Source organism: Thalassotalea euphylliae, from assembly GCF_003390375.1.
GTDB lineage: Bacteria > Pseudomonadota > Gammaproteobacteria > Enterobacterales > Alteromonadaceae > Thalassotalea_F > Thalassotalea_F euphylliae_A.
Window position 1 is genome coordinate 1672472 of record NZ_QUOT01000001.1, and the last position, 115343, is coordinate 1787814.

A 115343-nucleotide genomic window follows, 5' to 3' on the forward strand; every position below is an offset into this window, starting at 1 on the left:
CTACTTCTCGCTGCTGTTTTAGAGTAACCGTGAAATGCCCTATCACTAGTGCTTTTTGCCAATGCAGTTATGTTATCCATACTCTCTTTTAACTAACTGCCTCTTATGCTTGCACATTACACAAGTTAATTGGTTGATCTCTTGAGTAAAAAAGCACCTGAAGGTGCTTTTTATTTGAGTTGTTACTAGCAGGTCACTATATCATCAACATAACGTCACAAGATTAGTTGCTTTTTAGATAAAAAACATTGTCTTGAAGCTCACTGCCTATACTGGTATTGGCTCGAATAACTTCGGCTAAAGTCGTGCCTTCTACTAACCTTAACTCTTCTGGCGACAAGTAACGCTGATACCAAAAGCGATCGCCGTCTCGAAAGGCTTCAAACTGGCGAATGTGCATGGCACGGAATAACTCTCCCATTTGTGAGCCGACTTCGCTAAGCGGGTCTTCAGCCAGTCCACCAGTAAACAAATCAATATCGTCAACCGTTTCATATGTTTGCGCCAGCGCTGCTGCAAGCTCAGAGTTTGAAGTGATTTCACTGAAGCTGGTAAAGCGTTCAAGACCAAACACATCTCGCATATCGTTGTACGATGGCACCCCATGATCTCGTCCACGTTGAATGTTAAGTGAAACCAGATCTAAGCCTCCCGCTCCCGGCTTTCCAAACAAAAAATTTCGCAGTTCATGGGTTACATTAACATCAAGTTTTTGACTAAGTTGACTCGCCTGACCTCTCAAAATAGGGTCTATGCTTGTTTCATTAGTCAGCAAGTTAGGGGCGGTAAAAAAGGCATCACGCAATGATAAAGCGCCAGCCTCAATGCTATTGCCTTGAGCATCTAGGCGCAGCAGTTGATTGTTAACTAATGAATGGCCATAGCGATAAGCCGCAACTGCAAACTCATTGAATAGGCCAGGGTTTACCGCCGCATTGTAGCCACGATAGTCACTAATTGCGTCCTCTCCAATGAGCGCCGGTAAGTATTCTTGGTAGGTGATAATCTGAATTTTCGCGATTACTAGTCGCCTTGCCGCTTGATATATTTGCTCACCACTGGCATCAGGGTTCGCCTGCGCCATATCAGTAGCAATGCGGTTGTGCTCACGCACCCATAATGTATGCATAACCGCTAGGCCAACCTGTTCATTGGCACGAATATCCCCCGCTAAGAACAGCTGTGCATCGTCAACACCAAAGGCATTAGCGTTGGTCTGCCCAGTAATATTAAAAGGTAGCAAGTTACCTTCGCTAGTCGCCAAATAAGGGCTCTGTTCACTTACCCGCAATGCAAGTGCACGTTCGTCATCTGAGCCGTAGATCATGCTGCCATCGATCCAGGCCGTAAGCTCATTTTCTTGTTCACGCGGATTGCTTTGGTCAGTACCAGTGTTGTGATCAAACAAGGCCCGCGAGAATAGAATTGTTTGTTCGCCAGTACCGCGAGGGTCGAAATAGGTGTCGCCACGCGGCACAGCAATATCAGCGGCTTCTTCAACACCATCAGTAACGCCAATGTCATGGTCAAGAAATTGCCCCCACTGCCAAAGAAAATCTGAGGTACCAAAAGTATTTGGTATGATCTCACCATCTTCTTGAGCATGAATATTATTCGACACAACCCTAGCACTTGGACGAGCAGCTCCTGCTAATGAAGCAATACCATCTTCATAGTCCGCGACTGCCCAACGCGCTAAATGGCTAAATGAAGAGCCCCAAAGCGTATTTGTTTGATTGTTGAAAGAGCCATCAATCGTTCTGACTTCGCGGTTATTAACAAAACGAGGGTCATTGCGTCTATTGTTATTTGCCTGATTTCTCCTGTCTTGAGCATTCTCGTTAATCCCCTGTGGCGAGGCTCTTCGATCGCTAACCTGTATGCTAACCTCATCTGACGAGCTGGCATTGTCGCTATCAGTGACGGTTAGCCTAAACACTAAACTCTCATCATTGGTAGTTGCAGGTGCGCGAAAACTTGGGGTGAGTGTATTGGTGTTGTTTAAATTAACAGGTGTGCCCGAAACCTGTTGCCAAACAAAGCTCACTTCCCCTTCAGCATCAGTAGCAGTGCCTGATAAAGTAACAAAGCTGCGCTCATCAACGTCTTGTCTCGCGCCTGCATCAACAAGGGGTAACGCATTACTGCTGCTATTTGTACTTGTCTCGCTGTCGCTGCTACCACCACACCCTGTTAGCGCTAAACACACTGCCAATGCGGTATAATTAAAACCTGTTTTTTTCATAATTTCATGCCCTACAAACTGAATTGAATTAGTGAGCGGTTCGCCTGCACCACAAATTTTATGGCTGTATTTGGCAATTACCCACGCTGTTAAGTCAGTATTTTTGTGACTAAGGAAGAAACCCCGTCAACGCAATACTTAGTGCGCGATTGAAATATCCATTTCCAGAATGTCCTGTTCATCAACTCTGATGGCATTGTAGGTGTTAGGTTCAGTGCATGTCATAAAGCCCAAAGGAACTCCATTGAAACTTCACACTCTGAGCAAAATCTGCACAACTTCTGCACATTTAGTATCGTCAAGTGCGAACCTCGCAAGGGTTAACATGAAAAATAACTAGGGCTGTTGAATCACGTTAAGAGCGAGCTAGAAAACAAAAAAGCCCAAACATTTGTTTGGGCTTTTCTTCACTCATTTGAGAACGAGACCTATTTTAAGCAGCAAAATTAGCACAGGGCTAAATAGCAGCTACTTATGCTTATTCCGCTAGCGGACGCATATGCGGGAATAAAATCACGTCTTTAATGGTTGGCGAGTCAGTGAATAACATCACTAAACGGTCGATACCAATACCTTCACCGGCTGTTGGTGGCAAGCCGTACTCAAGCGCGTTGATGTAGTCTTCATCAAAGTGCATCGCTTCATCATCACCTGCGTCTTTCTCTTCCACTTGCTTACGGAAACGTTCGGCTTGGTCTTCTGCATCGTTAAGCTCAGAGAAACCATTCGCTAACTCACGACCACCAACGAAGAATTCAAAACGGTCGGTAATGAATGGGTTTTCGTCGTTACGACGTGCCAGTGGCGATACTTCCCACGGGTATTCAGTGATAAACGTCGGCTGGTCAAGTAAGTGCTCAGCGACTTCTTCGAAGATTTCACAAATGTACTTACCTGGACCCCATACTTTCGCCGCATCACCTTCTTTAACATGTGCTTTTTTCGCTAATGCTTTGATGGTGTCGAAGTTGTTTTCAGGGTCGCGCAGTGCCGCTTCATCTTCGCTGGTTACCATACCTTCAGGTGCGTATTTCAAAATCGCGTCAACCATAGATAAACGCGCGAATGGCTTACCAAAGTCGTAGAACTTCTCTTCTACCACTTCGCCTTCAGCGTTTTTCACGGTGTTGCGGATCACTGGGTTACCCATCACATCTTCCGCAAGCGTGCGTAGCATGTCTTCAGTTAAGTTCATTAAGTCATGGTAGTCAGCGTACGCTTGGTAGAATTCAATCATAGTGAATTCTGGGTTGTGACGTGTAGATAAGCCTTCGTTACGGAAGTTACGGTTAATTTCGAAAACACGTTCAAAACCACCAACCACTAGACGCTTAAGGTAAAGCTCAGGGGCAATACGCATGTACATTTGAACGTCTAATGCATTGTGGTGAGTGATAAATGGTTTCGCTGTTGCACCACCTGGAATGGTTTGTAGCATTGGCGTTTCCACTTCCATAAAGTCGCGATCGGCTAGGAAACGACGAATACCTTCAACAATTTTCGAGCGAATACGGAAAGTTTCACGGGTTTCTTCATTGGTGATCAAATCTACGTAACGCTGACGGTACTTAGTTTCCGTATCTTGTAAGCCGTGGAATTTTTCAGGTAATGGACGTAGCGACTTAGTCAGTAGCTCGTACTTGTCCATATTGACGTACAAATCACCTTTGCCTGATTTGTGCAAAGTACCTGTTACGCCAACGATATCACCGATATCTAGCACACCGCCTAAACGGGCTTTAATGTCTTTTTGTACGGTTTTATCTGCATAAGCTTGAATGCGACCAGTCATATCTTGTAATACCAAGAATGGACCACGCTTTGCCATCACACGACCAGCAATGCTGTAAACGTCAGTTTCAGCTTCAAGCGTTTCTTTGTCTTTCTCACCGTGGGCAGCTTGTAAATCAGCTGCATAGTGTTTTCGGTCAAACTGGTTTGGATGGCCATTAGCCGGGCAGTTTTCGCGAATTTGCGCTAATTTGCCGCGACGTTCGGCGATTAATTTATTTTCGTCTTGATTTGCTTGGTCTGTCATTTTCAGTCTCAAACTTGGTTAAAATACAGCTAACATTCAGTAAGTTAGCTTAGTTAAAATATCATTATAAAATATTGAATTAACGCTAAGGTAATGGCGTTAGTTCAAGGCGAATAAGCGCAGCATAGAAAGCTATGTGAGCATATTCAACGCAGAAATCACGCAATTAACAACGCGTTAATCAATATTTAAAGGCCTGATTTTAGGGAAGCCTCTATAAATTTGTCTAAATCACCGTCTAATACCGCTTGGGTATTGCGGTTTTCCACGCCAGTGCGTAAATCTTTAATGCGGCTATCGTCTAATACGTAAGAGCGAATTTGGCTGCCCCAACCGATATCTGATTTACCTTCTTCTAGCGCTTGTTTGTCTTCGTTTTGCTTTTGAATTTCCATTTCATACAGCTTAGCTTTTAGTAGCTTCATGGCTGTTGCACGGTTTTTGTGTTGTGAGCGATCGTTTTGACACGCCACCACAGCGCCCGTCGGAATATGGGTAATACGAATCGCTGAATCGGTTTTGTTAACGTGCTGACCACCGGCACCTGACGCGCGGAAGGTATCAACGCGTAAATCGGCGGGGTTAATATCAATTTCGATATTGTCGTCAATTTCAGGGTAAATAAACGCTGAAGCAAACGAGGTATGACGACGACCACTAGAATCGAATGGTGACTTACGTACTAAGCGATGCACGCCCGTTTCTGTGCGCAGCCATCCGTATGCATATTCGCCTGAGTATTTAATGGTGCAACCTTTAATACCGGCAACATCGCCGTCTGACACTTCAATCACTTCAGTTTTAAAGCCGTGTGCTTCACCCCAGCGCAGGTACATACGCATCAGCATTTCTGCCCAGTCTTGCGCTTCGGTACCCCCTGAGCCTGATTGAATGTCGAGGTAGCAATCGTTTTCGTCTTGCTCGCCAGCAAACATACGGCGAAACTCCAGCTTTTCAAGCTGTTCTACCAGCTCTTGTGCTTCAGCTTCAGCTTCGTTGAAAGTATCTTCGTCTTCCGCTTCAACCGCTAGTTCAACTAAGCCTTCAATATCTTCACAGCCCGCTTCCAGTTGCTCAATGGTATTGACCACAGCTTCTAACGCCGAGCGCTCTTTACCCAGCGCTTGGGCGCGCTCTGGCTCGTTCCAAATTTCCGGTAATTCTAATTCGCGAGTAACTTCAACTAAACGCTCGGCTTTGACTTCGTAGTCAAAGATACCCCCTAAGCATGGTGGTGCGCTCTTTAATGTCTTTAATGGTGTTTAATACAGGATTAACTTCAAACATTCGGGTCGAAAACTCTTATCAAAATGCCGATTGGAAAAGTCCGGCATTGTAGCTCAATTGCCTGTCTAATTAAACGACTAAATAAATGGCTAATTAAACGAGTAAATGCATGGCTAAATAGGTGTCTAAAAATATCGCTTTTTACAAGGCTTTCAAATGCTCCACCATAAGCTGAACATTTTGCTTACCGCGAAACTCATTGACCGATAATTTATAGGCGATATGCGCCTTTTTCGCCTGACTATTGGGCCACGCTTTAACATCAATATTAAAAGCGATGGCATCAAAGGCAACATTGTCTTTTTGCACCACCAGCTTTAAGTGTTTTTCGCCAACAATGCGCTGTTGTAGCAGTTCAAACTCATCGTCAAACATTGGCTCAGGAAATTGCTGTCCCCAAGGGCCAGCTTCTTGTAGTAGGTCTGCAAATTCAATGGTCATTAACGAGGCGGGTAATTCGCCATCAGATAGCAGCGTACCGGTGAGTTGCTCTTTGTCTAACCAAGCTTCGGCATATTGGCTAAACAGCTGATTAAACTGGTCAAAGTTTTTCGCCTGAATCGACAAGCCTGCTGCCATCGCATGGCCACCAAACTTGATAATAATATTCGGGTGTTGGCTGTCGATATGCTCAAGTAAATCACGAATATGTAAGCCTGGGATTGAACGTGCTGAGCCTTTGATTTCCTGTTCGTTATCAAAAACGCCATCTTTATTGGGAGAATCAGCATCCGCAGCGGCAAACACAATACTCGGACGGTGGAACTTCTCTTTTAAGCGACCGGCGACAATACCAATAACCCCTTGGTGCCAATCTTTTTGGAATAACGCAATAGCAAAAGGCAAGTTGTCTTCTGAAAACTTAAGGCTTGCAAGCACGCGCTCGGCTTCCACTTGCATCCCTTGTTCAATTTCACGGCGAGCTTTATTAAGCTCATCCAGCTCTGACGCCATCACCCGCGCTTCCATTAAATCATTGGCTAGCAAGCAATTAATGCCATACGACATATCATCCAATCGCCCTGCCGCATTAATACGCGGGCCTAGGGCAAAGCCAAAGTCAGCCGCCACTAGCTTAGTTTGATCGCGTTTGGCAATTTCGATTAACGCCTGAATACCGGGGCGCGTAAAACCCGCACGAATTCGTTTTAACCCTTGCGCCACCAAAATACGGTTGTTGGCGTCCAGCGGCACAACATCGGCGACTGTACCTAACGCCACTAAATCGAGTAATTGGGCAAGGTTCGGCTCTGGTATTTGTTGGTTAGCAAACCAGTTTGCATCACGCAGTAGTTTACGCAGTGCCAACATAAAGTAAAAGGCAACACCCACACCAGCTAAGGCTTTTGACGGGAACTGACAGTCGTATTGATTGGGGTTAATAATGGCATCGGCAGGCGGCAATCTCTCACCTGGTAAATGGTGATCAGTGACAATCACCTTCATGCCAAGCGATTGCGCGCGCTCAATACCCGCAAAGCAGCTAATACCGTTATCGACGGTAATGATCAGCTCAGCCCCTTGCTGATGGGCAATTTCCACGATTTCTGGCGATAGGCCATAACCGTACTCAAAACGATTCGGCACAATAAAATTGTGCGTGCGGCTGCCTAGCAAGGTTAACGCTTCCATCATTAGCGCCGTGCTGGTTGCACCATCGGCATCAAAATCACCCACTATGGTAATACGCTTGCTTGTTTGCAGTGCTTGATAAAGAATGTCACAGCCTGCAGCTAAGCCCGACAAGCTAGTTACTGGCGCTATTTGCTTAAGCGTTAATTCAAGCTCATGATCACCCGCGACACCTCGACTGGCATAAAGCTGACGCACCACAGGGTGAAGATTCATCGGTAAATGTTGGTCGGCAACTGGCGTGCGGCGAATGATTTGTTTTTGCATGATGTCAGCGTGTTTTAATTATTAGGAAGCAAAGCAGCGGTATTAAGCGCTAATTTTACTTAGATTCGCACACCAATTGCCAATGAAAAAAAGCCAACGAAAAAAGCCAATAAAAAAGGCCACAATAAACTGCGGCCTTTGCTATTTAAGAAAACGACTAAATTTATAGGTTTTCTAAAATATTCATTAGGTCATCGGCATCACGATAGCCCGGCAGCATAAAACCATTTGCTAAGATAATTGCTGGCGTACCACTCACGCCAACTTGGCGACCAAATTTAAAGTTTTCTTCCACTGGCTTATCACAAATACGGCGAGCAACACTTGAACCCGCTTTGGCACGTGTCATCGCTTTGGCAGGATCTTCGTTACACCAGATTGAGCGCAAGTCTTCAAAGCCTTGCGTATAAGTGCCTGGCGATTGGTAAACACCAGCGCGAGGGTAAGCTAAGTAACGAACGGTAATACCTAAATCGTTGTACTCTTCCATGCTGTTGTGCAATTTACGGCAGTAACCACAGGTAATGTCAGTAAATACTGTCACGACATGCTTTTCGTTTTTCGCAGGAAACACAATCATGTCTTTTTCAAATTTAGCCATTCCGTCTAAACGTACTTGCGCTAGGCTAGTTTCCGTTAAGTTAGTAACGTTTGGTCCTAAATTAAATAACTTACCTTGAATAAAGTATTCACCATCGTAGCTGGTGTAAAACAAGCCTTGTTCAGTAACAATTTCAGCTAAGCCAGGCATTGGCGTTTTGCGGGCAGTGCTCACTTCCAAGCCTAATGTTTGACTAATGGTTTGTTTTAATTTTTCAGCATTAAAAGTGGCCGCTGAAGCGTTAGCAACAGCTGCTGGAACTTGCTCTGGGCTTTCAGCATGTGCGGTAAGCGCAAAAGAAGAACAAAGAAGCGCGCTGGCATAAACCGCGGCAGAAAACAGCTTTTTCATTTACATCTTCCAAAATTGGGTAATAGGGTTACGAGATTATTGGCTATTAGCAACCAAGTGAACACACAGACCCTGATTCGATGGCTAAAATTACAACCTACGCATTAAAATTGCAAACCTAAGCCTATAGCTATCGGATCTATACCATGCTGAATGCGTGAGTCGCTGTAGCAATTGAATGAATAGTAGTGGCGAAGAATGCGCCATTTCTGCTAAACTCGCGCCCGTTTTAATTTCAATTCGTTTTTGGCTGAGGATCATCTTAGTTGGAACACCAATAAAGCAAGGCGTAAAAACCCAATGAAAATCGGCTTATTTTATGGCTCAACCACTTGTTATACCGAGATTGCTGCGGAAAAAATTCAAGCAGAAATGGGTAACGATGACACTGGTACACCGCTAGTTGAGCTGCACAATATTAAAGACGAGCCTTTGTCTTTAATTGCCGATTACGATCTAGTGATTTTAGGTATTTCCACTTGGGATTATGGCGAATTGCAAGAAGATTGGGAGTCTCAGTGGCAAGACCTAGCAACCATTAGCTTCGCCAATAAAATTGTTGCCTTGTATGGTATGGGCGACCAAATTGGTTATACCGAATGGTTCCAAGACGCCTTAGGTATGCTGCACACCTGTGTGGTTGAGCAAAGAGGTCATGTCATTGGTTACTGGCCAAACCAAGGCTATGAGTTTGAAGCCTCAAAAGCCCTGACTCAAGATGGCAGCCAATTTGTTGGCTTAGCTTTGGATGAAGACAACCAATATGACCAGTCTGACGCCCGTATCAGCCAATGGTGCCAAGGTGTATTGGAAGAGATTGCTGATATTCTGGCTTAATTGACCAATCGCCAAATTCACGCAAGAAATCTAGCGTAAAGCCGCTTGCAAACGGCCCACGCGACATTAAAGACAATAACTAAGAGTGCAAGCCCAACGATTATTTATGTTGGCACAAGCCACTTTTAGGTAAATAAACAGTTTCACACTATAATCTGCACATCTTTGTGCCCAAGTAGCGACGTAATATTCATGTTCGAGCAGTTTGATTTAGACCAAGACCTGATCGGTGGCATTGCCAAAGCCGGTTTTAAAAAGCCCACTTCAATTCAGCAGTTAGTGCTGCCAGAAGCAATGGACGGCAAAGACATTTTAGCCTCAGCGCCAACAGGGACAGGTAAAACCGCTGCGTTTTTATTACCTGCTGCTCAGCATTTACTGGATTACCCACGTACAAAGCCGGGCTTTCCACGAGTACTCGTATTATCACCAACACGCGAATTAGCGCTACAAATTAGCGAGCAAAACGAGCTGCTAACCGCCCACACTAACATTAAAACTGGTGTCATCACCGGTGGTGTTAACTACGGCAGCCACAAAGAAATTCTAACGGCCACCACCGATATGCTGATCGCAACGCCAGGTCGTTTAATGGAGTACATTGAAAACGAACAATTCGATGCTCGTGAAATTGAGATCCTCATTCTGGACGAAGCGGATCGCATGCTAGATATGGGTTTTGCTGACACCATTAACCGAATTATCGGTGAAGCACGCTGGCGCAAACAAACCATGTTGTTCTCGGCAACACTTGAAGGTGCTGGCGTGATCAAGTTCGCCAAAGACATCCTTGATGAGCCAGTGTACTTAGAAGCAAATCCATCGCGCAAAGAAAAAGCAAAAATCCACCAATGGTTGCATTTAGCAGACGACAAGCAGCACAAGCTTGAGCTACTGACGAATATTCTTAAACAAGAAGAAGTAGAACGTGCCGTGGTATTTGCCAACAAGCGCGAAACCGTCCAGTTCTTATCGGGCAAACTTTACAGCGCTGAGATTCCATGTGTTTGGTTAGAAGGCAAAATGCCACAAGACAAGCGTAACAGCGCAGTTGAGCGCTTACGCAAAGGCGAGCTTAATGTTTTAGTGGCAACCGATGTTGCAGCCCGTGGTTTAGATATTGACGATATCACCCACGTGATTAACTTTGATATGCCACGCAAAGCCGATATTTACTTGCACCGTATAGGCCGTACTGGCCGTGCTGGTAACAAAGGTACAGCAATTTCATTGGTAGAAGCACACGATATGCTAGCCATCGGTAAGATTGAGCGCTATACCAAAGAGCGCCTGCAACGCCGTGTAATTGACGAGCTTAGACCGAAATTTAAAGAAGCTAAAGTGCCGATGAAAAAGCCGAAAGTGAAAAAATCGGCGGCACAGAAAAAAGCTAAAGCGAAGAAAATCGCGAAAAAAGTGGCAAAGAAATCAGCGAAGAAAAAATAATCGCCCCACTAATTATAACGACAAAGGCACTTACATAAGCTGCTAAATAAGTGACTCCAGTTAAATTGTCGTTTTTTCAAAAAGAATAAAAAAGCGCTACTTATCACCTGATAAGTTAGCGCTTTTTTCTTGCCTTTCAATTAGGTAGCATTAGGCTACTTTCATAAAACTTTAAACTAGCAATTTAAACTAGAAAATGCCCCATTGCATTATCGAACACGCCAGTACACTTGATAGCAACAAGCTTGTTTCAGCCGTTTTTCAAGGAGCATTGGCAAGTAACCAATTTGAGCCTGACGGCAGCGATATTAAAGTCAGGGCTATTAGCTTTAACAGCTATCAAGTAGGCAGTAACCAATCAAAAAAGAGCCCATCAGACTTTATTCATATCACACTCAAAATACTTTCAGGTCGCAGTGAAGAGCAAAAACAACTGCTAAGTAAAAGTGTATTGAACGCGCTTAACACGCGAGTACGGAATAGCTGTGAAATCACAATCGAAGTGGTTGATATAGATAGAGCTAGCTACCTGAAAGCCAAGTGCTAGCAGCTAAGCATTTATCCATATTCGTTGGCTCTTAAACTATCCCCCCAACAACGAACGAGCAAGTGACAACAAGGAACTAGTTATGTCATCCATTCAAATCGCCAGAATTATTGTCAGTTTTAGCTGGATTTACCATGGCCTTTTTCCCAAGCTTGTACATATTGCACCGCTTGAAAAACAGATGACAGCCAGCTTTGGATTTTCAGCAGAGTACTCATATCTTATTACCAAAGCAGCTGGCGTCGGTGAAGTACTGTTTAGCATCACCTTATTTGTCTTTTATCGACACAAGCCTCTAGTTGTTCTAAATATTCTGGCCTTACTTGGTTTATTGGGGTTTGTTGCCATTATGCAGCCGCAACTGCTAATTGAAACTTTTAACCCAGTGACCACCAATATTTCCTTAATCGCACTAAGCGTTATCTTATTGAGTGAAAAGCAACACAGTAACTAGATGCTTGCTGGCTATTGCCATAAGCATTTCAACTATTACTGACATTTCAAGGCTGTTAACAATTGATAACGTGCGAACGGCATTGACGGCCAGCAGCGCTTAGCCACCAGCTTTCTCGTCGTAAACAAAATCTACACATCGTCACTGCTAATGTTACCAGCGGGAAAGTTCGTAGCGGTGTCCTTACCGGTTTTTATCTCTAATTTAATGAGGTTGATTTGCTGCTAAGCATGCACCTGTTATGGCTTGCCAATTGTGTGTTGCCACCCAGTCTTTACTCGCAACCCATGTACCTCCAACGGCAAACACATTATCGAGTGATAAATAATCGGCTTTATTTTCAGCGGTCACGCCGCCCGTTGGGCAAAAACTAATATCTTGAAATATAGACGAAATTGATGACAAAAATTTTGCACCACCCGATAACGCGGCAGGAAATAGCTTTAATTCTTGATAGCCAAACTCTCTTGCAAGCAAAATCTCACCTGTGTTTGATACGCCCGGCAATACCGGTAACCCGCATTGTGCGAGTTGTGTGAGCAATTTTTCAGAAACAGCGGGTGTAATAGTAAAGTCAGCTTTTGCCGCTATCGCTTGTTGTAAAATGTCAGCATTGGTTACCGTACCTGCACCGACGATAAGATCTGGCAATTCAGTTTTAATGCGAGTAATCACGTTTAAAGCTAGTAAAAAATAAACCGACTAAGGCTAATCCAAAGAGTGAAACTGAAACGGGATTCGGAATTTCAAATGAGCTCAGTGCCGCTCGATTTAACACCGAAGTAATACCAGAACTTTGCTCGGTAAATCTAATACTATTAAAGCCGTTACAGCAGTTTTCTAACCAATAAAATTCAAGCTGATGTAAGCCTTGGCTAAGACTTAGGTTTTCAATTTTAACCGTATCGCTGTGATTCCAATTATATGCCCACCACAGATCGGTGCTGTCTTTAAAAATTGAGATACCATCTACATAGACTTGAGCCCCTAAGCCGGCGTCTAAGCCAGCTTGTAGTGTCCAAATAGTATCTTCTGCAAGATTCAGCTCAATGGTTAGATGACTAAAGGTTTGATTGCCCGACCATACCCGCTCAAATTCATCAAGCGACTGTGAATTGATATCACCATCTAAATTCAGCCAGATGGTTTTCAAATCTAAACTGGAAAAATTGCCTGTAAAGCCTTGGGTTTCATAAGTAATTAATGCCGCCTGAGTTTTGAGAGAAACTGAACAGCAGCACAATATCAACCCCAATAACATGTTTGATAAACTAGCCTTCATCACAGCCACTCCTTACTGCTTACGAGGTTTCAAGCTCGTGTATAGTTGTTAAAACGATAAGACATTACTGGCGATACACTGTTTAATTCACTCGCTAAGTAACGCTTTACACAATATTTGTTGAAGCAAAACTAACGCCAATATATTTAATCAATACCTTTCAAACAGTTAGACGATAAGGTGTGTGAACTAAAATAAGCTATTTGCACATTGCGAGAGATCATCATTGCATTTTGCAATGAAATATTGGGTCGAATGCCAAAATGGGAATATTATGAAAAGGTCACAAATGAATGCCGATACAAATACCGATGTAAGTACCGAGGTAAATACTGACGGTAAGACAGTAAAGGCAACGATCGCATCACCTAAAGAGATAGTAAAACAGTGGGTTGCTGCATTTAATAAAGGTGACGCTGAGCTGCTGAGTAGTTTCTATCACAGTGATGCGGTTAACCATCAAGTCGCAAATGAACCCGTTGTTGGCAGGCAAGCAATTTATCAAATGTTTCGCGAAGAATTCGCCAATGCCGAGATGGAATGTATCGTCGACAATATTTTTCAAGACGGTGAATGGGCAATATTGGAATGGAAAGATCCGATTGGCTTAAGAGGCTGCGGCTTTTTCCATATTCAAAACGGTTTAATTGTGATGCAACGTGGATACTGGGATAAGCTGAGTTTTCTACAAGCACATAACTTACCCATTCCCTCAACTAAAAGTCCCAGTAACTAAAGTGCACAGCCGTTTGCAATTAAACGCGAAAGAAAAGAAAAAAGAAAAGCCCATCGCTGGGCTTTTCGGTCTGGTGACTTGTAATGGTGACTGGCCTTGTCACTAGCTAAAGTAAAGATCTATTAAGCTAGTTTTAACCGCCAAATAACTTACCTAGCTTGTCTTTAATTTTGTCTTTCGCTTTATCTTCTAGCTTTTTACGTTGCTGTTTTACTACATCGTTATTCGCCAAATTCTCAAAGGCTTTATCGCTGTCACTAAGCAAGGCTTCAAAATCAAGTAATTCGCCTAACTGACCTTCACCAAGTGATAATGAACCTGCCATTTTATCGTTGAGCCCAGCTTGTAGCTCACTCTTAAAGCCTGCCAATTTCGTTTCTACTTGTTGTGCTAGTGCATTGCCCAAAATATTGTCTAAGTCTGAACTAACGCCCCAGTCAGGTGATAGCCAGTTACCATTAGCATTAACGGTTAACCCCAACGCTTGATTCGCTTTAAGGGCATCGAGTACCACATTGGCAATTTTTGAATCGGCACTACCATCAAATTGGCTACTGGCTAAATCAAAATCGCTGGTAAGTGCCAGCTCGCCATTATTAACCGACATATTACCGACAACCGACAACAACGCAGACACCAGTTGCAGCGTTAGGTTATCGGTTTCTTGTAAGCCAATATTGTTAAGCGGTAGCTTAGCCAACTGCCAATTACCTTGGCTAGTCAGTTGCTGGCTAGCATCTAATGAGAAATCCAGAGCCGCATCTAACTCTCCTTGACCTTGAATACCATCCGCAGCGATTTTGATATCACTGGCCTTGTCGATTAGCCAATGTTGCATCGTAATATCGCTGAGCTTAGCTTGATAACGCGCATCACCTGCAACCACTTCTACACTGCCTTGTTTTAACCAGAAATTAGGTAAGGGTGAGTCTTCCTCAAAGTGCACAAAGCGGCCTTGTTCTTTAGCAAGAGCTGTTTGCTCACTCGCTACCTTCTCACCATCACCTTTATTCGCGAGTAATGGCTTAACATGAGCAAACACAATATCTGCCCACTGGTAATATTCGCGCGCTTTTTCACCAAATAAAAGATGCGCAAAATCTTCCGCTTCTAGCGTTTGTAACTGGTATTGCTGTGAAATATTCTGCCAATCTTCACTCGGCGCATTTTTAAGCGCAACGACCTGCTCGCTTAACGTATTTTTAGCCGCAATAACATCTGCTTTTGCTCGTTTGATCTTCTCGCGCTCTTGCTTAAAGTCGGCTTTTAATTTGTCAAAATCTGCTTTGATTTTTTCAATATCAGCCAGTGACTTTACTTTTACGTCGCCTAAAGCTTTAACGCGAGCTTGGTAATCTTTTAAGGTTTCTTTGGTTGGTAATTTAGCTTTAGTGCGCTCAACCAAATCTTTTTCTTGCTGATAAGTGGCCTCCAGTGCTTTGGCTCGTTGCACCGTCAGTAAGTTACTTTGCGCCAGCAGCTCGTTGGGATCAGGTAAATTGGCCTGTATATCGCCTTGCCACTGCTCAGTCATATTACCAATCGCAGATTCGTCTGGCGCTCGATAAACACGGCCAGCCGATTGACGGGCAGTATTAAATCTCAACGCCTTAACTTCAACATTTTCAACAATGGTTTTACCAAATAAGAATGGCCACAAATCAACGCTTGCGTCTGCATGTTCAAAAGCGACCATGTTTTGTTCTGGTGCTTTGGGGTCGGTTGCTTGCAGCTGCCAAATTTCGACACCAAAAGGTGCGAAGTTTACATCGACTCTGCCAACATTCACTTCTGCACCAGTGTAATTGCCACCGAAGCGTTCAATCGCCATTTTGGCAATCGGCCCAGCAAATAGCACCACAGAGCCAAGAATAAGTGCCAGAATAACTACAAAAGCGATTAGCCCTTGCCAGCGGATCACTTTGCTCATGCTCGACCTCCCAGCTTTGGCAATTCCTGATAAATGGCAAATACCCGACTCGCTTTGAGAGCCTTGACTATCGCCAAACGCTCGAAGAAGGCTTTGATATGTTCGCGATATTTATCAATTAACACTTTAGTGACAAAGTACAGCGGAATAGCCAAGACACTACCAAGTATTAACGCCCCTAAGTTGAAGGTATGGTGTAGTTGCGCCAGCTTAAATACGCCAAATTGATACAAGCCAGTAAATAAGCTTTGCAAACTGGCGTTGGTTAATAAGCTTTCACCAATATTGGTGATGGTAGTGTTGAGCATCACCCTCAACCCTTCAAATACTGTGATGGCCACTAAAAACGACGCTAAGTGCACGCGAATCAGCAGTACAACAAATAAAATGAAAAAGGCTTGTAACGAAAGCAAAGGAGATAATGCAAAAATGAGTGCTAACGCGACCGCGGCAGCAATTTGGCGTGTTGAATTTTCCGAATGTAACGCCTGAAATAACTTAGCTAAAATTGTGAGCATATACTCTCCTGTCACTCACGAGGTTAAAGAACAATATTATCAGTAAGATAGTTATAAAGCACGAAAGCTACAAGATGAGCCTTCGCGCTTTATCTTACCGTGAACTTAACCAGGGCGTGTTAATCTTGTTCACGACGGGTAAAGACAAAATCATCGCCTTTGGTTAATTCTTCATTATAGCTATAGCCAGCTAAGTCAAAACCTTTCAGCTGTTCAACGTCAGTAATTTGATTTTGAATAATATAACGCGCCATTAACCCACGAGCTTTTTTAGCAAAGAAACTGATCATTTTGTATTGACCGTTTTTCCAGTCTTTAAACTGTGGAGTGATTAAACGCTCAGCCATTAACGACTTTTTCTTCACAGACTTAAAGTACTCTGTTGAGGCAAGGTTAACTAGCACTTGATCACCTTGAGCAGACAATGCTTCGTTCACTTTGTCTGTGATAATCTCACCCCAGAACTGATACAAATTCGTGCCGCGATCATTAGCCAGTTTAGTGCCCATTTCTAGGCGGTAAGCTTGCATTAAATCAAGCGGTTTTAATAAACCGTATAGGCCTGACAAAATTCGCAAGTGCTGCTGAGCAAAGTCAAAATCTTGTTCAGAAAAGCTTGCAGCATCTAAGCCGGTGTAAACGTCACCATTAAACGCAAGCACCGCTTGGCGTGCATTATCTTGAGTAAAAGGCGTTGCCCACTCACCAAAACGCGCGGCATTTAAGCCCGCTATTTTGTCACTTACGCCCATAAGCGAACTAATATCGGCTGGTGTTAGTGTTTTACACACATCTATTAACGCTTGGCTGTGCTCCAGCAGCTCTGGCTGTGTACGGCTTTGCGTTGCCAGTGGTGATTCGTAATCTAAATTTTTTGCAGGTGAGACAACAATTAACATAAATATCGCCTTTTCAATCAATTAATGGTGACACTATACCACAGCAGATTTTACGTAAACATGGCAGATGCCTGCTAAATAATTGATAAGAGTCATCAACAAAATAGAACATAAGTCTTCAGCAAAATAGAACATGAATCTTTAACACAATTAAATGTCAGCAATCTGGAAAACTACACAAAGCTAAGCGTTAAAATGCCATTATTGAGCAATCGGTCAATTATTCTTAATAATTCCAATTTATTCTTGGCTAAGCGGTAGGCAAAGCGCCGTAAATTTGATAAAAATACGGCAACAAACCACTTGTTATCGGTTAAATAACCAACAGTCTCAAACAACTCAACAGCAGATTGTTGTAATTTTTCATCATCTGGCCGATCACTCTGTTTTTCATATTCATATTTCATGTAGAGGAAAATCCATGAATCAATTAGATCAACTAAAGCAAATGACGACAGTTGTTGCCGATACTGGTGATATTGAAGCCATTGCTAAATTTCAGCCGCAAGACGCAACGACTAACCCGTCTTTACTATTAAAAGCTGCATCACTACCAGCATATCAGCCGTTACTAGAACAAGCTTGCGCTTGGGCAAAAGCGCAATCAGATGACGCCGCTCAGCAAGTTATCGATGCTGCTGATAAATTGTCTGTGCTTATCGGTTTAGAGATTTTGAAAGTTGTACCTGGCCGTATTTCAACTGAAGTTGATGCACGTTTATCGTTTGACACTGCTGCAAGTGTCGCAAAAGCAGAAAAGTTAATCGCACTTTATAACGAAGCAGGTATTAGCAACGATCGTATTTTGATCAAGCTTGCTTCAACGTGGGAAGGCATTAAAGCAGCTGAAATTCTAGAAAAGAAAGGTATCAACTGTAACTTAACCTTGTTATTTAGCTTTGCACAAGCACAAGCCTGTGCTGAAGCCGGTGTTTACTTAATCTCGCCATTCGTCGGTCGTATCTTAGATTGGTTTAAAGCAAACACTGATAAGAAAGAGTATGCGCCGTTAGAAGATCCAGGCGTGGTTTCGGTTACTGAAATCTACAACTACTACAAGGCCAAAGGCTACAACACAGTTGTTATGGGTGCGAGCTTCAGAAACACAGGTGAAGTATTAGCGCTGGCTGGTTGTGATCGCTTAACCATTAGCCCGCAATTAATGGATGAGCTTGCAGCAAGTGACTCGCCTGTCGAACAGCAGTTATCAAGCGAGCAAGCAGCAATTGCTGCCGAGCCTGCACTAACCGAACAAGCATTCCGCTGGGCAATGAACCAAGATGCAATGGCGACTGAAAAATTAGCTGAAGGTATTCGCAATTTTGCTGTTGACCAAGAAAAACTTGAGCGTCAGTTAGCTGAATTATTTTAATCTATACGGGCCAAATTGATTCGCTTAACTAAGCGAAAATTTGCGTCAATAAAAGGTGGCTTAGTTCGTTTTTACAACGACAGCCGCCTTTTTTATTGCCCTTTCAAAATTCCCAAGTACGTTGATTCAAACTATTCGCCAAGCCTTATTTATAAAGTACTAACGCTACCCTGTCGCGCGAAGTACCTTGCTTATTTTTCGTTTTTCGTAACCCTAATTTGAGACTTTTTATTAACACTTTGAACCAAATCAAATTTGTGACTTTGTGTAACCAATTAGTAATCAATGTTCATTTTTCTGTCAAAAAAAGATCACAAAAACTGTTTTATTATGCGCGCAGGTGTGATATTTAAAACATGCAGTTGTAGAAAAAAGGAGCATTCCATGGATAAACTTCAAGCAGTATTGGACTCGTTCGAAAAACAGCCGAAGGCCAAAGCAAGTACTAACAAAAAACGTAAGTGGCGTGAAATTGAACAACTGAAAGAGAAGTTCCAACTAGAGAAAGAATTGAGGGCTTATGAAGACTCGTTGGAATATATGTTAGATGAATTTTAAGCGCTATTAATTAACTAATTAAACATTAACAAAGCTAAATAAAATCAACTAATCATGCAAAAACCCGGTATCGCCGGGTTTTTTATTGCTTCTTGTAAAAAGCAGCTTGTGAGTAACCGCTCAGGCTAGCGATAATAGCTAGCTATTTCCATTCACTTACATTGTTATGCATTATGTTGGCTTGGGCTCGCTCGACGCCCCAATTTATTTTTATATCGAAAATACTCCTCCGCTTCCTTTTTATCAAAACCTCGATGAAATGTATGATATGCAAGGAGAAGATATCTATCAGATTGGCCAACAAACGGGTAACCATTGGCGAAAAGTTTTCAATGTTTTTGCTAAATTAGAGTTTGAACGCAACCCTGGTGACTTTAAGACTTGGCAACAACTAAGAGATACTAATTTGCTGCATAGCGACAGCCAGCAGTGTTTATTATTTAATGGCAGTGAGTCATATCAACCAACAAGCGCTAATCACATGGAAAGAATTCACATTGTGATTGGCAAAACCTATGCAGATAAATTAGGGGTTGCCGCTTGTTGTCAGTGGTTAAACGAATTTTTTGCTATCAACACAAACACTCGAACAATTGTCTGTCCTTATTTCGATTATCGACAGTTATCGAATGTAAAAATCAGCCAATTAGTACGCCTAATTCAACAGCTATAAGCGTTCATAATGTGTTATATGAATAAAGGTGTTAACAGGCTGTAAATATTAAAAAATAAAGCTTGTTTAACGATTTTATACGAGGTAAATTTCGCCTCCAGTTTGTAATCAAATGTAATTGAAGTAAGTAAGTTGTCTACCTCATCAGCCATTTTAAATGTTGCTCACGGAAAGTTTCAGTTAGCGATAGAAAAAGATATTCTCAGAATCATCCTACGCGGTGAAGCTAATGAGCAGTCGGCTGCCAAATACATTGATTGTGTCGCAACGCAAGTAAATAAACTCAGCCACAAACCCTTTGGTATAATAATCGATACTTCTGGCTTTAGAGGCGCAACACCAGGCGCTTTTGAAGTTTCTAATCGCTACAATAAACAATTGCTGAACATGCCGAGCTTTGCTGGTAAAGCTGTTGTTTGCTCGCCATCAATGTCTGCTATCTACAATATTTCGGTTGCTCAACAGTACCACGCACAGCAGCAAGTAGAGCAAGGACTACAAAAACGATTTCATGATACCGCCAGCGCAAGCCAGTGGCTGCGCCAGCAAATTATCGAGCACTACTAATCTCGCTTTTTATCCAGTTTTCCAAAACTACTGACCGCTAGCGATCAGTATTCCAACTAAACAAATATGCCCCTAATGCCAAAAACACGCTGGTCATGATCGCTAACACAGTTACATGGTAACTAACATCGGCAAGCGTAGCACCTTCAGTCATGATCTCGCGCGCGGCACTGACTAAATGAGTTAGTGGTAACACATCAGCGAACCATTGAACCTCTTGCGGTGCGCCTTCTAGGCTAAACCACACACCAGAAAGCAGCATCATTGGCCAAGAAGTTAAATTTAACAAACCACCAATTAACTCTTCACTTTTACTGCGCGAAGCCACTAATAACCCCAATGTGATTAAACTCATCGCCCCCAGCATCGCGACAATAAGCAAGTCTAAGTAGCTACCCAACATGTAGAAATCAAACATAAAATTGCAGCCAACAAACACCACAGTCGACATAAAGGTGACAATAAACAAGCGAGAGAGTAATTGCGCCGAGACGAATTCTAATGCCGACAACGGCGTTGCCTTCAAGCGCTTGAGTACATGATTTTTACGATAACGAACGATGACATAGCCAACCCCGAATAGGCAGCTAAACATCATGTTCATTCCCAAAATACCTGGTAGCACCCAATCGACGTAACGAATGGCTTCGCCCGCTACTGTCTTTGCGCTAAATGAAGCTTCTTCGGCGAGAAAGAGCTTTTCGGTGAAGTAACTATTCGTAGATAACTCATTGCGCCAGTATTCGCGATTGTCGAAATCAATCAACAGGTCAACACTATGGCGGGTTAGCTTTTGTTTCGCTTTTTCTAAGTCACCATACTCGATAAACTCAATGTGTTTGACGGCTAAAAAAGCATGCTCAGGCTGAGTTGCTGTGTCTGGTAACACAAGCCCTACTTTATAAACCGCTTTGTTATCATCATTAAAAACAAAGGCAAATCCCACCAAGAGCAATACTGGAAAAATAAGGTTCCAACCGAGCGACGACTTATCTCTGAAAAACTCTAAATTACGTGCTTTAAATACGGCAAAAAATCGATTGAAATTCATCACTACTCCCGCAAAGAATGGCCGGTAAGTTTTAAAAACAAATCATCTAAGTTAGCTGATTTCACCTGTAGTTGTTCCAATGGCACCTGTTTGGCAATAAGCATGCTTAACGTTGATTCAACATTCTCGCTAACGATTTCAACTTTGCCATTGTTAATTTGCCAACTATGCTCACTTACCAATTCACTGGGTACTTGCTCGGTTGGTAGGTACACAAAAACATGGCCAAAATGCTTGGTGAGCAAATCATTGGGGGGGCCTTGCTCTATTATTTTTCCGTGGTCCATCACGACTACTTGGTCACACAACTGTTCCGCTTCATCCATGTAGTGGGTGGTTAACACAATGGTTTTATTTTGCGCTTTGATATTTTGGATAAGTTGCCAAAAATTGCGTCGAGCTTGTGGATCTAACCCCGTTGTAGGCTCATCTAAAAACACGACTTCTGGATCATTAATTAAGGCCAATGCCAATAACAAACGCTGACGCTGACCGCCAGAAAGCAGTCGGTTGTCGCGGTTTAAAAATTCCGACAAGTCACACAGGTCTATCAATTTCTCATGCGGTAACGAATGCTGGTAAAACGATGAAAATAAATCCAATGTTTCTTTTACCGTTAAAAAGTCCTGCAACGCGGTATGCTGAAACTGAATACCTATTTGTTGCGCTATCGCCGAAGTAACGGGTTTTCCTTGATAAAGCACTTGCCCTGAACTGGCCTTGATGATGCCTTCCATAATTTCGATAGTAGTTGTTTTACCTGCCCCATTTGGGCCCAGCAATCCAAAACACTGGCCAGCTTCAATAGCAAAGCTGACATCATTAACCGCAAACAATTCGCGATATTGTTTGACTAAATTTTTAACCTCTAAAATCGGTTGCATTCCTTCCTCATTGTCAATGGCTATTACTTAGCTGAACTACAAAGCACCAAATGATAATAATTATCATTTACAAGAATGATTTTGTCAGCTAGATTATTAAAAAAGAGATAAACAGGGTAACGAAACTATGCCATCAACTCATACCGCAATACCAGCGAAAGTCAAAATAGAGATGTCGAGTGATTTACTGATGCAGCTTATTTATCAAGGACAAGTCAAAGGGAATGACTGTCGCTGCTTAGATGCTAATGCAAAGCAAGTGCTCTGGTTATCACTGCTTAATAGTAGTGTCGATAATGATGAGGTGAGCTTATGACGTTTTATATGCAAAAAACTAGTCAAGAGAATAAAGGCACTCATGAAGAAAAAGAAAGCAACACCAAAGCGCTATCGATCATGGAGCAATGGTTACAGGTACTTTTACTGAGCTACCAAACTTCACCAGAAACACAGATTGTAAAATACATTAACTACTATTTAAGTCGAATTTTATCCCACGAAGAGTGCCAAGCAACTAAACAGAAACACTGCCAATACTTGCGCATGCAAAGGTACTGGCAATGGCATTTGCAGCAATCTTTGTAACAACCCTTGAGGCAACCCTTGAAGTAATAACGGTAATAAGTTCTAGCTTAGTTTTATTAGCTGTTGAAAGTGCTGATAAAGGGCTTTTTTGCCAGTAAAGCCAAAACGCTGGCAAACATCGGCGTCTTGATGAAGCATTAAACATTTAGCAACTAAAGGTTTGAGCGCTGCTAATAGTTTTGCTTTGTTTTCTTGAGCAAGGTTTTCTTGAGCAAGGTTGTTTTGGCCAACGCTATTTTGGTCAACGTTACCATGATCAATGTTAATTTGTGCAACACTAATCTTGGCAATGTAAACTTGTAGCCAGCGAGCAAGACTTGGGCGTGCAAGTCGATACAAGTTTGCATTATTTTTAAAGGCGAGCAGCTTTTCACGATCACGAGCTGTTATTGGCGGTAAGCTGCTTTTAGGTGCTATGGCCAGAAGTTTCATCACCAGTGAATAATCAAGCTGACTAAATTCATCGGCTAGCCAGCAGCTAAGTGCTTCATAAAATTCGGCAGAGACTTGCTGTACAAATTTTTGTTGCGCTGCTTGTAAGCTCGCATCATTGAGCATCACTAAAGAATGCTCACCACTTGAGGCATCTCGATTAAAGCCAAGCTTAACGGGCGTAAAACCATTTTTTTGCCAGAAGTTAACGACATTTGAAGACGCCGCAAAACTTGTTGCGACAAAATCAATACCTGCCTGCTGAGCATAACCCTTTATTTCGTTTATCAATGCGCTTCCAAAGCCTAACCCTTGCGCACTTGGATGAACCGCGATTCTCATCACTCTTAAGTAGCGAAACTCTAGCGCTTGAGGTAACTGGCTTTGTTGCGCCAGCGATTGCGGTATTAACTGTCCTTTGAGCCTACGTTGACCGCTAACGATAGCGGGTTGAAGCGCTTTATCAACCACTTGCTCTTCAATCAACAAAGCAACAGCGACCACTTGCTGTTGAACCAACTGAACAGCAACTGAAATACTAGGATCGTCTAACAGGAGCTTTAAGTCGCTTGGCTTGGTTTGGTTTGGTAATGAGCCGTTACTAAAATCGCAAATACGTGCACTAACAATTGTTCATTCTGAGCAAGCTCATCGCCGGTAAAATAGCGATACTCAGGTGCGAAGCCTTGCTCTTTGACAGCACACACATCTAATTCGCCCAAACTCGCATTTAGCAAACAAGTCTTGAAAATTAACTGCTCAAGCGGATCATGATTTGCCCAACGAATAGGTTCGTTTAAAGTCAACGTTTTTACTTGCAGGCCTTTAGCTGACAGCATAGGAATGAACTTGCCAGTAAACCCTTTACCTGCCCCCTCATAGCCATGAATAGTTGAACTAAAAACGATACGGTGATGCTGCGCCACTAACTTATTGAGCAGATATACCGGAATTCCTGCTGCTTCATCAATCAACAATAAGTCAGGGTTAGATTTAGAATGATATTGGCTGCGCAACAGCTCATCAACGGCCATAAAGGTTAAGCAGTGTTGTCGCCAAGTAATTTGGTGATCACTAATCTGATATTTACCTTCCTGTGAATCATCTAACAACTTACGCAGTTGAGTAAAATAAACGCCTAGTGCCATTTTATGTGGTGCGGTAATGACGATATTAAGCGCTCGCTCACTGGCAAAAAACAGTTGCGCGGTGGCAAGTGCTAAAGCGGTGGATTTTCCTCGTCCTCGATCGGCGGTTAACACTAAAGGTTTGTTGCGCCCGCCTGTTAATACTTTTTCGATATATTTTACTGCAATTAACTGTTCCGCAGTCGCTTGTGCTGTTATGGCTGGTAACAGAGCATCTGACGGCAGCCCCGCTTCTCTTGCTTCTCTTGCTGCTGGGAATTGATGAGATGATTCTGTTTTTGCATTGCAAAATACTGTGCTTTCATCTTTTAAATATCGCCCAAAGACCGTTCGTTCAGTTTGGCTTTGGTAAACATGATAAATACCTTGTTGATCAGCAACATATGCTTTAAGTCGCTCAAGAAAGTTAGAAGTAGTAACTTGCTCAGCTTCATCAACATTTGACTCATCGCTAAGCCAAATATACATAATGCCACCCGCGACAAGCGTGCCACTTAACGCGGCGAACGCATCTAGGTTAAATGCAGGGTCGGCAAAAAAAATAGCGTGGTTTTCACGCCCTAGGTGGTGGCGATATGTTTTGCTCGAAATAAAGTTAATTTCCGGCTCACCAGCACTTTCAACCTTATTGAAGGCGCGCCACTGCGCGCAGAAGATATCACTTAACGGTTCACTTGCTGCTTCGCAAAATATTGCGCCAAGCTCAGCTAGACCGGTCGGACCAGTTGGTTCAGCTTGTTTAGCCTCGTTAATCTTCTCTGAGAGTTGGCCTTGAATTTGATTCTGAGTTTGAGTCTGGTTACAAGTGTGATGCCTGAAATACCAATCTACCGCCCAGGAAAAACTGCCGGACAAAAAAATTGCACCGCGATGACGAGCGTCAAGCAAGCCAGCGCTGAATTCGGTAAAACCTTTGGAGATAGAAGTTTCTAACATTAACTTGATAACAAAAATATCTAGGCAGTTGATAAATAAGTTTAATTTACTAGTACTTATTTAAATCGTGAAAAGCTGACATTGTAATCTAAACTTAAATCTATGTACTAGCGGCTAGTAATAAAACTTAGATCATAAGTGGGCACTTACACTTACGTTTTACTATTTAATCTAGATCAAGTTTTGTTCGCTCAACTTTTATTAGACTGATTGCATATTCAATCCAAGGGCACAGGTTATGAATATCGACACTAACTCTCAAGAGCAAGCGCTTGAAAAAAAATACGAGCGTAACCTTTTCATTTTTATTGCTGTTTTTCTCGGTCCCATTTTGGCTGTGATGATAGTCGGCGGTTATGGCTTTATCGTCTGGATATCACAAATTTTAACTGGGCCGCCAACTTCCTAAGCTCCCATTCTTAGCACTTTCACAAATAACGCTGAGCTGCAATTTAGAGTGAATGGTGATGGAACAAGTTGCTAATCGAGCACGTCGACAACTGTTAAAAGGTCGATTTAAAGCTCAAGTAGAAAAAGCCCCAATACGCTTGCCGTGGACAGCTAGTGAAGCGGTTTTTACCGCGACCTGCACACAATGCAATAAGTGTGTTGAACACTGTGAAACACAAGTTATCAAACGCGACCGTATGGGCTTTCCATTTATTGATTTTAGTCAAGCGGAATGTACCTTTTGTGGTGAATGTGAGCGCCAGTGCGACCAGCCGTTATTCATCGCGCAAGCACATCGCGAAGCCAATCGACCATGGCTGGCCGACATTGAAATCAACAGCACCTGTTTAGCGACTAACCAAATTTACTGCCAAAGCTGTCGCGATATTTGTGACAGCCGCGCCATCAGCTTTCAGTTTATTACCAGCGCAATTCCCGTACCCGTTATTAAGAACGACGATTGCACGCTCTGTGGCGCTTGCATTTCCACCTGCCCGCAAAAAGCAATTGCCATCAACCAAAATACTAACAGTGCTGGTTATTCAGCATCTCAATTTGAGGAGCTCAATCATGAGCCAATCCAACGCTAATCACCAGCAAGCTAACAACCAACAAGCAAATGACCAACAGACAGCTCAGGCCAGCGAATACCATATCGCCAGTTTTGTTGCACAAGCACCACCACAGTTGGTTGAAGCATTAAGCCATTTTGTTAATAGCTACCAAGGCTGTGAGGTTCATGGCCATAGCGAACAAGGAAAAATCGTTTTTACCGTTGAGGCCAGTAGCCAAAAGGCTATCGCCAAAATCGTGGATCAAATCCGTCTAACCGACGAGTTTTTAAGCATTTCGCCGGTTTACCACCAATTTCTCACTGAGCCACAAGCGCCAGTAACAACCGAGGTGAACTAAGATGACACTAAATCGCCGAGAATTTATTAAAGCTAATGCCGTTGCAGCCGCTGCTGCAGTAGCCGGGGTTTCCATACCTGCACAAGCTTCCAACTTAATCACTGCCAGTGATATCACCAAAATCAAATGGGACAAAGCTCCTTGCCGTTTTTGCGGTACAGGTTGTAGCGTCAATGTTGGTGTGATGGACGGTCAAGTAGTAGCTACCCATGGTGATATTAAATCGCCAGTAAATAAAGGGCTGAACTGTGTTAAGGGGTATTTCTTATCCAAGATTATGTACGGTAAAGATCGCTTAACTACACCACTACTTCGCATGAAAAACGGTAAGTACGATAAAAATGGTGAGTTTACCCCGATTACGTGGGATCAGGCATTCGATGTGATGGAAGAAAAAGCAAAGCAAACACTGAAAGATGTTGGCCCAACTGGCGTTGGCATGTTTGGCTCTGGCCAATGGACAGTGCATGAAGGCTATGCTGCTTCGAAACTGATGAAAGCTGGCTTTCGTTCAAACAACATTGACCCGAATGCTCGTCACTGTATGGCCTCTGCGGTTGCAGGCTTTATGCGTACCTTTGGTATTGATGAACCAATGGGTTGTTATGATGACATTGAAGCTACAGATGCTATGGTGCTATGGGGCTCCAACATGGCGGAAATGCACCCGATTTTATGGACCCGTATAACGGATCGTCGCTTAAGTGCACCACATGTTAAGGTGGCTGTGCTATCAACATTTGAACATCGCAGCTTTGATTTGGCCGATAACGGTATGATTTTCGTACCGCAAACCGATCTTGCCATCTTGAATTTTATTGCTAATTACATCATCCAAAATAACAAAGTGAATCATGACTTTGTTAACAAGCACACCAAATTCGCCATGGGCAACCAAGATATTGGCTACGGTTTACGCCCTGAGCACGTGCTAGAGAGAAAAGCTAAGAACAATACCAAAGCGGGTGGTTCAAAACCAATTTCATTTGATGAGTACGCTAAGTTTGTCAGCAAGTACACCCTAGAGTATGCGTCAGAGCTTTCTCATGTACCAAAAGACAAGCTCATTGAACTGGCTGAGCTCTATGCCGATCCAAATCGTAAAGTGTGTTCTTTCTGGACCATGGGCTTTAACCAACACACTCGTGGTGTGTGGGCCAACAACATGATTTACAACATTCATTTATTGACGGGTAAAATCTCTACGCCGGGTAATAGTCCATTTTCATTAACTGGCCAACCATCTGCTTGCGGCACCGCGCGTGAAGTGGGTACTTTCGCCCACCGTTTACCGGCAGACATGGTAGTGAAGAACCCAAAACATCGCGCAATTGCTGAGAAGAAATGGAAACTGCCAAAAGATGTTATTCCACCTAAGCCTGGTTACCATGCCGTACTGCAAAACCGCATGCTTAAAGATGGCAAACTCAATTTCTATTGGGTGCAATGTAACAACAATATGCAAGCAGCTGCCAACATCAATGAAGAAGGTTATCCAGGTTATCGCAACCCGAAAAACTTTATTGTTGTCTCGGATCCCTATCCAACCGTGACGGCGCAAGCTGCTGACTTAATTTTACCAACTGCAATGTGGGTAGAAAAAGAAGGTGCGTACGGTAACGCTGAGCGCCGCACGCAAGCTTGGTATCAAATGGTAGAAGCGCCAGAAGGTGCGAAGTCTGATTTATGGCAACTCGTTGAGTTTTCAAAGCGCTTTAAAACCGACGATGTGTGGGAAAAGAAAACCTTAGATAAGAACCCAAGCTACAAAGGCAAGACTTTGTTTGAAGTTCTGTTTGCCAATGGCCAAGTCAACAAATACACACTAAGCGAAGTGCCTGACGACCGATTGAATCAAGAAGCTCGTGATTTTGGCTTCTACATTCAAAAAGGACTGTTTGAAGAGTACGCTTCGTTTGGTCGTGGTAAAGCGCATGACTTAGCTCCTTATGATAGATACCACCAAGAGCGCGGTTTGCGCTGGCCTGTGGTAGACGGAAAAGAAACCTTATGGCGCTTTAAAGAAGGCTCAGATCCTTACGTTAAACCAGGCTCAGGTTTTGAGTTCTATGGTAAGCCAGACGGCAAAGCGATTATTTTTGCCCTGCCTTATGAGCCAGCCGCGGAAGTCCCAGATAAAGAATACGATTTGTGGCTATCGACAGGCCGTGTGCTTGAACATTGGCATTCTGGCTCGATGACACAACGTGTACCTGAGCTTTATCAATCGATGCCAGACGCCTTAGTTTATATGCACCCAGACGATGCTAAAAAGCGTGGTCTGCGCCGAGGAGATGCCGTGAAAATTGTTTCTCGTCGAGGTGAAGTGGAAACCCGAGTTGAAACCCGAGGCCGTAACAAACCGCCAATTGGCTTAGTGTTTATGCCTTGGTTTGACGCCAGCCGCCTAACGAACAAAGTGACACTTGATGCCACCGACCCTATCTCTAAAGAAACCGACTTTAAAAAATGCGCGGTTCGCATTGAGAAAGCATAAGGAGCAAAATTATGAAAAAACTCATTATCTGTTGTTTATCTGTGCTGCTTAGCTCGCTCGGTGCGCAAGCCATAGCTAATGAAGATGACAATATCGCCACGCTAAGACACAGCACTGCCATTGACACACAAGAGTCAACCAAGAAAATTCCAAATGTAATTAATAGCGATATTAAACAAACACGTAATTACCCGATGCAGCCGCCGGTTATTCCGCACACCACGCGTAATTACGAAGTGAATCTAAATAGTAATAAGTGTATGTCTTGCCACAGCCGCGAGCGCACTCAAGACTCACAAGCTCCGATGGTTAGTGTCACTCACTTTATGGATAGAGAAGGAAACTTCTTGGCCGAGCTGTCACCGCGTCGCTATTTCTGTAATCAATGCCATGTTAATCAATTAGATGCTAAGCCACTTATTGATAATAGCTTTGTTGATATGCACACACTCACCTCGCAGAAAGTTAATAGCGGCGAGCAAAAATAGGAGATGTTAGATGAAAGATATCCTAGTAAAAGCATGGCAGACGATTAGAAAGCCAAGCGTTCATTACAGTTTAGGCTTTCTAACACTCGGTGGTTTTATCGCTGGTATTATCTTCTGGGGTGGTTTTAACACTGCCCTTGAAGCGACGAATACCGAAACATTCTGTATTTCATGCCATGAAATGGAAGACAATGTTTATGAAGAGCTAAAAACGACCATCCACTTTACTAACCGCTCAGGTGTTAGAGCCACTTGTCCAGATTGTCATGTACCGCATAACTGGACAGATAAAATTGCTCGTAAGATGCAGGCTTCAAAAGAAGTATGGGGCAAAATATTTGGTACCATTAACACCCGTGAGAAATTTTTGGCAAATCGCAAACGCTTATCTGAACACGAATGGGCAAGATTAAAAGCGAACGATTCGCTTGAGTGTCGAAACTGCCATAATTTCGATTACATGGACTTTAGCGTGCAAAGTCAGCGCGCCGCGCAAATGCATTCAACCTCATTGGCCAGTGGCGAAAAAACCTGTATTGACTGCCACAAAGGGATCGCGCATCGCCTGCCAGATATGCAAGGAGTCGAAGGCTGGTAGTTGCTAAACAAACGCTTGGCAAGCTTTTACTAACTAAGACAGAGGGCTTTTACGAAAACAGTATAGTGCTAACAAATTAACAAACCTTTTCATTTTTATTTGAAAAAGCCAAATTTGTTGCCTATGTTCAAATTAATGCCGACCATGCTGATTTTTAAGGCATTGTCGGCTTTTTTATGTCTGTTAACTACTGCCAATGGGTGAGATAAAGATGACTTATCGTGACAGCAAGCAAGCACAGCACAAAGCCGATTTACCAGACTACGAAAAAGACTTAGCGAGCAATGAGCAATCAATTAAAGAGTCAAAAGTACGTAAACGCATTGACGAATTACTCGAAGAGAAACGCCTAAAGCAACTTTTGGATAACTCAGATGACTGGGAGGTTTAATCGATAACTCGCGCAATATCGAAGATAGATGGTTAGCAAACACCAGCGCTTTGCAGTATGGTTAAGCTATCTTCAACAACAAAAACAACTTCAACATGAAAAAACTTCTATTAGCTGCAAGCATTGCTGTTGCTTGCTCATCATTGCAAACTGCCGTAGCAAATACGAGCTCGTTTAAAGCAGACGTCGCCGATATGGCAAGCGAGATTGAACCACAAGTGATCAAGTGGCGCCGTCATTTCCATCAACATCCTGAACTCTCTAATCGTGAATTCGAAACAGCTAAAACTATCGCTAAGTACTTAACTGAGCTTGGTTTAGATGTGCAAACAGGCATCGCAAAAACAGGTGTAGTTGCCGTACTTGATTCTGGTAAACCTGGCCCAGTAGTTGCGCTACGCGCCGATATTGACGGCTTACCAGTAACAGAAGCGACAGGTTTACCTTTCGAGTCGAAAGTCAAAGCGGTGCATGAAGGCAAAGATGTTGGAGTAATGCATGCGTGTGGTCACGATACTCATATTGCGATGCTAATGGGCGCGGCCAAAATACTTACTGAGAAGAAAGACCAATTAACCGGTAAAGTGAAGTTTATCTTCCAACCGGCTGAAGAAGGCGCACCACGCGGTGAAGTTGGCGGTGCCGAAGTGATGGTTAAAGAAGGCGTACTCAAAAACCCAGATGTCGATGTTATTTTTGGCTTGCACATTAGTTCTGGTCAAGATGTCGGCACCGTAGAATACAAAGAAGAAGGCATTATGGCAGCGGTTGACCCATACCGCATCGTCATCAAGGGCCAGCAGTCACATGGTGCCTACCCTTGGTTAAGCGCTGATCCTATTGTTTCGGCTGCGCAAGTAATTATGGGCTTACAAACCATTGTTAGCCGCGAAGTTAAGCTTATTGACAGCGCAGCCGTTGTCACTGTTGGTATGATTAACGGCGGTAATCGCTCGAACATCATTCCAAGCGAAGTTGAGTTGGTCGGCACCATTCGCAGCTTAAACCCAGATATTCGTGAGCATATTCACGAAGCCGTGCATCGCAAAGCAACCAATATTGCGGCGAGTATGAATACCACTGCAGAAGTAACGTTACCACTAGATTACAGCTACCCAATCACTTACAACGATCCAAAACTTATGCAAACTATGCTGCCAACTTTAGTCGCCACCGCTGGCGAAGGTAATGCTGTAGCAACCAAAGCTGTAACAGGTGCTGAAGACTTTTCTTTCTTCCAAGAAAAAGTGCCGGGATTGTATTTATTCGTTGGTGGCAAAAGCCGTGATATTCCAGAAGATGAAGCACCGGGTCACCATACGCCAGAGTTTAAAATTGACGAAAGCGGCATGAAGTTAGGTGTTAAACTACTAACGAACTTAACATTTGACTATATGCAAATGAATTAAGGCTAGGTAAATTAAACTTAAGCAAATTAAGTACAAATGAACTAAAAGCCCTTTCTGCCAGTAGTATAATTGCATTCTACATTACGAAATTTATGCTACTGGCTTATCACTTTCATTGTGGTAATCCAGCATGCTAACTTGCTAAAATAAGCTCAACCATTAATTGCTGTTATCATTATGACTTTCCTAGAAAAAATTCGTTGTTTATTTACTTTTGGCCAAGGGGTTGCCCTGTCACTACCTGAATTTGATGATGCCAGCGATCCCATCGCCCTATTTGACACTTGGTTTAATGATGCCAATAAATCTGGGATCTTATTACCTGAAGCAGTCTCGGTAAGCACTTGTAGTAAAGATGGCCAGCCAAGCTCACGTATGGTGCTAATGAAGTCTTTCGACGAGCGAGGCTTCGTGTTCTACACCAACTATGGCAGTCGCAAAAGCCATGAGCTTGAAGACAATCAAAAGGTCGCCTTGTTATTACACTGGAATGTATTACAACGCCAAGTGCGTATTGAAGGTACTGTTGAAAAGACTACGCTGGAAGAATCAGCCAATTACTTCAACAGCCGCGACCGTGGCAGTAAAGTGGGCGCATGGGCATCAAAACAAAGTCAACAACTCACTCACCCCAATGAGCTTAAAGAACGCGTAAAGCAGTTTGAACAAGAGTTTTCAGGTAAAGACGTTCCACACCCTGAGTTCTGGGGCGGTTGGCGCGTAAAACCACACTACATGGAATTTTGGCAAGGCCGTACAAGCCGCTTACACGACAGACTGTGCTTTGAAAAAAATGACCAAACGAACAACGACTGGCAAACGTTTAAGCTACACCCTTAGCCTCTAGCAAAAAGCATAATACATAAAAAAGCCCAAGCCCTAAGCAGTATTGCGTGGGGCTTGGGCTTTTTGTTTATTAATTATCAGCTTAGCTCATAGAGCTAGTTACTTTAACCGACAAGTGCTAACAGAATACCTGCGGCAACTGCTGAGCCAAGTACACCTGCTACATTTGGTCCCATCGCATGCATTAGCAAGAAGTTGTGTGGGTTTGCTTCCAAACCTACCTTATTCGCCACACGTGCTGCCATCGGTACCGCAGAAACACCCGCTGCACCAATCAGTGGGTTAATCGGATCTTTCGACAGCTTATTCATTAGTTTCGCCATCAATACGCCTGACGCTGTGCCAATCGAGAATGCCACCGCACCTAAGGCTAAAATACCTAAAGTTTCTACATTTAAGAAAGCATCTGCACTTAGCTTCGAACCAACACCTAAACCTAAGAAAATCGTAACGATATTGATCAACTCATTTTGCGCGGTTGAGCTTAAGCGATCTACCACACCTGATTCACGCATCAAATTACCTAAACAGAACATACCAACCAGTGGCGTTGCTGCTGGCAAGAAGAAAATCGCCATTAACAGTACTGCCAGCGGGAAGATAATCTTCTCTATTTTGGTCACGTGACGCATTTGAGCCATTTCAATTTTGCGCTCTTCTTCGTTAGTGAATAGCTTCATAATTGGCGGCTGAATAATTGGCACAAGCGCCATGTATGAATAAGCTGCAACGGCAATCGCACCTAATAGCTCAGGCGCTAATTTAGACGCTAAGAAGATCGCCGTAGGACCATCAGCACCACCAATGATGGCAATGGCAGAAGCATCTTGTAGCGAAAACTCGAATCCAGGAATGGCGTTTAAGGCAATCGCACCAAACAAGGTAGCAAAAATACCGAACTGCGCAGCAGCACCTAAGAACAATGTTTTAGGGTTAGCGATTAGCGCACCGAAGTCGGTCATTGCACCAACGCCCATAAAGATCAGAAGCGGAAAGATACCCGTGTCGATCCCTGCATAATAAACATAGTGCAGTAGGCCACCAACTTCAGAGAAGCCAGCGACAGGGATATTGGTTAAAATCGCGCCAAAGCCCATAGGTAAAAGCAGCAGCGGCTCGAAGTTTCTGGCAATTGCTAAATACAATAAGCCACAACCAACGAGCATCATAACGATCTGGCCAACTTCAAAGTTGGCAAGACCTGTGGACATCCAGAGTGTTTGTAACTGCTCCATGTTATGCCCCTATGATAAGCTCAGTAACACGTCGCCAACAGCAACAGAGTCACCTTCACGAACATTTAAGCTAACAACCGTACCACCTGTTACTGCGCGTACTTCGGTTTCCATTTTCATTGCTTCCATGATGATAACCACATCACCTTCCGCCACTTCTTGGCCTTCGCTAACCAAGACTTTGAAAATATTACCCGCAAGTGGTGCATTCAGCGTTTCTTCGGCAGAAACTGATGCGCTTTGCTTAATTGCAGCATCTGTTGCCGAGGCAGGGGCCGAACTTGGCGCTACCGAGGTAACACTGCCGCTTGGGCCAACAACTACTTCATAAACTTTACCATCCACCGCAACGGAATAGTTTTCAGTAGCACCCGTGCTGCTAGCTGCGGCTGCTGGCGCCGCTTTCGGCGCTGCATCGGCTTTACTAGGTGCTGGTTCAAAAGCATCTGGATTATTGCGATTTTCTAAGAACTTCAAACCGATTTGCGGGAACAACGCATAAGTAAGCACGTCATCAATAACATCGTCTGCTAAATCAATGCTTTTCTCTTTAGCTAACTGTTCTAGTTCTGCCGTCAATTTATCCACTTCTGGATCGAGCAGATCTGCAGGTCGGCAAGTAATGGCGTCACTACCATCAAGCACGCGTGCCTGCAGCTCAGCATTAACCTCTGCTGCCGTTGCACCGTATTCGCCTTTTAATACACCTGTGGTTTCTTTGGTGATGGTTTTGTAGCGCTCGCCAGTCAATACATTCAGCACCGATTGAGTACCTACAATTTGCGAGGTTGGGGTAACTAGCGGAATATAACCTAAGTCTTTACGAACTTTAGGAATTTCGGTTAGTACTTCGTCTAAACGATCAGCTGCACCCTGCTCTCGTAATTGATTTTCCATATTGGTTAGCATACCGCCTGGCACTTGAGCTAATAGAATTCGTGCATCAACGCCCTTCAAACTACCTTCAAACTTGGCATACTTTTCACGAACATCACGGAAATATGTTGCCACTTCTGCCAGCTTGTTCATGTCTAAGCCTGTGTCTCGCGGCGAACCTTCTACTGCCGACACAATGGTTTCTGTTGGTGAGTGACCGTAAGTCATACTCATTGACGATATTGAAGTATCAATAACATCAATGTCAGCATCTATCGCCTTCATATGAGTCGCAACACTTAAGCCAGTGGTAGCGTGGCAATGTAATGAAATTGGCAGCGCAACGGTTTCTTTTAATTTGGTAATGAGCTCTTCTGCATAGTAAGGCTTGAGCAGACCTGCCATGTCTTTAATACATAGCGAGTGCGCGCCCATATCTTCAAGTTGCTTGGCCATTGTTAACCAACCATCAAGCGTGTGTACAGGGCTTTCAGTGAAGCTCAGTGTGCCTTGGGCATGAGCACCTACTTTAACTGCCGCTTTGATCGCTGTTTGTAAGTTGCGAACATCGTTCATCGCATCAAAAATACGGAAAACATCAACACCATTAATGTGTGCACGTTCAACGAACTTTTCCACCACATCGTCAGCGTAGTGGCGATAACCTAGAATATTTTGTCCGCGAAATAGCATTTGTTGCTTGGTATTTGGCATCGCTTTTTTCAGCTCGCGAATGCGATGCCAAGGATCTTCACCTAAGTAGCGAATACACGCATCAAACGTTGCACCGCCCCATGATTCAATCGACCAAAAGCCTACTTCATCTAACACTGGAGCGATCGGCAACATATCTTCTAAACGAAGTCGGGTTGCTAACAGGGACTGATGTCCATCTCTTAGTACAAGCTCTGTGATACCTAATGGTTTTGTCATGACCATGCTCCTATCTATTCTTTATTATGCTTTTGGCGGTATTGTGAAACAGCGGCTGAAATAGCCGCTACAACTGAAGGTGAGACACCATCATTAGCCGCAGATTTTTTAACTGGTGGGCGAGTAACGGCCGGTGCTACAGGGTCGGGAAACTTATTTGCAAGTGGTGCTAATACGGTATTAATGATCACCACAAGAATGCCAAGAAAGGCGAAAACAAACACCATACCAGCAAGCATCAGTGTGCCCGCTTCAATAAACAATTGGCTGAGTGATTCCATTTGTTACTCTCTTATTATTTTCTTTGTCTGGCTAGAATAATCACTCCAATATTGAAAATGCAATCAAGAAATAGCCATTTAAGATAAAAAAAAAGATGTCAATAGCTCAAATCATCATTTTCACTATTCATTCATAATATTTTGATATTTATGCAGCCAAAAAACAGCAAAAACAATTTTTGTATACAATATTTTTTATCTAAATATTTTAATTTCACTGACTTACAATGAAATTGTATACAATATTGATAAAAAAGCTGTCTATACAATTATGCAGTTTTTTCGTTGATTGAAGATGATCTTCATACTTTTTAGCCTAGCTCGACGATGATGAATAGCAAGAAAACCCCATTACACTCAATCTCACCATGATGGGTTCAAATACTCTCATTCGAAGATCGATTTTGTTGTTAAGTTTAAAAGAGGAAGTGAAGCTAAACTATCGAGTTATCCGATACCAATTAATTAATTTAATTGGCATTAGTTATTGGAGAGACCAAAGTGTCCATAAGGCGCTTCATAAAGCACATTGACGACAATTGATGATGTGTTAGCGATTATCAGGTAGTCGGTAGTTGGGGTTACAAGGTTTCTAGCAAGTGAAGCTTAATATAGCCACTTTGATTTTATTTCAGGCTACCCGGCTAAGCCTTTGGGCAACTGCAACAAAGTCCTGAGCATCTACTAGATTTGCTAAGAACTTTTTACAGGCGAAAAAAAACCAGTCAAAAGACTGGTTTCTTAGATGTGGCACTCTTGATTGCTGTAGCACTGGCAGGAGGCTAACCTCAGACCGCCTGGTTCGTAGCCACTTTACTTTTATATCAGGCTATCCAGCTAAGCCTTTTCGCAACTGCAACAAAATCCTTATCATCTACTAGATTTGCGAAGAACTTTCTACAGACAAAAAAACCAGTCAGATGACTGGTTTCTTAGATGTGGCACTCTTGATTGCTGTAGCACTGGCAAGAGCCTAACCTACGACCACCTGGTTCGTAGCCACTTTACTTTTATATCAGGCTATCCAACTAAGCCTTTGGGCAACTGCAACAAAATCCTTATCATCTACGAGATTTGCGAAGAACTTTTTACAGGCGAAAAAAAACCAGTCAAAAGACTGGTTTCTTAGATGTGGCGGACGCGGCAGGAGTCGAACCTGCGACCGCCTGGTTCGTAGCCAGGTACTCTATCCAGCTGAGCTACGCGTCCGCGGTCAATCGATATTTTATATCCTGAGGTAAGGATAGCGAACCAGTTCGTAGCCATCTAAGTCAAAGTATACTGCCTATCAAGCTGAACTCTGTGTTCACAGTTAATCGTTATTTTATATCCCGAGGTAAGGATAGTATTTATTGCTTAACCACTTTAAAGAAAGTGGCGGACGCGGCAGGAGTCGAACCTGCGACCGCCTGGTTCGTAGCCAGGTACTCTATCCAGCTGAGCTACGCGTCCGCAATAAAAGTATTATTAATTTATTTAACCAGCCTTAATATTAGCTGTTTTTCTATGCTTAACCAGTTGTTAAAATTGTTGCCACTTTCGAGAAAGTGGCGGACGCGGCAGGAGTCGAACCTGCGACCGCCTGGTTCGTAGCCAGGTACTCTATCCAGCTGAGCTACGCGTCCGCATAATTAACAGTTTTACATCTTAGTTAACGTAGATGCCATTAAGAAATAATGGCGGTGAGAGAGGGATTTGAACCCTCGATACGGCTACAAACCGTATACTCCCTTAGCAGGGGAGCGCCTTCAGCCACTCGGCCATCTCACCAGTGGCTGCGAATATTAATGATTCTGAAAAATAAGTCAAACAGTTTTTTAAACTTTTTATTTCGTTTGCTCACAATTAATACAACACGTCGATATTTAGGGCAAAAACGTGATTAATTGAGCAATTTTTTGATGAATTAAGTTTGTTTTTAACATCAGCCCAGCAGCTAATATTGCCCGAATTAAAAAAGGCTACCTGCAAGGTAGCCTTTCAAAACTATAAATAAATGTTCATTTATTCAACTTTACTCATATCACCACCTTTAATGATAGAGAAATCTTTCAGTTTGAAATATTTCTTCACCACTTTATGCAGCTGCTCTGGTGTTAATGACGCAAGTTGCTGTTCATATTTTTTATCGAACTGCATGCTCTTGTTGTAATACAAGTTGCCATTTAATTTAGCGACTAACTCTCTATCTTGTGAGCGACTAACGCGCTTACCTTGCAATAGGCCTGATTTAGCTGCTTCTACTTCTTCAGCAGTGAAACCATCTTTAATTAAACGCTCAAGCTCTTCTTTGAAGCCCACTTCCACTTTCGCTAAGTTTTGCGGTGCACAAATAGCATATGCGCCCATTGAGGCACGAGCGTCATTGCTGCTCATACGAACAAACGAGCCAGCTCCGTAACTTAAACCGTCTTTTTGGCGCAAACGAGTTGCTAAGCGGCTATTTAGGAATCCACCACCGAAAATGTAGTTTGCTAGCTCAAGTGCTGGCGCATCTTTACTGTTAACCCCTACCGGCAAAGTAGTTGAAGCAACAAATACGGCATTTTCTTTATCTGGTGTATTAAAGCTTTGATCTTTACTTGGTTGCTTGTGGTAAGGATGGGTAATGCGTTCGTAAGCTTGATCCGAAGCCCAACCGCCGAATAAGTCGTTTAACGCTTTAACCACGACCATTTCGTCAAAATCACCAATAACACTAACTTGCATGCTGTTAGCGCCGTAGAACTGCTTATGGAAGGCTTGTAAGTCAGCTAACTTCACTGTCTTTAAGTTTGCTAACTGTTCTTCCATCGTTGCGATATAACGCGGATGTGACGCGTCAAATGGGTTTTGACGACGCGAGAATTCTCTAAACACAATAGCTTGCGGGTCTTGCAGTTGTTGCTCTATATCAACTTCGGTTGTTGAAACAAGTTGCTCGAACTCTTTGGCATCAAACGAAGGCTGTTTTAACACTTGTGCCATTAGCTTTAAGGCAGGTACTAAATTCGCTTTAACCGTTTCTAAACGTGCTGAAGCACCTTCAGCATCACCGCCAATAACCGCATTGGTTTTCAGCTTATCAAACTCATCTTTAAGCTGCTCTCGTGTGAACGTCGTGGTACCACGCATCAACATGCTACCCGTTAAGTCACCAATTAAGCCCTTACTTTGCAATGAATCCAAGTCGCCCATCTGAGTCGCTACGCGAACAACAACAGACTCACCACGTGTTTTCTTCGCCAATAACGCCACTTTAATTCCACTGTCTAACGTCACCATCTTAGTGCGACTATCGATATTATCGTGGCTCGGGTCGAATGCTTCACCTTGAGCGATATTTTCACGACCTTTGTAGCCTTCTAACATCGCAGCAACGCTTTCAACTTGAGGAATTTCAACGCGCTCAGGTTTATCGGTTGGAATGTAACGACCTACCGTACGGTTGTTTTGCACGAAATAAGTATCTGCAACGCGCTTAACATCAGCCGTTGTCACTTTTTCAATGCGGTCACGGTTTAAGAACAGCAAACGCCAATCACCCATGCCAACCCATTCGCTTAACCCTAAAGCAATACGCTCAGACGAGTTAAAAGTCAGCTCTATTTCTTTCAAAAGAGTGCGTTTTGCACGTTCAACTTCTTCGTCAGTAAATGGTTGCTCCACGGTCTGCTCAATCGTTTTTAGCAACTCCGCTTGAGTAACTGCTAAATCTTGATCTTTGTCTACTTGCGCAAAATACAAAGCAACGCCAGGCTCTTCCCACTGGAAGTTAAAACCAAATGCGCGGCTAGCGAGCTTTTTCTCAACTAATGCTTTGTGCAAACGACCTGTTGCTGCTGCACCAAAGATTTCGGCGGCAACATCTAACGCGGCAAAGTCTTCATGTGAACCGGCAGGCACTTTGTAAACACTGCCAACAAGTTGTACATCGCCAACGCGACGCACTGTCACTTGACGCTCGCCGTCTTGGGCAGGGTCTAATGTGTATAACGGCTCAATAACACGTGTTGGTTTAGGAATCACGCCAAAGTACTTATCAACCAGCTTGATCATGCTGTCGTTATCAAACTTACCAGCAACAATTAACGTGGCGTTGTCAGGTTGGTAGTACTTTTTATAGAAAGCTTTTAATCGGTCAATGGAAACATTTTCTAAATCAGCGCGAGCGCCAATCGTCGACTTACCATAGTTGTGCCACTCAAAGGCACTTGCCATGGTGCGTTGTAGCGTCACACGGAATGGGCTGTTTTCACCGCGCTCGAACTCATTGCGTACAACAGTCATTTCGCTGTCTAAATCTTCTTTCGCAATGAACGAGTTAACCATGCGATCCGCTTCCATATCTAACGCCCAATTGATGTTTTCAGGCGTTGCGGTGAACGTTTCGAAGTAATTCGTACGGTCTGTCCAAGTTGTACCATTAGGACGCGCACCATGAGCGCTTAATTCAGCGGGAATATCTTTGTGACGAGGTGTTCCTTTAAACACTAAGTGCTCAAGTAGGTGAGCCATACCGGTTTCGCCGTAGTTTTCGTGTTTAGAGCCAACATGATAGGTCACATTAACTGTCACAGTTTCCTTCGTTTGATCAGGAAATAGCAAAACTTGTAAGCCATTGTCTAAGTGGTATTCAGTGATACCTTCAATGCTGGTGATTTCATTAGCGGCAGATGCTGACCAAGAAATCGCACTCAAACTGCTACAGACTACAGAAGCAACCAGCCAGCGTTTGGTGGGTTGGGTTAAGAACATCCCGTTCTCCTTGTTGTTTTTATAGAAATTAACATCAATTTAACAATGTAAAGGAAATCGACATGGTTGGAAATAAAAAGGCAAAAAAAAGGCCAGCAAAATGCTGACCTTATTTGTATCAATTCTTCTCAAGTTCTACATTAGAACTGGTTGCCAGAAGGCTCTGAATCGCCTTTCTCAGCTTGTATGCGCATATAGATTTCTTCACGATGCACAGAAACTTCTTTCGGTGCGTTTACACCAATACGTACTTGATTACCTTTAACACCTAGTACTGTGACAGTTACGTCGTCACCAATCATCAAGGTTTCACCGACACGGCGAGTTAATATTAACATTCTTCGATTCCTTTAAGTATGAATTGAGATCCACTAATTTTTTTAAGCTAGTTTTTGGTCAATGACCTTATCTAAGTTAGTCTAAATTTTAAATTTATCCATAAAAACAATGGTTAAAAATAGATAACTTAGTTCGACGAATCTAAACCGAATCCGCTATGCAGTATTTGAGCTGCTTGAACCAGATTAGTTTCATCAATTACAACAGAACATGATATTTCTGAGGTTGAAATTAATTCAATATCAATTTCAGCAGACGCGAGCAGTGCGACAATTTTGCCAACCACTTTGGTGTGACTATTTAGGCCAATACCAACTGCTGATATTTTAGCAACTGATTCGCGGCTGCGGATAGTACCAAATTTGTTAAACATTGTAATCTCTTGTAGTGCATTTCTCGCATACTCTAGTTTGTCTCTATTCAGTGTAAACAAGAGCTGCTTAGCGAGTGATGACTCACCCACTAACTGCACCATATCAAGTTCAACATTGGCTTTTTCAAGGCAGTCAAAGATTGATGAAACCGCATTATCAGCGACATCAGTTAAGCAAATTAGTGCCTGTTGTTGGTCATGCACAACACTAGACACAGGATTATTGCTTTGGCTTTCAGCTAATGCTTGGCTTTTTGGCAACACAAGTGTCCCCTCCCCTTGGCTAAAACTGCTTAATACACGAATTGGCATCTGATGCCTAAACGCATATTCCACTGCGCGATTTTGCAACACCTTGGCACCTAAACTCGCCATCACCAGCATTTCATCAAAACTTAAGCTGGCGATACGTTGTGCTTTCTCCACAATCCGCGGGTCAGCACTATAAACGCCATCAACATCGGTAAAGATCTGTGCTTCTGCTGCTTTTAACGCTACCGCTAAGGCAACCGCGCTGGTATCTGAACCACCACGGCCAAGGGTCGTAACATTGTGTTCAACGTCTTGCCCCTGAAAGCCAGCTACAACAATGACTTGCTCTTGCGAAAGTGCCTGCGTTAAGCGCTTAGTATCAATTGACTGAATGCGAGCCGCACCAAAACGATTATCAGTTTGAATACCCACTTGATGAGCTAATAAAGAGATAGCGGAAATGCCGCGTTGCACTAAGGCGATGGCCAGTAATGAAATGCTGACTTGTTCACCCGAGGAAAGCAGCATATCGAGCTCTCGGCTAGCAGGTGTCGCATCTAATTGTCGTGCCATTGCCAACAAACGATTAGTTTCGCCTGCCATGGCTGATAGCACGACAACAACCTGATGCCCTTGCCTTACCGTGGTGATGATATTTTCTGCGACCGCTTCAATACGCGAAAGGGAACCTACCGAGGTTCCCCCATATTTCTGAACGATAATCGCCATGTAAAATTACAGTGAACGAATTAGCCCAATTTTTCAGTTAGCCACGGCTGAACTGACGCTAGCGCAGCGGCAATATTTTCAGGTTGGCTACCACCGGCTTGCGCCATATCTGGACGACCACCACCTTTACCACCAACTTGCTGTGCCACCATGTTGACTAACTCGCCCGCTTTCACTTGGCCAGTCAAATCTTTGGTCACACCAGCAATTAGGCCAACTTTGTCACCATTAGCGGTTGCTAGCATGATAATACCTGAGCCCATTTTCACTTTGAGCTCGTCAACCATGCCACGTAGAGCTTTAGATTCAACACCGTCTAAATCGGCAATCAATGCTTTAACACCATTGATATCAACCGCCTGGCTAACTAAGTCACCACTAGCTGCTGATGCTAATTGCTGTTTAAGTTGTGCAATTTCTTTCTCAAGCTGCTTAGCGCGTGAAATCATTTGCTCAACTTTGCCTGTTGTACCGGCAACGTCAGACTTCACCATTGAGGCGATGGTTGCTAGCGTATCAGCTTGGCTATCAATAAAGGTCAAAGCCGCCTCTGCGGTTACCGCTTCTATACGGCGAACACCGGCAGCAATACCTGATTCAGAAGTAATTTTTAACAGGCCAATATCACCAGTGCGATCAACGTGAACACCACCACACAATTCTGTTGAGAATTCACCAAGGGTTACTACGCGTACTTCGTCATCGTACTTCTCACCAAACAGTGCCATCGCACCTTTTTCTTTGGCTTCATCAATTTGCATTAACTCAGTTTCACGTTTTACGTTGCGACGAATTTCGCTGTTCACCATATGCTCAATTTGGCTTAACTCGTCTGAAGTCACCGCTTCAAAGTGTGAGAAGTCAAAGCGTAGCTTTTCAGGGTCAACCAATGAACCTTTTTGCGTCACATGCTCACCAAGCACCTTGCGCAGTGCTGCATGAAGAATATGTGTTGCGGTATGGTTTTTAACAATATTCTCACGACGTGCGACATCAATCTCTGCTTTCACACGGCGGTTAAGGCCAATCGCAATTTGTGCAGTGCCGTGGTGTGCAAAGGCATTACCCACTTTGACGGTGTCAGTAACTTCAAATGTACCGCCGTCTAAATGTAATACACCTGTGTCACCGACTTGACCACCTGATTCGGCGTAGAATGGCGTGTTGTCCAATACAACTACCCCTTTATCGCCCGGTGCTAATTCAACAACCGATTCGCCTTCTTTGAAAAGCTCAACCACAGTACTTGAGTACTCGTGGTTCGTGTAACCTTTAAACTGAGTCAGTTTTTCAGACTTAAGCTGTTCGTTGTAGTCAGTGCCGAATTGGCTGGCTTGCTGCGCGCGCTCACGTTGCAAGCCCATGGCAACATCAAAACCATTGTGATCAATACGCAGTTGGCGTTCACGCGCGATATCTGCCGTTAAATCCGCTGGGAAACCGTAAGTGTCATATAGCTTGAATACATCGTCACCATTGATCACATCACCTGTCATATTCGCGATAATGTCTTCTAGTAGCGCCATACCACGGTCAAGAGTGCGACCAAATTGCTCTTCTTCAATGCGTAGCATTTTTTCAACAACCGCTTGCTGTTGAACCAGCTCAGGATAAGCTTCACCCATTTGCTCAATTAACGCCGCCACTAGTTTATGAAAGAAGAAATCTTTTGCACCTAGCTTGTGACCATGACGAATTGCACGGCGAATAATACGGCGCAGCACATAACCACGGCCTTCATTCGATGGCATTACGCCATCAGCAATCATAAAGCTACATGAACGAATGTGATCGGCAATTACACGCAATGATTTATTTTCTAAGTCGTCACATGCTAGCAAGTTAGCAGCAGCGCCGATTAAACCTTGGAAAATGTCAATTTCGTAGTTGCTGTGCACGTCTTGCATGATCGCAGAGATACGCTCTAAACCCATACCGGTATCTACCGATGGCTTAGGTAAAGGCTCCATCGTGCCGTCAGCATGGCGGTTAAACTGCATGAAAACTAGGTTCCAGATCTCAATGAAGCGGTCGCCATCTTCTTCAGGTGAACCCGGAGGGCCACCCCAAATGTGCTCACCGTGATCGTAGAAAATTTCAGAGCACGGACCACATGGGCCAGTATCACCCATTGACCAGAAGTTATCTGAGTCGTATTGCTTAGCGCCATGCTTGTCGCCAATGCGAATAATTTTTTCTGCTGGCACGCCGACTTCTTTGTTCCAGATATCAAACGCTTCTTGGTCAGTTTCGTATACGGTTACTAACAGCTTTTCTGTTGGTAATGCCAGTACCTCAGTCAAGAACTGCCACGCGTACTTAATCGCGTCTTGCTTAAAGTAATCACCAAAGCTGAAGTTACCTAACATTTCAAAGAAAGTGTGGTGACGTGCGGTATAACCGACGTTTTCCAAGTCATTGTGTTTACCACCAGCGCGAACACAGCGCTGTGACGAGGTAGCGCGCGTATAGCTACGCTTTTCTGCGCCTAAGAAAACATCTTTAAATGGCACCATACCGGCGTTTGTAAACAACAAGGTGGCATCGTTGCCCGGCACCAATGAGGCACTTTGAACAATTTGATGTTGTTTGGAGGCAAAGTAATTTAAAAATGCTTTGCGAATCTCAGCACTACTTCTAATCATGGTTTTTCCAACACTTTCGGTTAATTTGCATTCAATGCCGTTAAGCACTCGTCCATCGAGAAGCCACGGTATTGTAAAAATCGTAATCGCTTGGCTTTGTCTTTTTGATCTTCTATGGGTGTTTCACCAAATCGCTTGCGGTAGGCTTGCTCTGCTTGGGTGTACCAATCGACATTCAACTCGTCTAGTACACTTGTGTAGATATCGCTATTGACCCCTTTTAGCATGAGCTCTTGACGAATCGCATTCCAGCCATAACCTCGGCTTACTTTGTTGCGAATAACGCTCTCGGCAAAACGGATGTTTGACAAGTAATCTTCATCGAGTAAGAAGTTGATCACTTGTTTGATATCGTCAGATGAATAGGCCTTCTTGCTTAGCTTTTGCGTTAACTCTTTAGTCGAGTGTTCTCGGCGCGATAATAGCCCGATGGCGGAGTGTAAAACGTCTTTGTTCAAAAAATATAAAAGCCAGACAAATAATAGTCGGTATTCTACCTAAACCAATGAAGATGTGTAGTGGTTTTTGCTTTGCATTTGCTGAGTTTTAGCGGCAATTGGCGATTCCTGTGCAAATCTGTATGGAATCGCCAAACTCAAATGAAAATGAATATTTTTTCAGGCCGGTTGATAACTTATTTATAGGCTGCAATCAGTGTTTTTAGCCAGCGCTCTTCGGTAATAAAGTTCCAAGAAAGGGCTTTGTATTCTTGCGCGACACCGGCTTTTAAAATATCGGCTTCGCTCTTGCCAGCGCTAAGCTGCGCTTTCACTTGTTGGCTTGTATCGATCATCATGGCGACAAACTCTTTCATGCCCGCTTTGTCTGTCAAATTGCCATGACCTGGAATTATAACCACATCATCGGGAAAGTTGTTAACCATGTAACTCACATTGGCAATGTAACCATCGACGGAGCCACCACCATTGGTGTCTACGTAGGGAAAGCGCCCTTCAAAAAATAAGTCACCTGTATGCAACACATTAGCATTTTTAAAATACACAATAGTATCGCTGTCAGTATGTCCTTTCGGCAAATGCGTTAGTTGCACTTCTTCATTCGCTAAATGAATCGTTACGCCTTTATCGTAAGTGACCACAGGTAAGGCATCTTTGGTTAAGCTGTCATTGCTTTTTAGTCGATTGCGAACATTGTGGTGGGCAAAAATCGGCGCTTTATGTGAAAAGTAACTGTTACTGCCCGTATGATCACCGTGGTAATGCGTGTTGATAACGTATTTTAGATCTTGATCAACAATCGCCTTCATTGCATTTTCAATCTTTTCTGCCAGCGGGGCAAATTTGTCATCCACCAACAATAAGCCTTCACCCGTGGCTAACACGCCAATGTTACCACCTGGGCCGGTCAGCATATAAACATCGCCCGCCGCTTTACTGGTTTCAATTTTGACGTCACTAAAGTCGCGTGCGGAAACAGTAAAACTTGTTGTCGCGGCTAATAATATTAAAGAAAGTTTTTTTAACATTTGTTGTTCTTCTTCATGTAAGCAGAATGTTAATCAAACTGTATAAAATAACCGCTTGTTTGTACAGAACGGTACAAAATTTAGCACCAATAAAATGTAAAAATCATGATCTAGTCATTTGATTAACCCGAACTCCTTGAGTATGTTAAGAGCTTGAAGCTGATAAATGGATGAAAAGCTAACTAGCAAGGAAGTAGCAAAAACAATTATTAGTCAACTGGCGATTATAAGTAGAGATACCTCGATGAATTTTTTATCCAAAAGTATTCTTTGGAAATTACTATTACCCACCATTAGCTTTTTTCTCTTTGTTATTATCGGCTTTGCCGTATTGCTCCCCAATACGCTCAGCAATAATACCCAAAGTGAAACAGTCGACGGCGCAGTACTTACCGCCCAACAATTTAAGAAATTACGTACCTACTACTCAAAAAATATCGTCCAATCTGTCATAAACCCTGATAGCCCGATCAAAGCATCCACTGAACACAAAGACAAAACTGGCGTGATTCCTGTGCCTGCCACTTTCTTACATGATGTGAGCTATGAAATGAGTAGTGAAGACACGCAGTTCTCACTGATCAGTCCATACCCTTTTGCTAACCGCAGTGGTCGCACACTTGATGACTTTAATAAAAAAGCGTGGGAGTTTTTAACTAAAAACCCTGATCAAGCCTACTCAGAATTAACCAAAGTAAACGGTAAACAGATAATGCGCGTCGGCGTCGCTGATAAACTGACCGCGCAAAACTGTGTGAATTGTCACAACAGTCACCCGGATTCACCCAAAACTGACTGGCAGCTAGGCGATGTACGCGGCATCTTAGAGATGAGCATCGACATTAGTGAACAACGCGCCGCTGATAATAAGCTGGCTTGGATTATCATAGGTACCCTGCTGCTGTTACTAGTGATTGTCGTTGTTGTGGTCAACATCAGCTTCTCACGCTTTATTCAGCAAAAAGTGAAATCAATTACCACAGCCGTTGATAACGTTGTTGATGGCGACTTAACCACAGAGTTAGATCACCAACAATCAGAAGATGAGCTAGCGGTTATCATGAAATCAGTGAACCGTATTACTCAGCAGTACAAACAAACCATCGAGCTCATTAGTGATTCAGCGAACCAGCTCAAAGACAAGGCTGGCGATCTGAGCACTATTACTTCAGAAGCAAAAGACGGTACTGAGCGTCAATCGCACTTAACCGCAGAAACCGAGCAATCAATGACGGCCATGTTAGACACGGTTAGTGAGGTAATTAACAATTCAACACAGGCAAGTGAAGCAGCCCAAACAGCGCAATCGGCAACTCAACAGGGGCAAAGCGTTGTAGATAATTCAGTGTCAGTCATTGAGCAAATGTCAGAACAAGCGGAAGCTGCAATGGCGATTATTAATCAACTACAAACTAACGTAGAAAAAATTGGTACGGTTTCCAGTGTTATTGGCTCTATCGCCGAGCAAACCAACTTACTTGCGTTAAACGCCGCGATTGAAGCTGCTCGCGCTGGTGAGCAAGGTCGAGGCTTTGCGGTTGTTGCCGATGAAGTACGTGCACTTGCCAGTAAAACCATGAACTCTACCGGTGAAATTGACAACATCATCAATCAGCTACAAAACACCACTGAAACCATGGTCAGTACAATGACCACCAATAATGAGCAAGCAACAACGGCAGTTGAGCAAATTCAAGAAACCAAGCACTCATTATTGAAAATTGGTGAGCAGGTTGATGATATTTCCGATGTAAACCAAAGCATTAAGCAATCAACGGAAACACAGACTTTGGCAGCGAGCAGTGTTAATGACAACATTTCGCAAATTGCTGAAATCTCACAAAGTGTTGAGCAAGGTACACTGCAAATTTCAAACAGCGCTAGCCAGTTAAACGAGCTTGCTGAGCAGATGCATCAACTATGTCAGAAGTTTAAAACACGCTAACAGTTAATCTGCTAAGCAAACAAAAAGGCCGTAAGCTAGATTATCACTAGCTTACGGCCTTTTTTATTTTGGTATTCTAAATGTTAGGCAACTGATTAGGCGCAGTGCATAATGCAGCTCCATAGTTAATCAAACGCCAGCCCTAATTGTGCTGTCTGCTCTTCAGGTGCTTGTAAGCCGATATGAATACCTAGTAGTCGTACTGGTTTACCCTGCCCACGATGCAGCGCTTCTTTTAAGAGTTTATTGAGTAGAGGCAAACTAATTTCATGGCTTTTCTGATCTTTGGTGGTTTGCACAAAATCATTAAATTTTACTTTCACGCCCAACTTATTCATGCCTGAACTAGCGAGGTATTTTTCTGAACGGCGATAAAGCTCAGGCAATAATTTTTGTTCTAAGATTTGGCTAAGTTCGTTAAAATCGTTGATATCATATTCAAAGGTACGCTCAACTCCCACGGATTTTCGCACCCGCGATATCTGTACTTCACGCTCATCGATACCATGGCTGCGCGCCCAGAGTACCCGGCCATATTTGCCAAATTGACTGATCAGATAGGCTTCTTCAGAGCGACGAATATCGCCGCAAGTGTTAAAACCCAGTTTACTGAGCTTTTCCGAAGTAACCTTTCCGACACCGGGAATTTTACGTAGCGATAAATTTTCTAAAAAATCCCAAATATCATCTGGGGCTATAGTGCACTGGCCATTAGGCTTATTCAGATCGGAAGCAATTTTGGCAACAAACTTTAGTGGCGAAATACCAGCAGACGCGGTTAATCCGGTTGCCTTAACAATTTCTTGGCGAATTTCTTGGGCAACTAAGGTGGCAGAGCCTTGATGTAATGTCGAATGAGATAGATCTAAGTATGCTTCATCAAGCGACAATGGCTCGATTTTGTCAGTATAGCGCTCAAAGATACTGCGAATAATTTCGCTGGTTTCTTTGTACACTTGCATTCGCCCCGGCACGACAACTAAGTCTGGGCACTTCTTACGAGCCAGCGCAACCGGCATTGCCGAGCTAACCCCGTATTGGCGAGCAATATAGTTACAGGTTGACAGCACGCCCCGACGATCAGATTTACCACCAACCGCAACAGGCTTATTCGCTAACGCTGGGTTATCTCTGATCTCGACCGACACATAAAAGGCATCCATATCTATATGGGCAATTTTTCTTTGCATCGTTACCTTAAAACTCTGCCTAACAAATACTGAATACTATTCAAACCTAGCCGCTAGTTTATCAATCATTGCTAGCAACCAGGTGGATCTCGTCCTCTTTTTTACATTGAACAAAATTGCTAAGAACATAAAAAAAGAGCTTAACTGTATATTAATACAGTTAAGCCCATTCTAAAACTTAAAACTCACTATTTTATGCTGGCGCTAATTGATCCTTAAAAAAGGAAAGTCATTCAGCCCGTCAAAGCCGAGCGTTGAGTAACAACCAAATTGATTTTTACACTGACTATTCGGTAACCGAGAGCCCAACGCTTTGGCAGGGCGTCGATAGAGAACTAGTTGCTCGGTTAGCACCTCTTCTATCGGTGGCGAAGTAATAGTAATAACTTCAGTTTCATCTGTTGGCCATACTAAGCTGCCATTTTCATTTTTCATCAAGGGTTGGTTAGCGAGCGCTAAGGAAAGGTCAGGAAAGCTTTCCGCAGTAATAGGCTGTGATGTCTGTATTTGCTCAATCACGGCCGGCATATCTCGGTGGTTGTCTTGATAAGATTTGGCTAAATACTTGTCTGCCTTTTCTAAATCATGCAAACCAAAATCTTTACTTAGATAGGCAATGCCGAGTAAAAAATTGGCGTTCTTATAATCCTTTCCAGCAGCCGTTTCTAAGTAACGAACACCTTTGTTTAAATCTTTGAAACTGGCGTCACTAAGATAAACTAGCCCAGCTTTATAGTGAGCGGCAATATCGCCGCCTTTTGCTGCTTTCTTGTAATAATGCAGTGCTTTTTTGATATTGACTTCCGTACCATAGCCCGCTTGATACAGTTGACCCAATAGGCTCATAGCGCCCGCATGACCGCGCGTTGCCGCTGCTTGATATTGTTTAAAATACTCAGCACAAGTGTCGGTATTACATTCAATTAATTAACTCGACTTGGCTTGAAATGCCAGAGTACAAATAACGATTAACACTAAACTTAACTTATTCACATTTTTTCCCTTCTTAGTTAGCCTTCCTAGTTGGAAATACCCTTTAACCATACTAAAAATTGAAAAAACAACAAGATCACTAAAGCCCTGTGTGATTGATGGCCGATTATTTGTGATCAGCAAAGATGTTCTGGCTATTCGACGGGGACAAAAAAGGCCGCAAATACGGCCCCTTAGAGATTACTTTGTGTATTACTTACAGCGTTTTAATATCAATGCTGTTTTTCGTCATAGCGGCTTTGCGCTCTCGCTCTTGACGCTTTTCGCAAGGGTTATCACAGTTACAGGCTTTGTCGATCCCTAATGAGCCTAAACCACCGCAGCTGCCCGCCAATGACTTTTGTTGGAAGATATAGCCCACCGCCATGCCAGCAACGACTAACAAAAAGAAACCAAGCGTAATTAAAAATAATGTCATAATAATTCCAAGCTAACCCAAGCAATCGGTTGTGCCCAATAGCCCAGTATGTCTCACTGAACTATTTCACTCTTAAAAACGGTGCGATTTTACCGCATTTGTTACATCAACACCATGTTCAGCGTTATCGCGCTTATAACAATTTACCAGCGTAAGTATTTAAAACCGACTAACAAAAGCAATCTAACAGCCTAACCGACTAGTTTACTTGCCGACTACTTTAAAAACGGCATAAATTTCTTGGTATTGATCTCTTCAAAACCCTTATCAGTTTTACTGATCATCATTACCGCTAAATCATGTTGCTCAGCAAAAGCTAGGCCCTTTTCTGGCCCCATCACCATAATGGCTGTCGATAAGCCGTCTGCCGTCATTGAAGATGGATGAATCACAGTCACAGACACTAAACGATGATCAATCGGCTTGCCCGTTTTAGGGTTAATAATATGCGAGTAACGCTTATCATCCACTTCAATATAGTTGCGGTAATCACCAGAGGTGGCTACGGCGTTATCTTGCGGTACGATCACTTGATGCACGCTACGCTCTGTGGTGATTGGCTTTTCAACAGCGATATGCCACAAGGTACCATTGGCTTTAAAACCCTTGAGACGCATCTCACCACCAATTTCCACCAAGTAATTTTGAATGCCTTTGCCTTCAAGTAAATCAGCAACAACGTCAACACCCCAACCTTTGGCAATGGTGGATAAATCTATATATACATCTGCTTGCGTTTTCGCTAAGCCTTGTTCGGTCAATACCAACTTCTCTAACCCAATACGGGCAAATGCTGCAGCCTGCTCTTCTACTGACGGCACTTTTTCAGGTTTTAAGTCGGGACCAAAGCCCCATATGTTAACTAATGGCCCGACGGTAACGTTAAGCATGCCATCGGTGATATCACCTAATCGTAGCGCTTCGGTAACAACGGTTCTAAAGCCTGTTGAAATTGCTGTTGGCTTACTACCTTGGCTATTGTTGAATACTGTGATTTCAGAGTCTTGCTGATACGTAGACATCTGGTTATTCACTTCCACTAAAGCAGCATCTATATCTTGTTGCAGCAATGTTAGATCATACTGGTCTTGCTTAGCCACAACTTTGATATTGTAAGTCGTGCCCATAGTGCGGCCTTGCAAATGAAATTCCTGTTTAGCGTCTTCTGACGGCGCAGGAAAACAGCCAGCGAGTAGCAAGGTAAATGCTGATACAAGCAAAGTTGTTATAACAAGCTTAAACTTCATTTTATAAACCCTAAAATATGTCGATTGATACAAAAAGAGCGGCTAATGCCGCTCTTTATCAGGTTGCCAACTCGAATAATCGCTAGCGAACCTTGGAAAATATCTTAACCACCGAAGTCGTCAAGTAAGATATTTTCATCTTCCACACCAAGATCTTTCAGCATGCCGATAACCGCTGCATTCATCATTGGTGGACCACACATGTAGTACTCACAATCTTCAGGTGCTTCATGATCACGTAAGTAGTTTTCATAAAGAACGTTGTGAATAAAGCCAGTCATACCATCCCAGTTATCTTCTGGTTGCGGATCTGACAAGGCAACATGCCAGTCAAAGTTTTCGTTTTCAGCCGCTAAGCCATTGAAATCATCTTCATAGAACATTTCACGTAATGAACGCGCACCGTACCAGAAAGAGATCTTACGCTTAGAGTTAAGACGCTTAAGCTGATCGAAAATGTGAGAGCGCATTGGCGCCATACCAGCACCACCACCGATAAATACCATCTCGTTGTCAGTGTCTTTCGCGAAGAATTCACCGAATGGACCTGAGATAGTCACTTTATCGCCAGCTTTTAAGCTCCAAATAAACGATGACATTTTACCCGCAGGTAAAGATAGGTTATTAGGCGGCGGCGTAGCGATACGCACGTTCAACATAATAATACCTTCTTCTTCTGGGTAGTTCGCCATTGAGTAGGCACGAAGCGTGTCTGTATCAACTTTCGATTCGATATCGAAGAAGCCAAAACGCTCCCAGTCACCACGATATTCTTCTGGAATATCGAAGTCTTTGTATTTCACGTGATGCGCTGGTGCTTCAATTTGAATGTAACCACCGGCACGGAAAGGTACAGACTCACCATCAGGGATCGCTAGCTTAAGCTCCTTGATGAAGGTTGCTTTGTTGTCGTTAGAAACAACAGTACATTCCCACTGCTGAACACCGAAGATTTCTTCTTCAAGTTCAATGTCCATGTCTTGCTTAACCGCAACCTGACATGATAAACGACAGCCTTCTTTCGCTTCACGCTTAGTAATGTGACCTAATTCAGTTGGTAGAATATCGCCACCACCTGAGTGAACGTGTACACGACACTGGCCACAAGTACCACCGCCACCACACGCTGACGGTACGAAAATACCTTGGTCAGCTAATACGCCCAGAAGTTTGCCACCAGCACCTGCTGTTACCGCTTTTTCTGGGTCACCGTTAATTGAGATGGTTACGTCGCCCGTTGATACTAACTTAGATTTGGCAAATAAAATTACCAAAACAAGTGCAACAACAATTGCTGTAAACATCGATACGCCGAGAATAATTTCCATCGACTTTTCCTTAGCACTTATCTTGAGAAGGCTTAGCTAAACGCTTCACCTTCTGCATTAATCTTATTACAACGAAATACCACCGAAAGATAGAAAGCCGAAAGCCATCAATCCAGCGGTAATAAACGTGATACCCAAACCTTTAAGGCCGTCTGGCACATCAGAGTACTTCATTTTCTCGCGTAAGCCCGCAAGTAAAACAATCGCTAATGCCCAACCAATACCTGAACCGATACCGTAAACTACAGACTCACCTAAGGTTAGGTTCTTGGCAACCATAAAAGATACGGCACCAAAAATCGCACAGTTAACTGTAATTAACGGTAGGAAGATACCTAACGCGTTGTATAACGGCGGGAAGTACTTATCTAAAACCATCTCTAGAATTTGTACTAGTGCCGCGATCACACCGATAAAGGTAATAAATGATAAGAAGCTTAAGTCGATAGACTCAGTTGGGTCAGTAATACCCAACACTGCATCTAATGCACCCGGAGCCAAGATTGCTTGGTAGATAATTTGGTTCGCAGGAACCGCAATACCTAGTACCACAACTACCGCTACACCAAGACCAATCGCCGTGCTAACTTTCTTGGATACCGCTAGGAAAGTACACATCCCAAGGAAGAAAGATAACGCAATGTTCTCGATGAAGATTGTTTTAACTAAAAGTGATAAATAATGTTCCATCGTGCTTAGTCCTTCTCAACCTGCTCTGGTTTCCACTGGCGAATTGCCCAGATGATTAAACCAATAATGAAGAATGACGAGAATGGTAGTACTAACAAACCGTTCGCTTGGTACCAACCACCGTTTTGAATTAATGGTAGGATTTCAATACCAAATAACGTACCGAAACCTAATAATTCACGGAAGAAAGCAACTGATACTAGGATAAAGCCGTAACCTAAACCGTTACCGATACCATCCATAAAGCTCACGCCAGGCTTTTCTTTCATCGCGAAAGCTTCAGCACGGCCCATCACGATACAGTTAGTAATAATCAAACCAACGAATACCGAAAGTTCTTTCGATAATTGGTATGAGAATGCTTTTAGTACCTGATCAACCACGATTACCAATGACGCGATAATCGCCATTTGTACGATAATACGTACACTTGATGGAATGTGGTTACGGATAATAGAGATAAATAAGTTAGAAAATGCCGTTACGAAAACAACCGCTAAGGTCATTACTAACGCATTTGCCATTGAGCTAGTTACCGCTAACGCAGAACAAATACCTAATACCTGTAAGGCAATTGGGTTGTTGTCTACGATCGGGGTAGTTAATACCTTTTTAGCTTCAGAAGCCATTAGTTAAGCCCTCCGCGATTTTTCTTGATGTAAGGCAAGTAGCCTTCTTCACCAAACCAGAATTGCAGTGTGCGTGTTACGCCGTTACTGGTTAATGTCGCACCAGATAACGCATCAACACCGTGCATGTCGCCAGATTTAGCACCACCTTTTACAAGGTTCGCTTTAACAACATCACCTTCGCCGTAAATTTTCTTACCTGGCCACATAGCGATCCACTTAGGGTTCATTACTTCCGCACCTAGGCCCGGAGTTTCTTTGTGATCAGAGTAAATTACGTTTTTCACTGTGTTTAAGTCAGCTTCTAGACCAACGTAACCAAACATTAAGTCCCATAAACCAGAACCTACGATTGGTAGTACCACAGTTTCAACTTCACCAGCACCGTTACGCACTAAGTAAACAACTGCATCGTGTGAACGACGGTTGATACCTGCCATATCATTTTCAGGCTTGTCTGATTTTTGCGCATCACGAGAGTTACGACGCTCGTCAAATAACTCAGGGTTACCGTCAATATAGTCACCTGAATCAAGGTCAATCATTTTCGCTTCCACGAATTGATCGAACGTGCTGTTCACTGAGCTCTTATTCACCGTCTCTGGCAAAATGCCAGCGGCTTCTAAGATCTTAGTTTGTTGATCAAGTGCTTTGTTGTCGATTTGCTTTTGTTTTAAGCCAACCGCTGCTGTTGATACAACCGCCGCACAAACAATACATACCGCTAAAACGAAGCCGACCGTTTTGCCAAAAGTTTCTTTATTAGCTGACACGTGCGATCCTCCGTTTAACATTGGCTTGCACTACAAAGTAGTCAAATAATGGCGCGAATAAGTTAGCAAATAAAATCGCTAGCATCATACCTTCAGGGAACGCTGGATTAACTACACGCACTAGTACAACCATGACGCCAACTAACGCACCGAACCAGTATTTACCCGTATTGGTAAATGACATAGTTACTGGGTCTGTTGCCATAAACATCATACCGAACGCGAAACCACCAACGACTAAGTGCCAGTACCAAGGCATTGCAAACATAGCATTAGTATCGCTACCAATCATGTTAAATAGCGTTGCTGTTACCGCCATGCCTAGGAATACACTTAGTACGATACGCCATGAGGCAATACCTTTGTAAAGAATGTATGCACCACCCACTAAAATAGCGGCAGTAGACACTTCACCCATAGAGCCAGGAATAAAGCCCCAGAATGCGTCGAACCATGCTTGGTTCATGCTGTAGTCAATTGCGCCTACTTGTGCTGCTGCGCCCGCTGCTAAGTACGTCGCACCAGAGAAACCATCAACAGCAACCCATACTGCGTCACCTGAGATTTCCGCAGGGTAAGCGAAGAATAAGAAAGCACGCCCCGCTAATGCTGGGTTTAAGAAGTTTTTACCTGTACCACCGAAGATTTCTTTAGCGATGACAACACCAAAAGTAATACCGATAGCCACTTGCCACAATGGAATTGAAGCTGGCAAAATCAAGGCGAATAGAATTGAAGTAACGAAGAAACCTTCGTTTACTTCGTGCTTACGCACTGCCGCGAATAACACTTCCCAAAAACCACCAACGATGAACGTTGTTGCGTAGATTGGTAGGAAGAAACACGCGCCGTACAGCATCATAGTAAACCAGCCAGCGTTTGCTGTTAGCTCACCACCTAGCATTTGGAATAAACCAACTTGCCATGAGTCAGGTAATGCATAACCTGCTTGTAATGCTTCAACGGCTTGGAAACCGATGTTGTACATACCAAAGAACATTGCAGGGAAAACCGCTAACCACACAGTGATCATAATGCGCTTTAAGTCGATGCTGTCACGAATGTGAGTTTTGCCTTTGGTGACGTAACCAGGGGTAAATAAACCCGTCGCTACGGCTTCATATAGGGCAAACCACTTCTCGTGTTTACCGCCTTTTTCAAAATGCGGCTCAATATCTTCAATAAACGTTTTTAAGCCCATGTCTAACCTTCCTTCTCAATCGTCGTCAGGCAGTCACGAAGTAATACGCCGTAATCTGTTTTGCCTGGGCAAACAAATGTACATAACGCTAAATCTTCTTCGTCTAGCTCTAGCGCACCCAACTGCTGTGCACTGTCAGTATCACCCGCGGCTAAATCGCGTAGTAATAAGGTCGGTAAAATGTCTAACGGCATAACACGCTCATAGTTACCAATTGGCACCATGGCACGGCTTGAACCATTAGTGGTGGTTGTCATGTTAAACAACTTACCTTTAAAGAAGTGAGACATGTAAGCGCGAGTAACCGAGAACTTGTTCGGACCTGGGTACATGTAACCGATGAATTCTTTTTCACGACCTTCAAGTAAAGCAACAACTTGGTTGTGGTAACGACCTAAGTAACCGTGAACGGTTTTTGCTGTTTGACCTTGTAGTAAAGAGCCAGACACTAAACGTACTTCACCGTCAGTGGTTTCACCAGCAGCTAACTCATTGATGTTAGCACCCAGTACAGTGCGCACTAAGCTAGGCTGTTTTGCCGCAGGGCCAGCGAAAGAAACAACGCGGTTACTGTTTAGTTGACCTGTAGTGAATAACTGACCAAAAGCGATAACGTCTTGGTAGTTTAAGTGCCAAACAAACTTGTCAGCACCAACAGGCTTAAGGAAGTGAATATGAGTACCAACAAGGCCTGCAGGGTGTTTACCGGCAAATTCGGTAACCACTTCGTTAGCATTCGTTGGAATATTAGCGCCAGGAGCTTTTGATACGAACACTTCGCCTTCAGTTAAGCGGCTAAGTACCACTAAACCTTGTTTGAACGCTTCTGTTTGCTCGTTAATAATAACTTCTGGGTTCGCTGCTAATGGATTGGTATCCATGGCACTAACGAAAATTGCTGCCGGTACAGAATCAATCGCAGGGATTTTACTGTATGGACGTGTACGCAATGCTGTCCATAAACCTGAGTTGACTAGGTTAGCAACAACATCTTCGCGTGCAATTGACGCAAGTTCATTAGCTGAGTAGCTGTTGAAGGTTTCTTGCTCATCGCCATCCTTCTCTTCATTGAGAGTGATAACAACGGATTGCAAAACACGCTTCTCGCCACGGTTAATCTCGGTAACAACACCGGCTGCTTGAGCTGTGAATTTAACGCCAGGGTTCTTTTTATCTTCAAAAAGTACCTGACCTTTTTTAACACGGTCGCCTACTTTGACGTGCATAGTAGGGCGCATGCCCACAAACTCTTCACCCAATGTTGCAACGGTTTTGATGGACGGACCATCATGGATTACTTGCTGGGGAGCACCCTGTACAGGAACATCCAGACCTTTTTTGATTGTAATCATAAACACTTGCACTACTTTGACGGGAGTATAAAAACCAGCTAACAATAATCTTGCTAAGCACGCTTATCGTTAAGTGATTTCAGTGTATTTCAGTGGTTTCACAGCCTTTGCATCGACTACCCGACGAAAATCAATAGATTATCAGCAGATAATTTCAACAAAAGTTATTAGCCACCAGACTTAAGTTAAAAATTTCAGCGGCGAATTTTAGCACGAAAAAAGAGTATTATGCTATCCGCGCTCGTCACTTTTCGTAACAAATATACGTAAACAACGGCCGACTCAGGTTAAATTCTAGTCAAGATATTAAAATATGCTGCCCATAAAAAAACCAGCTAATGAAATAGCTGGTTTTTTCAAACACTTAAAATATAGGTAATTAACTCAGATGGTTAATCTCAGCCAATGGGCTAACATCTGCGTCGTAATCAACACCCTCAACCCCAAAACCGAATAGTTTCAAGAATTCTTGGTGATAACCCACATAGTCGGTTAGCTCGTCAATGGTCTCTGTTTCAACTTTATCCCAAATGGCTTGCACGCGATCTTGCACGCTATCTTCTAGCTCTTTGTAGTTCTGGCTTAAGCGGCCAGCCTCATCTAAACGTAGTGAGTCACCGTACAGATTCTCACGGAAAAGATCTTGAATCTGTTCAATGCAGCCCTGGTAGCTGCCATCGCCTTTCATCACTTTAAACATCGCTGAGATATAAAGCGGCATAATTGGAATTGCAGAACTCGCTTGCGTAACAACAGCGTTTAGTGAGGTTACGTAAGCTTGACCAGCTAGGCTCGCTGTCGACGTATTAATCGCTTTGGCAGCGCGATCTAAGTCTTCTTTCGCTTTACCTATAGTGGCATGCCCGTAGATTGGCCAAGTTAATTTTTTACCGATGTAGGTGTAAGCAGTTGTTTTGAAGCCTTCGGCTAACACACCAGCATCGCCTAATGCCTTGATCCACAGTTCCCAGTCAGCACCGCCCATGACGTCAATGGTACCTTGAATTTCAGCATCATTCGCTTGTTCTACCGTAACCTCGTCAACGACGCGTTTTGACGTGTTTAAGTTCTTAGTCGTCACTGTTTCGCCAATTGGCTTTAACGTTGAAGAGTATACTTCGCCCGTATCAGGATCTGTTCTACGCGGCGATGCGAGTGAGTAAATCACTAAATCTACTTGGCCTAAATCTGCTTTAATTGTTTCAATGGTTTTCGCTTTAATTTCGTGAGAAAACGCATCACCATTAATATTTTTTGACCATAAACCCGCTTCATCTGCCGCTTTTTGAAAAGCCGCAGTATTGTACCAACCAGCACTGGCTGTTTTCTTTTCTGTTGGTGGTTTTTCAAAAAATACGCCTAAGGTTTTTGCACCATTGCCAAATGCTGCGGTAATGCGCGACGCTAAGCCGTAACCTGTTGAGGCGCCAATTACTAACACATTTTTTGGTTTTTGCTCAGCTTGCGTTTGACTTTTTACATAGGCGATTTGCTCTTCAACATGAGCGGCACAGCCGGTTGGGTGGGCATTTGTACAAATAAAGCCACGGATTTTCGGTTGAATAACCATAAGAAACCTTTGTTAACCTTGTTCTGATCATTATTTTTAAAATTGCTGCCTAGTGTACCTGTCTTTGCAGTAAAAGAGGTACGAGCAGCAATTTTCAATGAGTTATTTAGGACTGTTGCGTTTATCGATTGTTTAAGTATTGCTTTAACGTTGTATCGTGATATTGGCGAATAGACGCCATAAATTCACTGTATGATTGCCAAACACGCGCAAAATCTTTGTCAGCCGCAACTTGCTCGTTAATTACCTCATCAGTATGCGCTTTTAAGCCGGCCAACACTGATTCTGGCAAGGTGCGCATTTGAACGTTGTGCTTTTCAATTAACGTCTGCATTGCTGCATTATTACGGGCATTGTATTCATCTAGCGTGTCTTCATTAACGGCTCTAGCCGCAACTTCAATAATTTTTTGTAAGTCTTTTGGCAGCGCTGAAAGCGCTTTTTCATTGATCAGAAACTCTAAGCCCGTGCCCGGCTCATGCCAAATTGAAGAGTAGTAATATTCAGCCGCTTGATAAAAGCCAAAAGCTAAATCATTGTATGGGCCAACCCATTCAGTGGCATCTATCGCACCGCTTTGCAATGACGAGAATATTTCACCGCCAGTTAATGTGACTGGAATTGCACCAGCGCGTTTTAGCACTTCACCACCAAGGCCTGGAATACGCATTTTCAAGCCTTCTAAGTCTGCCATTGAATTGATTTCTTTTTTAAACCACCCTGCAAACTGTGCTCCTGAATTACCTCCAGCCAGCGGAATGATGCCGAATGGTTTGTAGAGCTCTTGCCATAGTTCAAGACCACCGCCGTGGTGTAACCAAGCGTTTAATTCGGTTGCTGTCATACCAAATGGAATAGCGCCAAAAATAGGTGACGCTGGAATTTTACCTTTCCAGTAATACGAGCCTGAGTGCCCCATTTGGACTGTACCTTGTGAAACCGCATCGAATACTTCAAATCCTGGTACTAGCTCGCCAGCGCCATAAACTTGGATGGTTAATCGGCCATCGCTCATTTCGCCAACCATAGCAGCGAATTTCTCTGGCGCAACACCTAAACCGGGAAAGTTCTTCGGCCAAGAGGTCACCATTTTCCATTGGAACGTTTGCTGCGTTGCAACGCTAGATGAGGATGCGGTTGTGGTTGCTTGCTCACCGCATCCAGCAAGTAATACCACTAACAAGATACTAGAAAAAAAATAAGAGAGAATACGCTGCATGTTTTGTCCTTGTTTTAATTTTTCATTAACCCTATGTCTGCCGTGAATTAATATTTAGCCCTAAATTAGCCATACATTATTTGAGGCAGCCAAGTTACCAAATGTGGCCAGATTGCCAAAATAATCAGCAGTAACAGTTGAATCGCAATAAACGGAATAACGCCGCGATAAATGTCTGCTGTTTTGACTACTTTATCGGCAACACCGCGCAAATAAAACAGGGCAAAGCCAAAAGGTGGCGTTAAGAAGGAGGTTTGTAGGTTAATCGCAATCATGATCCCAAGCCAAATTGGGTCTAGCCCCATCATTAATAGCACTGGCGCAACGATTGGAATGACAACAAAAGTGATTTCAATAAAATCGAGAATAAAGCCCAGTAAAAAAATCACCAACATGACGATTAATGTCGCGCCAAGCACACCACCTGGCATTTGTTGGAAAAAGCCATGCACCAGCTCTTCGCCACCGAAGCCGCGAAACACCAGTGAAAACAGGCTAGCGCCAATTAAAATCAAAAACACCATAGAGGTAATTTTAACTGTGCTGTCCATTACAGCTTGCAAGTTTGCCTTGCTTAATTGACCTTGTATCAAAGCCAATAACAAAGCGCCCATAGCGCCGACTCCCGCCGCTTCAGTGGGCGTTGCAAAACCAAATAATATTGAACCTAACACCGCAATAATCAAAAACAGTGGCGGTAACAGGGCTGTTAACATCAATCGGCTCAGCGATTGCTGCTGGTCCAATTCAGCAATATCCTCTTTGGCAACTTTCGGCGCAGCTTTAGGATTAAAAATAGCTACCGCAAGGCAATAGCCAATATAAAGCGCAACGAGCAATAACCCAGGAACTACTGCACCGGCAAAGAGCTCGCCTACCGACACAGTTTCTGGACTGAAAATCCCCATTTTTAGCTGCGCCTGCTGGTAGGCACTGGAAAGCACATCACCCAATAACACAAGTGCTATTGATGGCGGAATAATTTGTCCAAGCGTCCCTGTTGCACAAATAATACCTGTTGAGAACTTAGGATCGTAGCCGCGCTTAAGCATTGTTGGCAGTGATAGTAACCCCATAGTAACGACTGTCGCGCCCACTATACCGGTACTGGCCGCCAGCAACATTCCCACTAACGTAACCGCAATAGCTAAACCACCGTGAAAGCGCCCCATTAATAACGACATAGCCGTTAATAAGTTTTCCGCAATCTTTGCCCGCTCTAGCATAGCCCCCATAAACACGAAAAGCGGCACGGCTAGCAAGGTTTGATTGTTTATCACGCCATATAAACGGCTTGGCAGAGCACTGAGAAATAGCGGTTCAAAGACTCCAGTGGCGACGCCAAAGCCAGCAAAAATCAATGCGACACCCGCTAGTGTTATCGCAACGGGATAGCCAATGAGTAAAATCAGGCAAACGCAAACAAACATCAATAAAGGGATATAACTCATCATAGTTTATCCCCTTGGTGGCTTTGTGATTGTGTATCACTGTTGCCATCTGATTGCTCGCTTTCTGACTCTTTGCTAACCAGCGTATTTATATTTCGAATAATCTCAGCTAGCCCTTGCAAGCCAAGTGCTATGGCAAATAGCCAGAGATACGTTTTACTGAGATAAACAAACGGCAAGCCACCGGCTTCAGACGATTTCTCGGCAATGCGCCAAGACGTTAAGACGTAATCGAAACTGACAATAAATACAAAAATAACCACTGGAAGTAATAGGATTAACGTACCCATTAGGTTAACCAGCGCTTTTTGTTTGGCGGTGTAACCTTGGTAGAAAATATCTACCCGAACATGGCCATCAGCTTTTAAGGTATAGGCTGCACCTAACATGAATACTAAGCCGTGGAGATAAAGTACAGACTCTTGCATGGCAATCCAGCCAATATTGAATCCATAACGCAACACAACAATGGCAAAGGTGAGCACCACCATCAGCAAGGTTAGCCACCGAATAACCGCGCCCAAACCGACAGTTATGCGATCAATCATGGCCAAAAACACCGTTAAGCCGTTCATCTCCCCTTCTTACTCCCTATCTATTTATTTTTAATGCGAACCACCGCTTTACGCCAAAGTGCTGACAGTACTGCGTTAACAGCATCACGCATTTTGTATATTTTATAATTTTAGTAAGGCGTCGAAATTAGCTATCGACGTTTATGTCAGGTTAGTAATAACAGAAAAGAAAGGTAAAACAAACGAGATTATTGGGTTACTCGTTTGTTTTTAATTGATAAAGTTTGTCGGACATTAATGGCTTTATTTAGCGTTTGCTGCCACCAAGGCAAGCAGGTGAGAGCGGAACGTTGTCGGCGTAATAGTCTTGCCACTCCTTTTCCGTATAGGTATGCAGAGCTAAGGCGTGGATATGCTCAGACAGCTCAGTTGCGAGTACTTGATTGATCGCTCTATGGCGTTTAATTAAGCGTTCGCCTTCAAAATTCTTAGAAACAATAATCACTTTAAAATGGGATTCACTACCTGGCGCAACATTGTGTTGATGGCTTTCATTAACCACATCTAAATGCAATGGAGAGAAGGCTGAAAGCAATTTTTGCTCGATTGTTGTTGCTATATTCATATATTTTCCCTTAGTAAACAAACAATGGTAACACACTGTTTTTATTTTATTTTTCACCTTTGTTAGCGAGTACGTGTTTACTCTAAGTCTAGTTTGTCCCGCTTTAAGTGCCAACCGTTTGGTGTTTGAAATACGCCAAATACAATTAACTTACTAGCAGACAAGGCAATTTAGTTTCGCCTTTTGTCTGAGCGAACAACAGGTTGCTTTGATGCCAAGATAAAGCGCTACGGCACTACAATTTGCCGAAAGGTTAAGTTAATGCGCGGCGATTTTACGCGCTTTGTTTTGGCTATACAATGCTGCCAATAATGCTGAGTTTCGCCCGCCATCAGTAACAAACTACCGCTATTTAAAGGCACGCTCAGTTTTTCATTTTGCTCTTTGTGCTTTAGTTGAAAGTCGCGTTTCGCCCCTAGTGAAACAGAAGCGATCACAGGATTTATGCCTAATTCAGCTTCATCATCACTGTGCCAACTCACGCTATCATTGCCATCGCGGTACAAGTTAGCTAAACAGCTATTAAAAGAGCAACCGCTATAGGTCTCTACTGCCTGTTTAACTTGCGCTAAGGTCGATGTCCAAGGTAGCGCATTTAACGTCAGCCCAGAATATGTGTAAGCTTGTTGGTTGTCACCGTACCAAGCCTGTAGACGCGGGATAGTAATTTGGCGACCATAAACAAAAATATCATCCTGTCGCCACGCAAGCTCTTGGTACAGTTGATCAAAAAGCTGTTGTGCTTGTTGCATTCCATAGAACTGCGGCTCAAACGTCAGCGTTGCATTGGGGGCGGTAATGTTAATAATAAACCTCGACAACTTTCAGTTAGTCACTATGATAAGCACAAGCGTAACAACACAAACGCGACATCACGATACATTTTCACTTGGCTGATGGCTCGTGAATTTGCGACAATACTAGCACTTTTGACTAACCCAATCAGCGCAATTAGTTGCTGCTTGCTGCCACGAAATTGTCACTACATATGATGCACAGCCCATTTTTTTTCGACGATAAGCCGCTTCGCTTGTCACGCTTTCCCGTAAAACAAGTTAACCGCAGCCTACAAGCTTGGGACGCCACTGACGAATATTTATTGTCCCATTGCCAAGAGCAAAACCTACTGGCAGGCAACAAAACGGTGCTAGTTTTTAACGACAGTTTTGGCGCACTCGCCTGTAACCTTACTGATCATCAAATCTTTAGCGTCTGTGATTCTTATCTCGCTCAACAAGGCAGCCAATACAACCTAGAAGAAAACGAACTAAACATGAATAATGTTCAGTTGCTAAGCTCGTTAGATGAATTGCCAACACAGGTTGATGTTATTCTTTATCGTATTCCCAAAAGCAATGCGCTGCTGAGTTACCAGTTGAGCTTGATAGCAAATACTTATCACGCTAGCACGCCAACCTTTATTGCTGGAGCAAAAGCTAAAGATATTCACAGCTCAACGCTCAAGCTATTCGAAAAGTTTTTAGGAACTACGACCACCTCATTAGCCAAGAAAAAATCTCGACTGGTCTTTGCTCAGCTTGAGAAAACTCACAACACCTTAGCACATCAAGATTGCCAATGGTCGCTAGCACACAATGATCTAGTGATGAATATTCACAATATGGCAGGGGTGTTTTCCCGTGAGAGTTTAGATATCGGTGCACGTTTTTTACTGGAGCATTTACCTGAGGTAAAAGCGAATCAGCAGGTGGTCGATCTTGGCTGTGGTAATGGTGTTTTAGGTTTAACCCTATTAGCTCAGCAACCTGCTGCGCATATCACCTTTAAAGATGAGTCATTTATGGCGGTTGCCAGCGCCGAGCAGAACATTGCTGAAAACTTGCCAGAGCAGCTTTCACAGTGTCGGTTTAACGCCGACGACTGCCTAACAACAGAAGCAAGCAACAGCGCCGATGTAATTGTTTGCAATCCACCATTTCATCAACAGCATGCCACCACAGACCATATTGCATGGCAGATGTTTAATGATGCAAAACGCGTATTGAAACCCGGTGGCGAACTGCGCGTTATTGGCAATCGACAATTGGGTTACCATATTAAATTACAGCGGGTATTCTCGAACTGCAAAACCATTGCGAGTAATAAAAAATTCGTGGTTCTCTCGAGTATCAAACGTTAAGGAGCAATTAGTGTCTTACTTTTCAGCCATCTCTTCAGTTATTACGCATTGCTTTTCAATGAGCAGTTTGCCCAATGCCAAAGCGAGCAAAGCCGCAAAAAATAGCAGTAAAGCGGTAAAAACTAATTCCTATCGCACCATTTTAAGTGTTTCATTTGTTACTTTGCTAAGCGCCTGTGCGACACCACCCTCACAGGTTATTGTCGCGCCACAGGTAAGCCAAGCAGCCATGCCTATTTACAGCGGTGACAATATATCGTTGGCTGTAGTTGATTTACGACCAAGCAATCACTTGATTCAAATTTTGCGCAAAGACAAACCTGCTGAATTATTCTCGCCAGCGCAGTCGCTACCTGACTCCTTAAGCGCAAGCTTAAGCCAGTATCTCAATGCACAAGGGTTGAACACGCAAGGTGGCGTAACACAAATGAAAGTGTCGATTGAAAAAGCCTTGGTTAGCGTTCAACAGTCGATGGTGAAATACCAAGCCAGTAGTGAAATTCGCCTGCTAGTCAACATCAATAAAGGGGATAAAACCTACAGCCAAGTGTTGACTTCCAAAGGTAACAGCAATGGTCCTATCAAGGCCGATATCGCTGTATTGGAGCGCGATTTAAATCAGCAGCTTGGTAAGGTAATTAGTGAGCTTGCTAACAACCCAGAGCTAATTGCATTTATGCAAAACAACTAAAACAAGAAAAGCACCCCAAAACAAGTAAAACAAGAAACTGATATCAGCCAAGGACTATCGATGAAAAATATATTTCTTGCCACCACTTTGCTCCTCATTAGCGCATTTGCTCACGCAAAGAATTTGGCAATTGACCCAGACAATCTCTTCCCGAAAGTAAAGTTGGAAACCAGCAAAGGTGACATTATCGTCGAGCTTGATCGCATCAAAGCCCCTGTCACCGTGGATAACTTTTTAACTTACGTGGTTCAAGGCGATTTCGACAACACCATTTTTCACCGAGTTATCGAAGATTTTATTGTCCAAGGTGGCGGTTACGACAAAGACTTCACACATTTAAAAACCTTGCCAGATATTGTTAATGAAGCCGGTAACGGGCTAAAAAATGAAGAAGGCACTATCGCCATGGCTAAAGAAAATCGCCCTCATACCGCTAATCGCCAGTTCTTCTTTAATTTAGCAGATAACACCAATTTAGATCCTGGCCGGCAATGGGGCTATGCGGTTTTTGGCAATGTTGTTGAAGGGATGGAAGTTGTGCAAGCAATGGGCAGTTCAGCGACAGAGTACAATGAAGTGATGGGCTGGGACGATGTGCCTGTTGAGCCAATTATGCTTATCAAAGCGACCTTATTACCAGCAGAGTAATTGCATCTCAAAGACAAGCTAACATAACGGATTAAACGCCAGCTAGCCGGAGCGTTCTAGCATTGCCTAGCTGGTTTATCTGATAATGTTCAGCTTGACACTTACCTCAGTTATACCTCCTGATCATTTCACCCAGTCGTGCCAATTCACCTTTCTGCTAACCTTTCTGCTAAATATCTTCACCTAACTACCTAACCAAAGTACCTAACCTTGCTACCCCAACCAAGTGCTCTAGCTAATTTGCGTAACCAGTGACAACACTTGCTGCTTATATTTTCATAACTTTAGCGGGGCTATAAAAAAAGTTCATACCTATCAAACTTTTACATCTGACAAGTGTCAGATTAATATGATAATTTAACCCAATTCTTTGACAACAGCCCAATGTTGGTCAATAACTAAGTTAAATAATAATCATTATCGAGCCGAGAATTTTTAGTGGCTTTTTAAATAAATTTCCATCGTTGGCAAGAGTAACCATCATGATAATTGAGCAGTTTATCAATGAAAAAATAAAGCAAATCAGAGCCTACATTAGCGCCGTGATTGAACGAACGCTTCATTATACTGAGCTCGATAAATTCATTGTCGATACCATGGAAGAGTGGACAACTTATAGTGTCAGTGATGAAACACCGAGCAATGCAAAAGAACGGGTATTCTGGCATTTGGTACATGAAATCAGCTTGCATGGCGCGCAAGCATTAACCACAGATTTGTTTTTTAAAAGTGAAATTAACACCTGCCTAGATTTCTTTGCAGGTAAAGGCAGCTATCCGATCGATTGCGTTGGCTGGCGCCCACTGCCCTAGTCTGAAATCTTTAACTCCAAATCTTAGCCGCAAACCTTAGTTCCGAGCTTTAGTTCCGAGCTTTAGTTCCGAGCCTTAGTTCCGAGCCTTAGCTTCATAGCTTGGCCTTAAATCTTCGTCCCGAATTTTAGCCTCCAATATTAGCCCCAACGCCTAGCGGCCAAATAACTCCTTTTGTCTGCTATCACAGTTTGATAGGCTTAGCGCACAATAAGTTACTCTTGTGCCGTATGCCCACTCGCTCACTACTTCAATCGCTCCGCTACTTCCAAGACCGTCGTCTACTTACCGTTTTCTTTTTTGGTATTGCCAGTGGCTTCCCATGGGTGATGATTGGCTCTGCCATGACAGGCTGGCTGAAAGACGAAGGCTTATCTCGCTCTAGCATTGGCTTATTTGGCCTAATTTTTGTTGCCTATAGCATTAACTTTTTGTGGTCACCGCTGGCCGATCGCATCAAAATCCCATTGCTCACCGCTAGACTTGGTTTGAGACGAAGCTGGATATTCACTACACAATTACTGATTTGTTTATTTACCTTACAGCTAAGCTCGCTTGATGCGACTAGCCAACTCTCTATGATGGCATTGTTTGGTTTGTGTTTGGCGATTAGCGGGGCGACTCAAGATATTGCCATCGACGCCTATCGAATCGACATTCTCAATCAAGCAAGCAATAACAGTAACGAGTTGATGGCTGCAGGTTCTGCCATGGCAACAGCAGGTTGGTGGACAGGTTACGCCGGCCTTGGCAGCATTCCCTTTATTTTAGCAAGCTCACCTGACTGGCAGTGGTCAGAAGTATTTATGGTGTTAGCGGTAATGATGGCGGCTTTATCCATTACAGCGCTTGTGGTGCAAGAGCCAACGAGTCAACGTGAGCAAACGCTCAATCAAATTCAGCAAGCCTACCTCGCGGTACTGCCTAGCTACAAAAGCCAAAGTGTTGGTATTTTACTGCTGCTCCCCTTGATTATGCTGACCATACTTTACGCCAATATTGGCTACCCTCTCTGGCCTGAGTTCATCAATGTGCAATACCAGTTTGGTATCACCACCTTTAGTGTCATTGCCATGATTGCCCTATTTGCACGCCAGCTGACCAAACTTAATCGTGCGTTAAATTCACGTACAGACGCAGTACTAGCGACTGGGCTTGCGCGCTCAAACGATAGCATTTCAACGCTAACGGCATGGCTACTGGCAACGCTAGTGGCGCCAATACAAGAGTTTTTCCAACGTAACGGTGTGCGCTTAGCGTTTTCAATTTTGATGTTTATTTTCCTATTTAAGTTAGGAGAAGCCTACCTTGGCAGAATGTCGATCGTGTTTTATCGAGAAGTCGGCTTTTCCAATGAAGATATTGCTTATTACTCAAAACTGATCAATTGGGGCACAACTATCGTTTTTTCACTGATAGGCAGTGTTTTTACGATTAGATACGGTATTTTAAAAGGGCTATTTATTGGTGGCATCGCCATGTCTGCCAGTAACTTGTTGTTTTCTGTGGTGGCGGTAATGGGGCCTGTAAAGTGGCTATTTGCCATGACCGTTTTTGTTGATGGCTTTACCTCTGCATGGGGCTCAGTCGCCTTCGTCGCACTCTTATCGGTATTGTGTAATAAAAGCTTTACCGCCAGTCAGTATGCCTTGATGGCCTCACTGGGTACTTTTGGCCGCGTAATGCTAGGCTCATACTCGGGCATATTTGTCGACTGGCTAGATGGTAACTGGGCGCTGTTTTTTGTCTTAACCGCGATGATGGTAATCCCAAGTTTGCTGTTCTTGTACAGTATTCGTAAGCCACTAACTGCGTTAATTGAGCAAAATGTATCGTCGCAAGACAAGCCCAATGCAACCCAAGACAAGCCCAAAGCAAAGTAGGCAAACACTGGTATTTGCTCTATGATTAGAAAAAAACAAAAGCATTAACTACATGATTAAATTATTTTTTTTGCTGCCTATTTTAATGTGTAGCATTTGGTGGTTGTACTTAAATCAAAAAGGCTACAGCGCGAAAGACGGGTTAAAAGGCTTCGCCTATATTCTTGGGCTAAATGGCCTGCTACTCGGTTTTTTATTGGTGATGATGTACATCACTAACTAAATTAAGCCTAACCTATCACTAATCTATCCCAATTTAATGGTCGATTTTAAGCGTTAGGCTAGGCTGATAAATTAACGCTAGCCTGTTGCCTCGATATTAGCCATGCGTGTAATTTTAGTCGCTATCAAAGGCACCATTATCATTGTGATTAACTAAATCAATGGTTGCCACGGCAGCCAGCATCAATGGAATGTCTTCCTCATATTTAATATCAATGCCGTAGCTATCACCTAAACTAAACCAGCGCTTTGACACATATGCTATCTGCTCTCCAGCGGCAACAAACTGATATTCATGCGATAACAAATCACCATCAACCACCACTTCTGCTTTAGGGGTCGTTAATACAAAACGGCTGGTAAATAATGGCCAAAAAGACTTTTTAATTTTACAGCGCTCGCCTGTTGCCAAGGTAATATAAAACGTTGGCCTCCAAGCGATGAGTTTTTGCTTGATTCTCGCGACTTCCGTTTCATTGGGCAACATCAACCTAAGTCCCTTGCGGATGCTAAAAAAGCCACCTTTCGCAATAAATGCTAGCTCGTCATTTTGGTCAAATATTTTAAAGCTATCACGCAGTGAAAATAGCTTTTGTTTCATGGTATAGCGCACGTGCGACAAACCTCCATGTTGTTTTTAATTCGTTAACTAATTTAAAGATTTAAGTACTAACTTAAGTTCGCTCTGCAACTGAGATATGCGTTCATTGATTGTCGCCAGTGCTTGTTCATCGTTTGTGATTTCATCCCAATGATTCGCCCACGCTTGTTTTAACTGCTCTGCCGCCATTTCCACCTTAGGGTCGATAAGCACGCTTAGTTGCTCAATTAAGCCGACCTTAACCCAGCCAATGCGCGGTGATCCCGCGGCATCGTCTTGATCATAAACCGCAGCAAACATATTTTGCTCGAGTTCAGCAATGGCAATTATCACCTCAAATGCTGCTGTTCGAACCGTAGTATTGTGTTCGCTTTGCTCTAATCGCCAAGTGTTGTAGCCAAAACCGAGCACAGCGAAACACAAGCTCACAATTGAAATGGTGTAATAAATTTTTAAACGATTTTTCGACATAAAAACGCCCACCAATTATCTTCAGCACACTACAACTCAACTATCGCTACTTAAGAAAGCTGCGCTAGAAAAACGCCAAGCCCAGCAAAACTTGCCACTAACACAAGTACTGGAACCTTAAGTCCTCTTAGTAACCATATGCCAATCAAGGCTATTACACCATCCAACCAACCTGAGATAGCAGAAACTAGCACAGGTTGATAAAACGCCGCGAGCAACAAGCCAACAACAGCTGCATTAACTCCCGCTAATGCACCGGCAATTTTGGAGTTGCTGGCATAAGATTGCCAAACAGGCTGAAATGCTGATACCAATAAGAAGCCGGGTAGAAAAATAGCTAACGTTGCGGCAATGGCGCCGAGGACAGGGGCATTATGTAAGATACTCGCCCCCAAATAAGTTGCTAACGTAAACATAGGCCCAGGTACCGCCTGCGCTGCCGCATAGCCAACTAGAAACTCGCTTTGCGAGAGCGTGTCGGCCACTGCTTGCTGAAGTAAAGGCAACACGACGTGACCACCACCAAAGACCAAGCTGCCAGCGACATAAAAGTCTTTGATTAACTGAACGATTGCACTACCACCAGTTATCAGCACCCCCGCTATGAGCAGCAAAGCAAAAAGCACAAACATCGGCCAATTCAATGTGCGAGGCTTTTCGCTCTCATCTAACGCTGGTATCAAACCGTTAGTGCCACTCGCGTTAAAACACACCCGGCCTATCACCGCCGCACACATTAACAGCACTATTTGCATCGCCGGAAGAGGAGTAAAAATCAAGACACAAGCCGTTATGACCGCTAACACTTGTTGCCACAACTTTTGACAAAAACTCTTTGCCATCGTGGCAATCGCATCTGCAACCACTACCACGGCAAGTAATTTTAATCCGGTGACGACACCGATAAAAGTTTGGCTGCTGGCAAACTCTAAACCAACAAAATACAGCAATAGCATTAATGCAACCGAGGGCAACGTAAAGGCAGTAAAGGCAGTGATGCCACCCATAATGCCAGCGCGATGACAGCCAATTGCAAAACCAACTTGGCTAGAACCAGGACCCGGTAAAAACTGACTTAACGCCACGACATTGCCAAACTCTTGCTGGCTTAACCATTTGTGCTGCTGAACAAAAGCTTGTTGAAAATAACCAATATGAGCGGCAGGTCCACCAAAACTAGTGCAGCCTAAGGTAAAAAAACGGATAAAGATTTCAACTAATGATGTCATTAAATTTTATACTCATTGTGGTGAATCATTCATTGTCGTTGTTAATCATTTAGCAACTTACTTGGTATGCCGTCAGCGACACTGATTTTTCTTTGCCAACAAGTTGTTGTTGGCCAATTTCGATAAAGCCTTGTTGCTGGTGAAATGCGATTGAAGGCGGATTTGCGGGTTTCAAATCAATTTCTGCACACAGCCAATGAAGCTGCTGATTTTGCGCATAGTTTTTTAACGCTCGGTAAATTTGACTGGCAATACCACGGCGGCGATATTGCTCGCCAATAACAACGCGGTCAATATACAAGAACTGCTTTAAACGCTCGCTAAACCACTGATAATTAACACTGTCGTATGCTTTATTGTCAGTAAAGGCCAGTAAGAAAGCAGCCACTTGCCCTTCTACCTCAACAATCCAAAAGAGTTCCGTCATCGTAGTGAGTAATTCAAGCCGTGCTTTATCCATCGGGCTTAACACCGAAACCGATGCTAAATTTAAAGAAAGAACTGCGTCATAGTCTGCAATGGTTGCACCGCGAATGATTGGCGTTGGCACTAAGCGCCTCCTTAACCTGAGTTTTTGGAAAATCGATATATCACAATAAGATAAACAGTAAGTTGCGCCTTCTATGCTGCTCAACATGAAGGTACAGCAATCCGAGTACAAGACAGAGCCAAGTACAGCCAAAACTAATGTATAAGCAGCAAACGCAGAAATAGTATAAGCATATGAAGAATGTAATAAAAGCAAAGCAATTGTCGCTGAGTAAGCAAAACAATAACCATACGCAGAACGACAGCAAGCGACAAAGTGATTGCGAAGTAGCTAGGTTCGTCAGCTCTCGTATTAACCGCTTACTGATCACTATTATTGCGATAACAAGTTTTATTTACGCGCCAGCCTCTTTAAAAGCTGAGCCTGTGCGCTGGCTAAATGATCAAGGTTTCTCGTCCAGCCAACAAAAAACGGTAAATAAATGGCTGAAATTTGCGGTAGATGCCACTCAAAAAAGTTTCGGTGTACTGCCGTTTGACACTATCGACTTTCGCGTTAAACACAGTCGCCGCAACTCAGAACCCGTGCCATGGGGTCAAGTGAATAGAGTCGACAACTCTATTTTATTGCATATCTCCCCCTACTATGGCTTAACAGCTTTAAAGGACGATTGGACGATTTATCACGAAGTAGCCCACCTTTACCTACCATTTTTAGATGACCACGACACTTGGTTAAGCGAAGGCTTCGCCACCTACATACAGCACATCACCATGATGCAGGCCAATGTATTGTCTCAAACGCAGGCTATTTCACGTATAGAAGCTGGATTGGGTCGAGGTCAGGAAAATATGCGTCGAGCTCGCGGCTCATTGTATCGAGTCAGCGATAATATGCATTACAACCGAGCCTATATGCGCATTTATTGGAGTGGTGCTGCGTATTTCATTGAAGCGGATCTCGCACTTCATCAGCAGGGCAAAAAGCTAACGACCATAATTGCAGACTATGCGAGCTGCTGCTTAACCATGGATGGCACGGGAAAACAGTTGGTCAAAGATCTCGATAAGCTCAGCAATACGTCGATATTTTCAGAGTTATATTCGACTTACCGATATCGCCGCGATTTTCCCGTTATTGAGCGTCAAGCGCTGACCGAATTACTCACCAGCTATCAAGTTGAGTAAAGCTCAGCCAATACCTGTAAAAGCCAGTAACATCCAATTGTTATCATTTATACCCAATAAAGTCACCATAACAAGGTAAAACAAACGACTCATTTCGGTATCGAATTTATTATTGCTAAGTAATTAGTATTAAAGAAATAAATTAAGAGTCTTTAACTTTTGCGCAGGCCCTGCCCAATTCTAGCCTAAAGATTGGTGTAATCTCGCCATGACAAACCGTAAGTAAAAATGTAACATTACAGAATAAGTTTCATATTTTTAGATAGGCGATATTCTCATGGCACACAATGAAGATACAGTATTAGCAAGCATTAAAGAAGAAACTGCACAAGCACAAAAGTCGCTAGCACAGCAATTAGCTGACGCGCAGCAAGAGATTGAAGAGCTCAAATTAAAGCTAATGTGGATGGAACGCAGCTACGAATAACAGGCTAACGATTGTTCAACTGCGTTAATCGCCATTAGTACCCTCTGTAAACTTACAGGGCGGCTTTCAGGCTGGACTTCACATTAAGTGTACGAATCCACATTAACGTTTTACGAAAGCTAATAATTCTAGCTAAAAACCAAAAGGCTTCAAATAAGCCTTATGGTTTCTGTCTGAAACCGTCTGCTGAGTTAGCTTTTGTCACTTTTTACCAGCCTGTACTGTCGATAATCCGATCTGCTGCGTCTAAATGCTGATATAACTTAGCAACTGAGTCGATATCAGCTTTAAAATCTCCCCATGATCTGACCAACTCGCTCGCCTGAATATCTTGCCTGATCGGTAATTCATGGTTGATATTTGAGTACATCGTTTGTGCTTGCTCTGTTAATAAGAACTCGATGAACAACTGTGCGTTTTCTTTATTTTTTGCCGCATTAGTGATGGCTGCGCCACTGATATTAACGTGTGTGCCGCTGCCCAGTTGCTCCGGCCAAATAACGCCAAGATTTGCGTAAACTTGGCGGTCCTGCAGTGAAGCACTTTGCGACATTGTGCCAAAATAATAACTGTTTGCGATGGCTAAATCACATTTACCACGATTTACATTGCGCAGCTGATCGCGATCGCCACCCGTTGGTCGCATTGCCAAATTATTCACTAAGCCCTTAGTCCACTGCCCTGCCCATTTCTCGCCATGCAAGGCAATAAAGCTGGCCAACATGGAGCGATTGTATGTATGGCTTCCCTTACGAGTACAAATTTTATTGTGCCAAGCTTCGCTGGTTAAATCTTCATAGCGATGAATGTCACTAGCATTAACTTTGTCTTTGGCATAAAAAATAGCGCGCGCTCTTATCGACAGGCCATACCAAAAACCCTCAGGATCTCTAAGTTCAGGTGAAATATGTTGTTTCAGATAGTCAGATTCAATCGCTTGCAGCAAGCCAAGTTGCTTAGCCTTTTCCAAACGAACAACATTAGAGGTTAACAGTACATCTGCAAAACTATTTTCACCGTCTTGTATTAAGCGTTTTAGTAGCTTGTCTGCTTTACCACTAACAACATTTACTTTAATTCCTGTCGATGCTGAGAAACGCTCTATGATGGGGTTAATTAGCTTTGCTTCACGAAACGAATACACGTTAACCACAGACGACTCGGCACTATTTTCAGCCGCAATAGGTAACATAAAACCAAGTGCTATTTTTGCTATAAACTTCATACAACACGCCCTAATCTCTAACGGAGCTAAACGCAAGCTAAGCGAAACCGAGAAGGCAGCTATCTTACGCGTTAAAATCGCCAGCCATATTAATGATAATAATTATCATTTACAAGAGGTATTAACTGACATATGATACACAGGTTGCCATTTTTGGTGCCTCGCCTGTTTTATTAGTTGTAGATTGCTCATTTTCATGTTCGAAAAGTTGATTCGTTATAAAACTGTTGTTCTAACTGCGTTGATTGGCTTGGCCATGGCAATCGGCGCGTTTGGTGTTATTCAACACTATGAGCAACAGCAAATTAAAAACCAATTTCACGCAACCTTTGTTGACAAGGTCACGGGCTTATCACAAGCCATTATCGCGATTGAAAAAGTGCTGATTGCGACCCAACAGATGCTTAAGGTTTACCCAGACTTAAATCGGCAACAATTTTCTCAACTGGTTAATGACGAGTTACTCTCCGGCACGGTTATCACAGGTATCGAGTGGGCGCCGAGAATACATCAATCAGCGCGCTCTGGTTTTGAACTGAAAATGCGTGAATCAGGCATATTTGATTACCGTATTCACAATGTGGCGCAAGCGCAAAGCTGTGAACCCGCTGCCGACCAGACCATACTTCCCGTCGCGTTTACCGAGCCAAGCACTCATCTAGGGCAAGAGCTAGGTTTAGATCTCAATTCAGATTGCCAATTGCGCACGCAAATTGAAGAAGCCATAGACAAGCAAATTATCAGTTCAAAAATGTTTACAAGCGATCAGGATGAAATAGGTGTGAGAATGTTGCTACAGGTATCCAACAACAGCACCAATGTTGGCATTATTGTCGGCATGGTAATGGTAAACCAATTGGTAGACAGCCTATGGGGTGGTTTAACGCAATCTGAAAACTTCGTTTTAACGATATACGAAAATACCCAGCTCAACGGTGCGCAAAATCAGCAACACAAACTCTACGATTCTCGTTGGCAGCTAAATTGCGACAATAACATCGCCTGCTTTACACAGCCAGCTTTAGTCGAAACCGCAATTATCCCTTTTGCCAATCAGCAATGGATCATTGAGTTTAGCCAAATTAAGTCAACCAGTGGTGAAGATTACTTTCCTTATCTTGCTGCGGCACTAGTACTGGTAGCAACAGCGAGTTTGAGTTATTACCTGTACACGAATATTACCCGTATTCAATGGGCCAACTCGTTAGTCGAAGAAAAAACGGCATCGTTAAAATTTCAGGCAAGCCACGATTTACTAACGGGGTTGCTTAATAAGAACGCTTTGTATGAATACTTGCAGCAATTGAACAAGACTCATCTGGCGTCTAAGTTTATGCCGTTTAGCGTTTTATTTATTGACTTGGACTACTTCAAAAAGATCAATGATACCCAAGGTCATATGGTCGGTGATTTGCTACTTGAACGTGTTGCCAACAGACTAAAACACAACAGCCGCAGTAACGATTTACTATTTCGTTTTGGTGGCGATGAGTTTGTTATCGTACTGCAAAATATGTCCTCAGAGCGACGCGCAACGAACATCGCGCAACGCTACCTAAGTGAGCTGCAACAACCATACAATATTGAAGGGAACACCTACACTATTGGCGCAAGTATCGGCGTAACGGTCATCGATTCCGACGACTTTCATCCTGAAGATATCATCAGAAACGCTGATATTGCGATGTATCAGGCCAAAGAGTCGGGCCGCGGACAAGCGATCTTTTTCCAGCATAAAATGTTCGATGACATCGTTCACTTACATCGCTTAGAGTCAGATTTAGACAAAGCGATTTCACAAGATCAATTTGAACTGTATTACCAACCGATATTTAACAATGAACAACAGCTTATCGGTTTTGAAGCCTTGGCTCGTTGGCAGCACCCAAGTAGAGGGCTTATTATGCCGCTCGACTTTGTACCGATTATAGAAAAAACCAATAAGATTAAGCCATTTGGCTTACTCGTTGCGCGCAAGGCAATCGCCCAACTCGATAAATTTCGCCACCTTTATGGGGTGGAACAATGTCCATCGATTAGTATTAATGTCTCGGCCCTGCAAATTGTTGACGATGAAATTGTGCAGCTCATTGAGTCGCAACTGTCCCATTACGCATTGCCAGCTCATTTGTTAGCAATAGAGCTGACCGAATCGGCATTAATAGAAAATCACGCGCTTGTAAAAGCGCGTCTCAAGCAACTGAGCGATCTTGGCATTAAAATATACCTTGATGATTTTGGCACTGGCTATTCATCACTATCGCTACTGCAACACCTGAATATTGATGTGTTAAAAATAGATCGCGCTTTTATCTCAGCATTAGCTGAGCAAACGCCAGAAGCCAAAAACTTAGTGAAAGCCATCATTCATATGGCACAAGCACTTCATTTGAAAGTGATCGCAGAGGGAATTGAGGATAAGCAAATAATTGCTCAATTGACGGCAATTGGCTGCCATGCCTTTCAAGGCTACTATTATGCTAAGCCACTCGCTGTGGCGCAGTTAGCCAGCTTTATGGCACCACTGCTTAACCATAAGCGTCATAGTAACCGTGTAATACCTAATTCAGTGGCGATAGCTAACGCAAAAGGTATAAATACTGCAATCAAGCATATCGCTTAGCTTAAGCTACTCTACTAGCGCTTATGTGAAAGCGAGCAGGTGTCAGGCTGTTAAGCCATTAAGGCAAGTGTTCACTTGCCAGATAATCATGTGATTGCATTTCCTGTAAACGGCTTAAGCAACGTTTAAATTCAAACTCTAAACCACCATGGCTGTATAAGTTATCCATAGCCACCTCGGCCGAAATAATCAGCTTTACTTTGCGCTCGTAAAATTCGTCAACCAAGGCAATAAAGCGGCGTGCTGCGTCATCACAATCAACGCTCATTTGCGTTACATTGGCTAGCAACATAGTATGGTATAGTCGGCTCAACTCCATGTAATCGCTTTGACTGCGAGCACTTTCACACAGCTCACTAAATTCAAAATGCACAACCCCATCAGATTCTTCAACGGTGGTCAGCTCGCGATGGTTAATTTCAATGACTCTACCTTTTTCACCCGGTTCAACTGACAACTGCGTAAAATACTGCGCAAGGTTGCGACTAGCTTGTTCATCTAATGGGTGATGATAAATTTCGGCTTGTTCAAGCGTCCGCAATCGATAATCAACACCGCTATCCACATTAACCACTTCACAGTTTTCATTAATCAGTTTAATTGCAGGCAAAAATCGCGCGCGCTGCAAACCATTTCGATATAGCTCATCGGGGATGATGTTCGACGTTGCCACTAAGGTGACGTTATGGGCAAAAAGCTCTTCGAATAAAGTCCCTAAAATCATGGCATCGGTAATGTCAGAGACAAAAAACTCATCAAAACAAATAATGCAGGCTTCATCAGCGAAACGCTTAGCAATGATTTTCAGTGGGTCAGATTGCCCAGCTAAGGTTTTCATTTCATCATGCACGCGATGCATAAAGCGATGAAAATGTACGCGCATTTTATTTTCAAACGGCAGGCAATCAAAGAAAGTGTCGACCAAGTAGGTTTTACCACGCCCAACACCGCCCCAAAAGTACAGGCCTTTGACGTTGCTTGGTGCTTGCTTACCAACTACGCGCTTCCAACGATTAAGCACTTTTTTGAAGCCTGTCACAGGCAAAGGCTTGTTTTCTAGGTCATCAAACACACGCTGTAAATGTTTAACAGCATTCTCCTGCGCCGCATCGTATTGAAAATCGTCACGTGTTAAGTCTTGTTGATATTTTTGCAGCGGCGTCAAATTGATCATGAAGCGTATATTCCAGCTATTACTTTTATCATCTGTATAAGTTTATTGGAGGCTTATTCTAGTGTTAATCAAGCTTCGAGCTTGAAAAACCAAAATTAGCAAACATATTCGCTATATTAGGCCTGCATTAAACGCTATATTTACGTTATACCAATTGAAATAAATACTTAATCATTCAGCGAGAATTAAAAGGCTCATAGGCAAGGCATTGATTGCAGAGAATGGCCCTCTCCTTATCAAAATCAAAAACGCAGTATATGAACCTTTTAAACTCGCTCTTTGGGAGCTTGTCAGCGTCGCGATAATTGCGCCAAGTTTATTGGATGTAGAATAACTATATCTGCACAAATTTGGCTAACTCTCCCACCGCTGACAACGCTCTGAATTGATCAATTAATTAATTCAATTGGTATTTATGCTAATGGTTGAATATTCTCACTAATTTTCTGAACGAATACAACGAGGAACCTAGATATGACAGTTGTAACAAGTATCGCGCTTTTGTTAGTTGGCATCGTAGTTGGCTTTATTGGCGGTCGTTTTTTATCGGCATCTGCTAAAGAAAACAAAGCACTAGCGGAAAAGGTCACTAAAGGCGAAGCGGCTTTAACCCAATATCAAAACGATGTTGCTGAACATTTAGATGATTCTGCTAAGTTACTAGAGCAAATGAACGCAACCTGCCAGAAAGCGATGAAACAAATGGAGCAAAGTACTGCTTTATTACAACGCGCTACGCCAACAGAGAGCGAAGCCATGCCATTTTTCTCACAGGAAACTCAAGAACAGCTTGCACAAACCGTTAAGCTGCGTCATGAGAAAAAGCCTGACTTTAAAGAAGAAACTACAGATGAAGCACCTCGTGACTACTCAAGTAACCCAAGTGGTTTATTTGATGATAAGAAACAAAGTGTTACAAATGCCGAATAAGGTTATTTTGAACTAAGTTAATTACGATTAGTCTGTTAATGGGTCTACTTAATTCTTGTTAAGGAGTTTTTTTAAGTATGAAAAAATTGTCGTTAGTGATCAGCGCCGCATTAATTTCCAGTTCAATTGCGTTATCGTCAAGCCCAGCATTTGCCAACCTACCCCTTGCTGTTGAAGGCAAAACGTTACCAAGTTTAGCGCCTATGCTTGAGCGCACGACACCAGCGGTGGTTAGCATTTCGGTTAAAGGTACGCATGAGGTAAATCAGCGTGTACCAGATGCTTTCCGATTCTTCTTTGGTAATCCAAGACGTAACCAACAGCCGCAAGAGCGCCCATTCCAAGGGTTGGGCTCTGGCGTCATTATTGATGCAGATGAAGGTTATATCGTTACCAATAACCATGTGGTTGATGAAGCAGATGAAATATTAGTAACGTTAAAAGATGGTCGTCAGCTAGAAGCGAAAAAAATCGGCTCTGACGCCGAAAGCGATATCGCACTGCTACAAGTCAAAGACGATGATTTAACGGAAATTAAAGTATCCGACTCAGATCAATTGCGCGTTGGTGATTTTGCTGTCGCTATTGGTAGCCCATTTGGTCTAGGCCAAACCGTCACTTCAGGTATTGTTAGTGCTTTAGGTCGTAGCGGGTTAAATATCGAAAACTTCGAAGACTTTATCCAAACTGATGCCGCAATTAACAGTGGTAACTCAGGTGGCGCATTAGTCAATTTGCGCGGTGAATTAATTGGTATTAACACCGCAATTCTAGGTCCTAACGGCGGTAACGTCGGTATTGGTTTTGCCATTCCTAGTAACATGATGAACAACTTGGTCAAACAAATTATTGAGTTTGGTGAAGTTCGCCGCGGCGTACTTGGTGTTGCTGGCCGCAGTGTTAACGGAGAAATTGCTAAGGCAATGGCCTTAGAAACTACCCAAGGTGGCTTTATTGAGCAAGTGGTTGCAGATTCTGCCGCTGCAGAAGCGGGCATTAAAGCCGGTGATGTTATTACCAAAGTTAATGGCAAAATGGTGAAAACCTTCGCTGAGCTACGCGGTAAAATTGGCTCAATTGGCGCAGGTAAAAAAGTGAAGTTAACTGTCATTCGTGATGGCAAAGAAAAGCGCTTTACTGTGAAGCTAAAACAAGCTGAATCAGCCAATGTGGAAGCAGCCAGTATTCACCGTATGCTTGATGGCGCCGAGTTAGACAATGCCGCTGATGGCAAAGGCATTGAGATTACTGACGTTGAAGATGGCAGTGCGGCTGAGGCTGTCGGCCTACAAGCTGGTGATGTTATTACGGGGGTTAACCGCAAAGATATTGCCACCATTGCTGAGCTAAGAAACTACCTGAAAGACAACACGGGTGTATTAGCACTGAAAGTTGAACGTGGTAACCGTGCCATGTACTTAATGATTCGCTAACCCTGTAAATCAGTAACACCTAGCTTTTACTGATATTAAAAAAGCGCTGCTCTTGTCAAAAGGCAGCGCTTTTTTGTATCTGCTATCAGCTCGCTTAAGGGCAACTAGCCTTGATAATGGGCTTTGATATAAGCCAGCAAATCTCGATTACTCTTACTAGGCTTATTGTTGGCCTGCTCTTTAGACGCTTGGCGAACTAATTGCCTCAACTTTTGACGTTCCATACCCGCGCACTGCGCCAATAAGTCTTCAACCTCTTGATTACCGCCGGCCAGTAATTGATCGCGCAGTAGTTCAAACTTTTCGTGTTGCTTGCTTTGCTGTTGATGCTTATTCGCTAATGCGTCCATTTCCGCTTTAAGCACATCAACATCCACCTCTGTCAGCAATTTCGCAACAAAACGGCTATGACGTTTTAACGCATCCGGTTTATTAAGGATTTTATCAGCCAAAACCATCGCATCTTGCAACTCTTCGTTTAGTGGCAATTTATTGCGCTTCGCTTTAGGCAGACGAATAATGGTCAAGGCTAAATCCTGCAATTCATGCATGTAGCGTTTGACATCAGTTTTACTTACATAATCTTCATCGAATTCGTCGATATCGTGGTCTAAGTGGTGCATAATGATCACAAATCAAAGTCAGTTTCCCGCTATTATACAGCAAATGTACAACAAACACTCTTCGGGCAACGCTTAACTTAGGCGTAACAACTCGCCAGTACCTCATCGGAAGCAAGTAATGAAAGAAGTCGATAGCATTAACACCCAAATTGATCATGTTAAAGGTCGCGTAGAGAACGCGTTAGCACTCGCCAAAAATCTAGGTGCTGACAACGCAGAAGTTGCCTTAAGCCGTCAACAGGGGTTAAGTGTTAACACCCGCATGGGCGAAGTCGAAAATGTCGAATTTACCAATGACGGTGCCCTTGGTATTACAGTATACAAAGATGGACGCAAAGGTAGTGCTTCAACAGCTGATTTATCAGAAGAAGCGTTAAATAATGCAGTTAAGGCGGCTGTCGATATTGCCAAGTACACTTCAGTGGATGACTGTTCAGGTCTAGCAGATAAAGATCGCCTGGCAATGACGCCCGTTGAGTTAGAACTTTACCACCCGAAAGCGCTAACCACCGAAGAAGCCATCGACATTGCCAAGCAATGTGAAGATGCAGCACTAGCAAGTGATGCACGTATTACTAACTCTGATGGTGCAACACTAGCTAGCTTTGAAGGTTTTAAGGTTTACGGTAATAGCCACGGTCAATTAGTAGGTTATCCAAGTACACGTCATAGCCTTAGTTGTGTCAGTATCGCGTCAGATGGCGACGATATGCAGCGCGATTACGCTTATACGGTTAACCGCGACTTTGCGCAATTAGATGCACCAGAGCTTGTTGGCCAACAAGCAGCGAGCGAAGTTATTTCAAGGCTACATGCCGAGAAAATTAGCACTCAAAAAGTACCCGTCATGTTTCGTGCTGATATTGCTAATACCATTTTTGGTCATTTTATTGCAGCCATCAGCGGTGGTAATTTGTATCGCAAATCATCTTTCTTGTTAGATGCGTTAGGGCAACCTATTTTCCCAGAGCACCTAACGATCAGTGAACGCCCTCACCTAACCAAAGCATTAGCGAGTAGTAGTTTTGATGCAGAAGGCGTTGAAACTGTTGATCGCGAAATCATTAGCCAAGGACAATTAGAAACCTACCTTTTAACGAGCTATTCAGCGCGTAAGCTTGGCTTACAAACGACGGGGCACGCTGGTGGCATTCACAACTGGCTCGTTACCGCTAACGGTGGTGACTTTGACGCTATGCTGAAACAGCTTGGCACTGGCCTGTTAGTCACTGAATTAATGGGGCAAGGGGTGAATGTGGTCACTGGCGACTATTCGCGCGGTGCGGCAGGCTTTTGGGTTGAGAACGGTAAAATCGCTTACCCTGTGTCAGAAATCACCATCGCAGGTAAACTACAAGATATGTTTAAGGGCATTGTTTCGATTGGCAAAGACACCGATATGCGCGGTAGCATTCGCACGGGCTCGTTATTAATTGAAGAGATGCAAATCGCAGGTAACTAAGGTTCAGTTAAGACTACTCACCCAAAAAGCTTACCATTAAAACAAAACGCGCTAGTTTATGCTTTTAGGTAAAAACTAGCGCGTTTTTTATTGTCTGTTAGTTTTCTATTCGCCCTTTTCTACTTCTACCCGGGCTAGGCAGGCGACCTTAAGCAGCTTAAGTCAGTAATAGTGTCGCTGTACCTAGGAAAGCAAATATCCCCACAACATCGGTAATTGTCGTCAGAATGACACTGCCCGCCAGTGCTGGGTCAATATTCATTCGTTTTAACATCAGCGGAATCATCACTCCAGCGATCCCCGCTGCGGTCAAGTTCATTAGCATGGCAAAAGCAATAATGCCGCCAAGCGTCAAATCTTGCTTCCACACTGCCACCACTGTCGCTATTAAAAACGCCCAAATTAAGCCGTTTAAAAAGCCAACGGCTAGCTCTTTGTACAATAAGGAACGGGCATTACTATCACCGACATGACCGAGCGCTAGACCACGAATAACCAAGGTTAATGTTTGGTTACCCGCAACACCGCCCATACTGGGTACCAGCGAGTTCAATACCGCAAGAATTGCTAGTTGGCTAAATATGCCTTCGAACATGCTAGTTACGGCAACTGCGAGCAATGCAGTGATCAAGTTAACACCAAGCCACACGGAACGCTGGCGCGTACTTTTGATGACGGGCGCGAAAGTATCGGCCTCGTCATCAAGACCCGCCATACTCATCATTGAATGCTCTGCTTCTTCACGAATAATATCAATCACATCATCAATCGTAATACGACCGAGCAAACGCCCTTCTTCGTCAACAACAGGCGCTGAAATCCAGTCGTAACGTTCAAATAATGCCGCAACATCATTTTCAGGCATATCAGGGGCTACCGCTTCAATATCTGCGTCAATTAGATTAGAAACGACAGTTTCAGGCTTTGAAGTGACGATGGCTGATAACGACACCGCGCCAATAAAGCGATCGTGGCGATCAACCACATAAAAACTATCAGTGGCTTCTGGCAATTCACCTTTTAGGCGCAAATAGCGCAATACCACATCAACGGATACGTCTGGGCGAATAGTGATGGTATCGGTATTCATGATACCACCAGCGGTATCTTCTTCGAACGATAACGCCGTTTCGACCCTAGCCCGGTCTTGCGTGTCCATACTTTGTATGACTTCTTGGTAGACACTATCAGGTAGGGTACGCAGTACTTCGGCTAAGTCGTCAACATCCATCCCTTCAGCGACTTCAGCAACCTTTTCTGGTCGCATGCTCTTCAAAATGCCCTTACGCACTTCTTCATTGAGCTCTTCAAGCACTTCACCTTGGTGATCAGGATCGATAAGTTGCCACAACACAGGGCGGCTTTTAACGGTGGAGGATTCGAGTATCAGCGCGAGATCATAGGCAGGCAATTTTTGCAGTAGTTTGCGAACATAAACGAACATACCACTACCAAGTGCTTCGTTTACCTCTTGCAGTCGTTGTTGATTAAATTCTTGTTCTGATATTTCCGGCATAACTCACCCTGCGCCGACTGATTTACTGGCTAACTAACTGAGAGACATTGACGATATCGATGTCGCGAGTAACGATAAGTATGCGATTATTAGCTTAACGCTTGATGACAACTTGGCAACAGTTTAAACCATGTAGCATTAGTTACTGCACTGCCAGCAAGTGTATATGAGTTGCTTGTATTTTTCAGCTTTTAATTTGGCTAAGCCTAAGATTTTTCGACTTTATTCTGCTTCATCGAAGCGCTGGTTGATGAGTTGGCAAACACTTGCTAGGGCTTGCTCGGCATCATCACCATCGGCAGTTACCTTTACAACTTTACCTTGGCCACCCGCGAGCAACATGATTGCCATGATGCTACTCGCATCAGCGCTATTGCCATCTAAGGCTAAGGTAATTTGTGCACTAAATTGTTGGCTTAATTGCGCAAGCTTAGTGGCGGCACGGGCGTGTAATCCCAGTTTATTAATGATTTCAATATCTTTGGATACGCTTGCCATTGCAACCTCTTAGTTCTTGTTATTAGTAATTAGCGATTTGCGCTGCTTAGCTTACGTTGGTGCTTCGCTCAGCTTGCCTTAGTAATATGGCTCAGTGGTGAGCACAATGCTTGTTAAGTACTTTTTATCTCAATATCGCGATGACGCGATTGCACATCTTCACGCTCTTTGCGGAAGTTTCCAGCAAGTAATTCAGCAATATAGACTGAACGATGCTTACCACCAGTACAACCAATCGCTATTGTCACATAACTACGGTTATTTCGCTCTAGGTGCGGCAACCAAGTCATTAAAAAACTATTAATTTGCCAAACAAACTTAGTGACAATCGGCTGGCTAGCGAGAAAGTCACGGACGGGTTGGTCTAAGCCAGTTTGCGATTTTAACTCTTTGTCCCAGAACGGATTAGGGAGGAATCGTGCATCAAACACGTAATCAGCATCAGCAGGAATACCGTGTTTAAAGCCAAAGGATTCAAACACTAGCACCATAGCCCCTGTTTTCTTACCAAGTATGCGTTCACGTACGAGATCGGCTAACTGGTGCGGCGATAGCTGGCTAGTATTCATATATAAGTCAGCGCGAGTTGAAACAGGCTCAAGCAGTTTTTTCTCTAATTCTAATGCTTGGTCAAGTGCGATATTTTGTCTGATCAGCGGGTGCAAACGGCGTGTTTCGCTAAAACGACGGATTAGGTCGTTGTCGTTAGCATCAAGGTACAGAATGGTCAGCTCTACGGCAGCAGGCAGATAATCTAGAATCTCATGAACGTCTTTGGGCTCAGCCGGCAAATTACGAACATCGAGCGATACACCAACGTTTTCGTATTCGTTGATTACTGTATGGGTAAGCGCAGGTAGTAAGTTAACTGGAATATTATCAACGCAGTAATATCCTAAATCTTCCAGAACTCTGAGCGCAACAGATTTGCCAGAGCCTGAACGACCACTGACGATAATAAGTTTCATAGTGTGCTTACCGTTATTCCGCTTGGTTAATCAACTCGTAAAGTTCATGATTACTAGTACATTTACGAATTTTTTTATTGATTTGTTTGTTGCTAAGCAGCTTAGCAATACTTTGCAGCGTGGATAAGTGATCTTTACAACAGTCTTCAGGCACAAATAACGCCACGAAGATATCAACAGCGCGGTTATCAATCGCATCAAACGCCACTGGCTGTTCAGTGGTCATCAGTACTGCCACAACTTGATTCGTGCCAGTAAGGCGACCGTGTGGTATTGCAATACCATTGCCAATGCCTGTGCTGCCCATTTTTTCACGAGCCAGCAAACTTTGCAGCAATTCAAATGTTGAGTGTTCAGGGATGTGACTAGTTGCAATACTGCAAATTTGCTCGAGGATTTTCTTTTTGCTTGACAGTGGGACTGCACAGGATGTGCAGTCCTCGGTTAGTATATCTTGCAGCTTCATAGTTTAATGCTGAGTAATTTTTCCTTTGTATTTAAGGATTTGGCGGTCAAGTTTATCAATGAGCGAGTCAATTGATGCGTACATGTCTTGATTTTGTGCTGAGGCGTGAACCTCTGTGCCGTTGAGGTGAACTGTCGCCTCGGCTTTTTGGTTTAATTTTTCTACGGTAAGAACGACGTATACATTGTTGATGTGATCGAAATGTCGCTCCAGCTTTGCAAACTTAGTGTTAACGAAATCGCGTAATGAATCTGTCACTTCTACGTGGTGGCCTGATAAATTAATTTGCATAAGCTTTATTCCTCATTGCTTGAATACTTAAAGTAGACTTTTTCTTTGATTTGACGGTGGAATAGATAAGGACTCTCGGTACTTAGCTATTGTCCGTCGCGCAACATTAATCCCTTGCTCTGCTAATAGTTCCGCCATTTTGCTATCACTTAATGGTTTCGATGGAGTTTCTGCTGAGACAAGCTTTTTAATTAATGCTCTGATAGCAGTAGATGAACATTCCCCTCCATTTTCCGTACTAACATGACTAGAAAAGAAGTATTTTAATTCGAAAATACCTCTAGGCGTGTGCATGAATTTTTGCGTGGTTACACGCGATATGGTTGACTCATGCATATCAACCGCTTCTGCGATGTCGTTTAACACCATCGGGCGCATCGCTTCTGGCCCGTATTCGAAAAAGCCTTGCTGACGCTGAACAATACAGTTTGACACTTTTAGTAGCGTTTCGTTGCGGCTTTCTAAACTTTTAATAAACCATTTGGCTTCTTGCAGGTTTGAACGGATAAACTGATTATCGTCCGATGACTTCATACTTTTGGTCATCGCTGCGTATTGCTGGTTAATTGATAATCTTGGTGCTGTACTTGGATTAAGCTCAACCACCCAGCGACCATTTTTCTTTTCCACAGAAACATCTGGGATAACGTACTGATCATCACCTTGCACTACCGCATCACCAGGTCTTGGGTTTAACGACTGGATCAGGCGCAGTGCCTCGCGCAGCTGGTCTTCCTTGAGCTTGGTTTTTCGCATTATTTGACGATAGTCACGATTACCCAATAAATCAATGTGCTCGCTAATGATCAGCTTACTTTCTGCTAAATACGGTGTGTCGTTATCGAACTGATTCAATTGAATCAATAAACATTCAGGAATAGAGCGCGCTGCGACCCCAATAGGATCGAACATATTAATACGCTTTAATACCGCTTCAACTTCATCAAGTTCAACTTCTTCAAGACCTAGACTTTCCAAAATATCTTCGGCAGAAACGGTTAGGTAACCAGCATCGTCAACGGCATCGATAATTGCCATAGCAATGGCTTCATCGGTTTCACTAAAGGGTGTTAGCTCCATTTGCCAGTGCAAGTGGTCTTGAATAGAATCGGTGGTTTCACCTTGATAAACGTAGTCATCACTGCCTGCAGTGCCAATGCCTGAGCTACTTACACCTGCACTAAATGACTCATCCCAAGTGGTATCAATACTCAACTCTTCTGGAATGTCATTTTTTTCCATCGCCTCAGTAGTGCTGACCTCATCAGCGGTAGGCATAGCATCTTCAGAACCATCTGTTGTCACCTGCTCGGTCGTTGCCGTAGCAGAATAAGCATCGTCTATAGACTCGCTGTCATTACTTTCCGATGAGGCACTCGCCGACTCATCCACTTCAAGCAGTGGATTGCTCTCCAGCGCTTCTTGAATCTCTTGTTGAAGGTCTAATGTTGATAATTGTAGTAACTTGATAGCCTGCTGAAGTTGCGGCGTCATCGTAAGTTGCTGACCAATTTTTAACTGCAATGATGGACGCATTTAAGTCTAACGGTTTCCTTTTGTTGTATTCTTTTATTCAAGTAAAACGCTAATGATTTAACTATAGCGTGAATTGCTCACCTAGGTATACATCTCTTACTTGCTGATTCGCCAAAATTTGTTCTGAATCACCTTCAGCGATTAATTCTCCGTGACTAACGATATATGCATGCTCACACACATCAAGTGTTTCGCGGACATTGTGGTCAGTGATCAAAACGCCAATGCCACGCTGCTTTAAATGCAAAATAATCTTTTTAATATCACCAACTGAAATTGGGTCTACACCAGCAAAAGGTTCATCTAGCAAAATAAACAATGGGTCGGCCGCTAGCGCTCTGGCGATCTCGACACGACGACGTTCACCACCCGATAAACTCATGCCCGTATTATCTCTTATATGGCCGATATTGAATTCTTCAATAAGCAATTCAAGTTTTTCTTCACGCTCAACTTCCGTTAAGTCTTTGCGTGTTTGCAAGATCGCCATGATGTTTTGATAAACCGTCAGTTTGCGAAAAATAGACGCTTCTTGCGGCAAATAGCCAATACCGCGACGCGCGCGCTCATGCATAGGCAACAAAGTTAAATCATCTGCCCCTAAAGTGATTTCACCGCTATCGTTCGGCACTAAGCCAACAATCATATAAAACGACGTGGTTTTACCCGCACCATTAGGGCCAAGTAAACCCACAATTTGTCCAGTACTGACCGACAAGCTGACATTTTTAACAACCTGTCGACCTTTATAAGCTTTTGCTAAGCCAGACGCGGTAAGTGTTACTTCTTGTGTCATCGGCTATTTATCACTTTTTGCTTTAGGTTTTAAAATAGTGGTTACCGACTGGTTACTGCCACCTTCGGCTTCCAATTGCTCGGTTAGCGTGTTGTACACGATTTTTTCACCACTAACCTCACTACCTGCTTGCGTCAGCAATGCATTGCCCGAGATGGTGATAGTGAAAGTTAAAGGCTCATATTTAATTTCGTTGGCTTGCAAACGAATCTTACTGCCATCTTCAAGCAGTTGTTCAAATGTTGCAGGTTGCCCTTTAGCCACATAGGTTTGTACGTCTTGATCTTTTTGACTAAAAACTTGCACGAGGTCAGCTTTAATTTTCAATGAACCTTGTGAAATCACTACATCATCTAAGTAGCTGGCAATTTTGTTCTTTAAGTCACCTGCTTGACGCCCTGCCGAGATATGAATTTCTTGCTCAAGGTCAATTTTTGCAGCAAGTGCCGGAGTGCTGATCACACTCGCGAGCGCTAGGCTAGCTAGCAGCTTTTTTATAAATAGTTTGTACATGCTCGGTCAATGTCATTTGTTTAGTGTTTAAGTCTATAATCAGCCCAGAACCATACATAGTAAAGTCTTTTCCCTGAATCAATATGGTTTGATCAGAGCTAATAATATTGGTGTTCAAATCCAGTTCTAAGTATTTACAGTGAATTTCCTTAATCAAACTGTCTGGCTCTGTCGCCATTAATGTCACACGGTTTTTTAATACCACGCGATTATTGTTATAAAGCGTGCCTTCAAGTGCTTCGAGTTGCCATGGTGCCGAATCATTTTTTGGATACACAGTATATTTAGGCTGTTCAAAGTGAGTAAATGCTAACTCAGCATAGTGTTCCATGCGCTCGGCAATAACATGGTGCGATAATTGGCCGCTCTCGCTGTAGATATCACTATTAAGCGCTTCTGCAATAAAGTCAGGGACAAGCTCGGCTTCAACAATGTCAGCGTCTTGCTGCTGTGCTTGACGCCATTGCACAACGCCATAGGCCATAAGGCTAAACAAGAAAGCGATTAGCGCTAGGCCATAAAGTCGATTCATACACTCGCGCCTTTAGCGTCTACCAATGTGTCTTGGCTATGCATAATAAGATCACAAAGTTCGCGCACAGCGCCAAAGCCACCTAGCGTAAAAGTGCGATAATCTGCTTTGTTAATGACAGCTGGGTGTGCATCATTAACCGCAACTCCCAAGGCAGCATACTCAATGCAAGGTAAGTCGGCCATGTCGTCACCGATATACGCCACTTGCTCAGCCGTAATCGACAGTTCGCTCATTAGCGCTTTCATTTCGGGTAACTTGTCTTCTTTGCCCTGAATGATATGTTCAACGTTTAGCGCTTTCATGCGATCGTTAACTATTCGCGAATTTCGGCCAGTAATAATGGCGACCGTTACACCCGAGGCAATCAACGCCTTGATACCATAACCATCTTTGGTATGAAACGCTTTGAGCTCTTCACCTTGGTTACCTAGGTAAATACGCCCATCAGAAAATACGCCATCAACGTCACATACCAATAGCTTAATGTTGCTGGCAGTGGCAATAACTTGCTTGGCGACGGGGCCGTAAAGTGTCGATACGAGGTCTTGTGCTGTGTCCATCGTGTTTTCTAGTGTCATTAGAGTACCCCTGATTTTAACAAGTCTTGTAAATTTAGGGCACCTACAGGTTGGTTTTGCTCATCAACCACAATCAATCCGTTTATTTTTTTCTCTTCCATCACATTCAACGCTTCAGCCGCTAATAAGTCAGCCTGTGCTGTTGTTGGCGTTTTCGTCATCACTGACACAATACCGTCGTGATGAATATCAATTTTACCATCTAAAATGCGGCGTAAGTCACCATCGGTAAAAATACCAGCGAGCTTTCCTTGTTCATCACAAACAGCAGTCATACCTAAGCCTTTTTCGCTCATCTCGACTAAAGCTTCTTTGATTAAGGCGCTAGTTGGTACAACAGGCAATCGCTCACCAGTGTGCATAATATCACTCAGGCGCAGTAGTAATCTTTTTCCTAGACTGCCGCCTGGGTGTGACAAGGCAAAATCATCCGCTGTAAAACCACGCGCATTGAGTAAGGCCACTGCAATGGCATCGCCCATCACAAGTGTGGCGGTAGTACTAGAGGTTGGTGCCAAGCCAAGCGGGCAGGCTTCTTGTTCAACCTTCACACAAACGTGATGTTCAGCCAATTGAGCTAACGTTGACTCAGGGTTGCCTGTCATCGCAATAAGCGGCGTGCCGATTCGCTTAATCACAGGGATAATTGCCAGTAATTCACCGGTTTCACCAGAATTTGAAATAGCGAGCACCACATCATTTTCGGTAATCATTCCTAAATCGCCATGGCTAGCCTCACCTGGATGCACGAAAAACGCTGGCGTACCAGTACTTGCTAGTGTTGCCGCAATTTTACCACCGATATGGCCCGACTTTCCCATGCCAACCACTACCACTTTACCTTGGCAATCAAACATGGTTTGGCATGCACTCGCAAAACCTGTGTCTAAGTACTGCTTCAAACCTTCAACTGCAGCTAATTCAGTCTCAAGTACCTTATTACCCAAGGTTATAAAATTTTCAGAATTCATTAGTAAAGCAAACTCTTAATTGATTTAAGCATTTAAATATTTATCGACAATGTTGCTGATTAAGCCGCTTATGCCACTTGGCTAAACAAAATAACTTGGTAGAAAATAAATGCTAAAAATAAGGTCGCGCCTTTTAGTCGCGTGATACGGAACGCACCTTTTTCGCGACTAAAACACAGCGCAAACAGCAATAAGGTAATCGCCAGCATATATGGCGCATCGCGGCTTGCAACTTCGGCATCTATAGCGCCAGGCGCAATTATTCCTGGCAATGATAACACTGCAAGAATATTAAAAATATTGGAGCCAATGATGTTACCAAGTGCTAAGTCATCTTCTTTCTTTATCAGACTCATCATACTTGCTGCCAGTTCTGGCAAGCTGGTACCAATAGCAATAATAGTTAAACCGATAACGAGGTCACTAACCCCAAAGGATTTGGCAATAAAGGCGGCTGAGTCAACCAAGTAACTTGCACTTAACGGCAGCAACACCATGCCAACAGCTAACCACAGAAATGCTTTGCTATTACTTGTTGCCTCTGGCACCTCTGCTTCGGCCTCGACAATCATAGGGTCGTCTACAGGATTAGTTTTAGCGCGGCGTAAAGTGATCACTAATAACGTTGCGATGTAGACAAAAAAGCCGACCATTAGAATGCTGCCCTCAAATAAGCTTAACTCAAGGTTGATCAGCATTAGAAACGCGATAAATGTAATGCCCAAGGCAATCGGCAACTCGCGTTTAACTGTTGAAGAGGAGACTTGCAGTGGTTTAAGTAGCGCTGTTAAGCCTAATACCAAAGCGATATTAGTTATATTGGAGCCAATTGCATTACCGATTGCTGTATTTGCCTTGTCATCAAGCGATGCTGTTGCTGCCACCATCATTTCGGGCGCAGACGAGCCCATAGCAACAATCGTCAAGCCGATAATCATAGGTGAAACACCAAAATTTCGGGCAACCGACGAGGCACCATATACAAATTTATCAGCACTCCATACAAGGACAACGAGCGCGACAACTAATATCAATACTTGCAATAACATTTACTACTCCTGACTCTCACGTTAAATTGTCGCTGTTAAGCAGATAAAAAAAAAGAAGAAAATGAATTTACCGCCAAATTCACGCACAACCTGCTGCTTTTTTGTTCAGTTATCACTTTATTACGAACAGGCCACAGCATTGGGTAGCTAACATGCTTTGAGAACGCAAGCTTTACAAAGTTCTAAATAGAAACACTTATACACATTTATTCTGTAAAAATTTGTCAAATTCAGATGAACAATGTTAGCCGCTAAGGTAACATTCGCCACTTATATTCCTGTTAAATTGGTGTAAAAAGCGTTAATGCCAGAGACTTTGGTTGAAATTAAAAACGTTACCTTTAAACGTGAAGAAAGGACGATTTACGACAACATCAGTTTGTCTATCCCAAAAGGAAAAGTAACCGCAATAATGGGACCAAGTGGTATCGGTAAAACCACCCTGTTGCGCTTGATTGGGGGCCAACTTAAGCCAGAAAGTGGGCAAATTCTGTTCGACAATCACAATATTCCGACGCTCGGTCGTAACGCATTGTATGATGTGCGCAAGCGCATGAGCATGTTATTTCAAAGTGGCGCTTTGTTTAGTGAGATGTCAGTGTTTGACAACATCGCTTTTCCAATTCGCGAACACACTAAATTGCCAGAACATATCATCGAGAAAATGGTCTTGATGAAGTTGCAAGCCGTTGGTTTACGTGGTGCGCGCCAATTGAAACCGAGTGAATTGTCTGGTGGTATGGCAAGACGTGCCGCGCTAGCTCGCGCAATTGCACTTGATCCTGAACTTATTATGTATGACGAGCCATTTGCGGGCCAAGACCCTATTTCAATGGGCGTTATTGTACGGTTGATCAAAGCACTAAATGACGCACTAGGGTTAACCTCGATTGTGGTTTCACATGATGTGCCAGAGGTGATGAGCATAGCCGATTACATATACATTATTGCCGAACAAAAAATTATTGGTCATGGCACACCTGAGCAAATTCATCAGCAATCTTCACCTTTAGTGAAACAGTTTGTTCGAGGTGAGGCCGATGGTCCGGTGCCATTCCACTTTAATGCGCCACCTATCTCTTCTGACATTTTGCGAGGCCAAAGTTAAGTTATGCAGGCGATTTCCCAATTAGGACGCAAGACCTTAGCGATAATTGCGGGCTTAGGTAAAGCCGTAATGATGCTATTTTCTGCGATTGTACAAGTGCCTAACCCACGCAAAGGCTTTCCATTGCTGGTTAATCAACTGTATGCAGTGGGTGTGTTGTCACTGATCATTATAGTGGTCTCTGGCACCTTTATCGGCATGGTACTGGCGCTGCAAGGCTATACCATCTTAGTCGGCTACGGTGCCGAAGCGAGCTTGGGCCCCATGGTTGCACTATCACTATTACGTGAATTAGGCCCTGTTGTTGCGGCCTTGTTGTTTGCTGGTCGCGCGGGCTCGGCGCTAACAGCTGAAATTGGCCTAATGAAAGCGACTGAGCAGTTGTCCAGTATGGAAATGATGGCGGTAGACCCACTACGCCGCGTTATCGCACCCCGCTTTTGGGCGGGCTTTATCAGCCTACCACTGCTTGCCGGCATATTTTCGATGGTCGGTATTTTAGGGGCGCACTTAGTCGGTGTTGATTGGCTTGGTGTTGATGGCGGCACTTTCTGGTCAGTTATGCAGGCACAAGTTGATTTTGAAAAAGATGTGCTCAACGGCATTATCAAAAGCTTAGTATTTGCTTTTGTTGTCACTTGGATTGCCGTGTACAAAGGTTATGCGTGTGAGCCGACATCAGAGGGCATCAGCCGCGCGACTACCGCTACCGTAGTGCAATCATCACTGCTAGTGCTAGGTTTAGATTTTATATTAACGGCGCTAATGTTCGCGCGCTAATTTTCGGGCACTAATGTTCGGGTGCTAATGTTCGGGTGTAAATGCATTCGATTTATTTTTTTGCAAAGAACTGTTGCAAAGAATTATTGCAAAGAATTATTGCAAAGAATTATTGATAGGTTAGGTGAAAGACATGACGTCTAAAAAATTAGAATTATTGGTTGGCTTATTTGTTGCGCTCGGCTTAGCCGCGATATTAGCGCTTGCACTAAAAGTTGCCGACTCCGGTATTTCAGGCAATGGGCAAACATACGAGCTATATGCAAAGTTTGACAACATAGGTGGCTTGAAAGTGCGCTCGCCAATCAAAATTGGTGGCGTAGTTATTGGTCGAGTAAGCAATATTGCGTTAGATAACGAAGACTTTACGCCAATTGTTACCTTAGAAATTTTCGCAGAATACCAAGGCTTTTCAGAAGCAACCTCCGTATCTATTTTAACTGCGGGATTGCTTGGCGAGCAGTACTTAGGGTTAGATCCAGGATTTGTTGATGAGTCAGTCGACACTTTAGTACCCGGTGACTTTATCGAAGATACTAAGCCAGCCCTAGTATTAGAAGAGTTGATCGGTCAATTTTTATTTAGTCAGGGGAGCGACGATTAGATGAGAAAATTTATCCAATTAATAAGCAATGTAGTGCTGTGTTCAGCACTATTGCTTACGACCAGTGCTCATGCACAAATCAGTAAGCAAGACCCTTATGCAATGATTCAGCAAGTAGCTGAAATTACATTTAAACGTGTAAAAGACGAACAACAAGCGATTCGCAAAAATCCAAACTTGCTAAAAGCCGTTGTTCGCGAAGAGCTGCTGCCATACGTAGATTATCGCTATGCGGCATACAAGGTGATAGGTAAAAACATTAAGAAAACAACGGAACAAGAGCGGAAGGCTTTTGTGCCAGTGTTTCGAGACTACCTAGTAACCTCATATGCACAAGTGTTTACCTTGTACAATGACCAAACAGTGGAATTCGATCCCGGCCGCAAATTAGACAAACAAAAAATTGTCGCTGTGAATACGCGTGTTTTACAGCCAGGCGGTGAGCCAATTGATATCTCCTTTAAGGTGCGTAAAAACCGCAAAAAGAATGAGTGGAAAGCATTTGATATGGTGGCTGAAGGGATAAGCTTGCTCGACAGTAAACAAGCGGAATTAAGTAGTATTATTCGCCAGAAAGGCTTAACTCATGTGACCGATATGCTGAAAGAAAAAGCAGAACGTGACGTGGTTTTTAAGCAAGATGAGTAACAGTTCAGATGCTAGCTATAGATATCAATAACCAAGTTACTCAACTAAAAGGCAAGCTAACCAGCAACACGGTCGCGACGATAAAAAATAAAGCGCACCGCAACATTGTCAAAACGGATAAAATGGTGGTGAATCTCGCGCAGGTTACCGACGTTGACACCGCAGGCCTTGCTTGGCTGCTTTTTTTAGTTGAGCAAGCAAAACGCCATAAATGCCAGTTATCGTTTGCAGAGCTGTCAGAAGATTTATTAAAATTGGCACAACTTAGTGATGTAGATCAGTTACTATTATCACCCAGCGCGTAACCCACTAGGAGACACCTTTGGAAATTTCAGAAATCGAACAACTTATTAATGACGCTATCAAACTAGATGAATTGCACGTAGCCTTTGATGGTTCACAGTGTAAAGTTATTGCGGTCGCAGAAGTTTTCGCTGAACTAAGCCGTGTCAAAAAACAGCAGGCAATCTCTAAGCCATTAGCTGTGGCAATTAATGACGGTCGCATTCATGCTTTAACCGTTAAGACTTTCACGCCTGAGCAGTGGAAGAAAGATAAAATGTTTAACCTTCCGCTTTAGTCATTGCAATTTAAACGCCATTAGACACAAACGAAACTGACTCAACAGAAACATACAGAAATAGCACCTTGGATTCTTTTAAAATAAACGGCGGTAACCGATTAAACGGCGAAGTTACCATCTCTGGCGCAAAGAACGCTGCCTTGCCGATCTTAATGGCCGGTATTTTGACCGACCAAAAAGTACAGATCACAAATGTTCCACGCTTAAACGACATTAATACCACCATTAAATTGCTTGAACAGCTTGGTGCACAAGTAAGTTGGGACGCTGAAAATACGCTATCTATTACTGCCGGCTCAATCGATCAGCACGTAGCTTCATACGAACTTGTTAAAACCATGCGTGCATCAATTTTGGTGCTTGGCCCTTTATTAGCTAAGTTTGGCCATGCAGAAGTTTCATTACCAGGCGGCTGTGCTATTGGTGCTCGCCCAGTTGATTTGCATATTCAAGGCTTAAAACAAATGGGTGCTACCATTGACGTGGAGCAAGGCTATATAAAGGCTAAAATTGATGGCCGATTGCAAGGCGCAACTATTTTTATGGACACCGTCAGCGTCACGGGGACAGAAAATTTAATGATGGCTGCGGCCTTAGCTGAAGGTACAACTGTTATTGAAAACGCGGCGCGTGAACCTGAAATTGTTGACTTAGCCGACTTTTTAAATGCCATGGGTGCTAAAGTAAGCGGCGCTGGCAGCGACACACTGACCATTGAAGGGGTGCCAAGCCTGAATGGCACTCAGCATAGAGTCATGGCAGATCGCATTGAAACCGGCACATTTTTGGTCGCAGCAGCAGTCACCCAAGGTCATGTAAAATGCCTTAACGCCGATCCAAAAGCGTTAGATGCCGTTTTAAGTAAGTTGCAAGAAGCTGGCGCAAATATAACCACAGGTGATGACTGGATCGAGTTGAACATGACGACGCGCCCAAAAGCCGTTAATGTTAAAACCGCACCACACCCAGCTTTTCCTACCGATATGCAAGCGCAATTTGTCACCCTTAACGTACTTGCAGAAGGCTCGGCTCACGTTACCGAGACAATTTTCGAAAATCGCTTTATGCACGTGCCAGAACTACAGCGTATGGGCGCGAATATCGCGTTAGAAGGCAACACGGCAATCACTACCGGCGTTACAGAGCTTAACGGTGCACAAGTGATGGCCACAGATTTACGTGCCTCAGCGAGCTTAGTGATTGCCGGCTTAGTGGCTAGCAGTGAAACTCAAGTTGACCGGATTTATCACATCGACCGTGGTTATCAACATATTGAAGATAAGCTGCAAGCACTTGGGGCAGACATTACACGAGTTAAAACCTCGTAAAATGCGCGCTATCTGACTAGCTTGTATAGAGGCCAGCTAATTGCTGGCCTTTTTTTCGCGTGCCCTACTAGCAGTGAGAGTATAACGCTTACCCAACGCCGATAAGGCGATGTGTTGACCAAGTACTAAAAGGTTATGCCTTTAGTTACTCCATTACGCATTACCAGAAACTAATTGCCTTGATGCATTACTATGGCATCGTCTTCATAAAGCTCTGGTAGGCGTTTTGCCCTTTTACAAGCCACCCCGGTACCGATTCGCCAGTGCCAGCAAGCTGTAACTTAGGATGATGACTGATCACTTTGGCTAACATTTGCTCCTGATTTTGCTCGATATCAACAAATAACACGTGTTTGCCCTTTCTTAGCACCTCTTGAAAGCGCTCAAAATGGATATTATTGCGCTGAATACCGATGAAACCGCCTTCCCAAGTACAAAAGCCTAATACAACTATCGCCAATAAAACGAAAGGTAACCAACCCGCTGCTGACTCAGTCCAACCCATATAATAAGCAACGAATAATGTAATTGCTGCTGCAATCACGCCAATAACGGCACCAATCTCAGTTGAGTGGACAACGTCTTTTTTCAGCACAGATTCAACTTCAGGCAAGTTGTGCTCGTCAATAGCTGCGTCATCATGGCTTAAGACATGAATTTGCGGCTCGGTAACGCCTTGCTCAGTCAACTCGCTTTGCAGGTTTTTTAACTCAGATAGGTTTTCACTAATAAAGTAGTGTCTAAGCATTATCAATTCCTCAGCTCAAGTGTTGCCAAGTATTAGCCTAACTCAGACTGCCGCACGTTATTGTTGGCAATTACTTACATACGCGAAGTACATCTAGGACACAGGTTAACTACGTTTAGTATTTGCATGGCAGATCATTACTGATGCCAATGCAGTAATAAAATTATAGCAGCATGATTGTGCTGCTACATTCTTAGTAATTTTTGGGAAGGGGTTGCTATTAAGACTGGGGATCAAGCTGAGAATCAATCAAAGCGAGCGCTTCATCTAAAATAGTGCTCACACACTCTCTTGCTTGTTCAGGGTTTCGCGTTTGTATGGTATTAAAAATGTCAGCGTGCTTTTGTACATCAGCCCCGGGAACGCCTTTAATGCGATTGGTATAGCGAATACTCACTCGAAGTGCAGTCCCAATAAAATCAGTAAGCTGAGCAATAAAACGGTTACCACTGGCCAGTAGAATGGCCGTATGAAAGGCGATATCGGCATCAAGCGGGTCATCTAAGCCTTTATCTGCATCGGCCATGCGAGATAGCGCTTTTTCAATCTCTGCTATTTGCTCATCACTGGCATTTAAAGCGGCAAGAGCAGCGGCTTCGGGCTCGATTGCAGCCCTAACTTGCGTAAATTCTTTAAGTAAAGTCAATGAAGGCTTACTGTTTAAAATCCAACTCAGTACATCTGTATCAAACATATTCCAGCTGCTTTCTGGCAATACTAGAATACCTTGTTTAGGACGAGAAGATATCAGTCCTTTTGCTGACAGCATTTTAACCGCTTCACGCGTCGCACTGCGGCTAACATCATATTGCAAGCAAAGGTCAGCTTCAGAAGGCAACCCTGATCCCACAGGGTAGTCACCTTTAACGATTGCCATGCCAAGGTTATGTGTTAATTGATGGGTTAAATTGTGTTTAGGGCTACTTCTCATCACATTCTCTTGCTTCTAAGGTTTTAATGGCGGTAGTGCAATTGCCATATTCACCACTTTTTATTGTTGCAACTAAAAGGTTTTATAGTCTGCGTTCTTATGCCTGATAAATATATACTACTGCTTTTCCTTAGCACGCGATAGCCAGTTAGTTACTCTTTTTTAACATAAACAATAGTGAGTTGTTTCGCAGCGTTTTGCTTTTTATTATTATTAATATAATAGTATATAACATATTATTGATTAAATAACGAACACGTGAAATTTGCGTTTGTCATTGGGCCACCTGTTTTTGCGGTGCGGTTTGCACCTGATATAAAATTCGCTAAAGTGTTATTAGTGCTTATTTATTAGGAAGTTATATTGTCTACTTCAACCCAGTACTTGAGTTTGCGCAACAAGCGTATTTTTATCACTGGCGGTGCCTCAGGCATTGGTGCAGCGATGGTTCGAGCTTTTGTCGAACAAGGCGCTTACGTTGCATTTATTGATATCAATGAAGAAGCTGGCCAATTGTTGCTTGAAAAATTATCAAGCTTTCACCAACAGCTTTGGTTTCAGGTAGTTGATGTGACTGTACAACCTGAGCTTACCCATGCAATTGCCAGTGCAACTGAAGCATTGGGTGGCATGGATGTACTGATAAACAATGTTGCCAATGATATGCGCCATAGGCCACAAGATGTCAGTCCACAAGATTGGCAATCATGCATGCAAATAAACTTAGATGCGGCATTTTATGCTGCACAAGCTGTTTTCGAACAAATGCGTAAACAAAAAAGTGGCGTAATTCTTAATTTTAGTTCAATCAACGCACTGATTGGCCCGAAAAATATGGTTGGCTACACCACAGCAAAAGCCGGCCTTATTGGCATGACAAAATCGTTAGCCAAAGATTATGGTCGCTACAATATTCGCGTTAATGCGATTTTACCCGGCTGGATAGCAACCGATAAACAACTGGCCTCTTACCTCAGCGAGCGCCAAGAAAAGCAATGGATGGCAGCAATGGCAATCAAGAAAAGAATAGCGCCCTCTGAAGTGGCGAAGTTAGCGATGTTCTTATCGTCTGACGATAGTGAAATGATCACTGGTCAATCAATCACCATTGATGGTGGACGCACTTAGGGTGGGTGCAACACATATGAACAGCATTGAACATGCAGATCTAATCGCCATTGATTGGGGAACTAGCCATTTGCGAGCTTATCTATGTCAATACAGACAGGATAATTCGCTTAGACTGCTAGCCACAAGTTATGCGCGTGGCGTCACTAAAGTCACCCATGGCTTCGAACAAGAGCTGTTTAATTGCATTGCGCCATGGCAAGCGCATTATCAACATTTGCCAATTATTATGGCTGGGCAAATTGGCTCAAGCATAGGCTGGCAAGAAACCACTTATTTACCCTGCCCTATTTCACCTAATATGGTTGCACAATCGTGTTTACACTTTACCTGCCGCGATCAGCAACTATCCATAGTGCCAGGGCTACACTGCAGCCATGAAAATAACCATCGCGACGTTATGCGTGGTGAAGAATTACAAGTGCTTGGCTGGTTGGCGCAAGACCAAGCGCATCAACAAGGGCAGCACTTAATCTGCTTACCAGGCACACACACCAAGTGGGTGTTAGTTGATGATGGACAAGTAAAGCTGTTTAAAACCGCCATGACAGGCGAACTATATGATCTTTTGTCTCACCACAGTGTACTAATTCAAGATGCACATGGTGAGTTTTGCCCTCACGCCTTTGCCTCTGGTGCCCAATATACGTTAGCGAGTGCACTAGGTAGCTTTATCCATGGCTTATTTAGTGCCCGCAGTAAACAGCTATTCAAAGAACTTGCGCCTGAGCATGCGACCTCGTATTTATCCGGCATGCTTATTGGCAGTGACGTCAGAGCGGCAATTAATGCAACCGAATGGTCGTTTGAACAACTAAACTCCGTAAGCATTATTGGTAATAACACGCTTAGCCAGCGGTTTAGCGAAGTATTAACCATGCAACAGATAGCAACGACACGATATGACGTTGAAGCAATTACATTGGCAGGGTTCGCATCAGTGTATCAGCAGTTATTAGTCGGTTCACCGTCCAGTGTTTAATTACTTTCTTACTAGATTAAATAGCTAAACCAACTAGCCAAATGAAGTAACCGAGTGAAATAGCCAAGCGAAATAGCCAAGTTAAATAGCTAAGCAAAGTGCGCAACAACGAACAAAGTAGGTGTCAGGTGAATACAATCAATGAGTGGATACCAAGCAACCCAATAATAGCCATTTTACGTGGTTTGAACAAAGCGGATGCCATTGGCGTTGGCCAGCTGTTATATCGACACGGCATCAGAGTGATGGAAGTGCCATTAAATCGACCAGAAGCGCTCGAATGTATTACTTTACTGCGCGAGCACCTGCCTTCTGATTGCTTAATTGGCGCTGGTACCGTGATTAATATCAATCAAGTTGAACGAGTGAAGGGCGCGGGTGGCCAAGTAATTATTTCACCCAATTGTGATGCTGGGGTTATTGACTACACACTTGAATTAGACATGATTAGCATTCCGGGAATTGCCACGGTCAGCGAAGCATTCCGAGCCTACAACGCGGGGGCGACCGCACTCAAAGTCTTTCCTGCTGCAACTTATGACGTTGAACATATCAAAGCATTACTAACGGTATTACCTCAAGAATGTGCACTTATCGCAGTCGGCGGCGTGTCGTTAGCAAATCGTCAGCAATGGCTTGATGCAGGCGCTAGAGCAGTCGGCATTGGTAGCCAACTCTACACCCAAGGTGATAGTCTGTCGCAAATCGAACATAGGCTAACCTTGCTTTAATGAAATTAATCAAAACTTTAGCTGTAGGAAATCAACTGGCAGAAGGCGTGTTATGGCACCCAGAGCAGGCGTCGTTGTGGTGGACTGATATTAAAACCAGTAAGGTGTATGAGTATCAGCTCCGAAATGACCACCTCAAATGCTACAGCATGCCGGAGCGAGTCGGCTGCTTCGCATTTACCAAACAACCTCAGCAACTATTAGTCGCGTTTGCATCGGGTATCGCCCTGTATGATTTAGCTAGCCGAACAATCAACTGGCTTGCCCATTTAGACACCGCTAACCAAGGCCATCGCCTCAATGACGGCCGATTGGATCGCAGCGGTAGATTTTGGGTTGGAGGCATGCTCGAAAAAAATGTCGAAAAAGAGCACCAAAGCGCTCATAAGAGTGATAAAAACGCTAGCCTTTTTCAGCTTGAGCAAAAGTCGTCGTCATTTCGACTAAGCCCCAAAAAAACAGGTATCAAGATATCCAATTCACTGTGTTTTAGCCCTGATGGTAAAACTATGTATCATGCCGATTCACCAACAGGCATTATTTACCAATATCAGGTATCAGCAGACCTGCAATTAACCAACGAACAAATTTTTGCAAAAACCGAAGCTGGCGCCTACCCCGACGGTGCCTGTATTGATAAAAATGGCAACCTGTGGTCTGCTCAATGGGGCGGTAGCCGTGTGGTTCAATACTCGCCACAAGGCCAAGTAGTACAACAACTTGATTTGCCAGTGTCTCAGCCGACTTGTGTCGCCATAGGTGGCCCAAATCGCAATTTACTCGCTGTCACTAGTGCTCGTGATGAACTTACACAGCAACAACTTGCCAGTGAGCCAGAGGCAGGCAATATATTTATCTATCAGTTGGAAGAAAGCATTGGTATTGACGAGGTTTATGCAAATGTTGACGATGTTACAGTATCCGTTCAATGATAAGACTTAGCTATGCTCCTTGAATATTAAAGCGATCTAGAGCCAAGCAAGGCGAATCAAAGCAAGCCAACAGTTTTAGTCAGAGCCTTTTATGCCAACGTCGCTTACATTAGAGCAGTTCACATCATCGTCATTTATTACGAAGTAGGGCAGCAGATAATTATCCAAGAAGCGGTTTTAAACGCGCAAAAATAAAGATAGTATATATAATACAAATAAAGTAACTATCTACTAAAGCTAGCTAATACATAGCTTCTTTCACCAATAAAAATAGCAATAATTCATAGATAAGTTAAAGGCTTAAAAGCTAAACCATATTGAAGCTAGAGTCTTTCTTGATATCGAAATAAGGTGAAATGCCAAGCGTGTATAGCCCTAAGCCTGCCCTGATTATCCAGAGCAATCTCTTGGTTAGCGCTAGCCCAGTGTCTAAGAGGAATCAAGAATGTCAGCACAAGCCATACAGGTCATAGTGTTTTTCGGAATTACTGCACTAATTGCTTTCGCTACCTATCTAAAGTGTGCTGGTCACGCCCGCTCAAGCGATTCTAACAAAGAATACTTTCTTGCCAGTGGCGGTTTATCTTGGATGTTTGTTGCTGGCTCAATCACGCTAACCAACTTAAGTACTGATCAGTTGATTGGCATGAATGGCAACCAAATGGCATTGCTCGCATGGTGGGAATTTGCCGCAGTTATCGGGTTAATCATACTTGCTAAAGTCTTTTTACCTGTTTATTACAAAAATAACTGCACAACGACCACAGAGTTACTAGAAAAACGCTATGGTGATAAGAATATTCGCGCAGTAATTGCCGCCCTATTCCTATTAGGTAATGTATTCATTTTCTTACCCGCAGTGCTATACAGTGGTTCATTATTTATGAAGTCACTATTTGGCACTGAGCTAAGTATCATGTTCTTGGCTGTGTGCTTTGCGTTGGTGGGCGCCTGTTACGCAGTATTTGGTGGTTTGCGCGCCGTTGCAGTTTCAGATACCTACAGCGGTATTTTATTGCTTGGCATGGGTATGTTAATTGTTTACCTTGCAGTTGCTGCCATCGACTTTGATTTTTCTGGAATTCCTACCGAGCGCCTGACCATGATAGGTGGTGATGACTCTCCACTCCCTTGGCATGTACTCCTAACGGGTATGATATTTATTCAAGCCTTTTATTGGGGTACAAACCAAACGATTACCCAACGCGCAATGGCAGCACCTAACCTGAAAGAAGCGCAAAAGGGCGTATTTTCAGCCGCGGCTATACGTTTATTAATTGTGCCACCAATGATTGTAGTGCCAGGTATCGTTTCGTATAAACTCTACGGCGATATTGGCGATGCCGCTTATGGCACCATTGCGGCAGATGTTTTACCAGTATGGTTATCTGGTGTTTTTGCTGCAGCCATTGCCGCCGCCGTGTTAACAACATTCAACAGTATTTTGAACTCTTCTGCTGCGCTCTACTGCTGTGATATTCACGAGGCTTACGTCAACAAAGATGCCAATGTCGGTAAGCTCAATGCAATTATTACCATTGTATTTGTTGGCATTGCATTGGCGCTAGTACCGGTTTATGCCGCCCAAGAAAGTATTATCAATACAGTTCAAGAACTTTATGGCCTGCTCAGTATGCCTATTCTTTCGACCTTTATTGTTGGCCTGGTATTTAAAGATGTTGATGCTCGCGCCGCGATTATCGCAGTTGTGTTTGGCACCTTGTTATACGCTTTCTTTGTGTTTGTTTGGGCACCGTTCCACTACATTCATATGATGTGTATTACCTTATTTGCTTGCGTTGGTGTGGCACTAGCCACCAACCGCTTGGTATTTGGCAATAAAGTTTCATTCGCTCGCCAGCAAACAGCCTAATTGCTGTGGTAGTGATAACAGGCAAGCAACAATGACAAGTAAACAACAAGTTTCAGCGATTAATTTACTCGTTGGTGACTACCAAGCGGCCCTTGATTTCTATACTGAAAAGTTAGGTTTTGTAGTTAGCGATGATGTGCAAATGGAAGATCACCGCTGGCTAACCGTTAGCCCAAGTGAGCAAAGTACGTTAAAGCTGATATTGCACAAAGCACAAACTGACGCTCAACAAAGCGCTATCGGCATGCAAGCAGGTGACGCCGTACTTGCGATTTTACAAACAGATAACTTTGAGCAGAAGTATGCTGAAATGCAGCAAGCAGGTGTTGAATTTTGTGAGCAGCCTCGCCACGAGCCCTATGATACTGTGGTTATCTTTAAAGATTTGTATGGTAATCGGTGGGATTTAATCGAGCTGAGCGCATAGATAGCTTCAAGTTACCCTGACTTTATACATAAAACTGAACACTTTATAAAAAAAACGAGTAAGGCAACTTACTCGCTTTTCTTCCTCGTTGTTCTTCACTTTTTCCCTGCCACTATTTCGTAGCATTACTTTCTTCGTTTAAGCCGTTACAGGCACAATATTGATACCCGAAATTGGTTCACCTAATTTGGTATGACCTTGAATCAAACGATTAAGCTGTGTCATTGACGATAACATCGCAAAAATGGCAGCAAAGTATCCTTGATTTAACAAGTTTTGCTGATCTTGTTCAACGAGTGCATTAAGGGCTTTTTCATTTAAGTGACAAAGCCCTTTCAAGGTGCTCTTCTTGCCGCTGGGAATCGTAATTTCAAGCTCTATTGGTTGGATAAGATCGAGCGCTTCAAGCGCTTTAATAAACTTGCCTGTTTCTAACTGGCCAAGATAAAACTGCTCTAGCTGTTGATTATAACGCTGAAAAAACGGCGTAGCTTTACCATCATTAAATAGCGCTTCACCTTGCGATTCACTGACTAAATTAGACGTGACATCTAGGTAGGGAATAATGTTCTTATCGTTATCTGGGTCAATACCTAGAGCAAAAGGACGCAAGCTAGCAGCAAGCGGAACATATGCCAGCTGATGCTCGCCCTTGTCATCGGTCAGTACATTTGAGTCCATCACAAAGGAGGTGATTGCCGCAATTGAGGTGGTACCTGTTTCACTATTTTTGATAAAGAATAATGGAAAGCTCGACGCTGCTTGCTGCGCTTCTGTGACCGTAACTTCAAGCTGGTGTTGCCTAGCAATAAATTCCCAATCTAAGCTAGGGTCGAGTTTTAACTTTTCATGCTGCTCGGGTTTGACTGGTTGGAAATCTGACATTGGCTTACCTTCTTGTTGTTATGATTGGTATCATTGTTGGCTGGTTACTGTTAGCTAGTTATTTTTAGCTTAACGAGTTAGCCGCAAGTGTAAAGCTAAAAAATGAGCAGGTTCAAATAAAAATAGCCTGAACAATCAGGCTATTTTTAATCTAATTTAGTTTATCGAATCAGGCGTTCGTTAACTTAGACTCTCGCTAACTTAAACTTTTGTTAACTTAAAGACTAAAGAGTTTTGCGGGAACAATACAGGCATTTGCATACCGTGTTCCATTAACAGTTCACCACTAAAGGTTTGTCCTAGCGCTTTATCTAAAATTGACTCAGAGTACTCTTTGAAATCTTCGCGTTTAGCAGGCCAAACAAGATCAAGCTTGTATTGGCTCTGTGCATCTAACCCTTTAAACATAAACTGATTAGGCATATAACGCAGTGGCTCAACAACACTATTGTACGCAAATAGTGCCTCAGACTTATCAGCGTTAACAATACCAAATTCGATAGAGTTTCCGTCGGTATCAAGGCGAATTAACTGCCCCTGATGAATTAATTCTCGATGTGCTTTATGAAGTGCGATCGCCGCTTTTAAGCTAGTACGTTCTTGCTCAGTTAGCTCGCGCGGGTCCATTTCAATGCCCATATGACCAAACATCGCCACAGCAGCACGCATTTCGATATTAACGCGACGGCCAGTAATGTGACAATCTCTTGGGCCAACATGCGCCCCCATCACATTGGATGGGAAAAAATAAGAGCAGCCTTTTTGAATTTCTAAACGATCTAACGCATCGTTGGAGTCTGATGTCCAAACGCGATCCGTATGCGCCAAAATACCATAGTCAACACGGCCACCACCTGAACAGCAACTTTCAAATTCAACCTTAGGGTGCTTAGCGCGAAGCTTATCAATTAAGGCATATAGGGCATGCATTTGCTGATGAATAGCAGGTTTACCTTGACCATTACCCGGTTGATTAACATCGCGGTTCATATCCCATTTAATGTAACTAATATCTGGATACTCCACCAAAATATCATCGATACACTTAAACAAGTAATCACACACCGCAGAGTTGTTAAGATCCAACACATATTGATTTCTAAAACCAATTTGCGGGTTGCCGCGTGTTTGTAATGCCCAATCAGGATGGTTGCGATACAAATCACTATCAGGGTTAATCATTTCTGGCTCAAACCAAATACCAAATTCCATGCCGGTTGCCAGTACTTGATCAATCAAAGGCTGCAAACCCTCAGGATAAATTTCTTTATCGACAAACCAATCCCCTAGTCCTGCATAGTCGCCACGGCGACCATTAAACCAGCCGTCATCAAGCACAAAACGCTCAGCACCTATTTCTGCTGCTTGTTTCGCCAGCTCTGCTAGGGTGTCGGTGTCATGATCAAAATAAATACCTTCCCACGTGTTGTAGTGAACTGGGCGCGGTTTATTGACCACCTCGTCACTCAACAATTGCTCGCGCACAAAGGTATGAAAGCTAGCCGACATCGCATTAAAGCCGGTATCTGAGTAACAGGCATACAACTTAGGTGACTGGTAAGACTCACCAGGTGCCAGTGTTAGCTCGCTTGGTAACAGCAACTCGCCCATTTGGACAAAGCCACGACCGTCTGCCAACAATTCGCTCATCACTTTGTGGTTGCCACTCCAACCTAAGTGAAAACCAATACAGTCACCTTGATGTTCAGCTGTTGTCGCTTTGTGCATAATCAAGCCGGGAAAGCTGTCGTGCGAGGTTTTACCTTTGCGGTTTTCACGTACAAAGTTGCCAAGGAAACGGGAAATGTGCTGGCGGCGAAATTCATTTGACCAACGACCTTCAAACGCCATGATTTCTGTATAATTTGCCGGTACTTGGAAAGTGGGCGCTGCACACCATGTAACATCAAGCGGACTGTCACTATTGTTGAAAAGCGACGTCGAGCACTCAATTACATCCGTTTTAGGGCATAGCCTTAGCTCATGCAGTAACGACAAGCTACGTTCATTGTCGGTGGTTGTTATGGCCACTTGATGTTCATTAATTTGCTCAACAGCGCTAATGTCACCGCAAAAAGACCAAGCGTCGTCACTATTGCTGATTTCAAGCCCAACATGTCCGGTAAAACCGCTGCCGTAGGTTGGCGTTAATGCAATAGGCGGCTCTTCAACCACAGCACATTTGGCTTCTTGACGCGTTGCTAGCATCTCGATCATCTGTCCAGAAGACTGAGTTGATAGCGTTTTACCATAGTAACTAATACGCGGAGTGCGCTCGCTAACATTAATAATAATGCTGCTACGTTGCCCTGCTAAATGAATGTGAGTAGGTGTGTTGTTCATATTTATGCTCTTTCACTGCCATGTAGCTAGACTACTCGTCTGGCTGCTGATGATCTCTTTGGCTATTTGATAATGAGACTATTTAATCAATACCTAAGACTAAATATTTGCAAACAAATAACCACTAACTCAAAAGATAGTAGCGATTTTACTTCATCATTTGAGTGGCTTAAGGATGGTTTATTTTATTGAAAAATCCAGCCCTATTGTCGTATTTGTAATATAAATTAATTTGGTGTTTTTGAGAATAACATTTGAACACTATTTACGAAGGATTTAGTTGCTTCGTGGGCTATGCAATACTGGTGATTTTGGTTGTTCTGAAATGGAGTTAAGAAGTAGCTAAATAGGCTATGTCCAGCTACTTCTTATAGGTGCTAAGGCAAAATTATAGTGCGCTAGCTAAAGCTGTTGCCTGAATTAACCGCGATTTTAATTTCGCTAATTGTGTTAAATCGCTGATCTAGATTATTTCGGCGAATTAGCGAGTTCAGTTGATAAATCGACATTAATATTGCGTACATTGGCGCTAAATAGCCTTTGTCGCTGAGTGACTTTAATTGCTCACCAGACAAAGCATTTAGCTTATCTTCGTCAATGGTACACAAGCCTTGCAAAGTTTCTTGGCTACCGTCTGGGCGATGAATCACTAAATTGATTGCTTTAACGAGCCCCAAATCATTAATTGCCTGGCCAAATTGATAAGTTTGAATATCTTGCTCGATACTCGCTTCAAGCAATTGAGTTGCTTTCATGAGTCGCTGGCTGGCTTTACCCTCGTCAGTAAAAATCGTATCGCCCGACTGCTCAGAAAAGGCATTACTTTCAGGGTCAATACCGACGGTATAGCCCTTCCCCTCGCCTTCAGCCTTCATCAAGAAAAACGGAAATGTTTGCATCGCCAAGGGTTTAAACGTTGGCTGCCATTGATTGTCTTCCACGAAAAGGTTTGTGCCCATTGCAAAGCTAGTTACAGCAGAAACACGCCATACGCCTGACTTAGGGTCTTTCATCAAAAACACAGGAAGACTGGTACCTGCATGCCCAACTTCATGAATTTTTAAATTAAGCAAATGCTGACTTGAGGCAAAGCTATTTTCAGCGCCTTCTTGGATGTAAAGTGACTGATGTTGTTCGCGCTTAAGTGCGACTAATGCGGCCATAAACTTCTCTTTGTTGTATCTATTATTTTTAAGTATTTGCAGTTAACTACTTTTAATTGAATGTTCACTAGCATGTGTTTAGCAAGCTAGTTAAACAAACTCACTTTCTCGCCCGTTACCACCCAGTCGGCGCCCCATTGCTAGCCCGTTGCTAACCACTGCTCAATATAGTCTCGATGAGCAGGCAAATTCTGCAGCATTTGTTGGGTCAGTTGCTGGTTACGTTTGATTAATTGCTCAGCTTGTTGCCGTTGATTATATAAATAGGCTTGGCTCGAAAAATCAGGTTTAAACTCCATACCATAAAGCACGTATTGATAGCTCGCTGCTGGAAACAGCTCTATGGCACTGTCAAAATCACTGGTGGCTGGACCACGATATCGCCAAATTGCTAAGTCATCTTTCAGCGATTGTGGAAAAGTCGTTTCGTCACAGTGAGCTTGCCAATAAGGTTCAGGGCGCTGAGTAAGCATGTAATGTAGCTTTAAAAAGTCTGCAATGCGTTGCCAGCGATAGTCCATCTGCTGATTAAATCGTTTCGCGACCACTGGCATTAACGCTTTATCGGCGGGTAAATTCTCGCCAATAAAGCGTGATGATAGTTCAATCAGCATAATCGCCGTCGCTTCCAGTGGCTCAACAAAGCCGGCAGCCATCCCAACCGCGACACAGTTTTTATGCCAGAACTTTTCTCTATGCCCCGGTTTGAAGGAAATTTTTCGAGCAGCTAAACCATCTGCTGCTTTTCCTAAATAGCGTCTTAAATTCGCTTCGGCCTGCTCATCGCTGGTAAATCGGCTCGAATAGACATGGCCGACACCTCGGCGATGCGTTAGGCCAATATCCCATATCCAGCCAGCATCCTGTGCCGTGGCAATTGTGTGTGAAGCAACGGGGGTATCGGCGCTCTCGTATGGCACTTGCATAGCCAAGGCGCTATCGTTAAACAGCACGTCACTAAGTGACTTGTAACCAACCCCCAGCGCTTGTCCCAGTAATAATGAGCGTGCGCCAGTGCAATCAACGAATAAGTCGGCTGCTAGTTGCCCTGTATTTTCAAGCACGATGGCTTCAATACTGCCATCATCGGCGATTAGCGTATCACACAAGGTATCAACCAAATGGTGTACACCCAACTTTTGGGTGCAATGCTCTTTAAGCATATTAGCCAGTTCACCCGCGTCTAAATGATAGGCGTAATTACAAGGCCCTTGATAGTCAAGATCGGTATGACCTCTCGGGGCTAAGCCCGCTTCACAAATATGGTGTTGAAAGTTTGATTCAACGGCAAAATTCTCAACGCTTTCTACATAAGGGGCGAGATCGAGCTTGCCGTAACCCAAAGGCACAGTAAACGGATGATAATAAAAGTCACCATTGCCGTGTACCCAGTTAACAAACTTGCCACCTTGCTTAAAAGCTGCATGACAACGAGCGAACACTTCTCGCTCATTTAAGCCGATTTGTCGCAGGGTATTTTTCATGGTTGGCCAAGTGCCTTCACCGACGCCAATCGTTGGTAGGTCAGAGGATTCAACCAAGGTAATTCGAAACTGCTCGTCACTTGCCCCTTGGTGATAAGAAGCGATTACCGCAGCAGATAACCAGCCAGCGGTACCACCACCGACAATGACAATATTTTTCACCGGATGCGACATAAAATTTCCTTTGCTAACAACCTGCTTTAACTTATCAAATAAGTTAAAGCAGGGGTTATCGCTTACTTCTTTGTTTATTTGCTTTACTTAGCTACTTTGCTTTACTTAGCTACTTTGCTTAACTGCTTCGAATAGCTAAACATTAACACTAAATCAGGTCAACGCATGTCGAGCTTGCTAAAAGGCAATACTTATTTACTTCATTTGGTATAAGTATTTAGCTAAGCAAAACAAACAATAAAAAATGGCCTGTTTGAATACAAGCAGGCCATTTGTGTTGAGATTAACTCGGCAAACTAAATTCGACTAGAACTTAGCACGCACGCCAACTGCGTAACGAGAGCCGTTATCTTCGATATTGTATACTTGGTTTGCAAATCGACCTGTTTGTACTAGCTCTTCTTCTGTAATGTTAATGCCTTCGAAGAATACTGAAACATTTTCATTAATATCGTAGCTAGCACTGATGTCCCACTGACCAAAGGTATCAGTATTGACTGGCTCACCATTGAAGCCGTTATCCACCAAGCGTAAGAAGCCTTCACGGTTGTTAAACGCAACACGTGCTTGCCAGTTGTCTGCTTCGTAGAACACGATCAAGTTTTGTGAGTCACCTAAACCTTCTAGCGCAAAGGCCGTTGATTGGTCTTCACCTAATTCAGTGTCGCTATCAACAATTGTCGCGTTAGCAGTAAAACCGAAACCATTTTCAAAGATGTGGGTTAATGCCACTTCGTAACCGGTTACTGTGATTTCTTCCGAGTTTTGTGGACGCGTTACCGAGTAAACTTCTTGCGCACCAAATAGCTCTTCAGCGTCAGAACACAATTCACCTTCACAGGCAAAATCAGGTGCTGTACGACCCGTCATATCAAATGTTTCAGTACCTGTACGGGTAATGATGAAGTCATCTACTTCTTTGTGGAAGAAAGCAAAGCTAAACAAGCTCGCATCACCATAATACCACTCGTAAGAAATATCCCAGTTCTCAGAGGTAAATGGTTTCAACGACTCGTTACCACCTTGCGCGGTTAAGTTTTGACGACGTGGTTCGTTAAACGTTGTCGCTGGCGATAGTTGCGACAGCGTTGGACGCGTTAATGAATCGTATGCAGCAAAACGCAATACCATATCATCTTGCAATTCTAACTTGATGTTTAAGCTAGGTAGCAAGTTTGAATATGAACCACTTTCTGAAATGTCGCGCGCTGGGCCAAAGACGTTAGCAAATAACGTTTGGTCAGACGTTGGTACCACGTTAACGATATCACTTTGTACCGCTTCTGCTTCAACGTCAGTTGTCGAGTAACGCGCGCCGACATTAATTGTCACAGGCATATCATCTAAGTCAAAGCCAAAGGTGAAATCAGCGTATAGTGACGTAATATCTTCGTTTACTGTGTAACGGTTGTTTTGCAACGTTGGCTCGATTGGGAAGCCTTGGTCTGCTAAGTAATCAACATAGGCATCACCATCGTAAGTGTAGAAAGTGTCAATTAAGCCAGAGAAATAGTTCTCTGCGGTGAATGGTCTAAAGTCGATGACATCAAGTGGTGCTGGAGTCCCGTAACCACAGAACTGACATTGGTTACCAAAAATTTGGAAGCTCTTCTTCTCACGTTCTTGACGGTAAATACCAAAACGAGCCTTCTCAAACACATCACCATCAGCTTCATAAACAAAGTCAGCTTTCAATTCTGTGATTTCGTCTTCGTCACTAAATTGGTTACCTTTTTCGTTGTAGTGCAAACGAGCAAGTTCTGCTGGCAATAGCGAACCATTTACAAAACCGTCGTGAGTTACCGTTGGGATGCCACCTGTGCCGTCAAACTGGTAGCTGTTGATAATACCAACCACGTTGAAACGGTCGCGTCCAGCACGATCGTTTTCTGCCGATGAAGTCGACAGGTCAAATGTTGCTTCTAGCTGGTCATTAATCGCCCACTCAACATTTAAACCAAAACCGTCGTTAGAAACATCACGTGAATTACGCGTATGCGATACGAAGTCAGTTGCTGGGTTACCACTACTTACGAATAAGCCAACATCTTGCGTAAACTGGGTTAGCGTACCAGTTTCAGGATCAATTGTTGCCGAGCCAACGCGATCAGGCTCAAACCATGACGCCAAGTCAGTCACTTGTGATTCAACTTCAAACTTAGACACAAAACCATCAAGCGTAATGGTGACTTCATCGCTTGGCGCATATTGGAAGACTAAGCTGGCATTAGTACGGGTACGCTCTTGTTGATCAACAATTTGATCCCAGTTGCGTGGAATATATGCATTAGTGAAAAGCACACCGTCACGGCTGTTAGAAATCGTTTGACCACCGCGCCAACCAGCGGTTTCAATACGGTTAATTTGTACGTCACGCTCTGAGTGAGTTACCGCAAGTAAAACCCCCATAGTATCGTCGTTAAAGGTATTGCTAACCAAGAACGAAGCACTTGGTGAAGTTTCTTCCGACAAGCTTTCGTACATGCCTTTTAGTGAGCCAACCACTTGTAAGCCGTCGTAGTCAAATGGACGTGCAGTAGACACATTGATTGTGCCACCAATGCCGCCTTCTTGCAGTGTCGATGTCGAGGTTTTGAAAATATC

General features: G+C 43.4%; 112 protein-coding genes and 4 tRNA genes (1 of these 116 cut by a window edge). 46 read left to right on the top strand and 70 right to left on the bottom strand.

Features of this window, described 5'->3' with window-relative positions; all coding sequences use genetic code 11:
- Positions 1-223: 223 nt before the first annotated feature.
- From DXX94_RS07485 to dsbC, 5 genes are all read right to left on the bottom strand, one after another.
- Positions 224-2245, bottom strand: a complete 2022-nt coding sequence (locus tag DXX94_RS07485) for a peroxidase family protein (protein ID WP_116014905.1) — start codon at positions 2243-2245, stop codon at positions 224-226.
- A gap of 478 nt (positions 2246-2723) precedes the next feature.
- Positions 2724-4283, bottom strand: coding sequence for a lysine--tRNA ligase (gene lysS, locus DXX94_RS07490; RefSeq protein ID WP_116014907.1), 1560 nt, complete (start codon positions 4281-4283; stop codon positions 2724-2726).
- Positions 4284-4471: 188 nt separating this feature from the next.
- A protein-coding gene (gene prfB, locus DXX94_RS07495; RefSeq protein ID WP_116014908.1) for a peptide chain release factor 2 occupies positions 4472-5570 on the bottom strand; the annotation gives its coding sequence in 2 pieces (ribosomal slippage) (positions 4472-5494 and positions 5496-5570; 1098 coding nt in all).
- Between the two features lie 141 nt (positions 5571-5711).
- On the bottom strand, positions 5712-7469 hold the full coding sequence (gene recJ, locus DXX94_RS07500; protein ID WP_116014910.1) for a single-stranded-DNA-specific exonuclease RecJ: 1758 nt from the start codon (positions 7467-7469) through the stop codon (positions 5712-5714).
- A gap of 163 nt (positions 7470-7632) precedes the next feature.
- Entirely contained in the window at positions 7633-8421 is a 789-nt protein-coding gene (gene dsbC / locus DXX94_RS07505) for a bifunctional protein-disulfide isomerase/oxidoreductase DsbC (RefSeq protein ID WP_116014911.1), read from the bottom strand.
- Between the two features lie 300 nt (positions 8422-8721).
- Between dsbC and fldB the strand changes: the two genes are divergently transcribed.
- The 4 genes from fldB (at position 8722) to DXX94_RS07525 (ending at position 11705) form a co-directional block, all read left to right on the top strand.
- Positions 8722-9258: a flavodoxin FldB gene (gene fldB, locus DXX94_RS07510; RefSeq protein ID WP_116014913.1), complete on the top strand. Its 537-nt coding sequence runs from the start codon at positions 8722-8724 to the stop codon at positions 9256-9258.
- A gap of 192 nt (positions 9259-9450) precedes the next feature.
- Positions 9451-10704 (top strand): ATP-dependent RNA helicase SrmB, encoded by a 1254-nt coding sequence (gene srmB, locus DXX94_RS07515; RefSeq protein WP_116014915.1) that lies wholly within the window; start codon positions 9451-9453, stop codon positions 10702-10704.
- Between the two features lie 196 nt (positions 10705-10900).
- Positions 10901-11251 carry a 5-carboxymethyl-2-hydroxymuconate Delta-isomerase gene (locus DXX94_RS07520; protein ID WP_116014916.1) on the top strand — a complete coding sequence of 117 codons (351 nt, stop codon included), beginning with the start codon at positions 10901-10903 and terminating at the stop codon, positions 11249-11251.
- 82 nt (positions 11252-11333) lie between these two features.
- Entirely contained in the window at positions 11334-11705 is a 372-nt protein-coding gene (locus DXX94_RS07525) for a DoxX-like family protein (protein ID WP_116014918.1), read from the top strand.
- Between the two features lie 204 nt (positions 11706-11909).
- On the opposite strand, the gene eda is transcribed toward DXX94_RS07525, so the two are convergent.
- Positions 11910-12380, bottom strand: coding sequence for a bifunctional 4-hydroxy-2-oxoglutarate aldolase/2-dehydro-3-deoxy-phosphogluconate aldolase (gene eda, locus DXX94_RS07530; protein WP_116014920.1), 471 nt, complete (start codon positions 12378-12380; stop codon positions 11910-11912).
- Positions 12364-12987 carry a CCXG family PEP-CTERM protein gene (locus DXX94_RS07535; RefSeq protein WP_116014921.1) on the bottom strand — a complete coding sequence of 208 codons (624 nt, stop codon included), beginning with the start codon at positions 12985-12987 and terminating at the stop codon, positions 12364-12366. Before DXX94_RS07535 ends, eda begins: the two co-directional genes overlap by 17 nt.
- A 274-nt stretch (positions 12988-13261) precedes the next feature.
- On the opposite strand from DXX94_RS07535, the gene DXX94_RS07540 reads away from it, so the two are divergent.
- On the top strand, positions 13262-13723 hold the full coding sequence (locus DXX94_RS07540) for a nuclear transport factor 2 family protein (RefSeq protein WP_258872122.1): 462 nt from the start codon (positions 13262-13264) through the stop codon (positions 13721-13723).
- 133 nt (positions 13724-13856) lie between these two features.
- Here DXX94_RS07540 and DXX94_RS07545 read toward each other — a convergent pair whose 3' ends face one another.
- The 4 genes from DXX94_RS07545 to DXX94_RS07560 form a co-directional block, all read right to left on the bottom strand.
- Complete coding sequence (locus tag DXX94_RS07545; protein ID WP_116014923.1) at positions 13857-15653, bottom strand: TIGR03545 family protein; 1797 nt, start codon at positions 15651-15653, stop codon at positions 13857-13859.
- Entirely contained in the window at positions 15650-16171 is a 522-nt protein-coding gene (locus tag DXX94_RS07550; protein WP_116014924.1) for a TIGR03546 family protein, read from the bottom strand. Before DXX94_RS07550 ends, DXX94_RS07545 begins: the two co-directional genes overlap by 4 nt.
- Before the next feature lie 119 nt (positions 16172-16290).
- Positions 16291-17070 carry a peroxide stress protein YaaA gene (gene yaaA / locus DXX94_RS07555; protein WP_116014926.1) on the bottom strand — a complete coding sequence of 260 codons (780 nt, stop codon included), beginning with the start codon at positions 17068-17070 and terminating at the stop codon, positions 16291-16293.
- Between the two features lie 173 nt (positions 17071-17243).
- Positions 17244-17477 (bottom strand): hypothetical protein, encoded by a 234-nt coding sequence (locus tag DXX94_RS07560; protein ID WP_116014928.1) that lies wholly within the window; start codon positions 17475-17477, stop codon positions 17244-17246.
- A gap of 14 nt (positions 17478-17491) precedes the next feature.
- Between DXX94_RS07560 and tal the strand changes: the two genes are divergently transcribed.
- The 4 genes from tal (at position 17492) to DXX94_RS07580 (ending at position 20240) form a co-directional block, all read left to right on the top strand.
- A complete protein-coding gene (gene tal / locus DXX94_RS07565) occupies positions 17492-18442 on the top strand; it encodes a transaldolase (RefSeq protein WP_116014929.1) in 951 nt (316 codons plus the stop codon).
- Positions 18443-18826: 384 nt separating this feature from the next.
- Positions 18827-19000 carry a DUF3545 family protein gene (locus tag DXX94_RS07570; protein ID WP_115999165.1) on the top strand — a complete coding sequence of 58 codons (174 nt, stop codon included), beginning with the start codon at positions 18827-18829 and terminating at the stop codon, positions 18998-19000.
- Between the two features lie 166 nt (positions 19001-19166).
- Positions 19167-19673: a DUF6942 family protein gene (locus DXX94_RS07575; protein WP_116014931.1), complete on the top strand. Its 507-nt coding sequence runs from the start codon at positions 19167-19169 to the stop codon at positions 19671-19673.
- 132 nt (positions 19674-19805) lie between these two features.
- Positions 19806-20240 (top strand): hypothetical protein, encoded by a 435-nt coding sequence (locus tag DXX94_RS07580; protein ID WP_116014932.1) that lies wholly within the window; start codon positions 19806-19808, stop codon positions 20238-20240.
- Positions 20241-20277: 37 nt separating this feature from the next.
- Here the strand turns inward: DXX94_RS07580 and DXX94_RS07585 are convergent, their stop codons facing one another.
- Together DXX94_RS07585 and DXX94_RS07590 are read right to left on the bottom strand one after the other, a co-directional pair.
- On the bottom strand, positions 20278-21291 hold the full coding sequence (locus tag DXX94_RS07585) for an ABC transporter permease (RefSeq protein ID WP_116014934.1): 1014 nt from the start codon (positions 21289-21291) through the stop codon (positions 20278-20280).
- Positions 21292-21293: 2 nt separating this feature from the next.
- Complete coding sequence (locus DXX94_RS07590; protein ID WP_116014936.1) at positions 21294-22175, bottom strand: ABC transporter ATP-binding protein; 882 nt, start codon at positions 22173-22175, stop codon at positions 21294-21296.
- Between the two features lie 127 nt (positions 22176-22302).
- Between DXX94_RS07590 and DXX94_RS07595 the strand changes: the two genes are divergently transcribed.
- Entirely contained in the window at positions 22303-22491 is a 189-nt protein-coding gene (locus DXX94_RS07595) for a hypothetical protein (protein ID WP_116014937.1), read from the top strand.
- Entirely contained in the window at positions 22488-22760 is a 273-nt protein-coding gene (locus DXX94_RS07600) for a hypothetical protein (RefSeq protein ID WP_116014939.1), read from the top strand. Before DXX94_RS07595 ends, DXX94_RS07600 begins: the two co-directional genes overlap by 4 nt.
- Positions 22761-22802: 42 nt before the next feature.
- On the opposite strand, the gene DXX94_RS19770 is transcribed toward DXX94_RS07600, so the two are convergent.
- Positions 22803-23711, bottom strand: coding sequence for a GNAT family N-acetyltransferase (locus tag DXX94_RS19770; RefSeq protein ID WP_116014940.1), 909 nt, complete (start codon positions 23709-23711; stop codon positions 22803-22805).
- Between the two features lie 41 nt (positions 23712-23752).
- Positions 23753-25276, bottom strand: a complete 1524-nt coding sequence (locus DXX94_RS07610) for a tRNA(Met) cytidine acetyltransferase TmcA (protein WP_116014942.1) — start codon at positions 25274-25276, stop codon at positions 23753-23755.
- A 238-nt stretch (positions 25277-25514) separates the two neighbouring features.
- Here DXX94_RS07610 and napE point away from each other — a divergent pair, with 238 nt between their 5' ends.
- The 9 genes from napE to pdxH all read left to right on the top strand — a co-directional run bounded on the left by napE (position 25515) and on the right by pdxH (position 32861).
- Positions 25515-25685 (top strand): periplasmic nitrate reductase, NapE protein, encoded by a 171-nt coding sequence (gene napE, locus DXX94_RS07615; protein WP_115999158.1) that lies wholly within the window; start codon positions 25515-25517, stop codon positions 25683-25685.
- 58 nt (positions 25686-25743) lie between these two features.
- Complete coding sequence (gene napF / locus DXX94_RS07620; RefSeq protein WP_116018385.1) at positions 25744-26316, top strand: ferredoxin-type protein NapF; 573 nt, start codon at positions 25744-25746, stop codon at positions 26314-26316.
- Complete coding sequence (locus tag DXX94_RS07625; protein ID WP_116014943.1) at positions 26297-26638, top strand: chaperone NapD; 342 nt, start codon at positions 26297-26299, stop codon at positions 26636-26638. Before napF ends, DXX94_RS07625 begins: the two co-directional genes overlap by 20 nt.
- A 1-nt stretch (position 26639) precedes the next feature.
- A complete protein-coding gene (gene napA, locus DXX94_RS07630; RefSeq protein ID WP_116014945.1) occupies positions 26640-29135 on the top strand; it encodes a nitrate reductase catalytic subunit NapA in 2496 nt (831 codons plus the stop codon).
- Positions 29136-29146: 11 nt separating this feature from the next.
- Positions 29147-29623, top strand: a complete 477-nt coding sequence (locus DXX94_RS07635; RefSeq protein WP_116014947.1) for a nitrate reductase cytochrome c-type subunit — start codon at positions 29147-29149, stop codon at positions 29621-29623.
- Positions 29624-29633: 10 nt separating this feature from the next.
- Positions 29634-30221, top strand: coding sequence for a cytochrome c3 family protein (locus DXX94_RS07640; RefSeq protein WP_115999153.1), 588 nt, complete (start codon positions 29634-29636; stop codon positions 30219-30221).
- A gap of 211 nt (positions 30222-30432) precedes the next feature.
- Positions 30433-30612, top strand: coding sequence for a PA3496 family putative envelope integrity protein (locus DXX94_RS07645; RefSeq protein ID WP_147302252.1), 180 nt, complete (start codon positions 30433-30435; stop codon positions 30610-30612).
- Between the two features lie 95 nt (positions 30613-30707).
- Positions 30708-32021: an amidohydrolase gene (locus DXX94_RS07650; RefSeq protein ID WP_116014950.1), complete on the top strand. Its 1314-nt coding sequence runs from the start codon at positions 30708-30710 to the stop codon at positions 32019-32021.
- A 177-nt stretch (positions 32022-32198) separates the two neighbouring features.
- Positions 32199-32861, top strand: a complete 663-nt coding sequence (pdxH, locus tag DXX94_RS07655; protein ID WP_116014952.1) for a pyridoxamine 5'-phosphate oxidase — start codon at positions 32199-32201, stop codon at positions 32859-32861.
- A 110-nt stretch (positions 32862-32971) separates the two neighbouring features.
- Here pdxH and DXX94_RS07660 read toward each other — a convergent pair whose 3' ends face one another.
- The 13 genes from DXX94_RS07660 to DXX94_RS07720 all read right to left on the bottom strand — a co-directional run bounded on the left by DXX94_RS07660 (position 32972) and on the right by DXX94_RS07720 (position 46753).
- Positions 32972-34102, bottom strand: a complete 1131-nt coding sequence (locus DXX94_RS07660) for a sodium ion-translocating decarboxylase subunit beta (protein ID WP_116014953.1) — start codon at positions 34100-34102, stop codon at positions 32972-32974.
- Positions 34103-34111: 9 nt separating this feature from the next.
- Positions 34112-35911, bottom strand: coding sequence for a sodium-extruding oxaloacetate decarboxylase subunit alpha (gene oadA / locus DXX94_RS07665; RefSeq protein ID WP_116014955.1), 1800 nt, complete (start codon positions 35909-35911; stop codon positions 34112-34114).
- A 14-nt stretch (positions 35912-35925) separates the two neighbouring features.
- Positions 35926-36192: an OadG family protein gene (locus tag DXX94_RS07670; protein WP_115999147.1), complete on the bottom strand. Its 267-nt coding sequence runs from the start codon at positions 36190-36192 to the stop codon at positions 35926-35928.
- A 1132-nt stretch (positions 36193-37324) separates the two neighbouring features.
- Positions 37325-37401 (bottom strand) — tRNA-Arg (locus tag DXX94_RS07675).
- Between the two features lie 166 nt (positions 37402-37567).
- Positions 37568-37644, bottom strand: a tRNA-Arg gene (locus DXX94_RS07680).
- A gap of 96 nt (positions 37645-37740) precedes the next feature.
- A tRNA-Arg gene (locus tag DXX94_RS07685) sits at positions 37741-37817 on the bottom strand.
- A 52-nt stretch (positions 37818-37869) separates the two neighbouring features.
- A tRNA-Ser gene (locus tag DXX94_RS07690) sits at positions 37870-37962 on the bottom strand.
- 234 nt (positions 37963-38196) lie between these two features.
- Complete coding sequence (locus DXX94_RS07695) at positions 38197-40929, bottom strand: M16 family metallopeptidase (protein ID WP_116014957.1); 2733 nt, start codon at positions 40927-40929, stop codon at positions 38197-38199.
- Between the two features lie 140 nt (positions 40930-41069).
- A complete protein-coding gene (csrA, locus tag DXX94_RS07700) occupies positions 41070-41267 on the bottom strand; it encodes a carbon storage regulator CsrA (RefSeq protein ID WP_115999145.1) in 198 nt (65 codons plus the stop codon).
- A 128-nt stretch (positions 41268-41395) separates the two neighbouring features.
- Positions 41396-42622 (bottom strand): aspartate kinase, encoded by a 1227-nt coding sequence (locus DXX94_RS07705; RefSeq protein WP_116014958.1) that lies wholly within the window; start codon positions 42620-42622, stop codon positions 41396-41398.
- Between the two features lie 20 nt (positions 42623-42642).
- Positions 42643-45267 (bottom strand): alanine--tRNA ligase, encoded by a 2625-nt coding sequence (gene alaS / locus DXX94_RS07710; protein ID WP_116014960.1) that lies wholly within the window; start codon positions 45265-45267, stop codon positions 42643-42645.
- 20 nt (positions 45268-45287) lie between these two features.
- A complete protein-coding gene (locus DXX94_RS07715; protein ID WP_116014962.1) occupies positions 45288-45725 on the bottom strand; it encodes a regulatory protein RecX in 438 nt (145 codons plus the stop codon).
- Between the two features lie 176 nt (positions 45726-45901).
- Positions 45902-46753, bottom strand: a complete 852-nt coding sequence (locus DXX94_RS07720; protein ID WP_116014964.1) for an MBL fold metallo-hydrolase — start codon at positions 46751-46753, stop codon at positions 45902-45904.
- Between the two features lie 244 nt (positions 46754-46997).
- Between DXX94_RS07720 and DXX94_RS07725 the strand changes: the two genes are divergently transcribed.
- On the top strand, positions 46998-48698 hold the full coding sequence (locus DXX94_RS07725; protein ID WP_181901507.1) for a methyl-accepting chemotaxis protein: 1701 nt from the start codon (positions 46998-47000) through the stop codon (positions 48696-48698).
- A 125-nt stretch (positions 48699-48823) separates the two neighbouring features.
- Here DXX94_RS07725 and dinB read toward each other — a convergent pair whose 3' ends face one another.
- From dinB to DXX94_RS07805, 16 genes are all read right to left on the bottom strand, one after another.
- Entirely contained in the window at positions 48824-49888 is a 1065-nt protein-coding gene (gene dinB, locus DXX94_RS07730; protein WP_116014967.1) for a DNA polymerase IV, read from the bottom strand.
- A 204-nt stretch (positions 49889-50092) separates the two neighbouring features.
- Positions 50093-50734, bottom strand: coding sequence for a tetratricopeptide repeat protein (locus DXX94_RS07735; RefSeq protein WP_116014969.1), 642 nt, complete (start codon positions 50732-50734; stop codon positions 50093-50095).
- Positions 50735-51077: 343 nt separating this feature from the next.
- Complete coding sequence (gene nqrM / locus DXX94_RS07740) at positions 51078-51299, bottom strand: (Na+)-NQR maturation NqrM (protein ID WP_116014970.1); 222 nt, start codon at positions 51297-51299, stop codon at positions 51078-51080.
- Between the two features lie 215 nt (positions 51300-51514).
- Positions 51515-52546, bottom strand: coding sequence for an FAD:protein FMN transferase (locus tag DXX94_RS07745; protein ID WP_116014972.1), 1032 nt, complete (start codon positions 52544-52546; stop codon positions 51515-51517).
- A gap of 104 nt (positions 52547-52650) precedes the next feature.
- A complete protein-coding gene (gene nqrF / locus DXX94_RS07750) occupies positions 52651-53874 on the bottom strand; it encodes an NADH:ubiquinone reductase (Na(+)-transporting) subunit F (RefSeq protein ID WP_115999136.1) in 1224 nt (407 codons plus the stop codon).
- Between the two features lie 66 nt (positions 53875-53940).
- Positions 53941-54564, bottom strand: coding sequence for an NADH:ubiquinone reductase (Na(+)-transporting) subunit E (nqrE, locus tag DXX94_RS07755; protein WP_115999135.1), 624 nt, complete (start codon positions 54562-54564; stop codon positions 53941-53943).
- A 5-nt stretch (positions 54565-54569) separates the two neighbouring features.
- Entirely contained in the window at positions 54570-55193 is a 624-nt protein-coding gene (locus DXX94_RS07760; protein ID WP_116014973.1) for an NADH:ubiquinone reductase (Na(+)-transporting) subunit D, read from the bottom strand.
- Positions 55193-55966: a Na(+)-translocating NADH-quinone reductase subunit C gene (locus DXX94_RS07765; RefSeq protein ID WP_116014975.1), complete on the bottom strand. Its 774-nt coding sequence runs from the start codon at positions 55964-55966 to the stop codon at positions 55193-55195. Before DXX94_RS07765 ends, DXX94_RS07760 begins: the two co-directional genes overlap by 1 nt.
- Positions 55956-57167 (bottom strand): NADH:ubiquinone reductase (Na(+)-transporting) subunit B, encoded by a 1212-nt coding sequence (locus DXX94_RS07770; protein ID WP_116014977.1) that lies wholly within the window; start codon positions 57165-57167, stop codon positions 55956-55958. Before DXX94_RS07770 ends, DXX94_RS07765 begins: the two co-directional genes overlap by 11 nt.
- Positions 57168-57169: 2 nt before the next feature.
- Positions 57170-58519, bottom strand: coding sequence for a Na(+)-translocating NADH-quinone reductase subunit A (locus DXX94_RS07775; RefSeq protein ID WP_116018387.1), 1350 nt, complete (start codon positions 58517-58519; stop codon positions 57170-57172).
- A gap of 379 nt (positions 58520-58898) precedes the next feature.
- The gene (gene fabV, locus DXX94_RS07780) at positions 58899-60089 is read right to left on the bottom strand and encodes an enoyl-ACP reductase FabV (protein ID WP_116014978.1); all 1191 of its coding nucleotides are present in this window, start codon (positions 60087-60089) and stop codon (positions 58899-58901) included.
- A gap of 121 nt (positions 60090-60210) precedes the next feature.
- Positions 60211-61308, bottom strand: coding sequence for a TRAP transporter substrate-binding protein (locus DXX94_RS07785; protein ID WP_116014980.1), 1098 nt, complete (start codon positions 61306-61308; stop codon positions 60211-60213).
- A 65-nt stretch (positions 61309-61373) separates the two neighbouring features.
- Complete coding sequence (locus DXX94_RS07790; protein WP_220348188.1) at positions 61374-62759, bottom strand: TRAP transporter large permease; 1386 nt, start codon at positions 62757-62759, stop codon at positions 61374-61376.
- On the bottom strand, positions 62759-63334 hold the full coding sequence (locus DXX94_RS07795) for a TRAP transporter small permease subunit (protein WP_116014983.1): 576 nt from the start codon (positions 63332-63334) through the stop codon (positions 62759-62761). The genes DXX94_RS07790 and DXX94_RS07795 overlap by 1 nt, the downstream gene beginning before the upstream one ends.
- Positions 63335-63581: 247 nt before the next feature.
- Complete coding sequence (bolA, locus tag DXX94_RS07800; RefSeq protein ID WP_115999127.1) at positions 63582-63899, bottom strand: transcriptional regulator BolA; 318 nt, start codon at positions 63897-63899, stop codon at positions 63582-63584.
- 227 nt (positions 63900-64126) lie between these two features.
- Positions 64127-64720: an alpha-ketoglutarate-dependent dioxygenase AlkB family protein gene (locus DXX94_RS07805; RefSeq protein WP_258872123.1), complete on the bottom strand. Its 594-nt coding sequence runs from the start codon at positions 64718-64720 to the stop codon at positions 64127-64129.
- A gap of 170 nt (positions 64721-64890) precedes the next feature.
- On the opposite strand from DXX94_RS07805, the gene DXX94_RS07810 reads away from it, so the two are divergent.
- From DXX94_RS07810 to DXX94_RS19270, 6 genes are all read left to right on the top strand, one after another.
- Positions 64891-66039: a methyltransferase gene (locus DXX94_RS07810; protein ID WP_116018389.1), complete on the top strand. Its 1149-nt coding sequence runs from the start codon at positions 64891-64893 to the stop codon at positions 66037-66039.
- A gap of 10 nt (positions 66040-66049) precedes the next feature.
- The gene (locus DXX94_RS07815; RefSeq protein ID WP_147302253.1) at positions 66050-66730 is read left to right on the top strand and encodes a YajG family lipoprotein; all 681 of its coding nucleotides are present in this window, start codon (positions 66050-66052) and stop codon (positions 66728-66730) included.
- A 60-nt stretch (positions 66731-66790) separates the two neighbouring features.
- Complete coding sequence (locus tag DXX94_RS07820) at positions 66791-67378, top strand: peptidylprolyl isomerase (protein WP_116014988.1); 588 nt, start codon at positions 66791-66793, stop codon at positions 67376-67378.
- A gap of 482 nt (positions 67379-67860) precedes the next feature.
- Positions 67861-68190 (top strand): hypothetical protein, encoded by a 330-nt coding sequence (locus tag DXX94_RS07825; RefSeq protein WP_116014989.1) that lies wholly within the window; start codon positions 67861-67863, stop codon positions 68188-68190.
- Positions 68191-68420: 230 nt separating this feature from the next.
- Positions 68421-70073 carry an AmpG family muropeptide MFS transporter gene (locus DXX94_RS07830; RefSeq protein WP_116014991.1) on the top strand — a complete coding sequence of 551 codons (1653 nt, stop codon included), beginning with the start codon at positions 68421-68423 and terminating at the stop codon, positions 70071-70073.
- 52 nt (positions 70074-70125) lie between these two features.
- Positions 70126-70296: a hypothetical protein gene (locus DXX94_RS19270; RefSeq protein WP_181901508.1), complete on the top strand. Its 171-nt coding sequence runs from the start codon at positions 70126-70128 to the stop codon at positions 70294-70296.
- 114 nt (positions 70297-70410) lie between these two features.
- Here the strand turns inward: DXX94_RS19270 and DXX94_RS07835 are convergent, their stop codons facing one another.
- From DXX94_RS07835 to DXX94_RS07850, 4 genes are read right to left on the bottom strand one after another with little or no spacing between them, the layout of a single operon-like run.
- Positions 70411-70896, bottom strand: a complete 486-nt coding sequence (locus DXX94_RS07835; protein WP_116014992.1) for an LURP-one-related/scramblase family protein — start codon at positions 70894-70896, stop codon at positions 70411-70413.
- Between the two features lie 48 nt (positions 70897-70944).
- The gene (locus DXX94_RS07840) at positions 70945-71367 is read right to left on the bottom strand and encodes a hypothetical protein (protein WP_147302254.1); all 423 of its coding nucleotides are present in this window, start codon (positions 71365-71367) and stop codon (positions 70945-70947) included.
- A 50-nt stretch (positions 71368-71417) separates the two neighbouring features.
- Entirely contained in the window at positions 71418-72596 is a 1179-nt protein-coding gene (gene chrA / locus DXX94_RS07845; protein ID WP_116014995.1) for a chromate efflux transporter, read from the bottom strand.
- A gap of 49 nt (positions 72597-72645) precedes the next feature.
- Entirely contained in the window at positions 72646-73146 is a 501-nt protein-coding gene (locus tag DXX94_RS07850) for a GNAT family N-acetyltransferase (RefSeq protein WP_181901509.1), read from the bottom strand.
- Positions 73147-73319: 173 nt separating this feature from the next.
- Between DXX94_RS07850 and DXX94_RS07855 the strand changes: the two genes are divergently transcribed.
- Together DXX94_RS07855 and DXX94_RS19275 are read left to right on the top strand one after the other, a co-directional pair.
- A complete protein-coding gene (locus DXX94_RS07855; protein ID WP_116014998.1) occupies positions 73320-74273 on the top strand; it encodes a hypothetical protein in 954 nt (317 codons plus the stop codon).
- A gap of 277 nt (positions 74274-74550) precedes the next feature.
- On the top strand, positions 74551-74700 hold the full coding sequence (locus tag DXX94_RS19275; protein ID WP_181901510.1) for a hypothetical protein: 150 nt from the start codon (positions 74551-74553) through the stop codon (positions 74698-74700).
- A 208-nt stretch (positions 74701-74908) separates the two neighbouring features.
- Here DXX94_RS19275 and DXX94_RS07860 read toward each other — a convergent pair whose 3' ends face one another.
- Positions 74909-75925, bottom strand: coding sequence for an extracellular solute-binding protein (locus DXX94_RS07860; protein WP_116015000.1), 1017 nt, complete (start codon positions 75923-75925; stop codon positions 74909-74911).
- Positions 75926-76121: 196 nt separating this feature from the next.
- Between DXX94_RS07860 and DXX94_RS07865 the strand changes: the two genes are divergently transcribed.
- A complete protein-coding gene (locus DXX94_RS07865) occupies positions 76122-78548 on the top strand; it encodes a bifunctional diguanylate cyclase/phosphodiesterase (RefSeq protein ID WP_116015001.1) in 2427 nt (808 codons plus the stop codon).
- A gap of 58 nt (positions 78549-78606) precedes the next feature.
- Here DXX94_RS07865 and zapE read toward each other — a convergent pair whose 3' ends face one another.
- Positions 78607-79722, bottom strand: a complete 1116-nt coding sequence (gene zapE, locus DXX94_RS07870) for a cell division protein ZapE (protein WP_116015003.1) — start codon at positions 79720-79722, stop codon at positions 78607-78609.
- A 474-nt stretch (positions 79723-80196) separates the two neighbouring features.
- On the opposite strand from zapE, the gene DXX94_RS07875 reads away from it, so the two are divergent.
- Positions 80197-80652 (top strand): YhcB family protein, encoded by a 456-nt coding sequence (locus DXX94_RS07875; protein WP_115999112.1) that lies wholly within the window; start codon positions 80197-80199, stop codon positions 80650-80652.
- A 77-nt stretch (positions 80653-80729) separates the two neighbouring features.
- Positions 80730-82085: a Do family serine endopeptidase gene (locus DXX94_RS07880; RefSeq protein ID WP_116015004.1), complete on the top strand. Its 1356-nt coding sequence runs from the start codon at positions 80730-80732 to the stop codon at positions 82083-82085.
- Positions 82086-82189: 104 nt separating this feature from the next.
- On the opposite strand, the gene yjgA is transcribed toward DXX94_RS07880, so the two are convergent.
- A complete protein-coding gene (gene yjgA / locus DXX94_RS07885; protein WP_116015006.1) occupies positions 82190-82708 on the bottom strand; it encodes a ribosome biogenesis factor YjgA in 519 nt (172 codons plus the stop codon).
- Positions 82709-82826: 118 nt separating this feature from the next.
- Here yjgA and pmbA point away from each other — a divergent pair, with 118 nt between their 5' ends.
- Positions 82827-84170: a metalloprotease PmbA gene (gene pmbA / locus DXX94_RS07890; protein WP_116015007.1), complete on the top strand. Its 1344-nt coding sequence runs from the start codon at positions 82827-82829 to the stop codon at positions 84168-84170.
- A 157-nt stretch (positions 84171-84327) separates the two neighbouring features.
- Here pmbA and mgtE read toward each other — a convergent pair whose 3' ends face one another.
- From mgtE to DXX94_RS07950, 12 genes are all read right to left on the bottom strand, one after another.
- The gene (mgtE, locus tag DXX94_RS07895) at positions 84328-85686 is read right to left on the bottom strand and encodes a magnesium transporter (RefSeq protein WP_116015009.1); all 1359 of its coding nucleotides are present in this window, start codon (positions 85684-85686) and stop codon (positions 84328-84330) included.
- Positions 85687-85908: 222 nt separating this feature from the next.
- The gene (locus DXX94_RS07900; protein WP_116015010.1) at positions 85909-86184 is read right to left on the bottom strand and encodes an HPr family phosphocarrier protein; all 276 of its coding nucleotides are present in this window, start codon (positions 86182-86184) and stop codon (positions 85909-85911) included.
- 113 nt (positions 86185-86297) lie between these two features.
- Positions 86298-87152, bottom strand: coding sequence for an RNase adapter RapZ (gene rapZ / locus DXX94_RS07905; RefSeq protein ID WP_116015012.1), 855 nt, complete (start codon positions 87150-87152; stop codon positions 86298-86300).
- Positions 87153-87165: 13 nt separating this feature from the next.
- Positions 87166-87618 carry a PTS IIA-like nitrogen regulatory protein PtsN gene (gene ptsN / locus DXX94_RS07910; protein WP_115999105.1) on the bottom strand — a complete coding sequence of 151 codons (453 nt, stop codon included), beginning with the start codon at positions 87616-87618 and terminating at the stop codon, positions 87166-87168.
- 3 nt (positions 87619-87621) lie between these two features.
- Complete coding sequence (gene hpf / locus DXX94_RS07915; RefSeq protein WP_115999104.1) at positions 87622-87909, bottom strand: ribosome hibernation promoting factor; 288 nt, start codon at positions 87907-87909, stop codon at positions 87622-87624.
- Positions 87910-87936: 27 nt separating this feature from the next.
- The gene (locus DXX94_RS07920) at positions 87937-89445 is read right to left on the bottom strand and encodes an RNA polymerase factor sigma-54 (RefSeq protein ID WP_116015013.1); all 1509 of its coding nucleotides are present in this window, start codon (positions 89443-89445) and stop codon (positions 87937-87939) included.
- Positions 89446-89506: 61 nt separating this feature from the next.
- A complete protein-coding gene (gene lptB / locus DXX94_RS07925) occupies positions 89507-90241 on the bottom strand; it encodes an LPS export ABC transporter ATP-binding protein (RefSeq protein WP_116015015.1) in 735 nt (244 codons plus the stop codon).
- A 3-nt stretch (positions 90242-90244) separates the two neighbouring features.
- Positions 90245-90754, bottom strand: a complete 510-nt coding sequence (gene lptA, locus DXX94_RS07930; protein WP_115999101.1) for a lipopolysaccharide transport periplasmic protein LptA — start codon at positions 90752-90754, stop codon at positions 90245-90247.
- The gene (gene lptC / locus DXX94_RS07935; RefSeq protein WP_116015017.1) at positions 90720-91286 is read right to left on the bottom strand and encodes an LPS export ABC transporter periplasmic protein LptC; all 567 of its coding nucleotides are present in this window, start codon (positions 91284-91286) and stop codon (positions 90720-90722) included. Before lptC ends, lptA begins: the two co-directional genes overlap by 35 nt.
- Positions 91283-91867 (bottom strand): 3-deoxy-manno-octulosonate-8-phosphatase KdsC, encoded by a 585-nt coding sequence (kdsC, locus tag DXX94_RS07940; protein ID WP_258872124.1) that lies wholly within the window; start codon positions 91865-91867, stop codon positions 91283-91285. Before kdsC ends, lptC begins: the two co-directional genes overlap by 4 nt.
- The gene (locus tag DXX94_RS07945) at positions 91867-92838 is read right to left on the bottom strand and encodes a KpsF/GutQ family sugar-phosphate isomerase (RefSeq protein WP_116015018.1); all 972 of its coding nucleotides are present in this window, start codon (positions 92836-92838) and stop codon (positions 91867-91869) included. The genes kdsC and DXX94_RS07945 overlap by 1 nt, the downstream gene beginning before the upstream one ends.
- Positions 92839-92906: 68 nt before the next feature.
- On the bottom strand, positions 92907-93887 hold the full coding sequence (locus DXX94_RS07950) for a calcium/sodium antiporter (RefSeq protein WP_116015020.1): 981 nt from the start codon (positions 93885-93887) through the stop codon (positions 92907-92909).
- A gap of 304 nt (positions 93888-94191) precedes the next feature.
- Here DXX94_RS07950 and mlaF point away from each other — a divergent pair, with 304 nt between their 5' ends.
- From mlaF to murA, 7 genes are all read left to right on the top strand, one after another.
- A complete protein-coding gene (gene mlaF, locus DXX94_RS07955; RefSeq protein WP_116015021.1) occupies positions 94192-94995 on the top strand; it encodes a phospholipid ABC transporter ATP-binding protein MlaF in 804 nt (267 codons plus the stop codon).
- Positions 94996-94998: 3 nt separating this feature from the next.
- Positions 94999-95775 carry a lipid asymmetry maintenance ABC transporter permease subunit MlaE gene (gene mlaE / locus DXX94_RS07960; protein ID WP_116015023.1) on the top strand — a complete coding sequence of 259 codons (777 nt, stop codon included), beginning with the start codon at positions 94999-95001 and terminating at the stop codon, positions 95773-95775.
- A gap of 133 nt (positions 95776-95908) precedes the next feature.
- Positions 95909-96379, top strand: coding sequence for an outer membrane lipid asymmetry maintenance protein MlaD (gene mlaD / locus DXX94_RS07965; protein WP_116015025.1), 471 nt, complete (start codon positions 95909-95911; stop codon positions 96377-96379).
- A complete protein-coding gene (locus tag DXX94_RS07970; RefSeq protein ID WP_116015027.1) occupies positions 96380-97027 on the top strand; it encodes an MlaC/ttg2D family ABC transporter substrate-binding protein in 648 nt (215 codons plus the stop codon).
- An 8-nt stretch (positions 97028-97035) separates the two neighbouring features.
- Positions 97036-97332: an STAS domain-containing protein gene (locus tag DXX94_RS07975; protein WP_116015029.1), complete on the top strand. Its 297-nt coding sequence runs from the start codon at positions 97036-97038 to the stop codon at positions 97330-97332.
- A gap of 17 nt (positions 97333-97349) precedes the next feature.
- Positions 97350-97607: a BolA family protein gene (locus DXX94_RS07980; protein ID WP_115999092.1), complete on the top strand. Its 258-nt coding sequence runs from the start codon at positions 97350-97352 to the stop codon at positions 97605-97607.
- A gap of 68 nt (positions 97608-97675) precedes the next feature.
- Positions 97676-98938, top strand: coding sequence for a UDP-N-acetylglucosamine 1-carboxyvinyltransferase (gene murA / locus DXX94_RS07985; RefSeq protein WP_116015030.1), 1263 nt, complete (start codon positions 97676-97678; stop codon positions 98936-98938).
- Positions 98939-99128: 190 nt separating this feature from the next.
- Here murA and DXX94_RS07990 read toward each other — a convergent pair whose 3' ends face one another.
- Together DXX94_RS07990 and DXX94_RS07995 are read right to left on the bottom strand one after the other, a co-directional pair.
- Positions 99129-99686: an NAD/FAD-utilizing enzyme gene (locus DXX94_RS07990; RefSeq protein WP_116015032.1), complete on the bottom strand. Its 558-nt coding sequence runs from the start codon at positions 99684-99686 to the stop codon at positions 99129-99131.
- A 220-nt stretch (positions 99687-99906) separates the two neighbouring features.
- Positions 99907-100617, bottom strand: coding sequence for a FadR/GntR family transcriptional regulator (locus tag DXX94_RS07995; protein ID WP_116015033.1), 711 nt, complete (start codon positions 100615-100617; stop codon positions 99907-99909).
- A 363-nt stretch (positions 100618-100980) separates the two neighbouring features.
- On the opposite strand from DXX94_RS07995, the gene DXX94_RS08000 reads away from it, so the two are divergent.
- The 6 genes from DXX94_RS08000 (at position 100981) to DXX94_RS08025 (ending at position 106690) form a co-directional block, all read left to right on the top strand.
- A complete protein-coding gene (locus DXX94_RS08000; RefSeq protein ID WP_116015035.1) occupies positions 100981-101745 on the top strand; it encodes an SDR family NAD(P)-dependent oxidoreductase in 765 nt (254 codons plus the stop codon).
- Between the two features lie 16 nt (positions 101746-101761).
- Complete coding sequence (locus DXX94_RS08005) at positions 101762-102727, top strand: 2-dehydro-3-deoxygalactonokinase (protein ID WP_116015036.1); 966 nt, start codon at positions 101762-101764, stop codon at positions 102725-102727.
- 128 nt (positions 102728-102855) lie between these two features.
- Entirely contained in the window at positions 102856-103458 is a 603-nt protein-coding gene (locus DXX94_RS08010) for a 2-dehydro-3-deoxy-6-phosphogalactonate aldolase (RefSeq protein ID WP_181901511.1), read from the top strand.
- Positions 103458-104390: an SMP-30/gluconolactonase/LRE family protein gene (locus tag DXX94_RS08015; RefSeq protein ID WP_116015039.1), complete on the top strand. Its 933-nt coding sequence runs from the start codon at positions 103458-103460 to the stop codon at positions 104388-104390. The genes DXX94_RS08010 and DXX94_RS08015 overlap by 1 nt, the downstream gene beginning before the upstream one ends.
- A 445-nt stretch (positions 104391-104835) precedes the next feature.
- Positions 104836-106263, top strand: coding sequence for an SLC5 family protein (locus tag DXX94_RS08020; RefSeq protein WP_116015041.1), 1428 nt, complete (start codon positions 104836-104838; stop codon positions 106261-106263).
- A 31-nt stretch (positions 106264-106294) separates the two neighbouring features.
- On the top strand, positions 106295-106690 hold the full coding sequence (locus tag DXX94_RS08025) for a VOC family protein (protein ID WP_116015043.1): 396 nt from the start codon (positions 106295-106297) through the stop codon (positions 106688-106690).
- 138 nt (positions 106691-106828) lie between these two features.
- Here the strand turns inward: DXX94_RS08025 and DXX94_RS08030 are convergent, their stop codons facing one another.
- The 5 genes from DXX94_RS08030 to DXX94_RS08050 form a co-directional block, all read right to left on the bottom strand.
- Entirely contained in the window at positions 106829-107575 is a 747-nt protein-coding gene (locus DXX94_RS08030; RefSeq protein WP_116015045.1) for a SapC family protein, read from the bottom strand.
- 201 nt (positions 107576-107776) lie between these two features.
- Entirely contained in the window at positions 107777-109918 is a 2142-nt protein-coding gene (locus DXX94_RS08035) for an alpha-galactosidase (RefSeq protein WP_116015046.1), read from the bottom strand.
- 398 nt (positions 109919-110316) lie between these two features.
- Positions 110317-111081 (bottom strand): SapC family protein, encoded by a 765-nt coding sequence (locus DXX94_RS08040; protein ID WP_116015048.1) that lies wholly within the window; start codon positions 111079-111081, stop codon positions 110317-110319.
- Between the two features lie 140 nt (positions 111082-111221).
- Complete coding sequence (locus DXX94_RS08045; RefSeq protein ID WP_116015050.1) at positions 111222-112739, bottom strand: tryptophan halogenase family protein; 1518 nt, start codon at positions 112737-112739, stop codon at positions 111222-111224.
- A 306-nt stretch (positions 112740-113045) separates the two neighbouring features.
- Positions 113046-115343, bottom strand: partial view of a TonB-dependent receptor gene (locus DXX94_RS08050; protein WP_116015051.1) — the 3' portion only. It continues 420 nt past the right edge of the window; the window shows 2298 of its 2718 coding nt (coding positions 421-2718); its start codon lies beyond the right edge, outside the window; it ends in the stop codon at positions 113046-113048.

Bases quoted from the DNA above. Each gene is read 5' to 3' on its own strand.
- DXX94_RS07485 (WP_116014905.1), bottom strand. From the start codon at position 2,245: ATGAAAAAAACAGGTTTTAATTATACCGCATTGGCAGTGTGTTTAGCG.
- lysS (WP_116014907.1), bottom strand. From the start codon at position 4,283: ATGACAGACCAAGCAAATCAAGACGAAAATAAATTAATCGCCGAACGT.
- recJ (WP_116014910.1), bottom strand. From the start codon at position 7,469: ATGCAAAAACAAATCATTCGCCGCACGCCAGTTGCCGACCAACATTTA.
- dsbC (WP_116014911.1), bottom strand. From the start codon at position 8,421: ATGAAAAAGCTGTTTTCTGCCGCGGTTTATGCCAGCGCGCTTCTTTGT.
- fldB (WP_116014913.1), top strand. From the start codon at position 8,722: ATGAAAATCGGCTTATTTTATGGCTCAACCACTTGTTATACCGAGATT.
- srmB (WP_116014915.1), top strand. From the start codon at position 9,451: ATGTTCGAGCAGTTTGATTTAGACCAAGACCTGATCGGTGGCATTGCC.
- DXX94_RS07520 (WP_116014916.1), top strand. From the start codon at position 10,901: ATGCCCCATTGCATTATCGAACACGCCAGTACACTTGATAGCAACAAG.
- DXX94_RS07525 (WP_116014918.1), top strand. From the start codon at position 11,334: ATGTCATCCATTCAAATCGCCAGAATTATTGTCAGTTTTAGCTGGATT.
- DXX94_RS07535 (WP_116014921.1), bottom strand. From the start codon at position 12,987: ATGAAGGCTAGTTTATCAAACATGTTATTGGGGTTGATATTGTGCTGC.
- DXX94_RS07540 (WP_258872122.1), top strand. From the start codon at position 13,262: ATGAAAAGGTCACAAATGAATGCCGATACAAATACCGATGTAAGTACC.
- DXX94_RS07545 (WP_116014923.1), bottom strand. From the start codon at position 15,653: ATGAGCAAAGTGATCCGCTGGCAAGGGCTAATCGCTTTTGTAGTTATT.
- DXX94_RS07550 (WP_116014924.1), bottom strand. From the start codon at position 16,171: ATGCTCACAATTTTAGCTAAGTTATTTCAGGCGTTACATTCGGAAAAT.
- yaaA (WP_116014926.1), bottom strand. From the start codon at position 17,070: ATGTTAATTGTTGTCTCACCTGCAAAAAATTTAGATTACGAATCACCA.
- DXX94_RS07560 (WP_116014928.1), bottom strand. From the start codon at position 17,477: ATGAAATATGAATATGAAAAACAGAGTGATCGGCCAGATGATGAAAAA.
- tal (WP_116014929.1), top strand. From the start codon at position 17,492: ATGAATCAATTAGATCAACTAAAGCAAATGACGACAGTTGTTGCCGAT.
- DXX94_RS07570 (WP_115999165.1), top strand. From the start codon at position 18,827: ATGGATAAACTTCAAGCAGTATTGGACTCGTTCGAAAAACAGCCGAAG.
- DXX94_RS07575 (WP_116014931.1), top strand. From the start codon at position 19,167: ATGCATTATGTTGGCTTGGGCTCGCTCGACGCCCCAATTTATTTTTAT.
- DXX94_RS07585 (WP_116014934.1), bottom strand. From the start codon at position 21,291: ATGAATTTCAATCGATTTTTTGCCGTATTTAAAGCACGTAATTTAGAG.
- DXX94_RS07590 (WP_116014936.1), bottom strand. From the start codon at position 22,175: ATGCAACCGATTTTAGAGGTTAAAAATTTAGTCAAACAATATCGCGAA.
- DXX94_RS07595 (WP_116014937.1), top strand. From the start codon at position 22,303: ATGCCATCAACTCATACCGCAATACCAGCGAAAGTCAAAATAGAGATG.
- DXX94_RS07600 (WP_116014939.1), top strand. From the start codon at position 22,488: ATGACGTTTTATATGCAAAAAACTAGTCAAGAGAATAAAGGCACTCAT.
- DXX94_RS07610 (WP_116014942.1), bottom strand. From the start codon at position 25,276: ATGTTAGAAACTTCTATCTCCAAAGGTTTTACCGAATTCAGCGCTGGC.
- napE (WP_115999158.1), top strand. From the start codon at position 25,515: ATGAATATCGACACTAACTCTCAAGAGCAAGCGCTTGAAAAAAAATAC.
- napF (WP_116018385.1), top strand. From the start codon at position 25,744: ATGGAACAAGTTGCTAATCGAGCACGTCGACAACTGTTAAAAGGTCGA.
- DXX94_RS07625 (WP_116014943.1), top strand. From the start codon at position 26,297: ATGAGCCAATCCAACGCTAATCACCAGCAAGCTAACAACCAACAAGCA.
- napA (WP_116014945.1), top strand. From the start codon at position 26,640: ATGACACTAAATCGCCGAGAATTTATTAAAGCTAATGCCGTTGCAGCC.
- DXX94_RS07635 (WP_116014947.1), top strand. From the start codon at position 29,147: ATGAAAAAACTCATTATCTGTTGTTTATCTGTGCTGCTTAGCTCGCTC.
- DXX94_RS07640 (WP_115999153.1), top strand. From the start codon at position 29,634: ATGAAAGATATCCTAGTAAAAGCATGGCAGACGATTAGAAAGCCAAGC.
- DXX94_RS07645 (WP_147302252.1), top strand. From the start codon at position 30,433: ATGACTTATCGTGACAGCAAGCAAGCACAGCACAAAGCCGATTTACCA.
- DXX94_RS07650 (WP_116014950.1), top strand. From the start codon at position 30,708: ATGAAAAAACTTCTATTAGCTGCAAGCATTGCTGTTGCTTGCTCATCA.
- pdxH (WP_116014952.1), top strand. From the start codon at position 32,199: ATGACTTTCCTAGAAAAAATTCGTTGTTTATTTACTTTTGGCCAAGGG.
- DXX94_RS07660 (WP_116014953.1), bottom strand. From the start codon at position 34,102: ATGGAGCAGTTACAAACACTCTGGATGTCCACAGGTCTTGCCAACTTT.
- oadA (WP_116014955.1), bottom strand. From the start codon at position 35,911: ATGACAAAACCATTAGGTATCACAGAGCTTGTACTAAGAGATGGACAT.
- DXX94_RS07670 (WP_115999147.1), bottom strand. From the start codon at position 36,192: ATGGAATCACTCAGCCAATTGTTTATTGAAGCGGGCACACTGATGCTT.
- DXX94_RS07695 (WP_116014957.1), bottom strand. From the start codon at position 40,929: ATGTTCTTAACCCAACCCACCAAACGCTGGCTGGTTGCTTCTGTAGTC.
- csrA (WP_115999145.1), bottom strand. From the start codon at position 41,267: ATGTTAATATTAACTCGCCGTGTCGGTGAAACCTTGATGATTGGTGAC.
- DXX94_RS07705 (WP_116014958.1), bottom strand. From the start codon at position 42,622: ATGGCGATTATCGTTCAGAAATATGGGGGAACCTCGGTAGGTTCCCTT.
- alaS (WP_116014960.1), bottom strand. From the start codon at position 45,267: ATGATTAGAAGTAGTGCTGAGATTCGCAAAGCATTTTTAAATTACTTT.
- DXX94_RS07720 (WP_116014964.1), bottom strand. From the start codon at position 46,753: ATGTTAAAAAAACTTTCTTTAATATTATTAGCCGCGACAACAAGTTTT.
- DXX94_RS07725 (WP_181901507.1), top strand. From the start codon at position 46,998: ATGAATTTTTTATCCAAAAGTATTCTTTGGAAATTACTATTACCCACC.
- dinB (WP_116014967.1), bottom strand. From the start codon at position 49,888: ATGCAAAGAAAAATTGCCCATATAGATATGGATGCCTTTTATGTGTCG.
- DXX94_RS07735 (WP_116014969.1), bottom strand. From the start codon at position 50,734: ATGAGCCTATTGGGTCAACTGTATCAAGCGGGCTATGGTACGGAAGTC.
- nqrM (WP_116014970.1), bottom strand. From the start codon at position 51,299: ATGACATTATTTTTAATTACGCTTGGTTTCTTTTTGTTAGTCGTTGCT.
- DXX94_RS07745 (WP_116014972.1), bottom strand. From the start codon at position 52,546: ATGAAGTTTAAGCTTGTTATAACAACTTTGCTTGTATCAGCATTTACC.
- nqrF (WP_115999136.1), bottom strand. From the start codon at position 53,874: ATGGAAATTATTCTCGGCGTATCGATGTTTACAGCAATTGTTGTTGCA.
- nqrE (WP_115999135.1), bottom strand. From the start codon at position 54,564: ATGGAACATTATTTATCACTTTTAGTTAAAACAATCTTCATCGAGAAC.
- DXX94_RS07760 (WP_116014973.1), bottom strand. From the start codon at position 55,193: ATGGCTTCTGAAGCTAAAAAGGTATTAACTACCCCGATCGTAGACAAC.
- DXX94_RS07770 (WP_116014977.1), bottom strand. From the start codon at position 57,167: ATGGGCTTAAAAACGTTTATTGAAGATATTGAGCCGCATTTTGAAAAA.
- DXX94_RS07775 (WP_116018387.1), bottom strand. From the start codon at position 58,519: ATGATTACAATCAAAAAAGGTCTGGATGTTCCTGTACAGGGTGCTCCC.
- fabV (WP_116014978.1), bottom strand. From the start codon at position 60,089: ATGGTTATTCAACCGAAAATCCGTGGCTTTATTTGTACAAATGCCCAC.
- DXX94_RS07785 (WP_116014980.1), bottom strand. From the start codon at position 61,308: ATGCAGCGTATTCTCTCTTATTTTTTTTCTAGTATCTTGTTAGTGGTA.
- DXX94_RS07790 (WP_220348188.1), bottom strand. From the start codon at position 62,759: ATGAGTTATATCCCTTTATTGATGTTTGTTTGCGTTTGCCTGATTTTA.
- DXX94_RS07795 (WP_116014983.1), bottom strand. From the start codon at position 63,334: ATGAACGGCTTAACGGTGTTTTTGGCCATGATTGATCGCATAACTGTC.
- bolA (WP_115999127.1), bottom strand. From the start codon at position 63,899: ATGAATATAGCAACAACAATCGAGCAAAAATTGCTTTCAGCCTTCTCT.
- DXX94_RS07810 (WP_116018389.1), top strand. From the start codon at position 64,891: ATGCACAGCCCATTTTTTTTCGACGATAAGCCGCTTCGCTTGTCACGC.
- DXX94_RS07820 (WP_116014988.1), top strand. From the start codon at position 66,791: ATGAAAAATATATTTCTTGCCACCACTTTGCTCCTCATTAGCGCATTT.
- DXX94_RS07825 (WP_116014989.1), top strand. From the start codon at position 67,861: ATGATAATTGAGCAGTTTATCAATGAAAAAATAAAGCAAATCAGAGCC.
- DXX94_RS07830 (WP_116014991.1), top strand. From the start codon at position 68,421: ATGCCCACTCGCTCACTACTTCAATCGCTCCGCTACTTCCAAGACCGT.
- DXX94_RS19270 (WP_181901508.1), top strand. From the start codon at position 70,126: ATGATTAAATTATTTTTTTTGCTGCCTATTTTAATGTGTAGCATTTGG.
- DXX94_RS07835 (WP_116014992.1), bottom strand. From the start codon at position 70,896: ATGAAACAAAAGCTATTTTCACTGCGTGATAGCTTTAAAATATTTGAC.
- DXX94_RS07840 (WP_147302254.1), bottom strand. From the start codon at position 71,367: ATGTCGAAAAATCGTTTAAAAATTTATTACACCATTTCAATTGTGAGC.
- chrA (WP_116014995.1), bottom strand. From the start codon at position 72,596: ATGACATCATTAGTTGAAATCTTTATCCGTTTTTTTACCTTAGGCTGC.
- DXX94_RS07855 (WP_116014998.1), top strand. From the start codon at position 73,320: ATGAAGAATGTAATAAAAGCAAAGCAATTGTCGCTGAGTAAGCAAAAC.
- DXX94_RS19275 (WP_181901510.1), top strand. From the start codon at position 74,551: ATGGCACACAATGAAGATACAGTATTAGCAAGCATTAAAGAAGAAACT.
- DXX94_RS07860 (WP_116015000.1), bottom strand. From the start codon at position 75,925: ATGAAGTTTATAGCAAAAATAGCACTTGGTTTTATGTTACCTATTGCG.
- DXX94_RS07865 (WP_116015001.1), top strand. From the start codon at position 76,122: ATGTTCGAAAAGTTGATTCGTTATAAAACTGTTGTTCTAACTGCGTTG.
- zapE (WP_116015003.1), bottom strand. From the start codon at position 79,722: ATGATCAATTTGACGCCGCTGCAAAAATATCAACAAGACTTAACACGT.
- DXX94_RS07875 (WP_115999112.1), top strand. From the start codon at position 80,197: ATGACAGTTGTAACAAGTATCGCGCTTTTGTTAGTTGGCATCGTAGTT.
- DXX94_RS07880 (WP_116015004.1), top strand. From the start codon at position 80,730: ATGAAAAAATTGTCGTTAGTGATCAGCGCCGCATTAATTTCCAGTTCA.
- yjgA (WP_116015006.1), bottom strand. From the start codon at position 82,708: ATGCACCACTTAGACCACGATATCGACGAATTCGATGAAGATTATGTA.
- pmbA (WP_116015007.1), top strand. From the start codon at position 82,827: ATGAAAGAAGTCGATAGCATTAACACCCAAATTGATCATGTTAAAGGT.
- mgtE (WP_116015009.1), bottom strand. From the start codon at position 85,686: ATGCCGGAAATATCAGAACAAGAATTTAATCAACAACGACTGCAAGAG.
- DXX94_RS07900 (WP_116015010.1), bottom strand. From the start codon at position 86,184: ATGGCAAGCGTATCCAAAGATATTGAAATCATTAATAAACTGGGATTA.
- rapZ (WP_116015012.1), bottom strand. From the start codon at position 87,152: ATGAAACTTATTATCGTCAGTGGTCGTTCAGGCTCTGGCAAATCTGTT.
- ptsN (WP_115999105.1), bottom strand. From the start codon at position 87,618: ATGAAGCTGCAAGATATACTAACCGAGGACTGCACATCCTGTGCAGTC.
- hpf (WP_115999104.1), bottom strand. From the start codon at position 87,909: ATGCAAATTAATTTATCAGGCCACCACGTAGAAGTGACAGATTCATTA.
- DXX94_RS07920 (WP_116015013.1), bottom strand. From the start codon at position 89,445: ATGCGTCCATCATTGCAGTTAAAAATTGGTCAGCAACTTACGATGACG.
- lptB (WP_116015015.1), bottom strand. From the start codon at position 90,241: ATGACACAAGAAGTAACACTTACCGCGTCTGGCTTAGCAAAAGCTTAT.
- lptA (WP_115999101.1), bottom strand. From the start codon at position 90,754: ATGTACAAACTATTTATAAAAAAGCTGCTAGCTAGCCTAGCGCTCGCG.
- lptC (WP_116015017.1), bottom strand. From the start codon at position 91,286: ATGAATCGACTTTATGGCCTAGCGCTAATCGCTTTCTTGTTTAGCCTT.
- kdsC (WP_258872124.1), bottom strand. From the start codon at position 91,867: ATGACACTAGAAAACACGATGGACACAGCACAAGACCTCGTATCGACA.
- DXX94_RS07945 (WP_116015018.1), bottom strand. From the start codon at position 92,838: ATGAATTCTGAAAATTTTATAACCTTGGGTAATAAGGTACTTGAGACT.
- DXX94_RS07950 (WP_116015020.1), bottom strand. From the start codon at position 93,887: ATGTTATTGCAAGTATTGATATTAGTTGTCGCGCTCGTTGTCCTTGTA.
- mlaF (WP_116015021.1), top strand. From the start codon at position 94,192: ATGCCAGAGACTTTGGTTGAAATTAAAAACGTTACCTTTAAACGTGAA.
- mlaE (WP_116015023.1), top strand. From the start codon at position 94,999: ATGCAGGCGATTTCCCAATTAGGACGCAAGACCTTAGCGATAATTGCG.
- mlaD (WP_116015025.1), top strand. From the start codon at position 95,909: ATGACGTCTAAAAAATTAGAATTATTGGTTGGCTTATTTGTTGCGCTC.
- DXX94_RS07970 (WP_116015027.1), top strand. From the start codon at position 96,380: ATGAGAAAATTTATCCAATTAATAAGCAATGTAGTGCTGTGTTCAGCA.
- DXX94_RS07975 (WP_116015029.1), top strand. From the start codon at position 97,036: ATGCTAGCTATAGATATCAATAACCAAGTTACTCAACTAAAAGGCAAG.
- DXX94_RS07990 (WP_116015032.1), bottom strand. From the start codon at position 99,686: ATGCTTAGACACTACTTTATTAGTGAAAACCTATCTGAGTTAAAAAAC.
- DXX94_RS07995 (WP_116015033.1), bottom strand. From the start codon at position 100,617: ATGAGAAGTAGCCCTAAACACAATTTAACCCATCAATTAACACATAAC.
- DXX94_RS08005 (WP_116015036.1), top strand. From the start codon at position 101,762: ATGAACAGCATTGAACATGCAGATCTAATCGCCATTGATTGGGGAACT.
- DXX94_RS08015 (WP_116015039.1), top strand. From the start codon at position 103,458: ATGAAATTAATCAAAACTTTAGCTGTAGGAAATCAACTGGCAGAAGGC.
- DXX94_RS08020 (WP_116015041.1), top strand. From the start codon at position 104,836: ATGTCAGCACAAGCCATACAGGTCATAGTGTTTTTCGGAATTACTGCA.
- DXX94_RS08025 (WP_116015043.1), top strand. From the start codon at position 106,295: ATGACAAGTAAACAACAAGTTTCAGCGATTAATTTACTCGTTGGTGAC.
- DXX94_RS08030 (WP_116015045.1), bottom strand. From the start codon at position 107,575: ATGTCAGATTTCCAACCAGTCAAACCCGAGCAGCATGAAAAGTTAAAA.
- DXX94_RS08035 (WP_116015046.1), bottom strand. From the start codon at position 109,918: ATGAACAACACACCTACTCACATTCATTTAGCAGGGCAACGTAGCAGC.
- DXX94_RS08040 (WP_116015048.1), bottom strand. From the start codon at position 111,081: ATGGCCGCATTAGTCGCACTTAAGCGCGAACAACATCAGTCACTTTAC.
- DXX94_RS08045 (WP_116015050.1), bottom strand. From the start codon at position 112,739: ATGTCGCATCCGGTGAAAAATATTGTCATTGTCGGTGGTGGTACCGCT.